At 36.0% G+C, this 111,349-nt stretch carries 92 protein-coding genes; 40 read left to right on the forward strand and 52 right to left on the reverse strand.

Translation table 11 applies throughout. The features are described 5' to 3' along the window. Positions 1–405 precede the first annotated feature (405 nt). From GQ596_RS05835 to murA, 6 genes are all read right to left on the reverse strand, one after another. Complete coding sequence (locus GQ596_RS05835) at positions 406–1,476, reverse strand: acyltransferase (protein WP_160400749.1); 1,071 nt, start codon at positions 1,474–1,476, stop codon at positions 406–408. Between the two features lie 146 nt (positions 1,477–1,622). After that, positions 1,623–1,874 (reverse strand): GNAT family N-acetyltransferase, encoded by a 252-nt coding sequence (locus GQ596_RS05840; RefSeq protein WP_160400750.1) that lies wholly within the window; start codon positions 1,872–1,874, stop codon positions 1,623–1,625. A 218-nt stretch (positions 1,875–2,092) separates the two neighbouring features. Further along, positions 2,093–3,055 (reverse strand): 6-phosphofructokinase, encoded by a 963-nt coding sequence (gene pfkA / locus GQ596_RS05845; RefSeq protein WP_160400751.1) that lies wholly within the window; start codon positions 3,053–3,055, stop codon positions 2,093–2,095. A gap of 96 nt (positions 3,056–3,151) precedes the next feature. After that, positions 3,152–4,045, reverse strand: a complete 894-nt coding sequence (locus tag GQ596_RS05850) for a cation diffusion facilitator family transporter (protein ID WP_160400752.1) — start codon at positions 4,043–4,045, stop codon at positions 3,152–3,154. A gap of 11 nt (positions 4,046–4,056) precedes the next feature. After that, entirely contained in the window at positions 4,057–4,632 is a 576-nt protein-coding gene (gene yajL / locus GQ596_RS05855; protein WP_160400753.1) for a protein deglycase YajL, read from the reverse strand. A gap of 51 nt (positions 4,633–4,683) precedes the next feature. Next, a complete protein-coding gene (murA, locus tag GQ596_RS05860) occupies positions 4,684–5,937 on the reverse strand; it encodes a UDP-N-acetylglucosamine 1-carboxyvinyltransferase (RefSeq protein WP_160400754.1) in 1,254 nt (417 codons plus the stop codon). A gap of 324 nt (positions 5,938–6,261) precedes the next feature. Between murA and GQ596_RS05865 the strand changes: the two genes are divergently transcribed. The 4 genes from GQ596_RS05865 to can all read left to right on the forward strand — a co-directional run bounded on the left by GQ596_RS05865 (position 6,262) and on the right by can (position 9,468). After that, a complete protein-coding gene (locus tag GQ596_RS05865) occupies positions 6,262–6,459 on the forward strand; it encodes a YbdD/YjiX family protein (RefSeq protein WP_160400755.1) in 198 nt (65 codons plus the stop codon). Between the two features lie 17 nt (positions 6,460–6,476). Beyond that, positions 6,477–7,517, forward strand: coding sequence for a GTP-binding protein (locus tag GQ596_RS05870; protein ID WP_160400756.1), 1,041 nt, complete (start codon positions 6,477–6,479; stop codon positions 7,515–7,517). Between the two features lie 158 nt (positions 7,518–7,675). Continuing rightward, positions 7,676–8,737 carry an FAD-binding protein gene (locus tag GQ596_RS05875; RefSeq protein ID WP_160400757.1) on the forward strand — a complete coding sequence of 354 codons (1,062 nt, stop codon included), beginning with the start codon at positions 7,676–7,678 and terminating at the stop codon, positions 8,735–8,737. 71 nt (positions 8,738–8,808) lie between these two features. Beyond that, positions 8,809–9,468 (forward strand): carbonate dehydratase, encoded by a 660-nt coding sequence (can, locus tag GQ596_RS05880; RefSeq protein WP_160400758.1) that lies wholly within the window; start codon positions 8,809–8,811, stop codon positions 9,466–9,468. A 13-nt stretch (positions 9,469–9,481) separates the two neighbouring features. Here the strand turns inward: can and nrdG are convergent, their stop codons facing one another. From nrdG to trxA, 5 genes are all read right to left on the reverse strand, one after another. Continuing rightward, complete coding sequence (gene nrdG, locus GQ596_RS05885; RefSeq protein WP_160400759.1) at positions 9,482–9,946, reverse strand: anaerobic ribonucleoside-triphosphate reductase-activating protein; 465 nt, start codon at positions 9,944–9,946, stop codon at positions 9,482–9,484. Between the two features lie 13 nt (positions 9,947–9,959). After that, positions 9,960–12,095 (reverse strand): anaerobic ribonucleoside-triphosphate reductase, encoded by a 2,136-nt coding sequence (nrdD, locus tag GQ596_RS05890; RefSeq protein ID WP_160400760.1) that lies wholly within the window; start codon positions 12,093–12,095, stop codon positions 9,960–9,962. A gap of 325 nt (positions 12,096–12,420) precedes the next feature. Then, positions 12,421–13,836 (reverse strand): NADP-dependent phosphogluconate dehydrogenase, encoded by a 1,416-nt coding sequence (gndA, locus tag GQ596_RS05895; RefSeq protein WP_160400761.1) that lies wholly within the window; start codon positions 13,834–13,836, stop codon positions 12,421–12,423. Between the two features lie 173 nt (positions 13,837–14,009). Beyond that, the gene (gene rho, locus GQ596_RS05900; RefSeq protein ID WP_160400762.1) at positions 14,010–15,272 is read right to left on the reverse strand and encodes a transcription termination factor Rho; all 1,263 of its coding nucleotides are present in this window, start codon (positions 15,270–15,272) and stop codon (positions 14,010–14,012) included. A 390-nt stretch (positions 15,273–15,662) separates the two neighbouring features. After that, positions 15,663–15,989, reverse strand: coding sequence for a thioredoxin TrxA (gene trxA / locus GQ596_RS05905; protein WP_160400763.1), 327 nt, complete (start codon positions 15,987–15,989; stop codon positions 15,663–15,665). Between the two features lie 153 nt (positions 15,990–16,142). Between trxA and rhlB the strand changes: the two genes are divergently transcribed. Next, positions 16,143–17,372 (forward strand): ATP-dependent RNA helicase RhlB, encoded by a 1,230-nt coding sequence (gene rhlB, locus GQ596_RS05910; RefSeq protein ID WP_160400764.1) that lies wholly within the window; start codon positions 16,143–16,145, stop codon positions 17,370–17,372. A 114-nt stretch (positions 17,373–17,486) separates the two neighbouring features. On the opposite strand, the gene GQ596_RS05915 is transcribed toward rhlB, so the two are convergent. Further along, positions 17,487–18,113 (reverse strand): TfoX/Sxy family DNA transformation protein, encoded by a 627-nt coding sequence (locus GQ596_RS05915; RefSeq protein ID WP_160400765.1) that lies wholly within the window; start codon positions 18,111–18,113, stop codon positions 17,487–17,489. A 321-nt stretch (positions 18,114–18,434) separates the two neighbouring features. Between GQ596_RS05915 and GQ596_RS05920 the strand changes: the two genes are divergently transcribed. Next, positions 18,435–19,076: a hypothetical protein gene (locus tag GQ596_RS05920; protein WP_160400766.1), complete on the forward strand. Its 642-nt coding sequence runs from the start codon at positions 18,435–18,437 to the stop codon at positions 19,074–19,076. 7 nt (positions 19,077–19,083) lie between these two features. Here the strand turns inward: GQ596_RS05920 and glnB are convergent, their stop codons facing one another. Then, positions 19,084–19,422, reverse strand: a complete 339-nt coding sequence (gene glnB, locus GQ596_RS05925) for a nitrogen regulatory protein P-II (RefSeq protein WP_160400767.1) — start codon at positions 19,420–19,422, stop codon at positions 19,084–19,086. Positions 19,423–19,445: 23 nt separating this feature from the next. Then, complete coding sequence (locus GQ596_RS05930; RefSeq protein WP_202113754.1) at positions 19,446–21,050, reverse strand: NAD+ synthase; 1,605 nt, start codon at positions 21,048–21,050, stop codon at positions 19,446–19,448. A gap of 120 nt (positions 21,051–21,170) precedes the next feature. Here GQ596_RS05930 and aroB point away from each other — a divergent pair, with 120 nt between their 5' ends. Together aroB and GQ596_RS05940 are read left to right on the forward strand one after the other, a co-directional pair. Next, positions 21,171–22,250, forward strand: coding sequence for a 3-dehydroquinate synthase (aroB, locus tag GQ596_RS05935; RefSeq protein WP_160400768.1), 1,080 nt, complete (start codon positions 21,171–21,173; stop codon positions 22,248–22,250). Positions 22,251–22,562: 312 nt separating this feature from the next. Further along, positions 22,563–23,648, forward strand: a complete 1,086-nt coding sequence (locus GQ596_RS05940; RefSeq protein ID WP_160400769.1) for a 3-deoxy-7-phosphoheptulonate synthase — start codon at positions 22,563–22,565, stop codon at positions 23,646–23,648. Positions 23,649–23,702: 54 nt separating this feature from the next. Here GQ596_RS05940 and purL read toward each other — a convergent pair whose 3' ends face one another. Further along, a complete protein-coding gene (gene purL, locus GQ596_RS05945; RefSeq protein WP_160400770.1) occupies positions 23,703–27,605 on the reverse strand; it encodes a phosphoribosylformylglycinamidine synthase in 3,903 nt (1,300 codons plus the stop codon). Between the two features lie 1,386 nt (positions 27,606–28,991). Then, positions 28,992–30,698, reverse strand: coding sequence for a hypothetical protein (locus GQ596_RS05950; protein ID WP_160400771.1), 1,707 nt, complete (start codon positions 30,696–30,698; stop codon positions 28,992–28,994). A gap of 534 nt (positions 30,699–31,232) precedes the next feature. Here GQ596_RS05950 and GQ596_RS05955 point away from each other — a divergent pair. From GQ596_RS05955 to GQ596_RS05965, 3 genes are all read left to right on the forward strand, one after another. Continuing rightward, entirely contained in the window at positions 31,233–34,289 is a 3,057-nt protein-coding gene (locus GQ596_RS05955; RefSeq protein ID WP_160400772.1) for a DUF2339 domain-containing protein, read from the forward strand. Positions 34,290–34,379: 90 nt separating this feature from the next. Next, entirely contained in the window at positions 34,380–35,780 is a 1,401-nt protein-coding gene (locus tag GQ596_RS05960) for a DUF3999 family protein (RefSeq protein ID WP_160400773.1), read from the forward strand. Between the two features lie 29 nt (positions 35,781–35,809). Next, on the forward strand, positions 35,810–36,328 hold the full coding sequence (locus GQ596_RS05965; RefSeq protein ID WP_202113755.1) for an endonuclease V: 519 nt from the start codon (positions 35,810–35,812) through the stop codon (positions 36,326–36,328). A gap of 89 nt (positions 36,329–36,417) precedes the next feature. Here GQ596_RS05965 and glnS read toward each other — a convergent pair whose 3' ends face one another. The 3 genes from glnS to GQ596_RS05980 all read right to left on the reverse strand — a co-directional run bounded on the left by glnS (position 36,418) and on the right by GQ596_RS05980 (position 40,435). Further along, positions 36,418–38,094, reverse strand: coding sequence for a glutamine--tRNA ligase (gene glnS / locus GQ596_RS05970; RefSeq protein ID WP_160400775.1), 1,677 nt, complete (start codon positions 38,092–38,094; stop codon positions 36,418–36,420). A 272-nt stretch (positions 38,095–38,366) separates the two neighbouring features. After that, positions 38,367–39,710 (reverse strand): ATP-binding protein, encoded by a 1,344-nt coding sequence (locus tag GQ596_RS05975; RefSeq protein WP_160400776.1) that lies wholly within the window; start codon positions 39,708–39,710, stop codon positions 38,367–38,369. Continuing rightward, a complete protein-coding gene (locus tag GQ596_RS05980; protein WP_160400777.1) occupies positions 39,707–40,435 on the reverse strand; it encodes a winged helix-turn-helix domain-containing protein in 729 nt (242 codons plus the stop codon). Before GQ596_RS05980 ends, GQ596_RS05975 begins: the two co-directional genes overlap by 4 nt. A gap of 159 nt (positions 40,436–40,594) precedes the next feature. Here GQ596_RS05980 and GQ596_RS05985 point away from each other — a divergent pair, with 159 nt between their 5' ends. Genes GQ596_RS05985 through GQ596_RS06000 form a run of 4 tightly spaced genes read left to right on the forward strand, consistent with a single transcriptional unit; the run spans position 40,595 to position 42,928 of the window. Next, a complete protein-coding gene (locus GQ596_RS05985; protein WP_160400778.1) occupies positions 40,595–41,326 on the forward strand; it encodes an MtnX-like HAD-IB family phosphatase in 732 nt (243 codons plus the stop codon). Between the two features lie 9 nt (positions 41,327–41,335). Next, positions 41,336–42,169 carry a carboxylesterase gene (locus tag GQ596_RS05990; protein WP_160400779.1) on the forward strand — a complete coding sequence of 278 codons (834 nt, stop codon included), beginning with the start codon at positions 41,336–41,338 and terminating at the stop codon, positions 42,167–42,169. Next, positions 42,169–42,525, forward strand: coding sequence for an EamA family transporter (locus tag GQ596_RS05995; RefSeq protein ID WP_065635406.1), 357 nt, complete (start codon positions 42,169–42,171; stop codon positions 42,523–42,525). Before GQ596_RS05990 ends, GQ596_RS05995 begins: the two co-directional genes overlap by 1 nt. 1 nt (position 42,526) lies before the next feature. Further along, the gene (locus GQ596_RS06000) at positions 42,527–42,928 is read left to right on the forward strand and encodes a multidrug efflux SMR transporter (RefSeq protein WP_160400780.1); all 402 of its coding nucleotides are present in this window, start codon (positions 42,527–42,529) and stop codon (positions 42,926–42,928) included. Between the two features lie 74 nt (positions 42,929–43,002). Here the strand turns inward: GQ596_RS06000 and GQ596_RS06005 are convergent, their stop codons facing one another. From GQ596_RS06005 to GQ596_RS06015, 3 genes are all read right to left on the reverse strand, one after another. Further along, the gene (locus GQ596_RS06005; RefSeq protein WP_160400781.1) at positions 43,003–43,875 is read right to left on the reverse strand and encodes an arginase family protein; all 873 of its coding nucleotides are present in this window, start codon (positions 43,873–43,875) and stop codon (positions 43,003–43,005) included. After that, positions 43,872–44,921, reverse strand: a complete 1,050-nt coding sequence (locus GQ596_RS06010; RefSeq protein WP_160400782.1) for a GNAT family N-acetyltransferase — start codon at positions 44,919–44,921, stop codon at positions 43,872–43,874. The genes GQ596_RS06005 and GQ596_RS06010 overlap by 4 nt, the downstream gene beginning before the upstream one ends. Before the next feature lie 69 nt (positions 44,922–44,990). Next, on the reverse strand, positions 44,991–46,400 hold the full coding sequence (locus GQ596_RS06015) for an aspartate aminotransferase family protein (protein ID WP_237398371.1): 1,410 nt from the start codon (positions 46,398–46,400) through the stop codon (positions 44,991–44,993). 168 nt (positions 46,401–46,568) lie between these two features. Here GQ596_RS06015 and GQ596_RS06020 point away from each other — a divergent pair, with 168 nt between their 5' ends. The 7 genes from GQ596_RS06020 (at position 46,569) to gyrB (ending at position 55,866) form a co-directional block, all read left to right on the forward strand. Continuing rightward, entirely contained in the window at positions 46,569–47,318 is a 750-nt protein-coding gene (locus GQ596_RS06020) for a MipA/OmpV family protein (RefSeq protein WP_160400783.1), read from the forward strand. A 124-nt stretch (positions 47,319–47,442) separates the two neighbouring features. Next, positions 47,443–48,351 (forward strand): recombination-associated protein RdgC, encoded by a 909-nt coding sequence (locus GQ596_RS06025; RefSeq protein WP_160400784.1) that lies wholly within the window; start codon positions 47,443–47,445, stop codon positions 48,349–48,351. Positions 48,352–48,556: 205 nt separating this feature from the next. Next, entirely contained in the window at positions 48,557–49,648 is a 1,092-nt protein-coding gene (gene ompA / locus GQ596_RS06030; RefSeq protein WP_160400785.1) for a porin OmpA, read from the forward strand. A gap of 165 nt (positions 49,649–49,813) precedes the next feature. Further along, positions 49,814–51,172 carry a chromosomal replication initiator protein DnaA gene (gene dnaA / locus GQ596_RS06035; RefSeq protein ID WP_160400786.1) on the forward strand — a complete coding sequence of 453 codons (1,359 nt, stop codon included), beginning with the start codon at positions 49,814–49,816 and terminating at the stop codon, positions 51,170–51,172. A gap of 14 nt (positions 51,173–51,186) precedes the next feature. After that, positions 51,187–52,290, forward strand: coding sequence for a DNA polymerase III subunit beta (dnaN, locus tag GQ596_RS06040; protein ID WP_160400787.1), 1,104 nt, complete (start codon positions 51,187–51,189; stop codon positions 52,288–52,290). Between the two features lie 48 nt (positions 52,291–52,338). Further along, positions 52,339–53,412, forward strand: a complete 1,074-nt coding sequence (gene recF, locus GQ596_RS06045; RefSeq protein WP_160400788.1) for a DNA replication/repair protein RecF — start codon at positions 52,339–52,341, stop codon at positions 53,410–53,412. Positions 53,413–53,454: 42 nt separating this feature from the next. Beyond that, the gene (gyrB, locus tag GQ596_RS06050) at positions 53,455–55,866 is read left to right on the forward strand and encodes a DNA topoisomerase (ATP-hydrolyzing) subunit B (RefSeq protein ID WP_160400789.1); all 2,412 of its coding nucleotides are present in this window, start codon (positions 53,455–53,457) and stop codon (positions 55,864–55,866) included. 269 nt (positions 55,867–56,135) lie between these two features. Here gyrB and GQ596_RS06055 read toward each other — a convergent pair whose 3' ends face one another. From GQ596_RS06055 to gss, 13 genes are all read right to left on the reverse strand, one after another. Beyond that, complete coding sequence (locus tag GQ596_RS06055) at positions 56,136–57,581, reverse strand: VWA domain-containing protein (RefSeq protein WP_160400790.1); 1,446 nt, start codon at positions 57,579–57,581, stop codon at positions 56,136–56,138. A 117-nt stretch (positions 57,582–57,698) separates the two neighbouring features. Continuing rightward, positions 57,699–59,102, reverse strand: coding sequence for a VWA domain-containing protein (locus GQ596_RS06060; protein ID WP_160400791.1), 1,404 nt, complete (start codon positions 59,100–59,102; stop codon positions 57,699–57,701). A gap of 85 nt (positions 59,103–59,187) precedes the next feature. After that, positions 59,188–59,670: a hypothetical protein gene (locus GQ596_RS06065; protein ID WP_160400792.1), complete on the reverse strand. Its 483-nt coding sequence runs from the start codon at positions 59,668–59,670 to the stop codon at positions 59,188–59,190. 2 nt (positions 59,671–59,672) lie between these two features. After that, positions 59,673–60,362, reverse strand: a complete 690-nt coding sequence (locus tag GQ596_RS06070; protein WP_160400793.1) for a hypothetical protein — start codon at positions 60,360–60,362, stop codon at positions 59,673–59,675. Then, on the reverse strand, positions 60,362–61,978 hold the full coding sequence (locus tag GQ596_RS06075; protein WP_202113757.1) for an SUMF1/EgtB/PvdO family nonheme iron enzyme: 1,617 nt from the start codon (positions 61,976–61,978) through the stop codon (positions 60,362–60,364). Before GQ596_RS06075 ends, GQ596_RS06070 begins: the two co-directional genes overlap by 1 nt. Beyond that, on the reverse strand, positions 61,935–63,155 hold the full coding sequence (locus tag GQ596_RS06080; RefSeq protein ID WP_160400794.1) for an ABC transporter permease: 1,221 nt from the start codon (positions 63,153–63,155) through the stop codon (positions 61,935–61,937). The genes GQ596_RS06075 and GQ596_RS06080 overlap by 44 nt, the downstream gene beginning before the upstream one ends. Positions 63,156–63,158: 3 nt before the next feature. Beyond that, entirely contained in the window at positions 63,159–63,875 is a 717-nt protein-coding gene (locus GQ596_RS06085; RefSeq protein WP_160400832.1) for an ATP-binding cassette domain-containing protein, read from the reverse strand. A gap of 19 nt (positions 63,876–63,894) precedes the next feature. Further along, positions 63,895–65,859, reverse strand: coding sequence for a vWA domain-containing protein (locus GQ596_RS06090; RefSeq protein ID WP_160400795.1), 1,965 nt, complete (start codon positions 65,857–65,859; stop codon positions 63,895–63,897). A 12-nt stretch (positions 65,860–65,871) separates the two neighbouring features. Then, positions 65,872–66,873 carry a hypothetical protein gene (locus GQ596_RS06095; protein WP_160400796.1) on the reverse strand — a complete coding sequence of 334 codons (1,002 nt, stop codon included), beginning with the start codon at positions 66,871–66,873 and terminating at the stop codon, positions 65,872–65,874. Between the two features lie 132 nt (positions 66,874–67,005). Next, positions 67,006–69,678: a putative virulence factor gene (locus tag GQ596_RS06100; protein ID WP_160400797.1), complete on the reverse strand. Its 2,673-nt coding sequence runs from the start codon at positions 69,676–69,678 to the stop codon at positions 67,006–67,008. Next, complete coding sequence (locus tag GQ596_RS06105; RefSeq protein ID WP_160400798.1) at positions 69,675–72,701, reverse strand: virulence factor SrfB; 3,027 nt, start codon at positions 72,699–72,701, stop codon at positions 69,675–69,677. The genes GQ596_RS06100 and GQ596_RS06105 overlap by 4 nt, the downstream gene beginning before the upstream one ends. A 9-nt stretch (positions 72,702–72,710) precedes the next feature. After that, positions 72,711–74,231 carry an SrfA family protein gene (locus tag GQ596_RS06110; RefSeq protein ID WP_160400799.1) on the reverse strand — a complete coding sequence of 507 codons (1,521 nt, stop codon included), beginning with the start codon at positions 74,229–74,231 and terminating at the stop codon, positions 72,711–72,713. Between the two features lie 196 nt (positions 74,232–74,427). Further along, entirely contained in the window at positions 74,428–76,302 is a 1,875-nt protein-coding gene (gene gss / locus GQ596_RS06115) for a bifunctional glutathionylspermidine amidase/synthase (protein WP_160400800.1), read from the reverse strand. 192 nt (positions 76,303–76,494) lie between these two features. On the opposite strand from gss, the gene ybeD reads away from it, so the two are divergent. Then, positions 76,495–76,761, forward strand: a complete 267-nt coding sequence (gene ybeD, locus GQ596_RS06120; RefSeq protein ID WP_085247195.1) for a DUF493 family protein YbeD — start codon at positions 76,495–76,497, stop codon at positions 76,759–76,761. A gap of 310 nt (positions 76,762–77,071) precedes the next feature. Here ybeD and adk read toward each other — a convergent pair whose 3' ends face one another. The 11 genes from adk to putP all read right to left on the reverse strand — a co-directional run bounded on the left by adk (position 77,072) and on the right by putP (position 88,181). After that, the gene (gene adk / locus GQ596_RS06125) at positions 77,072–77,716 is read right to left on the reverse strand and encodes an adenylate kinase (RefSeq protein WP_160400801.1); all 645 of its coding nucleotides are present in this window, start codon (positions 77,714–77,716) and stop codon (positions 77,072–77,074) included. A gap of 39 nt (positions 77,717–77,755) precedes the next feature. Next, the gene (locus GQ596_RS06130; protein WP_160400802.1) at positions 77,756–78,010 is read right to left on the reverse strand and encodes a zinc-ribbon domain-containing protein; all 255 of its coding nucleotides are present in this window, start codon (positions 78,008–78,010) and stop codon (positions 77,756–77,758) included. A gap of 3 nt (positions 78,011–78,013) precedes the next feature. After that, a complete protein-coding gene (der, locus tag GQ596_RS06135) occupies positions 78,014–79,483 on the reverse strand; it encodes a ribosome biogenesis GTPase Der (protein ID WP_160400803.1) in 1,470 nt (489 codons plus the stop codon). A 32-nt stretch (positions 79,484–79,515) separates the two neighbouring features. Beyond that, positions 79,516–80,688, reverse strand: a complete 1,173-nt coding sequence (bamB, locus tag GQ596_RS06140) for an outer membrane protein assembly factor BamB (protein ID WP_160400804.1) — start codon at positions 80,686–80,688, stop codon at positions 79,516–79,518. 26 nt (positions 80,689–80,714) lie between these two features. Beyond that, positions 80,715–81,470, reverse strand: a complete 756-nt coding sequence (locus GQ596_RS06145) for a tetratricopeptide repeat protein (RefSeq protein ID WP_160400805.1) — start codon at positions 81,468–81,470, stop codon at positions 80,715–80,717. 16 nt (positions 81,471–81,486) lie between these two features. Beyond that, positions 81,487–82,764, reverse strand: a complete 1,278-nt coding sequence (gene hisS / locus GQ596_RS06150) for a histidine--tRNA ligase (protein ID WP_160400806.1) — start codon at positions 82,762–82,764, stop codon at positions 81,487–81,489. Between the two features lie 24 nt (positions 82,765–82,788). Next, entirely contained in the window at positions 82,789–83,898 is a 1,110-nt protein-coding gene (gene ispG / locus GQ596_RS06155; RefSeq protein ID WP_160400807.1) for a flavodoxin-dependent (E)-4-hydroxy-3-methylbut-2-enyl-diphosphate synthase, read from the reverse strand. An 86-nt stretch (positions 83,899–83,984) separates the two neighbouring features. Continuing rightward, the gene (locus tag GQ596_RS06160) at positions 83,985–84,425 is read right to left on the reverse strand and encodes a RodZ family helix-turn-helix domain-containing protein (protein WP_160400808.1); all 441 of its coding nucleotides are present in this window, start codon (positions 84,423–84,425) and stop codon (positions 83,985–83,987) included. Positions 84,426–84,494: 69 nt separating this feature from the next. Continuing rightward, on the reverse strand, positions 84,495–85,361 hold the full coding sequence (gene pdxY, locus GQ596_RS06165; RefSeq protein WP_160400809.1) for a pyridoxal kinase PdxY: 867 nt from the start codon (positions 85,359–85,361) through the stop codon (positions 84,495–84,497). A gap of 4 nt (positions 85,362–85,365) precedes the next feature. Further along, complete coding sequence (tyrS, locus tag GQ596_RS06170; RefSeq protein ID WP_202112517.1) at positions 85,366–86,637, reverse strand: tyrosine--tRNA ligase; 1,272 nt, start codon at positions 86,635–86,637, stop codon at positions 85,366–85,368. Between the two features lie 56 nt (positions 86,638–86,693). Then, positions 86,694–88,181 (reverse strand): sodium/proline symporter PutP, encoded by a 1,488-nt coding sequence (putP, locus tag GQ596_RS06175; RefSeq protein ID WP_160400810.1) that lies wholly within the window; start codon positions 88,179–88,181, stop codon positions 86,694–86,696. Positions 88,182–88,446: 265 nt separating this feature from the next. Here putP and nth point away from each other — a divergent pair, with 265 nt between their 5' ends. After that, the gene (gene nth / locus GQ596_RS06180; protein WP_160400811.1) at positions 88,447–89,085 is read left to right on the forward strand and encodes an endonuclease III; all 639 of its coding nucleotides are present in this window, start codon (positions 88,447–88,449) and stop codon (positions 89,083–89,085) included. 6 nt (positions 89,086–89,091) lie between these two features. After that, positions 89,092–89,634: an endonuclease SmrB gene (gene smrB / locus GQ596_RS06185; RefSeq protein WP_160400812.1), complete on the forward strand. Its 543-nt coding sequence runs from the start codon at positions 89,092–89,094 to the stop codon at positions 89,632–89,634. A 355-nt stretch (positions 89,635–89,989) separates the two neighbouring features. On the opposite strand, the gene cgtA is transcribed toward smrB, so the two are convergent. The 4 genes from cgtA to rplU all read right to left on the reverse strand — a co-directional run bounded on the left by cgtA (position 89,990) and on the right by rplU (position 92,790). Further along, entirely contained in the window at positions 89,990–91,156 is a 1,167-nt protein-coding gene (cgtA, locus tag GQ596_RS06195) for an Obg family GTPase CgtA (protein ID WP_160400814.1), read from the reverse strand. Continuing rightward, positions 91,156–92,121, reverse strand: coding sequence for a DMT family transporter (locus GQ596_RS06200; protein ID WP_160400815.1), 966 nt, complete (start codon positions 92,119–92,121; stop codon positions 91,156–91,158). Before GQ596_RS06200 ends, cgtA begins: the two co-directional genes overlap by 1 nt. Before the next feature lie 84 nt (positions 92,122–92,205). Continuing rightward, entirely contained in the window at positions 92,206–92,466 is a 261-nt protein-coding gene (rpmA, locus tag GQ596_RS06205; RefSeq protein ID WP_025314437.1) for a 50S ribosomal protein L27, read from the reverse strand. 15 nt (positions 92,467–92,481) lie between these two features. Beyond that, positions 92,482–92,790: a 50S ribosomal protein L21 gene (gene rplU, locus GQ596_RS06210; protein WP_065636425.1), complete on the reverse strand. Its 309-nt coding sequence runs from the start codon at positions 92,788–92,790 to the stop codon at positions 92,482–92,484. Positions 92,791–93,159: 369 nt separating this feature from the next. Between rplU and GQ596_RS06215 the strand changes: the two genes are divergently transcribed. The 3 genes from GQ596_RS06215 (at position 93,160) to GQ596_RS06225 (ending at position 96,019) form a co-directional block, all read left to right on the forward strand. Beyond that, the gene (locus tag GQ596_RS06215; protein WP_160400816.1) at positions 93,160–93,657 is read left to right on the forward strand and encodes a MarR family winged helix-turn-helix transcriptional regulator; all 498 of its coding nucleotides are present in this window, start codon (positions 93,160–93,162) and stop codon (positions 93,655–93,657) included. A 74-nt stretch (positions 93,658–93,731) separates the two neighbouring features. Further along, positions 93,732–94,865 (forward strand): HlyD family secretion protein, encoded by a 1,134-nt coding sequence (locus GQ596_RS06220; RefSeq protein ID WP_202113758.1) that lies wholly within the window; start codon positions 93,732–93,734, stop codon positions 94,863–94,865. Further along, positions 94,862–96,019 carry an ABC transporter permease gene (locus GQ596_RS06225; RefSeq protein WP_202113759.1) on the forward strand — a complete coding sequence of 386 codons (1,158 nt, stop codon included), beginning with the start codon at positions 94,862–94,864 and terminating at the stop codon, positions 96,017–96,019. The genes GQ596_RS06220 and GQ596_RS06225 overlap by 4 nt, the downstream gene beginning before the upstream one ends. Before the next feature lie 316 nt (positions 96,020–96,335). Here the strand turns inward: GQ596_RS06225 and GQ596_RS06230 are convergent, their stop codons facing one another. Then, complete coding sequence (locus tag GQ596_RS06230) at positions 96,336–96,488, reverse strand: hypothetical protein (RefSeq protein WP_160400817.1); 153 nt, start codon at positions 96,486–96,488, stop codon at positions 96,336–96,338. Positions 96,489–96,759: 271 nt separating this feature from the next. Between GQ596_RS06230 and agaR the strand changes: the two genes are divergently transcribed. The 10 genes from agaR (at position 96,760) to edd (ending at position 106,619) form a co-directional block, all read left to right on the forward strand. After that, positions 96,760–97,542 (forward strand): transcriptional repressor AgaR, encoded by a 783-nt coding sequence (agaR, locus tag GQ596_RS06235; RefSeq protein ID WP_160400818.1) that lies wholly within the window; start codon positions 96,760–96,762, stop codon positions 97,540–97,542. A gap of 49 nt (positions 97,543–97,591) precedes the next feature. Further along, positions 97,592–98,752, forward strand: a complete 1,161-nt coding sequence (locus GQ596_RS06240; RefSeq protein WP_160400819.1) for an SIS domain-containing protein — start codon at positions 97,592–97,594, stop codon at positions 98,750–98,752. 56 nt (positions 98,753–98,808) lie between these two features. After that, positions 98,809–99,297 (forward strand): PTS N-acetylgalactosamine transporter subunit IIB, encoded by a 489-nt coding sequence (gene agaV, locus GQ596_RS06245; protein ID WP_160400820.1) that lies wholly within the window; start codon positions 98,809–98,811, stop codon positions 99,295–99,297. Between the two features lie 15 nt (positions 99,298–99,312). Then, positions 99,313–100,089: a PTS N-acetylgalactosamine transporter subunit IIC gene (gene agaW, locus GQ596_RS06250; protein ID WP_160400821.1), complete on the forward strand. Its 777-nt coding sequence runs from the start codon at positions 99,313–99,315 to the stop codon at positions 100,087–100,089. After that, a complete protein-coding gene (locus tag GQ596_RS06255) occupies positions 100,079–100,975 on the forward strand; it encodes a PTS system mannose/fructose/sorbose family transporter subunit IID (protein WP_160400822.1) in 897 nt (298 codons plus the stop codon). Before agaW ends, GQ596_RS06255 begins: the two co-directional genes overlap by 11 nt. A 9-nt stretch (positions 100,976–100,984) precedes the next feature. Then, on the forward strand, positions 100,985–101,422 hold the full coding sequence (gene agaF / locus GQ596_RS06260; RefSeq protein ID WP_160400823.1) for a PTS galactosamine/N-acetylgalactosamine transporter subunit IIA: 438 nt from the start codon (positions 100,985–100,987) through the stop codon (positions 101,420–101,422). Then, positions 101,412–102,578: an N-acetylglucosamine-6-phosphate deacetylase gene (gene nagA, locus GQ596_RS06265; protein ID WP_160400824.1), complete on the forward strand. Its 1,167-nt coding sequence runs from the start codon at positions 101,412–101,414 to the stop codon at positions 102,576–102,578. Before agaF ends, nagA begins: the two co-directional genes overlap by 11 nt. Before the next feature lie 128 nt (positions 102,579–102,706). Further along, positions 102,707–103,966 (forward strand): bifunctional glucose-1-phosphatase/inositol phosphatase, encoded by a 1,260-nt coding sequence (gene agp / locus GQ596_RS06270; protein ID WP_160400825.1) that lies wholly within the window; start codon positions 102,707–102,709, stop codon positions 103,964–103,966. 273 nt (positions 103,967–104,239) lie between these two features. Beyond that, the gene (locus GQ596_RS06275; protein WP_160400826.1) at positions 104,240–104,770 is read left to right on the forward strand and encodes a gluconokinase, GntK/IdnK-type; all 531 of its coding nucleotides are present in this window, start codon (positions 104,240–104,242) and stop codon (positions 104,768–104,770) included. A 43-nt stretch (positions 104,771–104,813) separates the two neighbouring features. Then, positions 104,814–106,619, forward strand: a complete 1,806-nt coding sequence (edd, locus tag GQ596_RS06280) for a phosphogluconate dehydratase (protein WP_160400836.1) — start codon at positions 104,814–104,816, stop codon at positions 106,617–106,619. 102 nt (positions 106,620–106,721) lie between these two features. On the opposite strand, the gene GQ596_RS06285 is transcribed toward edd, so the two are convergent. Beyond that, positions 106,722–108,443 (reverse strand): thiamine pyrophosphate-dependent enzyme, encoded by a 1,722-nt coding sequence (locus GQ596_RS06285; protein ID WP_160400827.1) that lies wholly within the window; start codon positions 108,441–108,443, stop codon positions 106,722–106,724. A gap of 283 nt (positions 108,444–108,726) precedes the next feature. Here GQ596_RS06285 and GQ596_RS06290 point away from each other — a divergent pair, with 283 nt between their 5' ends. Further along, on the forward strand, positions 108,727–110,568 hold the full coding sequence (locus GQ596_RS06290; RefSeq protein WP_370516488.1) for an SLC13 family permease: 1,842 nt from the start codon (positions 108,727–108,729) through the stop codon (positions 110,566–110,568). Between the two features lie 80 nt (positions 110,569–110,648). Continuing rightward, positions 110,649–110,951 (forward strand): hypothetical protein, encoded by a 303-nt coding sequence (locus GQ596_RS06295; protein ID WP_160400828.1) that lies wholly within the window; start codon positions 110,649–110,651, stop codon positions 110,949–110,951. Positions 110,952–111,349: the final 398 nt, after the last annotated feature.

Raw genomic sequence — 111,349 nt, forward strand, 5'->3', positions numbered from 1 at the left:
ATCTTTTGTCTCGCAAGTGCCCACACAGATTGTCTGTTTCTTCTTTTTAAAGAGCTAACAGCGTTTAATTAACTCAACATTTCGTTGTTTTACTTCGCTGTCTCAAGGGTTGCGTATACTACGCCAACCTTTTTTATTCGTCAAGATCTTTTTTTAAAATTTTTGACCTTGTTCACTAACCTTATTCGCCGCCTGCTTTATGCTGACTGCGTGCCAGTGGGTGCGCATTATAGGGATTTAAAAAAATCATGCAAGTATTAATTTCAATTTTCTTTCTGTTTGTTTCTTATTTATTCAAATGCTTTAATTATGCGGACAAAATAAAGATTATTATCCTTTGCAAAATTATATATTTTTTAAAAAAAGCCCTTAAAAAATACAAATGAAAATATGAATGGAAATAATTTAACGAATACTACCAATAAGATATTGTGATTTATTTTTAAAAATCCATTTTATAATATTAGCAATAATAACACTTAAAACTAAAGTAGATATCAAAAAAACTACTGCGCCTAATGATGCTACCCCTCCATTATCCGTTTTGATTACATTGTTTAGTGGGGACACATATAATAGCCGTTCAAGTTCAAACACAATAATTTCATGAATAAAATAAATAGGAAAACTAATATTTGCCATATAAGACAAAAACTTATAAGCTCGCCCATCATTAATTTTATGATTCAATTTATCTAAAAAGTAAAGAGCTAATATAAATAGAACAATTTTTTGTAATGTATCGTAATAAAGTTTTTCAACAATTAAGTGATCCATATAACGATAAGCAAATGGAATCCAAAAACATAAACAAAAAAGGAACATGACCAAAAATAAATTACTTTTTACGGATTTCATAATAATTTGATAATTTTGTTTTATCATCATACCCGTTAAATAGACAGGACCATAATGCAATAAATTTAAAAGAGGTCGCGTGAAATCAGGTTTAGTAAACATAACTACCCAAAACATAGAAACCAAACCAGTTATAATTAAACTCTTTTTTGATAAAGAATATAATAAGGGAGCCATTAAATAAATAATGATAATCATCGGTATAAACCATAATGGCAATAGCTGTGTCCCTGTCAACATCATTTTAGTTATTACACTAATTATGCTATTTTCATTTGACGAATACCAAGGTAAACTAGATAAATATTGATAATGATAAAATATAAAACAGAAAATTGATATTGAAATATAAGGACATACAACTGTCTTAAATTTTGATAAATAATATGTTTTAGTATCAAATTTATATGTTAGATGTTGAAATAAAAAACCGGCAATTAATACAAAAAACGTCGTGAAATTAAATGCAAATAAATTCAAAAAAGAAAATAGATAACTGTTAGCAATTAAGTTAGTATTTTTAAACACACCTAAGCAGTGGCTGAAAACAATCATAATAATTGCAACACCACGTAAAACATGAATCGAATGAATCTTTTGCTGTTTTTCTGTTACCATTTTGAAGATTGTGAATCAATAAAAACACATTAATGTACATTATCACATATTCGTGTAGTTAGAACTATCATTTATTAAAAATAAAAATCCAAACAAATACTGGTGTCATATATAACGATAAGTCAATAGATAAAAACTCAATTTAGTTATTTTACCAATCTATTAACAGCAAACGAACAAATAGGAATAATATCTCGTTCTTCTTGCTGTAATCGTTTTACTACGATATCTAATAAATTATCAGCAATTCCTTGTCCTCGATAGGCTGGATCAACATAAGTATGATTAATCGTAGCTTTATCTTTTCCTAACCTTGTAAACGTCATTTCAGCTATTTTTTTATGATTTTCATTACAAACATAAAAACGGTCATTAGCCTCTAAAAAATGTAGCGACATAAAACTACCTATATATCATAATAGTTAATTTATTATAGTCATATCATTCTTGATAAATTCCAAAATTGTTTTATTTTGAATCTAATATCGACATCGACTAATTTTAATAATATTAAAAAATAGGCGGCTATTGTTAACATTTCATTACCAACAACTCACCTATAATAAAACAATTAAATCTTTATCAATTCAGATTATGATTTAATCACAATTAATATTTAAAATAATCGTTTAGCAGTATTGTATAGTTCCATATCAAACGAACGCTTCATGTTATTGATAGCTTCGATGATATCGTGGTGCACTAATTTACCATTTTGTACACCAACACTTCTACCAGCATGACCTTCAAGTAATAATTGAACAGCATAAGCCCCCATGCGTGACCCTAAAATGCGATCATAAGGCACTGGTGAACCACCTCGTTGAACATGGCCTAAAATTGTTGCACGTGTTTCGTGATGAACTGCAGCTTCAATGTCAGCGGCTAGTTTATTTACATCACACATATGCTCTGTAACTGCTACAATCGCATGTTTCTTACCTTTTGCAAAGCCAAGTTTAATTTCTTCGATTAAATCTTCTTTAGTATAAGAAACCTCAGGAATAATCATAAACTCACAACCACCAGCAATAGCAGCATTTAAAGTTAAATCACCACAATCTCGCCCCATAATCTCAATAACTGATATACGATTGTGCGAAGAACAAGTATCACGTAATCTATCAATTGCTTCAACAGCCGTACTAAGTGCAGTAAAATAACCAATAGTATAATCGGTACCACGGATATCATTATCAATAGTCCCTGGTAAGCCGATACATGGAAAACCTTCTTCAGTTAACCTCATTGCCCCCATATATGAACCATCACCACCGATAACTACTAAAGCATCAATTTCATGTTTTTTCAAATTATCGATAGCTTTTTGTCTTACAGTTTTATCTTTAAACTCTGGAAATCTAGCTGAGCCAAGAAATGTACCACCACGGGTAATGATATCAGATACACTTGAACGCTCTAGTCTAACGATACGATCTTCACAAAGCCCCATATAGCCATCATAAACACCAAAAACATCCAACCCTTCTGTTAAGGCAGTTCTTACCACCCCCCTAATAGCAGCATTCATTCCTGGAGCATCGCCACCACTTGTTAAAATACCTATTTTTTTTATCATATAAAATAACTCCAAATTATTAACCTTTAGTTATTATAGAACCTTAACAGATATCTAACAATAAAAGATTAGTTGCTATTTTGATGATTTTTTACGCTACATCATTTCGGTTGGAACAACAGAAATTGGATCCTGATGAATAATGACGGTTGCAGGTGAAAACTGTGTTGAAATTCGTTTTTCAATAGAATCAGCAATAGCATGAGCTTTAATTAAAGGCATATTATCATCAAGTTCAATATGCAATTGGATGAATTTAACGGGGCCTGACTGCCTAGTTTTTAAATCATGAAAGCCATAAACCTCTGGATACTGACTAATAATTTCTGCAATCAATATATTATCACTTTCAGGTAATGCTCTATCAAGCAAATCTTGAATAGAATTATAGGCAATACGATAAGCATTATAACAAATATATAAAGCAATAAAGAATGCAAATGTTGCATCAGCATAGGTAATACCATACCAACTAAAACAAAGAGCAACTATAACAGCAATATTTAGTAATAGATCAGAAGAGTAATGTAACATATCAGCTTGAATAGCATTACTTTTAGTGATGTTAATAACACGCCTTTGGTATAAAACAAGGATAAATGTAATTACAGCAGAAATTGTCGAAATAGTTATTCCTAATAAAGGAATCTGTAGTGGACTTGGGTGCATAAAAGATCGAATACTAGAAAATAATAAAATTATCGCAGAACCAATAATAAACGCACTCTGTAATAATGCCGCTAAGGATTCGGCTTTACCATGACCAAAGGTATGATCATCATCCGCGGGTTTTAATGCATAACGGACTAAAAAATAATTAAAACCAGAGGAAATCAAATCGATGCTTGAATCCAACAATGAAGCAAGTAAACTTATAGAACCTGTTAACCAACAAGTAATAAATTTAATTAAAATTAGAAAAATGGAAATTAAAACAGCACTTAACGTTGCTCTTTTAACTAATTTTTCATACAAATGTGAATTTGACATTTAGTACCTATTTATTGATAGGTTTCAATCCCCGATGGAAGAACGAGCTGTGAAGCAACCTCAGCAGCCTTTGCTCGTCCTAGCAGCACTTCAATAATTTTTAAAGCAAAATCAATAGAAGTCGCGGGTCCTTGGCTAGTAAGGACCTTATTCTGTTCATCAAAATAAACTCTATCAGCTTTCCAATTTTTAAATGCCTCTTTAGTAGTTGGATAACCAGTCATATTAGCATTAGGGAATAAATTGTGATGTTGTAGAACAATGGCAGGTGAAGCACAGATTGCTGCAACAATACCACTAGTTTGATGTATTTGTTTTAATTTTTCAATCAACAATGGGCAATCACGAAAATTTTCAGCGCCTTTCAAACCGCCAGGTAAAATAACAACTTTAAAATCAACATGTTGAATATCTGAAAGTGTTTTTTTAGCTAAAATTTTTACTCCCCGAGAACATTCAACTTCACGAGAGCTTGATATACTAGCTGTAGTAACATTAATACCAGCTCGAGTTAATAAATCGATTGTTGTTACCGCCTCTATTTCTTCGCAGCCATCTGATAAAAATACCAATGCTTGCTTTGTCATTACCACGTTCCTTTTAAACAAACAACCCAATCATTTTTAGTTTAATGAAGTCTATTTTATTCTTTCAATATTAGCACCTAAATTCCTTAATTTTGCCTCAATATTGTCATAACCACGATCAATATGATAAATACGATCAACAGTCGTTAAACCTTCAGCAATACAACCAGCTAAAACTAAACTTGCTGATGCACGCAAATCCGTTGCCATGACTTGTGTACCACTTAGCGTTTCAACACCATGCGTAATTAAGGTATTGCCTTCAATTTCTGCCTTAGCACCCATCCGAATTAACTCTGGCACATGCATAAATCGATTTTCAAAAATTGTTTCTTTAATAATTCCTGTACCTTCAGCAACCATATTCAATAATGAAAATTGAGCTTGCATATCAGTAGGGAATCCAGGGTGCGGAGCCGTATGAATATTGACAGCTTTTGCTCTTTTTCCTTGCATATCTAAACAAACCCAATCTTCGCCGACTTCAATTTTAGCTCCTGCTTCCTTTAATTTTGAAAGCACAGCATCGAGCAAAGTTGGATCAGTTTTTCGACAAGTGATTTTACCTTTAGATATAGCCGCAGCAACTAAAAAAGTCCCCGTTTCAATACGATCAGAAACAATCTCATGAATACCACCACCTAAACGCTCAACCCCTTCAATCTCAATACGCATTGTACCTGCACCTGTAATTTTAGCGCCTAGCATATTTAAAAATTTAGCTGTATCAACAATTTCAGGTTCACAAGCTGCGTTTTCGATTACAGTTTTACCCTCAGCTAAAGTTGCAGCAGACATAATGGTAACGGTAGCACCAACACTGACTTTATCCATCACAATATGAGCACCTTTAAGCCGCCCATTTACCGTTGCTTTAACATACCCTTCATTTAGTGTAATTGTCGCACCTAATTGCTCAAGACCAGTAATATGAAGATCAACAGGTCTTGCACCAATAGCACAGCCACCAGGTAATGAAACTTGCCCTTGCCCAAAACGAGCAACAAGTGGACCTAAAGCCCAAATTGAAGCTCGCATGGTTTTAACTAGCTCATAAGGTGCACAATAGTTATTAAGTTGACTTGCATCAAGGTGAATAAAAACATTTTTTTCACATTTTACGCCTAACTGGCTTAGCAATTCTAATGTTGTGTCAATATCTTTCAACTTGGGAACATTTCGAAGCTCTACGGGTTTTTCGGCCAAAATTGCAGCAAATAAAATTGGTAGCGCAGCATTTTTTGCGCCAGAAATAACCACTTCGCCATTTAGTGCAGTTGAACCTGTTACATGAAACTTTTCCATTATTAACTCTTATAAATTATTATGCTTGATAAATTGTCGAATATTATAGAAGTTATTTATCAATAGATAAATGAATTTCATGAAAAAATAGCAATATGGTTTTCCACTAAAACCAAATAAAAACCAACATAATCAGGTACTGTCAGAAATTATTTCTTATTTTCTAATTCTATAATAATTACTCTCAATCAATGATTGACTCAGACAAATTAGCGCCTTATATTTAAATATACTAAATTTTAAATATAATTTACGCTACGTGATTAAACTATAAATTTTTTATATTTCATCACAATGAGATAATTTTCACTCAAGAGAAATAATATGTTTGATTCACTCTCTAAAGCAGGAAAATACCTTGGTCAAGCAGCCAAGCTAATGATTGGTATTCCTGATTATGATAATTATGTTCAACATATGAAGCTTACTCACCCTGAAAAAACACCTATGTCTTATGAAGAATTTTTTAAAGAGCGACAAGAAGCTAAATATAGCGGCAAAGGTGGATTCAAATGTTGCTAATACTTAAGAGATCATAAATGACAGATTCAACACCGATTTCATTATTACCTGTAACCTTATTAACTGGATTTCTTGGTTCTGGAAAAACAACACTCATTAATTATTTACTAAAAAATAACCATAACGAAAAAGTAATTATTATTGAAAATGAATTTGGTCCTGTAAACATTGATAGCAATTTATTAAACATCAGCACTGATACTCAAATCATAGAAATGACTAATGGCTGTATTTGTTGTACAGTACAAGGAGAATTAACAGAATCTCTACATAAATTACTATTAAAACGTTCAACGGGTGAATTACAATTTGATCGGTTGATTATTGAAACAACTGGACTTGCAGATCCTGCACCTATTATTCAAACCTTTTTTGTCGATAATTTACTTCGTGAAAAAATTCAACTTGATGCTGTTATTACGCTTGTTGATGCTCAACATATTTTAAAACACCTTAATGAACACCGCGTAGCTCTTTCACAAATTGGTTTTGCAGACCGTATTATTTTAACTAAAACCGACTGTGTTAATGATGAACAAAAATTTGAAATAATTAACCGAATCCATAAAATCAACCATAAAGCGACTATCTTTGAAACAATAAAAGGACAAATACCTAAATCTAAATGGCTTGATATAAAAGCATTTGAATTAAGTGATGAACTCACAATAAATCAAGGTTTTTTTGTTATAAACCCGACCCAAAAGCTTGAAGTTGGATTTAGATCATTGCCATTACAAAAACAAACGTCATCCTGGAATGATAATATTTGTTCTTATCTTTTTGAAGCAGGTGAACTCGATTTAAAAAAAATAGGTTCCTTTATGGAAAGCTTAGTTGAACGATATGGCAACGACATGTTACGCTACAAAGGAGTTTTAGCTATTAAGGGCAATGACCAACGCTTAATCGTGCAAGGTATACATAAAGTCGTAGGATTTGATTATGGATCCCCTTGGAAAACGCCAGAAGAGAGAATATCTAGATTGGTAATAATTAGCCGATCATTACCATTTAATGAGTTAAATCAAGAATTTTTAAAGACATCATCAAACTAATAATAAAAGTTAACCTCTAGAAAAGTAAATTTGTATTTTTTATAAACCATGGTTACATGGTTGATAGTCATAAATAAACTTCATATCTAATAGCCACATCTAATATAATTTGCTAACATAGAGCACTTTTAAAAGTGATAAACTAATAATACAATAACATGGATTACGATATCGCAATCATAGGTCTTGGACCTGCTGGTAGTACACTAGCTCGTTTACTTAGCCCTTCTTTTAAAGTCATCGCGTTAGATAAAAAACACGAAGTAGGAAATGAAGGTTTTCATAAACCTTGTGGTGGATTATTGGCCAATGATGCACAAAAAGCTTTTATTAGACAAAAATTAAACTTACCAAAAGATATCTTAACTGATCCACAAATTTTTAGTGTCAAAACCATAGATTTACAAACCAAAATTGTTCGTAATTATCAAAGAAGTTACGTTAGTTTCGATCGGCATAAATTTGATCTTTGGTTAAAATCATTGATACCCGCCACGGTTACCGTTCTACATAATACACTTTGCAAAGAAGTTAGACGTATTATTGATGGCTATCAAATCACCTATATCGATAAAAATAAGACCGAACACAATATTACAACCCAATACGTCGTTGGTGCTGATGGCGCCAATTCTCTCGTCAGACGAATGCGATACCCTAACCATACAATAAGGCAATATGTAGCCATACAACAATGGTTTACAGAGCAACACCCAGATCCATTTTATTCATGTATATTCGATAATAAATCCACAAATTGTTATGCTTGGAGTATTTCAAAAGATGGTTATTTCATCTTTGGTGGAGCCTTCCCAAAAAAATTAGCGAATCAAAATTTTGAAAAATTAAAAGAAAAATTATCAACTCAAGGATTTATTTTTGGGGAATCTATCAAAACAGAAAAATGTTTAGCTGTTTATCCAAATCGGTTCCGTGATTTCTATACAGGTAACGAAAATATCTTTCTGATTGGTGAAGCTGCTGGCTTTATTAGCGCAAGTTCTTTAGAAGGGATAAGCTATGCGCTAGATAGCGCTGAAATTTTGAGTAAAATTTTAAATAGTGGCAAACCAAATCCAAATAAACGTTACTATCAAAATACAATCCCACTACGTTTAAAACTTTATAGTAAAATTGTTAAAGCAAAAATATTAACTACACCACTATGGCGCAAGTTAATTATGAAAAGCAAAATCCAACATACTAAACAAATTGAGTAAAATTATAATGGCCATTTTAAACAATAAACTTACTCCAATAATAGCAATGAAATATAAAGGGAATATAAATTATGTTTGATGTAAACGATTTAATTCGTTTTAATCACGAATGGTCAGAAAAAATAGAACAAGAAGATCCAGAATTTTTTAAGCAACTTGCTATTGAACAAAATCCTAAATTTCTATGGATCGGTTGTTCGGATAGTCGTGTTTCAGCAGAAAAACTTATTAAGTTAAAGCCTGGTGAATTATTTGTACATCGTAACGTTGGCAATCTTGTAATTCACACTGACTTAAACTGCTTATCAGTTGTGCAATATGCTGTAGATGTACTTAAAATTGAAGATATTATTGTTTGTGGTCATTTAGGCTGCGGTGGAATTCGGGATGCAGTTGAAAACCCTGATTTAGGGTTAATTAATAACTGGCTACTACATATTCGTGATCTATGGTTTCGAAACAGCTCACTGCTAGGTGAATTCCCGCCAGAGATCCGTTTAGATGTTTTATGTGAGCTTAATGTAATTGAACAAGTTTACAACCTTGGGCACTCAACAATTATTCAATCTGCATGGCAACGAGGTCAAAAAGTTAACCTACATGGTTGGGTATATGGTATTGATAATGGAAAAATTACAGATTTACATATTACTTCATCAAGTAGCGAAAATTTAGAAATTAATTATCGTGAAGCAATTTCCTACCTGCTAAATCTTCATAAATCGCAATAATAACTTTATACTTTTATTTAAAATGGTAAATAACTTGGTTGCTGCTTCCTCTCCATAATAGCTTTGGATCAGCAAGTTCTTCAACAAATTTACCATCAATTAGCACATCAATATAGGAAATAACGGCTTGCTGCTCCTCGGTTAATTCATCTAATTTATACCCAGTCCAAAGCCAGATATCTTTGTTATCACACTCAAACTTAACACGTTGAACCAGCTTTAATATTGCTGGTACATTTTTAGGATGCAACGGATCACCACCAGAAAGCGATAATCCTTGACGCTTTATTTCAGTATCTTGTAAATCTTTAATGATTTGATCTTCAAGTGATTGTGTAAAAGGCAATCCAGAATCGAGGGGCCATGTACTCTTATTATAGCAACCACGGCATTGATGAACACAACCTGCAACAAAAAGAGTACATCGAGTCCCCTCACCATTTACAACATCAACTGAATAATAGCGATGATAATTCATAACCTATTAATTATTATCCAATTTGACCATTATCTAAATGTTTAACTCGGCGTTTAACTTCTTCTTGTTTTCCTGCATTAAATGGACGTGCATCAGGACTACCTAAGTATCCGCAAACACGACGGGTAACAGAGACTTTTGATGAATCATGGTTACCACAACTTGGACAAACAAAGCCTTTGCTGGTACAGGAAAATTCACCGGTATAACCACATTCATAGCATTCATCAATCGGTGTATTAGTGCCATAATAAGGAACACGACTATAACTATAATCCCAAACATCCTCTAATGCTTTAACATTATTGATCATATTTGGATATTCGCCGTAACAAATAAATCCACCATTTGCAACTGGAGGATAAGATTTTTCAAATTCGATTTTTTCGTACGGATTAACCTTTTTCTCAACATCAAGATGAAAACTGTTTGTATAATAACCTTTGTCTGTAACACCTGAAATAACACCAAATTCAGCCGTATCAAGCCGACAAAATCGATCACATAAATTTTCACTTGGTGTACTATATAAACTAAAACCGTAACCAGTTTCTTCCTTCCATTGATCCACCGCTTTACGTAAACGATTAACAATAGTTATCCCTTTTTCACGTAATTCATTACTATCAAATGGATGTATTTGATTCCCGTAAAGTGCATTTAATGTTTCATGAAGACCGATATAACCTAAAGAAATCGACGCGCGCCCATTTTTGAAAATTTCAGAAACACTATCATCTTCATTCAGTCTAACACCACAGGCACCTTCCATATATAAAATAGGTGCAACACGTGCTTTTACATCATCAAGTCGAGCAATACGTGTCATTAATGCTTTTTTACAAAGATCTAAACGCTTATCTAAAATTTCCCAAAAACGCCTTTCATCACCTTTGGCTTCAATAGCTATACGAGGTAAATTTAGACTAATTACGCCTAAATTATTACGTCCATCATGAATTAATTGCCCATCTTCTTCATAAACGCCTAAAAAGCTTCGGCAACCCATTGGGGTTTTAAATGAGCCAGTTACTTCAACAACTTTATCGTAATTCAAAATATCTGGGTACATACGTTTACTTGCACATTCAAGTGCAAGCTGCTTAATATCATAATTTACATCACCTTGTTTATGATTAATACCATCTTTGATGGCAAATACCAGTTTTGGGAAAACCGCTGTTTTATGATTTTTACCTAAACCTTTAATACGAACTTTTAAAATTGACTCTTGAATTAAACGTGATTCCCAACTGGTTCCTAAACCAAAACCAAAAGTAACAAACGGAGTTTGTCCATTAGCAGTGTGTAAGGTATTTACTTCATATTCAAGCGATTGAAATGCATCATAACACTCTTTTTCTGTACGGCTTTGAGCATAAGCATCTGGATTTGGAATACTCCACTCTTCAGCTACTTGCTTATGTTTATTGTAACTGATAGTAACAAATTTAGATAAAATTTCATCAATACGATTAATAGTCGTACCACCATAAATATGGCTTGCTACTTGAGCAATAATTTGCGCGGTAACAGCTGTTGCGGTTGCGATTGACTTCGGTGGCTCAATTTCAGCATTCCCCATTTTAAAACCATTAGTTAGCATGCCATCTAAATCAATTAGCATACAGTTAAACATTGGAAAAAATGGTGCATAATCTAAGTCATGATAATGTATTTCACCACAGTCATGAGCACGAGAAATATCTTTAGGTAATAAATACTGCTTTGCATAATGCCTTGCCACAATGCCGGCTAGTAAATCACGTTGAGTAGGTATCACTTTACTATCTTTATTGGCATTTTCATTCAAAATAGCAACATTACTTTGCTCAATTAGTCCTCGAATATCTTGATTTAACCTACTACCTTGTTCACGAGCACGATCACGATCATGACGATACTCAATATAAGTTCTTGCCAATTTTTTATAAGGGCCTGACATCAACTGATTTTCAACTGCATTCTGAATTTCGTTGATATCAACACTTTCGCGTTCACTCATTTGTTTAGTAACAACACTGGCAACCTTTGCACAATAATCAGGGTCATGAACATTCGCTGCAACAGCTGCTTTGATAATCGCATCTTTGATTCGAGCCTCATTAAATGCAGTTTGACAGCCATCACGTTTAATTACTACAGGCATATATACTCCTCAACATCCATTAATATTTAGCACTTGCCATAGGTTTTATATCAACATTCATATTCGTTGTTTTTATTCATTTCTTATCAGGTCATAAGTTATTATGACAAAAAACCGAGTTTGCACATTGCTTAATTACTACTATATATAGTAAACAGGTGTGAATTATACACCATATATAGTGTTTTTCTAGATTTTTTAATAAATGAAATTACTTGACAAACTTAAAGCCAATAATGACAAGCATTTATGAAATATTGAAAAATAAAAAGTGCAAAATAAATTTGCACTTTTATATACAAAAATGAGATTACAACTCAAAATACTATGATTCAGTATTTAACCAATCAGTATGGAACACACCCTCTTTATCAATACGTTGATAAGTATGTGCGCCAAAATAATCTCGCTGCGCTTGAATTAAATTAGCTGGTAATACTTCTGAACGATAGCTATCATAATAAGCAATTGCCGCTGAAAGTGTCGGAACAGCAATACCTTGTTGCACGGCTAAAGACACGACATCACGTAATGATTGTTGGTACGCTTCGACCGTTTTATTAAAATAAGGAGCTAACAATAAATTATCGATCTCGTTATTTTCGGCATAAGCGTCAGTAATTTTTTGTAAAAATTGCGCCCGAATAATACAACCTGCTCTAAAAATTTTGGCAATTTCGCCATAATTTAAATCCCATTGATACTTATGAGATGCAGCTTTTAACTGTGCAAAACCTTGAGCATACGAAATGATTTTCCCCATATAAAGCGCTTTACGGACTTTTTCTATAAGTTCATTCTTATCGCCACTGTAAGACTCTTTTTTAGGACCTTTCAACACTTTTGATGCAGCAACTCGCTGATCTTTAATTGCGGATAAATAACGAGCAAATACAGACTCAGTGATTAATGACAAAGGTTCACCCAAATCTAAAGCACTTTGGCTAGTCCATTTACCTGTACCTTTATTGCCTGCAGCATCTAAAATAACATCAATTAAATAATTACCATTTTCATCCTTATGCTTAAAGATATCAGCTGTAATTTCAATCAAATAACTATCTAGTTCGCCTTTATTCCAATCAGCAAACACATCAGCAAGTTCATCATTAGTTAAGCCAACCGCATGTTTTAATACCGAATAGCTTTCTGCTATCAGTTGCATATCACCATACTCAATACCGTTATGTGCCATTTTTACATAATGGCCGGCGCCATTAGGACCTATATAAGCAACACAAGGCTCGCCATTAGCTTTAGCGGCTATTTTTTCTAATATAGGAGCAACTAATTCATAAGCCTCTTTTTGCCCACCAGGCATAATTGATGGCCCTTTTAACGCTCCCTCTTCACCACCAGAAACGCCTGTTCCAATAAAATTAAATCCTTCTGCTGATAATGTTTTGTTACGACGAATTGTATCTTCAAAATAAGCATTCCCACCATCGATGATAATATCGCCTTTATCTAAAAGTGGACGCAACTCATCAATTACAGCATCGGTACCTTTACCAGCTTGCACCATAATAAGAATACGGCGAGGCTTCTCTAAAGAATTAACGAAATCTTCGATCGTAAAGTAAGGAACCAATTGCTTATCAGAATGTTCAGCCATAACTTGTTCAGTTTTATCTTTAGAACGATTATAAATAGCAACAGAAAACCCACGACTTTCAATATTGAGCGCAAGATTTCGCCCCATAACTGCCATTCCAATAACACCGATTTGTTGTTTTGACATGATTTGGCTCCTTTATTAAACCTTTATAACCTTAACCATAAGGTTTTTAAAAACATCTAAAACTTAATTAAGTTTTATAAACTACACTATATTTTTACATAAAAAAAACCGTATCAGAATACAATACGGCTCTTTTTCATTACTTTAATGATATTTATTATCAATTGAATAAATCATGACCGTTTCATCATTTCGAAAAACTCATCATTGGTTTTAGTCATGGCAAGTTTGTCGATCAAAAATTCCATTGCATCAGTCTCACCCATTGGGTTAAGAATTTTGCGTAAGATCCACATTTTTTGTAGTTCATCTGGCGAAGTCATTAAATCTTCTTTACGTGTACCTGAACGATTAAAGTCAATTGCAGGAAACACACGGCGTTCAGCAATTTTACGCGATAAATGAACTTCCATATTACCCGTACCTTTAAACTCTTCGTAGATAACTTCATCCATTTTAGAACCAGTATCAATCAATGCGGTTGCAATAATAGTTAAACTACCACCTTCTTCGACATTACGAGCAGCACCAAAAAAACGTTTTGGACGGTGTAACGCATTTGCATCCACACCACCGGTTAATACTTTACCTGATGAAGGAACAACTGTATTGTATGCTCGCGCCAAACGTGTGATCGAGTCTAATAAAATAATCACATCTTTTTTATGTTCAACTAAACGTTTTGCACGTTCAATAACCATTTCAGCGACTTGAACGTGTCTTGCTGCTGGTTCATCAAATGTTGACGCTACCACTTCACCTTTAACTAGACGTTGCATTTCGGTAACTTCTTCTGGACGTTCATCAATCATCAATACGACTAATTCACATTCAGGATGATTAACAGCCAAACTTTGTGCAATATTTTGCAAAAGCATTGTTTTACCTGCTTTAGGCGGAGCAACAATCAAACCACGTTGCCCTTTACCAATTGGGGATGCTAAATCAAGTACTCTTGCAGTGATATCTTCTGTTGAACCGTTACCTCGTTCCATACGTAAACGGGAATTGGGGTGGAGTGGAGTTAAGTTTTCAAAAAGGATCTTATTGCGGGCATTTTCAGGTTTATCGTGATTAACTTCATTGACTTTTAACAAAGCAAAATAACGTTCACCTTCTTTTGGTGGGCGAATCTTACCTGCAATGGTATCACCAGTCCTTAAATTAAACCGTCGAATCTGGCTTGGTGACACATAAATATCATCAGGTCCAGCTAAATAAGAGCTGTCTGCTGAACGTAAAAATCCAAATCCATCTTGCAAAATTTCGAGTACACCATCGCCAAAAATATCTTCACCACTTTTAGCATGTTGTTTTAAGATTGCAAAAATGATGTCTTGTTTTCTAAGACGGGCAAGATTTTCAAGGCCCATTTGTTTTTCACCAAGCGTGACAAGCTCAGAGACAGAAGTGTTTTTTAATTCAGTTAAATTCATAATTTTAAAAATTCTTGAGGATAAAATTGATATGTTTGCAATTAATATTCTTTTTGTCTATTTGTTTCATTTACTTATAAAAATCTCCTTCCCTTACAACGCATAAATTCAATCGATTGCTAAGCTTTTGGTGATAATTGAAGATCTGAATATAGAATTTCATCACTTTACCAATAAAAACAATGAATTTTAGAAAGGAATATTTGTAAGAGGCTAGCAATTTACACTAAAAACATTAGCATGTCTATATTTAATTAAACCAAACACTTTATCCTGATGAATAAAACCCAAAAAATAAAGCAAAGAGCAATGAATAACTCACCACTCTCTTAACTATGTTTATTAAATACCAGTTTATTAAATACCAGCTTATTAAATATAAGATATTTATTATAATTGAGGATCGATAAAGTTTTTAAGTTGAGCCTTAGATAACGCACCCACTTGAGTTGCAACAACTTCCCCATTTTTAAAAATCAATAAAGTAGGAATACCTCGAATACCAAATTTAGGCGCTACATTAGCGTTTTCCTCAACATTTAATTTAGCAACAATAATTTTATCATCATATTCTTGAGCGATTTCTTCCAAAATCGGAGCAACCATTTTACAAGGTCCACACCATGGAGCCCAAAAATCAACAAGCACAGGTTTTGTTGATTCACTAATTGTTTTATCAAATGTAGCTTCTGACAACTGAACGATATTATTACTCATTTTATTCTCCAACATATTTCAAATTTTATTCAATAATAGATTACTTCACTTTCCTCTGCTAGTAATTAGTATAATAGGATATAATTATTAGTGATGTCACTGTGTTTAGTATGTTATAATGCCGTAATTCTGATAATTATATTCGCAACCACAATGATTCAATCATATCTTACCAAAACAACTTTTAGCCAATTTCCTCTTCATCCTTTAGTGTTAAAAGCACTTGAGAAAAATGAATTTGTTTATTGTACTCCTATTCAAGAAAAGACATTACCGCTAACCTCTAAAGGAATAGATATTGCTGGGCAAGGGCAAACAGGAACGGGCAAAACCATGGCGTTTTTGGCATCAACATTTAATTACTTGTTGAATCATGAACCGTTACCTGATCACCAAACTAATCAACCAAGAGCTATCATTATTGCCCCAACACGCGAATTAGTTGTGCAAATATACCATGACGCTGAACGTTTATCAGAAGAAACAGGGCTTAAACTGGGTCTTGCTTTTGGTGGTGATGGCTATGATAAGCAATTAAAAATGCTCTCTACTGGCGTCGATATTTTAATTGCAACAACGGGAAGGTTAATTGATTATGCAAAACAAAATTACATTAATCTAGAAGCAATTCAAGTTGTAGTCTTAGACGAAGCAGATCGTATGTTTGATTTAGGATTTATCCGCGATATCCGTTGGATTTTCAAACATATGACGCCTCCACAAAAAAGACTAACTATGTTGTTTTCTGCAACGTTAACCCATAATGTGCGCGAATTAGCTTTTGAATATATGAACAACCCAGAATATGTAGAAGTTGAGCCAGAACAAAAAATTGGTCACCGCATAAAAGAAGAACTATTTTTCCCATCGAATGAAGATAAATTAGCTCTTTTACAGACCCTTATTGAAGAAGAGTGGCCTGACCGTTGTATTGTATTTGCTAACACCAAAGTCACTTGTGAAAAAATTTGGCGACACCTTATTGCCGATGGACACCGTGTTGGACTACTAACTGGCGACATTGCTCAGAAAAAACGACTTTCTATTTTAGAGCAATTTACACAAGGTAATCTTGACATCTTAGTTGCCACCGACGTCGCGGCACGAGGATTACATATACCTAACGTTACTCACGTCTTCAATTATGATCTGCCGGATGATTGCGATGATTATCGACATCGAATTGGACGAACCGGACGTGCTGGCGCAGATGGTTACTCAATTTCACTAGCTTGCGAACGTTATTCACAAAATTTACCTGCAATTGAAAAAGCAATTGAGCATACTATTCCAGTTAGCCAGTATGATCCTTCTGCGCTATTGGTTGATCTACCAACTCCAAAGCCTTTCAGACGCCCACCGCGAAGAAAACCAACAAACTAGTTAATTAAATAATAATAGCAATTAAAAGCTATCTGAAAATGCAATAAATAATAGTTACTCTTGAGTACCATTATCAGATAGCGAATACACGTTAATCGGTACTACACACAAAAGTTATTTTTTATGCGAATTATTATCAACTTGATTTACAAAACATTGATATTCAAGTTCAATTTCTTTTTTAGTTTCGTTAGATAATGTAGCAACATGAAATTTATGTAACGAACTATATAAAGCAAACAGTATATTAATTGAAATCGTCTCTTTTTTTTGTTTTATTTTATAATATGCATTTAAATAACCTACTTCTTGTAGTGTTTTAACATCCTTGATTCCGACACTGCACAATAATCTTTCCAATGACAAAGTCATATTTGGCAACTCTTTTATTCGTTTTGCTTTAATTTCACTTTTTTCATATTGCTCTTTTTTCGTATACTCAATCACCATTTTTACCATAGCAAGTAACTTTTCATGATCCTTAAAAAGCGCATCACCAACTCTATAGTAATCAAGTAATTTAGTTGACATACCCATTGTTATGCTTAACGGCTGCATACCTAAATCAACAAAAAGTGAACGATAATCGGAATGACCTCTTAAATAAAAGTTTTTTTGGGTAATCCAGCCAAACATGATATCTTCACTATTAACGCTAAATCCACCAAAAAATGTTTTAATTGAAATATCTTTAACATCAGAAAGCTCTGTTAAAATTCGATTTGCAAATGTTGAACACATAATCAATTTCCATTTTTAACTTTATTAAGCAACCAAAATAACTTACTAATTAATCTAAATTATAGTTGTTTTATATTCAAACAATTTCTAAATAAATTCAGAATTATGCGATCTATCTTCCATATATAGAGATTAAATGCATTATTACTTGATAAATTATATTTTTATGAAATTAAATTAACTTTTGTAAAAAACACCCTCAAACTAACAGCAAATCTTAACAATTTTTAACAATACTTAAAAAGAAAAACCGCATTAACATTGTTATTATGTTGTAATAATTATACAATCGGAAGCATTTAACTCAATGGTACTTAATTTTTGTCAAATCCAATCAAAATGATAAAAAAATTTATTGCTCTATTTGTTATATTTTACTCTTTTACTGCATCTGCCGATACATTACCGTTAATTAACTCATTAATACAATGTACCCCTGATTTTTTTAAAGTTGTTTACACCAATAAAGAAGATTTAGAAAAACACACAAGCATTAAAATTTTTGAAAAAAACCAAGCTTATATATCCGTTGAAAATCGCTCCAATGCAGACAAAAACTATGTCTATTTCAAAACGCCAATAACTTACAAAGACCTAACAATCACAGGTTATTATGATAGTGCTATGGATCTTGGCAAAATAGGGAAATATTATTTTTGGGGATTTATCATCGACAATGATATTAATCAAATAAAAGAAACATTAAACGGAGTAGATTGGAAAAATATGGAAGACAACCTTCTTTATATTGGAAATCCAATGATTCGCAGTATTAATGACGACATTCAAGTTTGGCATAAAAATACCGGTACGGTTGTTGGTGTCAAAACCATTCCAGCACCGGATACGACCGAAAAGCTATTATTACTTGAAAAAGGACCAAATATGAACCTTCTTGTTTGTTCTATTCAAGGTATTGTAACACCAGCATTATTAAAACAAGAACGACCAGATATTCAATAATATTAATTTAAATCGCCGATTCATCCATTTCGCCGGTACGAATACGGATCACTTGCTCAACATTATAAACAAAAATCTTACCATCACCGATTTTACCAGTTTGTGCTGTTTTCATAATAGTTTCAATACACATTTCTAAAATATCGTCAGGTACAATAAGTTCAATTTTTACTTTTGGTAAAAAATCAACCATATATTCGGCACCTCGATAAAGCTCAGTATGCCCTTTTTGACGCCCAAAGCCTTTAACTTCGGTAACTGTCATACCGGTAATACCTTGTTCGGCAAGTGCTTCGCGAATATCATCTAATTTGAATGGCTTGATGATTGCTTCAATTTTTTTCATATCTAGTTTCCTTTAATTCAAGATTACCAATTTTTAAATCCAAAAGCTGAAGTAATAGGATATCGTCGACCTTTACCAAAATTACGAGCTGTAATTTTAGGACCAATTGCAGATTGACGACGTTTATACTCATTGATATCAACCAACTTAATAACCCGCCTTATTGTCACTTCATCATAACCTTGTGCAACAAGTTGTTCAATGGAAAGATCAAGTTCAACATACCCTTTCAAAATGCCATCTAAAACATCATATGGCGGTAAACTGTCTTCATCTTTCTGATCGGGTGCTAGCTCTGCTGAAGGTGGCCGAGTGATTACCCGTTCAGGAATCACATAAGAACGCGTATTTCGATATTTTGATAATGCAAATACCATAGTTTTAGGCACATCTTTAAGCACATCAAAACCACCTGCCATATCGCCATAAAGCGTTGCATAACCGACTGACATTTCGCTTTTATTCCCAGTTGTCAGTACCAGTCTTCGACGTTTGTTGGAGAGTGCCATTAAAACCACACCTCGACAGCGTGCTTGCAAGTTTTCCTCTGTGGTATCTTTTGCAGAGCCTAAAAACAGCGGAGTTAACGATGACATAAACGCATCAAACATCGACTCAATAGAAACAATATCAAATTCGACCCCTAATATTTCTGCTTCTTCCTTAGCGTCAGCAATACTTATATCAGCAGTATAACGAAACGGCATCATCACAGCTTGCACTTTATCTTTACCTAAAGCATCGACAGCAATTGCTAGTGTTAGAGCAGAATCAATTCCGCCTGAAAGACCTAAAACAGCACCTTCAAAGCCATTTTTAGTAATATAATCTCGCGTTGCTAGCACTAACGCATCATAGACTGAAGCTAAAATAGCTTCTTCTAATTTTGGTTTTGGGGTTATTACATTATGAGCTTTTGTAAAATCTAAAATAGCTATATCTTCTTGAAATGCTTGAAGTTGACAAATAACCTCACCTTGTTTATTACAAGCAAAAGAACACCCATCAAAAACCAACTCATCTTGCCCCCCAATTTGGTTGACATAAACAATGGGTAAACTTGTGCGTTTGGCATGGTATTTAACCAAATCATATCGTTGTTGCTGTTTTTCATAATCATAAGGCGAAGCATTAATTGCAACTACAAAATCAGCTTGAGCACGTTTAATATCATCAATTGGCTGGTTTTGCCAAAGATCTTCACAAATTAACAAACCAATCTTTTGACCTTTAAAGTTCACAACACACGTTTGGTTACCTGCAGTAAAATAACGCTTCTCATCAAAGACATCATAATTAGGTAGTAACTGTTTATGATAGCAAGCTAACAATTTGCCATCACAAAAAAACGACAGTGCATTATAAAGTTGCTCATCTTGCCAATGTGGATGTCCAACAATAACTGCACAATGCTTACTGGCTTGCTCAATTAAAGCTAAAGCCTTTTGACAACGATCTTTAAAATCAGTGCGATAAACTAAATCTTCAGGGGGATAACCACACAAAGCAAGTTCTGAAAAAATAAGAAGATCATCGGATGAGTGGTGGCGAGTCAGTTCAATTATCTGCTTAGCGTTACCTTCTATATCGCCCAAGCGCCAATTTTTCTGTACTAAAACAATAGACATATAAAATTCAATATCACAAATCAAAATTGTTGATAAGTTTAAATGATTCTAAGTTGCACTGCCACTGTTTTATCGCTAACATGCAACAATAAATCAGCTTAGACTTGTCTGGAAATTAATATGCAAAAAATATTAAATGTGGCGTTAACAAAACGTAGTTATCCGATCGCAATTGGTGAAAATCTCATTACTGAATTCGAACATTTTAAACTTCAAACAGGTCAACGCGTACTCATCGCAACAAATGAAACGATCGCCCCACTTTATTTGCAGACAGTGATTAATATGCTTGAAAAGCAAGGTGTAAAGACGGATTCTGTCGTTGTTCCCGATGGTGAACAGTATAAAACCATGGAAACATGGAACACCATTCTTACGGCTCTACTTACTAATAACCATACTCGTAGCTCAATTCTTATTGCTCTTGGTGGAGGCGTCATCGGGGATGTTGCTGGATTTGCTGCCTCGGCTTACCAACGTGGAATTAAATTTATTCAAGTACCAACCACGCTACTTTCCCAAGTTGACTCATCGGTTGGCGGTAAAACAGCAATTAATCATCCGCTTGGTAAAAATATGATTGGAGCCTTTTACCAACCTCAAGCGGTGGTTATTGACCTCAACTGCTTAAAAACCTTACCACAAAGAGAACTGTCAGCAGGACTTGCCGAAGTCATAAAATATGGCATTATTTTAGATACTGAATTCTTCAATTGGTTAGAACAGCATATTGAAGATTTACTCAACCTAGACAGTAATGCGCTTAGTTACTGTATTTATCGCTGTTGCGAACTAAAAGCAAAAGTGGTTGCTGCCGACGAAACAGAACAAAACATGCGTGCGATTTTAAATCTTGGTCACACTTATGGTCATGCCATAGAAGCAGAGTTAGGCTATGGAAACTGGCTACATGGCGAAGCTGTCAGTGTGGGAATGTTAATGGCTGCTCAAACTGCCAAATTACTCGGTAAACTAACACAAGCAGATCTTGATCGAATCAAAAACTTGCTAATACGTGCTAAACTACCTGTTAACAGACCAGAAAAAATGCCGATTGAATCTTACCTTCCACACATGTTACGAGACAAAAAAGTACTATCTGGACAATTACGACTCGTTGTACCCACTAAAATTGGGCATGTTGAGGTGATGGATGGCATTGATAAAAGTATCGTATTAGCGTCTATTGCTAACGTTTAATATTCACCATAATCCCAAGTATACTAGCCATCAATAAACCACTTTATTATCGTTAAGCTAAGGCAACCTAGCTTAACGATAAGCGCCTCAAAATAAAACACGGATGCAATCAAAACACATAAACTTCCACATCATTAAAATGTAAATTTAAATTTACAACAAACACCTAAATAACAACAAACCTAATGAAAGCTGATTAATAATTGAAAATTTGATTTACTATCATGTAATTTTGTGTTTACATTATACACGTTTATGTAATTAATATTTTACATATAAAATAATAAAATGATTTTAACAAGGAAAGCAAAAATGTTAAAAGATACACTAAATAATATCCGAATTAGAGATGAACACATGCTAGTTACCCCCGAAGAGATAAAAAAACTTTATCCGCTATCTCATGAACTTGAAAACCAAATTGCTTCATCAAGACAAACCATTGTCGATATTTTAGAACGCCGAGATCACCGTTTACTAATTGTTTGTGGTCCTTGCTCTATTCACGATCCTATTGCGGCGATTGAATATGCCCATAAATTAAAAAAACTATCAGACGAAGTCAAAGACCACCTATTTATTGTTATGCGCGTTTACTTCGAAAAACCACGCACAACTGTCGGCTGGAAAGGCATGATTAACGACCCTCACATGGATAGTTCATTTGACATTGAACACGGACTTAAAAAAGCACGTAAATTATTACTCGACATCACCAAAATTGGATTACCAATTGCAACAGAAGCATTAGATCCAAACACGCCACAATATATTGGTGATTTAATCAGTTGGGCAGCCATTGGCGCAAGAACCACTGAATCGCAAACACATAGAGAAATGGCATCAGGCCTATCAATGCCAGTCGGCTTTAAAAATGGCACCGATGGCAGTTTAGATGTTGCTATTAACGCCATGAAATCAGCATCAATGGCGCATCGCTTTGTGGGCATCAACCAACAAGGACAAGTAACTGTTTTACAAACTTTAGGCAACCCACACGGACATGTTATTTTGCGTGGTGGAAAAACACCTAACTACGATGCACAAAGCGTATCATTATGTGAAGAGCAAATGCAAAAAGCAGGATTATTACCTAACTTAATGATTGACTGTAGCCACGCAAACTCCAATAAAGATTACCGTAATCAACCAATTGTTGCCGACTCAATTATTAAGCAAATCGAAAAAGGTAATAATTCGATTATTGGAGTGATGATTGAAAGTAACTTATTTGAAGGCAATCAATCGTCTGAACAACCACAAGAAAACTTCAAATATGGCGTATCAGTAACGGATGCTTGTATCAATTGGGAAACAACCGAACAGCTACTACAAAAAATGAATAGCCAATTAGCAAACCCACTTACTCAAAGAAAACCGCAATCAGCTAAAGCTTAAACAGCCTCAACGCTGATAACAAAATCGCCGACAAAACGTCGGCGATTTTTTTATTTAACCTAACTGCTTACGAGCATTACGGAACATTCTCATCCACGGACTATCTTCGCCCCAATTATCTGGGTGCCATGAATTACTTACCGTTCTAAATACACGCTCAGGGTGAGGCATCATAATAGTTGCTCGCCCATCTTGAGATGTCACTGCTGTAATGCCGTTTGGTGAACCATTTGGATTAGCAGGATATTGTTGAGTTACTTTACCAAAATGGTCAATATAACGAACAGCAACTAATCCCGAGGTTTCTAAATTGCTCAAATGCGCATCATCAGCAACTTCAACACGTCCTTCTCCATGTGAAACCGCAATTGGCATATAAGACCCTACCATATCAGTAAACAGCAAAGATGGACTTGGTTGGATTTGCACTAAACTAAAACGAGCCTCAAAGCGTTCTGACAAATTACGAACAAACCGTGGCCACAAATCGGCCCCCGGAATCAGATCCTTCAAGTTTGACATCATTTGACAACCGTTACAAACGCCTAACGATAAAGTATCTTGACGATGAAAGAATCGTTCAAATTCATCACGAACTTGTTCATTAAATAAAATCGATTTTGCCCAACCTTCTCCCGCACCTAACACATCACCATAAGAAAAACCACCGCAAGCAACAAGCGTACTAAATGGATCAAGTGTAACTCGCCCAGAAAGCAGATCTGTCATATGCACATCAATGGCTTGAAAACCTGCTCTATCAAATGCAGCAGCCATCTCGACATGCGAGTTAACACCTTGCTCACGCAAAATGGCCACTTTAGGTTTTGTACCTTTGGAAATATAAGGGGCGGCAATATCCACCCTAGGATCAAAGGTTAAATGTACATTTAAACCAGGATCATCGTCATTTTGTTTTGCTTGATGTTCTTGATCAGCACATTCTGGATTATCTCGCAAACGCTGCATCTGCCATGTTGTTTGCGCCCACCATGTTCTTAAGGTTAAGCGTGATTCGCTATAAACAATCGCTGATTGGTTACGCACAATAAATTGCTGACCAGTTTTAGCACTACCAAGCACATGAATTGCATGAGATAAACCAAACTGCTTAAAGCATGCCATCACATCATCTAAACGATTATTAGCTACTTGAATAACTGCGCCTAATTCTTCATTAAATAACGAAGCAATCACATCATGGCCTAACGAGGCAATATCTACATCAACACCACAATGCCCAGCAAAAGCCATTTCAGCTAATGTCACAAACAGCCCACCATCAGAACGATCATGATAAGCAAGCAACGCATTTTGGCTTACTAAAGCCTGAATCGCATTATAAAAAGCAGCTAACTCCTTAGGATCATGGACATCTGCGGTTTTTTGCCCTAAATGACGATACACTTGCGCAAGTGCGGTTGCGCCTAACGCTTGGTGACCTTTAGATAAATCAACCAGTAACAACGTATTATCCTGATCAGTACGCAATTGAGGTGTTACGGTTTTACGCACGTCTTCAACACGCGCAAATGCCGAAATCACCAGCGACAATGGCGAAGTCATGGTCTTTTGCTCACCCTCTTGTTGCCAAGTGGTTTTCATCGACATTGAATCTTTACCAACTGGAATGGCTAGCCCTAAAGCTGGGCATAACTCTTCACCAATTGCCTTAACGGCTTGGTAAAGCCCCGCATCCTCACCCGGGTGACCTGCTGCCGCCATCCAGTTAGCCGAAAGCTTAATGCGTTTGATATCACCGATATTGGTTGCGGCAATATTAGTAATGGCTTCACCAACTGCAAGCCTTGCTGATGCGGCAAAGTTAAGTAGTGCAACGGGTGCTCGCTCGCCGATTGACATGGCTTCGCCATAATAGCTATCTAAACTTGCTGTAGTCACCGCACAATCAGCCACTGGCACTTGCCATGGACCAACCATTTGATCGCGCGATACCATCCCCGTTACAGAGCGATCGCCAATGGTAATTAAAAAAGTCTTTTCCGCAACGGTTGGCAAATGTAAAACTCGCTTAACTGCATCATATAAATTAATATCAGAGGTTGAAAAACTATCACCGTGCGCTTGGTGAGTTTTAACATCACGTTGCATTTTAGGCGTTTTACCAAGTAGCACATCTAATGGCAGCTCGATGGGATTATTATTAAAATGCTCATCATGCAAGGTAACCGCTTTATTGGCAATTGCCTCACCAATCACCGCATAAGGTGCACGCTCACGTTGACAAAGCGCATCAAATAGCGCCAATTTATCAGAGTGAATAGCAAGCACATAACGCTCTTGTGATTCGTTACACCAAATTTCTAGTGGTGACATCCCTGGTTCATCGTTGAGTATCTTTCGCAACTCAAATTGCCCACCACAGCCACCATCGCTAACAAGCTCAGGCATCGCATTAGACAAACCACCTGCACCAACATCATGAATAAACAAAATAGGATTATCTTCACCAAGTTGCCAACAACGATCGATAACTTCCTGACAACGGCGCTCCATTTCAGGGTTATCACGCTGAACAGAAGCAAAATCCAAATCGGCATCAGACTGCCCCGATGCCATGGACGAAGCCGCCCCACCACCTAAACCAATATTCATCGCAGGGCCACCTAACACAATCAGCTTAGAGCCAGCAGGGAACTCACCTTTTTGAATATGTTCACGACGAATATTCCCCATACCACCAGCTAGCATAATTGGCTTATGATAACCACGCAGCTCCTCGCCATTATGGCTATTAACCTTTTCTTCATAAGTACGGAAATACCCCAACAAAGCTGGACGACCAAATTCATTATTAAACGCTGCCCCACCTAAAGGACCATCCATCATAATATCAAACGCACTAACAATACGTTCTGGCTTACCAAAATCTTGCTCCCAAGGTTGTTCAAAATGAGGGATCCGCAAATTAGAAACCGAAAACCCAACTAAACCAGCTTTCGGTTTAGCGCCACGCCCTGTTGCGCCCTCGTCACGAATTTCACCACCACTCCCTGTGGCGGCTCCCGGCCAAGGCGATATTGCTGTTGGATGATTATGTGTTTCAACTTTCATTAAAATATCAGCATATTCTTGATGATAGCTGTAGGTTTTATCTTCGCTATCGGCAAAAAAGCGCCCAACGATTGAACCATCCATCACCGCGGCATTATCCTTATAAGCAGACGAAACATAATCAGGCGTATGCTCAAAGGTATTTTTAATCATCTTAAATAACGATTTAGGTTGCTTTTTACCGTCAATAATCCAATCGGCATTAAAAATCTTGTGGCGACAATGCTCAGAGTTTGCTTGTGCAAACATATAAAGCTCAACATCGGTTGGGTTACGTTTTAGCTTTTGAAAATTTTCAACTAAATAATCGATCTCATCAGGCGCCAATGCCAAACCTAATTTTAGGTTAGCGTCTTGTAATGCCTTGCGCCCTTCGTCTAATAAATTAATGGTTGTCACAGGCGCAGGAGAATCAATATGAAACAACAGTTCAGCTTGCTCAAGATTGCTAAAAACCGTTTCCATCATGCGATCATGAATTAAGGATAAAAAATCATTTTTTTGTGAATCGGTTAATGCTGAACTCACTTGCACATAATAAGCAATTCCCCGCTCAATACGGCGGACCTGTGACAAGCCGCAATTGTGTGCAATATCGGTTGCTTTCGACGACCAAGGCGAAATTGTTCCCGCCCTTGGTGTCACTAAAAAGAGTTGCTTGCTAGCTGTTTGATCGACATTGATTTGTGCAGTTTTTGGACCGTATTGTAATAATTTATCTAGCGTTAACGTTTGTTCAGCCGTCAATTCGCCTACCAAATCAACAAAATGCAGGTATTGGGCTTCAATATTGATAACAGGGATGGATTTTTCACAACAAGTAGATAAGATTTTACTAATACGAAATGAAGATAACGCAGAGCAGCCAGCTAAAATTTTCATAAAAATTACTCTTTTTAAGCCAAAAATAGGGAAAAAATAGAACAATATTATAAAAGAAAGCGCGCTGTGTGGCTATATGAAATACAGTTAATCGAGTGATAGAGAGGGGGAGAAGCTTGGTTTTTGTTAAAAACACAAACAAAAACTTCAATAAAATCAATACCTTTCCTGACAGTTTTTTTAGCAGAAAATTAGGCCTTTTTTGTTTTTGTGAATAGAATAAATTGAGTGTGGTGGTTTCGGACGTTTTGACTTTTTGTGAATAAAATAGCCACAGTGACCACGTCCGAGCAAAGGGAATTAAAGCGAATTCCCTGACAACCCTCGCTTTGGCTGCAGAATGTGGCCTTCGGCAATACTCGTATCATCCTGATACTCGCCTATACGAGGCCACCTTCGCTATGCTCAGGTGTTCAAATTTGTTCCAGACAAATTTGTCAAGCACCCACAAACTCGCTCTGTTGTCGGCACATTCTGACGCCGGAATAAGGCAGATAGTATAGCCGATTGTTTTTTAATTATGTGATTAATTTTATTTTTTATTGCCACCTATACGGCGTTAAGGACTCGTTAATTGAAGTATTAGCGTCAATTGCATTTCTAAACCGCCTATACGGCGTTAAGGTAGAACTCAAGATTTGATAAATCTTGTTATATAAAGATAAACAACAATTTTGGCTTTGAAAACCCTTTTTTTAAGCTGCTTTATAACACTTTGATTTTATTGGATTTTAAATTATCATAAAAAAAAGGGTTTGGAGAGGTTTATATTCAAAAAAACGGACAGAAAAAACCTCAATAAAATCAATGCCTTTCCTGACTGATTTTTTGGGGTTTTTGCAGTGTTTTTTAACACAAAAACAACTCAAAAAAAATACCTAAGGTTATGCTGTCTATCTTGTTACGGCGTCGGAATGTGCCGACAACAGAGCGAGGTTAGCACGCCAAACAGGGATGTTTGGCGAGTTTGTGGCGCGCTTGGAGCGCTTCCACAAACGGTGCGTTAAGACCGAGCGATGGCGGAGGGTAGCCGAAGGCCACATTCTGTAGCCAAAGCGTGGGTTTGCAAAGGGAATTCGCTTTAATTCCCTTTGCTCGGACGTTGTCACTGTAGCTATTTTGTTCACCAAAGGTCAAAACGTCCGAAACCTTGCCGTACTAAAAATAGACCACCGCTTTAAAGCGCCACAGCGTAATCCACTAAAACTGCCATCGACGCTTTCAGCGGCGGCGGCGGGGGGCGGCGCTATTGTGGCTTTGCCACAACGGCGCAACCCTAAGGGAAACGCCCCGACTTACGCGGGGGCTTTATTCTTTGTTATATTGTCCCCTCAGGCACCGTAACCCCCTTCCGCGCCCTAAGGATTAAGAACTAAACGCTAAAAGCTAAGGTGTGGTGCAAACAGCGTAAAGGTTGTAGCCGGCAAGGCTGCTGTAGATGAGGCCGTTGCCCGAGGTGACACTGAACTGGTTGCTACCTGAGGCGTCGCTCGTCCAGTAGCCGTTGCCGACGAAGTCCGCATCAGCGTAGTAGGGCATGTAGCCCCACTCCGTGATAAATCCTGCGCCTATGTGACGCTCGTAAACATTATTACTAGACGACGGCGTAGCGCCTACTGCACCAGTACAAGGACGATTATTATCCACTCCATAACCACGACAAACCGCGTTGGTTAAATCACTTACCCTAGGCATCCGATAACCCAAACTATTACACCATGCTGTTTGGTTAGTATAATATTTCCTTTGACTACCCCGATTGACGAACCACTGCTTTAACACAAATCCATACTTCACCTCATTACCATTACTATCCCTACCCACCAACTCAAACGTCTGTGGCAAAGATGGACGTGTTAGTGAACTAGGATTATCTGAGTTTATTTGACTACTACTTGCCCTTGGACCATGCAACGTTACCCGTGTTACATATTTGGATTTATCAGTAATCCAATAATCATATTGCACAGTTCCTCCCCATGAGCCTATAAATGAACCTGTACGCGGCCTTGTCCAACTCACCGTTGCGCTTAGACTACCACTTGTATTAACTGTCCAACTTAACTGACTTCCGTCAATACCACCTATATCCAAATCAAAATACAAGCCATCTGCTCCCGTTGTTGGAAAGTTCCTGTCGTAAGATGATGGACTCGTTGACTGAACTAAAAAGCCCTTACTAGGATTCCATATGTTAGATGGGCCTGCATAGCGGGGGTTGTCGTCAGAATCAATGCCAGTTGTTCCACCATACAACAAATTCGGCCTGACCGAACAAATACGGATATCGTCATTTGGATTAATATAATAATCCACCGCTGCACCACTGAAACTACTACTCCTTGGGACCCCATACTGCGTACTTAATGTGCCACCTGTACTTGTTAAAGTTACCTTATAAGGTGCACTACATATATCCAATGCATCGCTGCGATTAACCGTAGTACCGTTTTTATCGGTAAACGCCACCGATATACTCCCCGATGCCGTTACTCCACCTACTCCCTGTCCGTCTCCATCATCATCACCCCAATAACCCTGACTGACCAAATCATTCATCGTGATTGAACTCCTTGATGGTGGTACTATCGTCTCTATATGACCTAAGTTACTCCCCACATATGGCAACCTGATTGGATTAGTTGGCGTGGATGGGTTGGTTGACCTTGTGTATACCGTTCCATCCTGCAACTTTATTGACAATAAACGGTCTGTATTCGTTAATTTTGTTACCCCACCATCAAACGTTAAATACGGCGCACTCCCCTCGATAGCCCTTGAGGTATAAGCCGTTAACGCCTCTGTATCCTGCGTATATGACAATAACAACAATGGCGCTAAGAATAATGCCGATTTAGATAATAATGGTGATTTAAATAGTAACGGCGGTTTGAATAACAATGGCGGTTTTAATAACCACTTGAATATCGGCGGTAATTTTGCCGAAGATTTTACCGATGACGGCGTCGATTTCGCTACGCGAAATGACTTCGATGATGAAAATAACTGTGGCGCTCTATTTTGACCACTGTGCGAATCAATAAGATTTAGGGCATAGGTTTGGCAGGCCAGATGCCAGATGCCAGATGCCAACCATGGTAATGCATTTTTATTCCCTTGTCAAGTAATTTATTGTTTTTTCTCGATTTTTCTATCAGCCCGCTTATTTAATAAGCGATTCCCTGCTTGAATAAGCCTTAAAATTATAACTTGATGGTGCATAATCTGCCACTTTTTTTGTTAATTTATTGTAAAGAATTGTTATGTTGTGGGATGCGGTATTTGGATTTTTTGGGAAGTGGCGGTTTTTACGGTTTTTTGGACGGTCGTTTTTAGTCGCTGTTTTAGGTAGCGGTTTTTAATCGCTTTTTTAATAAAAACCACCTCAAAAAAAAACTTCAATAAAATCAATACCTTTCCTGACCGATTTTTGGGTGGTTATGAGCTTTTTGTTTTTTTTGGGGGCAGCATAGATTGGGCGTGAGGATAAAAAATATTGATTTATTGAATAATTACTGGTTTACTGCATAGAAAGATAAAAATAATAACTTATTATTTATTGATATTAACCATAAGAATAATAAAAATAATTAACGATTGTTCATGAGAATGTAAGGGTAAATTAGCATGGAGTTTCTTTTTTATTTACTCATTATTGTTATGCTAATAGTAGTGTTTGTTAATTTTTCTAGCTTAGGAAATCAAATTTCTGCTTTGAGGCATCAGTTAACAGAGTTACAAAAAAGTGTTTTATCGCTTTCAGAGCATCTTTATCAGCAAAAAAGTAGTTCGTCAGGTTCTGATACGGTTCAAGAAACTACCGACCAAACTTTGGATGAGTTAACCATACAGAGCAAACAACATGATAGTGATACTGAAAATACCAATCAACAATTTGACTATCAAACCCATGCTGTCACTCAAGAATCCGAAGATGCTGATCTATTAATAACCGAACCTCCACCCCAAATTCCTTGTGCTGCTAATAATTACAATTTAAACGCCGATTGTTTGCAACTCAATGACCAAAGTGAGCCGGTCTTATTCACTCAATCCGACCAATTTGCTCACAATCCACTTGACGATAAAAACGTTGATTTCGATACGTTAACGCAGGCACATACGTCATATGAAGAAGTCGCAACAGAACAAGAAGCACAAACTTGTGCCAGTGAATCGGTATCCGATGAGGGTACCGAGCCTGAAATAACAAGCTCAGCAGAATTAGTATCACCAACATTAGATCCATTTGATTCTGCATATAAAAAAGTGACTACTACAAGCACTGGTCCTAATTTGTGGGCACTTGCGTTTAATTGGTTTGTTAAAGGCAATGTTCTTGCCAAAATTGCCATTGCAATACTATTTTTAGGGTTAACGTATCTGTTTAAATATAGCGTTGAACATGATGTACTTTCACCTGAGTTGAGGGTATTAGGTGCGTTAGTCTTGGGCGTTGCTTTATTGGCAGTGGGTTGGAAATTAAAAGATAAGCGCAAAATTTATGCCTTAATTTTGCAAGGTGGTGGATTTGCAACTTTGTACCTAACCATTTTTGCCGCTTATAGGTTGTATGAGCTAGTACCTATGTTACTGGCTTTTGCTATTTTATTCGTGATTTGCTCAACAAGTGTTGTATTTGCCGTTGCACAAAGGGCAATGAGTTTGGCTATTATTGCTTGTGTTGGTGGCTATTTAACCCCCATTTTATTATCTAATGACTCGGGTAACCATGTTGCGTTATTTAGTTATTATTTAATGGTTTCTAGTGCTATTTTGGTGATCAGTATTTCACAATCTTGGCGAGTTCTGAATCTATTAGGATTTTTATTTACCTTTGTTGTATCGCTATTATGGGGAATGAGTGATTTCCTACCTGAGTTTTATATTGAATGCCAAATATTCATCGTCGCTAATATGCTAATTTATGGGATTTTGGCGGTGTTATTGTCAATTCGCAGTAATAATAAAGAACCTTATCAAAATGTGATTGATCGCATTTTGCTATTTGGAACGCCATTATCAGGATTTGGATTGCAATATGCGATCACTCAGCAATGGGAATTTGGTCCTGCGTTTTCTTCATTAGGTTTTGGTTTATTTTATCTGATTGGTTCTTATATTATTTTACGCTTGTGGACAACAACAGCTAAAAAAATTGCGCTTTTGGGACTGGCTATTGGTATAGCATTTAGTACGTTATCCATTCCGCTTGCCTTTAGTGCTAATTTGACGGCGACACTTTGGTTATTTGAGGGAACAGCATTAAGTTGGATTATGCTTTCTCAAAAATATTATCGCGTAGCATTACTTGGTGTTGCCATTACTGTATTGGGGATGATTTCTACCTGTATATCTTTAGAATATGATCACTTAACCACAGCATCATTTGTATCACTTTTAGGTATCACCAGTATTATTTTATTTATCAATGCATGTTTATGGCACTGTTATGACCGCAATGATGATATTGATAAACTGACTAAAACATTATTTATGGTCATCGCTTCTATTGCTTGGATACTGTGGATTTTAGTATGTATTCCACTCATGCTTGATGAAAATACACCAAATGTAGCTCCAATTTTATTGGGCTTTACGGTATCGACTTGGTTATGGTACGCCGTTGGTCAAAAAATAAAGTGGAATATAATCCGTTATGCAGTGTTAGCACTATGGTTAGTGATACCTTTGTCATTGCTTAGAGCACATACTGGATATTACTATTTATCAAGCTTCGGCGTTTGGAACTTAGTTTGGGTACTTGCGTTTGTTAGTTGCTATTATTATTTGCATGTTGCCTACAACCTTATCAAAAACAATCACATTAAAATAGATGGAAAAACAATCTGTCCGTTATCTATTGTATTGCATATTAGTTTATTCTGGATGATTCTTTGCTGGTTAATTCGTGAAACCGTTCATTGGTTTGATTCATTACCGTGGGGTTACGAAGTCGTAAAATGGAGTATTGCTACAACCATAGCAAGCAGTATTATTTTATTATTCTACTTCTTGATTAAGCGTCAAATAATGACCTCGTTGCCATTAATCAAATCTTATTGGATGACAGGACTAATACCTATTGTGCTTTATATTAGCTATTATTTAATTGTTGGACTTAGTATGAGTGGACAAATTATTTACTGGCAATATATTCCGATTCTCAATCCGTTAGAAGAAAGTGCCATTTTTGGCTTAATTATGTTAACGGTCTGGTTAAAATTTGCCATCAGTTATTCACACATTGGCAACAAAATTATCAATACTTCTTATTTTAATATACCGTTACCAAATATGGTTTTAGTGCTATTAATCACACTAACCTTTTTATGGTCAAATAGCATAGTATTACGCTACTTAAGCCAGACATTTGATATATCTTGGATGGCTTATTCTTTGTGGCACAACAATATTGTTCAAATGACTGCCTCGTTGCTTTGGATGTTAACATCGGTAATATTAATCACTATCGGACATCGTTATTCACTTCGAAAAGTATGGTACAGTGGTGAAATTATTCAAATGATCGTTATTATAAAATTAATCTTTGTCGATATCCGTGAGCTTGATGGATTACTGCGTGCATTTGCCTTTATTGGTGTGGCATTATTAATGTTATTAATCGCCTATTTAGCGCCATTACCTCCAAAACAAGATAATAATAAGCAAATTTTGGCGTAATTAGAGAAGATGATTAATTTCAGTTTTCAGTATAGAAATAGAAATAGAAATAAAGCCTAAGTGCTATTGAATTTTATGGATAAATGAATTATGAAAAAATTGTTATTAAGTGCTTTAATGCTAATCAGTGGGTTTAGTCAAGCAACAGACAAAACCAACCAATATGCCTATGGTGCAATGATTGAAACTAGCAATGATTCAAGTATGTATAGCCGTATAGATCTAACGAGCGATGTGTATACACAAGCGCTTTCAAGTCGTTTAGATGATATTCGTGTATTTAATCATAAAGGACAACCTGTGCCTTATGCATTAGTTAATGTTTACCAACGAGACGACATCAATCAAATGTTTCAGGTCACTATCTATGATTTAAATAAAAACCAAGAACACCGCCAAGAAAATCAAAGTAAGGAAGGCACTGAACAATATAATATTAATATCAATAATAAAGATGTTCAAATTTACCTAGATTATACCAATAGTCAGGAACAATACTATGCAACTTATTTATTACAAGTTCCTAACGAAATCAAACTAGAAAAAGCAATTAGTCGCTTATCAATCGATTTTGATACCGCTGAAAGTGAAAATTGGCAAGCTACTGCTAAACTACTTTATAGCCAAGATTTAAGCAATTGGCAAACCGCACTAAATAACGTGCCAGTGATGTCTTTGGTTGATAACAATAATGAGCAATCGCTTAAAGTCAATGTAATTGATATCCCATCCAATACCAATTACAAAGCTAAATATTGGATTTTACAATTAAAATCAAAACAACAAATGCTCCCAACTATTAAAAAAGTTGAGTTTATTTCTAGAAAGGCGCCCCCAAAAATTGCGCTTTACCCAATTAATTTTGAACTTGCATCTTCTGATCAGCAAGAGGCAATTTATCAGTTACCAACCCCACAGCCAGTTAAAGAATTATCGATATCACTGCAAAACTCACGCACGGTATTGCCAATTAGCCTTTATTATAAAAGCAATGATAAAGATCAAATCTGGCATAAGCTTGACGATTACATTATTCGACGCGTTACAGATATCGATCAAAGCCCAAACATTAAAATAAACGACCCCGATTTACAAATAAAACAGCTTAAAATAAAAGCTAACAACGCTAGCTTTGACCAAGCCCCTCAAGTAGTTGCTTACCGTAATCGTATGAACTTGATTTTTAATAGTGGTAATAATGGACCATTTATTTTGGCTTGGGGTTCGGCTAAAGCAAAATCAGCGGCATTAAATGAAAAAGAACTATTGTCTGATTCGCTGTCGATACAAGATCTTCCTAAAGCTTATATTGGTGAAGATATTAAACTTTCAGGTAAAAAAGCATTAACCCAAAGCGTTAACGATAGCAATACAGCAACGAGTTCATCTTTACCTAAATGGTTAATTTGGATCTGTTTAATTGCTGGTGCGTTATTTTTGACTTTTTTAGGTCTAATGCTCCTGAAAGAAGCCAAAAAGTCAGCATCATAAATCACACTGTAAAAAAGAAATCATTTAATATGATACTGGCAATTGATGTTTATTACATTGATAACCGCGCCAAATCCGTTGGTGTGTTATTTCGTGATTGGACAAGCATAAAATCCGAAATTGATTCGGTTATTACCGATTATCAAGATCATGTTGCGCCCTATCAATCAGGTCAGTTTTATCAACGTGAATTACCTTGCATTATGTCACTGCTTGATAAAATTGATTTAAGTAACATTACCTGCATTGTGATTGATGGTTATGTGCATTTGGATGAAGGTAAGATAGGGCTAGGGGGGCATTTGTATCATGCATTAAATAAAACCATCCCTGTTATTGGTGTTGCTAAAAAGCCGTTTTCAGGTAATAGCGACTATTTGATCGAAGTGCTACGTGGTCAAAGTAAGCACCCGCTATATGTTACCTCGATAGGCATACCGCTAATAAATGCTGCCAATAGTGTGCAATCAATGGCAGGCAAACACCGAATGCCTGATTTGCTGAGCTATTTAGATCAACAAACAAAATTGTTTAAACACGAACAATAACGGATTAGATTGAATTTGGCTAGGATGAATTAAATTACTGTAATGCGGACATTCGCCGACCCAATAAGTCGGCAAATGGTTGAGTTAAATTATGCTTCGTTCCAGCTATCTCTTAAACCAACGGTTCGGTTAAACACTAGCTTATCGTCGGTTGCATATTTGCTATCTAAACAGAAGTAGCCTTCACGTTCAAATTGATAAGCCATTCCAACCTCGGCATTTTGTAAGCTTGCTTCAACAAAGCCTTGTTTAATGATTAAAGATGTTGGATTGATGGTCGCTAAGAAGTCCTCGGCAGCACCTGGATTTGGTGTGTTAAATAGACGATCATATAAGCGAATTTCAGCAGATTTTGCAAACTTAGCCGAAACCCAATGAATTACGCCTTTTACTTTACGTCCATCTTCTGGGTTTTTATTTAATGTAGCCGGATCGTAGCTACAATAGATTGTTTGGATATTGCCTTCGGCGTCTTTTTCAACACGATCAGCACGAATTACATAGGCATTACGCAAACGCACTTCTTTACCAAGTACTAGGCGCTTGTAGTTTTTGTTGGCTTCTTCTCTAAAATCGGCTCGGTCGATATAGATTTCACGGGTGAAGGTCGCTTCACGCGTGCCTAATTCAGGACGATTTGGGTGGTTTGGCATGCTAAGTATTTCATCAATATTATCTGAAAAGTTTTCAATCACGACCTTAACAGGATCGAGCACCGCCATTGCACGTGGTGCATTTTCGTTCAGGTCTTCACGAATGCAAAACTCAAGCGTGCTCATTTCAACGGTGTTTTCTTGCTTGGTAACACCAATTCGGCGACAAAATTCCCGAATCGAAGCTGGTGTGTAGCCACGGCGACGCAGTCCCGATATGGTTGGCATGCGTGGATCGTCCCAACCATCGACAATTTTTTCTGATACTAATAGGTTTAATTTACGTTTAGAGGTAATGGCATACTCTAAATTTAATCTTGAAAATTCATACTGGTGTGGACGTGCTTCGATAGTGATATTATCTAATACCCAATCATATAAACGACGGTTGTCTTGGAATTCAAGCGTACAGAGTGAATGTGTGATGTTTTCGATCGCATCAGAAATGCAATGTGTAAAGTCATACATTGGGTAAATGCACCATTTGTTACCTGTTTGGTGGTGCTCAGCAAACTTAATACGGTATATCACAGGATCACGCATAACGATAAATGGTGAAGCCATGTCAATTTTAGCTCTTAGGCAGGCTTTTCCTTCAGCAAATTTACCTGCTTTCATTTGCTCAAACAGTGCTAAGTTTTCGTCAATAGGACGATCACGATAAGGGCTGTTTTTACCAGGTTGAGTTAATGTGCCCCGATATTCGCGAATTTCATCAGTAGATAACTCGTCAACATAGGCAAGTCCTTTTTTGATAAGCTCAATGGCATATTCATATAATCGGTCAAAATAATCAGACGAATAGCAAATGTCGCCATCCCATTCAAATCCTAACCAACGAACATCTTGTTTGATCGATTCAACATATTCAACATCTTCTTTAGCTGGATTGGTATCATCAAAACGTAAATTACATTTGCCCTGATAGTCTTGTGCAATGCCAAAATTTAAACAGATTGATTTAGCATGGCCAATATGTAAATAACCGTTTGGCTCAGGCGGAAAACGGGTATGCGTTGTTTTATATTTGCCAGCAGCAAGATCCGCATCAATAATTTGACGGATAAAGTTAGTTGGACGAGTTTCAGTCTCTGTCGGTAGTGAACCGCTCATAAAAAAACCTCTGATGATATATTTATTAATAACAAATTAAGAATATTTGCTTGCCATTACTTTTTGTGTTGGTGGATGAATATAACAAATTTTTGTTATTTCTGAAACGGAAAACAGGTTATTTGTATCGACAAAATTGGCTTTTGTTTAAACAATGCCGTTTTTTAATAAAATAACCAATGTGTTAGCTAAAAAAACACAAATAAAAACTTCAATAAAATCAATACCTTTCCTGACAACTTTTTGACCACATTAACCTACCAATCCAGTCGCTATTCATCACCTGATTTTAATGAAACCACAAATCTTGCGCCACCTAATGGACTTGTAACAACAAACGCTTTGCCATCATGAAATTCAGCCATTAATTTTACATAAGCTAAACCTAGTCCGTATCCGCCTGTTGAGCGGGTGCGACTGGTATCGAGTCTAGCAAAAGGCATGAAGATCTTTTCTCGTGCTTCAAAGGGGATGCCCGTACCATCGTCATCAATTTCAATAATGACGCGATTTTCTTGTTTACTAATGTTTAATACGGCTTTATGCGTGGCATATTTAAAGGCATTGAGCAATAGATTTTTGACGATCGTTTCGGCTAAATTGGTGTCAATGTTTGCTTGAATATTTTGGCTATTGCAAGTAAGTTCAAAGTCTTTGGGTTTAAATAATATTAACGATTGACAGATCCTTTCTCCCCACTGTTTTAGCGATACACGCGTTAAGTTGAGTTCAATATTACTTTGTTGCATTTTAAAGTAATTTAGACTGGCATTGATTAATGTTTCAAGTTCGTTAATATCATCACCCATGCCTTTTTGTAGCAATAATCGTTCTTGTTCGTCGTGAGATTCTTCAAGCATGCTTAGTTCAAATCGCATTCGAGCCAGTGGTGTACGCAGTTCATGAGCCATTGCGTGGGATATGGTTTGATTGGTGCTGACTAAGTGTTCAATGTGCATCCCCATGTTGTTGAGTACGTTGGCAAGTGGCTTAAATAACCAGCCTTTTACGTTTACTGTCCGTGCTTTTAAATTACCTTGCCCTAGCTGTTCAGCTGTCTGTCTGATATTGACTAAATCTTTCCAAACAGCACTAAAAGCCATATAAATTAAAATAAAAAAGATAATCGCGCTGAACAAAGCCCAGATAATTAAAAACACAGATAATGACATTGTATTGGATTTTAAAATATCTCGCATCACCATTGGACCTAATTGCAACAAATGACCGTCTTTTAGACCAATATAGATGACCTCTTCATCACTATCATATGAAAATCCTAATTTTTCTAATTCTTTGTTCACCGTGTTGGGTAGTGGCGTGTTAGTCGGTAGAATGGTGATAGGATAGCCAAAATAGGGCTGTAATTCGTCAACAACATCTTGTAGAGGACGATCTTTGTTTTCATCAATGCGCATGCGAATCAAGTTAACCGTGCCCCGTTGCGATTCACGAAAGACAATATGATCATCGGGCATATCAGTTAATGATGAAGGTAGCGAATCAAATACCAGTAATGCACCATAGGCAATAATACATTGCAATGATAGTAAAATAACGAGGTAAAAGACAATTCGGCGATTAAAAAATAGCGGCTTAGCAAGTAATTGTCTCAATGGTTTTCCCCTTCTCGCATAAATAAATAGCCTTTGCCTCGAACGGTTTTGATACGTGATGGATTATCGGGATCATCAAGTAATTTACGTCGAAGTCTTGAAACTCGCGCATCAATTGAACGATCACTACCATCAAAATCAATACCGCGAACTTGTGAAAAAATATCATCTCGAGACAAAATGTTCCCTGCGTTAATGGCTAATAGCCAAAGCAGATCAAATTCAGCGGTGGTTAAATCAATCTCGTGTTCTTGCAATAGGACTTTGCGATTTTCGCCATCGATGGCTAATTGGTCAAAGATTAGTGTTTTATTATTCTGAGGTATGACAAGTTCTTTAGTGTTGTCTTTGTCGGTTTCTATTTGTTTTCGTCGTAATAGTGCTCGAATTCGGGCAAGCAGTAGTCTTGGTTCAACAGGCTTTGCCAAGTAGTCATCTGCCCCTAATTCAAGCCCTACAATTTCATCAATATTATCTTCGCTAGCAGTCATAATTAGGATATAGTTAGTAAACCATGCACGAATATCTCGGCAGATATCAAAACCCGATTTTTCAGGTAGCATGACATCTAATATGACTAAATCAGGATTTAGTTGTTGGATCTTTTCTTCAGCGCCAGCACCACTATTATGCCACTCAACAAGATAGCCTTGTCGAATAAGATAAACTTGAATTAAGTTGGCTAACCGTTGATCATCCTCGATGATTAATATACGTTCACTCATTATCTGTTTTTAGTTACCACCGCTTGTTCTGAAGATACGCCATTATACAGACAATTTATCCCCCGTTACAAAATATATACAAAGAGCCTACAAAGTTTATTGTCACTCTATGAGAGAATTTGCGCCAATATCTATAATTAGACTGTTTTTATATCAAACATGAATACTTTTTCATCTATAACAAACACTATTTTTCATCCCTCTTATACACAACATCAAACACCAATTGTTTTGTGTGATTTCGATGGTACGATTAGTGTAAAAGATGTGACTGACACATTACTTAGCCATTTTGGTCAAGAAGGTTGTGATGAGCTTGAAGAATTATGGGTTAATGGCAAAATTGGCTCTCAAGAGTGTATGAGCAAACAAATTGCTTTAATGGACGCCAGCTTAGAGGAGCTTAATTGCGTTTTATCACAAATTGAAATTGATCCTGATTTTAAAGCGTTTATCAATTACGCCGAAAAAAATAGCATTCCCGTTCACGTAGTGAGTGATGGATTGGATTATGCCATTGATTTTATTTTAAAGCGTCATGGTATTGAGAATTTACCTATTTTTGCCAATAAACTGATGCATAATAATGTTCGTAGTTGGCGCCTAGAGTTCCCTTATGCGAATAAAGGTTGTATCAAGCAAAGTGGTAACTGCAAATGTAACCATGTCAAAAAACAACAGCATTTTACGCAGATTCTTTATGTTGGCGATGGTACGTCAGACTATTGCGTATCACACAATGTTGATTTTGTTTTTGCCAAAGATAAGCTCGTTAATTATTGTGAAAAAAATAAAATAGTACACCGTAAAATCACCAGCTTTGCAGATGTAACCGATGCATTAAAACAAGCCCGACAAACGGTTATTCCTGTCATGATGGTAAAAGAATAAGGGATTTTAATGAGCAAAATTGAAGATTTATCTTACTTTCTACCCGGTAATAAAAACGGTGTGCTATTGATTCATGGCTTAACTGGCACCCCCAATGAAATGCGAATTTTAGCCAATGGTTTAAATAAAGCAGGGTTTACCGTTTATGCCATTCAATTAGCTGGTCATTGTGGCACCGAAGAAGATCTATGTAAAACAACTTGGCAAGATTGGTATAAAAGCGTGCAAGATGGGGCTGATTATTTAGCACAGCATGTAGAGAATATATTTGTAGCAGGTTTATCAATGGGGGCATTACTGGCACTAAAGTTGGCTGCAGACAGACCTGCACAAATTAAAGGTGTTGGCGTATTAGCACCAACATTTTGTTATGATGGTTGGAGCATGCCATTTTGGGCAAAAAAACTGTTTTTCTTACTGGTTTATTTTAAGAAATTGGGGATTTTCCAAAAGAAAGTGTTTATTGAAAAACCACCTTACGGGCTTAAAGACGAGCGTATTCGAGCTGTGGTTTCTGAAAGTATGTTAAGTGGAGATGCGGCATCAGCAGGGCTTGCTGGTAACCCGTTCCCTGCACTTGCCGAAATGCAATTACTGGCAAAAGAGATGCGTAAGCAATTACCTAAGGTGACTTCACCCTGTTTAATTATGCATTCTGGTAACGATGATATCGCTAATATAGAAACCAATGCCAAATTAGTTGAAAAATCGGTATCAGCGCCAACAAAATTAGTGGTATTAAATGATAGTTACCATTTAATTACTATTGATAGCCAACGCCGTGAAGTAATCAAAGAATGTGCATCATTCTTTGATAAGATTGCAGAGGAAATCAAAGCATAATGTCACCATTAGTTATCATTCTTTGGGTTAGTAATATCTGTTTTGATACATTAGGGCAAGTCGCTTTTAAATTTGCTGCCATTGCACCCAATAACCGCGATGGTTGGTACTATTGGTTAGATTTAGCTAAAAATAAGTGGATTTGGGTTGGCATTATCGCTTATGTGGCTGAATTTTTATTATGGTTAGCCTTTTTAACGTTAGTACCGCTTTCGCAGGGCGTATTACTTGCTTCATTTAATATCATTACTATTATGCTAGTAGGTCGAGTGATTTTTAAGGAATTACTGACCATCTATCGCTTAATTGGTATGTTATTAATCACCGCAGGCGTTATTTTTGTAGGGATGTCTTAATATGGCCAGATTTTATATAATTGGATTCACTGTATTGCTGTTTTTTGACACCATTGCGCAATGTAGTTTTAAATTAACTGCAATGCACGCAGAACCATTAGCAATGAGTGTTGATTGGCTAATTCGTGTATTTACTAATCCGTGGATTTATATATCAATAGCTGGGTATATTTTAACTTTTTTTACTTGGATGACACTACTAAAAAAAGCGCCTGTAGGGCCTGCTTTTGCGGCATCTCACTTTGAAGTTGTAACCGTTATGGTGGTTTCAATCTGGTTATTTCATGAACCAATTACATTATTTAAATTAATTGGTACAATTTTAATTGTTTCAGGCATTCTCTTTTTAGCGTTAGCAGAAAGTAAATTATCTAAACAAGAGTCAGACAATATTCAAAGTTAAGTTCCAATCATAGTAAGGAAAGTGGGTGATTTTTATACTTAAACACTTACTTTCCTGAACTTTTTTATAAAAATTTATGCCGCTAATGCCTTTAATAAGGTTAAATTAAGCTGATGCTGTTCTTGCTGCCAATTGATAAGGTTATTTGGTGATATAGTAGGTTGTTTATCAAGCGAACTAAGTAAACGTTTAAACCAATTTGATGGCTGCCATATTGATAGTTCCCCCGTAATATCGCTACCGATAATTCTAGATTTAATTGACGAAATGGTATCAAGTAGGTGATAAGTTTGTAATTTACCTTGATCCCAGTTAGTGTGAATCACCTCTTCACTTAATACATCTTTATCAATCGAAACATAAACAGGCTGTGCGCTGTGATATTGTTCCGATAGGAAGTTAGCAATAAGATCATCTGGTGTAGCAAAATGCCGAAAGCTATGCCCTAAGCCTATTTTTTTAGCCCATGCAACATTGACATCTAAACTCCAATAGGTCAACTTTTTATGAAACAGTGGTGCCCATCGGTTTTCCCAAAAATGAGTAATCCCAATATCATGAGAGGTAATGCCAAGCACATGTACATGGCTAACAAAAGGTAAATTCGCCACATAACTTACCCATGATCCACAATGAATACCAAACAAATAACGCATATTGTCTGGGTGATTATCAAAAATCACCACTTGAATTGGATTATCGGCAGAATATTGCTGTGCTAAACGTTCAATAAGCAATAATGAAATATGATGAAAATCACCGCTACCCATTAGTACTGTACCATGACTTTCAGGTAAAAATTGCTGTAACACATTGTTAAATTGGTTAAACGTCTTTTTAGTACAGCCAAAACGAATTGCGTCTTGCCACTGAATAACATCAATTGTATTAGCATGATCGATTTTACCAACACTTTGATCAAAGTTGAGAATAATAGGACATGTCATGCTACTTTCTCCTTGTCACTTTCAAAATGACCAATCAATCTTCGTAATACAGCTCTTAATAATCGATTGCGGATATAAACTAAATGCTTTGTAAAGGTAAATTTTGCACCTAATGAGGCTTTAACTTCAGGATCTGTCCAACCTGCAATATAGTGACTAAAACCTTGTTGCAAAGCATATTCAAGATTAACAAACCAACTGACAAAATAAAGATTGAGTTCTCTTGCCTGTGGATAAACCATGCCGATATATTTATCAACTAACATATTATTAACCACAAAACAAATATTATACCCAACCAATTTATCATCATGAGAATAAGTCACAATATGTGCATTTTGGGTTTTATTTTGTAATAGCTGAGTAAAAAAAGATTTAGTCAATAAATCAAAATGTATTTCGCTTTGCTCATAAACATTAAGATAAAGTTGGTAATACTCATCTATAACCGTTTGCTGATAAAAACAATCATCACCACTATGCAAAATATGAATAGTTAGTTTGTCACGTGCTTTTAGTTTTCGTCTAAAGTTTTTACGTCGACTATACGAAAAACGGGAAAAGACTTCATTTATATCACTAAAATCAATCGGTACCCAAGCCAATGCTTGCCCTTCAACTTCAATAAAACCTTGCGCTTTTAGTGATGAAATAAAGCGCAATGAATAGTCGTTGTCTTTTTCACTCAATAAAGGCGATGAAACAGGAATATCTTTAACAATCAAGAAAGGATATTGTTTAGCATAAGCCGTTTTTAGGTTTTCAGATAATTGATTCTCATCAACTTTATCATTTAATAACGTATATTCAGAAACAGTTGCTCCAACAAAGCAGGTATTGGGTTTTAAGTAGCGTTGCCATTTATGATAAAAAGGCAGCTTCTGAATTTTATGTCTGAAATCATCATCAGCCGTAGTCAAAAGATCAAACTTTGCTGAAAAAACAGGCACACCATCTTCACTAAGCCATGCAGAAAAGTCTTGCGGGGGATGCTCTAGAAAATTGTCTATTAATTCATTGGGTTCTAACTGATTGATGTATTTCATAACGTTCATATGATTGACTGTAACACGCAAGCCCGCCAATAGATATTGGCGGGGATTTAAAATGAATGATTAAAGTTCTTTTTTAGCTCGTGTAATTAATTGATCAAGAAGTTCAATACCTTGATCAATCTCTTGACGAGAAATATGTAACGATGGAGCAAAAGTAATTACATTTTTATAGTAACCACCAATATCAAGTACTAAGCCCATTTTGTTACCTTTCCAATCAAGATCACCTGACATACCAATATCAACCATTTTGTCAACAAGTGCTTTATTGGCTGTAAAACCATCTTCTGTACAGATTTCTGCACGAAGTGCTAAGCCTAAACCATCAACTTCGCCAATCTCCTTGTGTTTCTTCTCAAGTGTTTTTAAGCCTTCAAGGAAGTAAGCCCCACTATCCATAACCATTTTTTCGTAATCAGTTTCAGAAGTCATTTTTAATACTTCAAGACCAACTGCCGTACCTAATGGATTTGATGCAAATGTTGAATGTGTTGAACCAACTGGAAACACCTCAGGATTAATTAATTCTTCACGCGCCCATAAACCACCAAGCGGGTTAAGACCATTAGTTAATGCTTTAGCAAAAACTACAACATCTGGCTTAACATCAAAGTGTTCAATTGACCAGAGTTTACCTGTGCGATAAAAGCCCATTTGGATTTCATCAACGACCAATAAAATACCATACTGATCTAAAACTTTTTTAAGACCTTTAAAGTAATTACGAGGAGGAACAATATAACCACCCGTTGCTTGTAAAGGTTCAGCATAAAATGCAGCGTATTCTGCTTGTCCAACTTTTGGATCCCAAACACCGTGGTATTCGGTTTCAAATAGGCGTGCAAACTCAGCCACTAAATGTTCACCATATTCTTCTGCTGTCATACCTTTAGGACGACGGAATGGATAAGGGAATGGAACAAACATCGCACGATCACCAAAATGACCATAACGACGACGATAACGATAACTTGATGTAATTGAAGAAGCGCCAAGTGTACGACCATGGTATCCGCCTTGGAAAGCAAACATTAGCGATTTACCGCCCGTTGCATTACGTACTACTTTTAACGAATCTTCAATACATTGAGAACCACCAACATTGAAATGTACTCGTCCTTCATAACCAAATCGTTTTTCCATACCTTGGGCAATGGTTTTGGCTAATTCAATTTTTGTAGGATGTAAATATTGACTAGCACATTGTGGTAACGTGTCGATTTGCTTTTTAAGAACATTGTTTAAACGTTCATTAGCATAACCAAAGTTACATGCAGAATACCACATTTGTAAATCAAGGAAAGCTTTACCTTCTTTGTCATACATGTAGCTACCTTCACAACCATCAAAGATTTTTGGCGGTTCAACATAATGCACGGTATCACCAAAAGAGCAATATTTAGCTTCGTCAGCTAACAATGTAGCATCATCAGGACGACTGTTAGTCATTTCTAAAGTTGGTTTACTCATAATTTATCTCACTAATCCATATTCAAACACGATAAAATGTGGCATTATTATTCAAGAAATTTGTTTGTTACAATGTACAGTTAATGTATAGATTTTGTGACGATTAGCTAACCAATTAAATCTGGGTAATTTACTAATAAACATTCACCTTTTAGATAGGCATAAAAAATGAAAAAAATACTTTGTGGGCTGTCTATTTTATCTGTAATCACTTTAGGAACAGCCCAGTTTGCTTTAGCAGAGCCATCTTCTCTCGGTTTAGGCATTGGTTGGGCAAATTCACCTTATAAAAATTATAGCGATAATTATTATCCTATTCCTCATATCGATTATGATAATGAGCTATTTTTTATCGATGATTTATCGGCTGGAGTTTATGCTTATAATGCTGATAACCAAAGTGTCTCAATTGGTGCTCGCTACTTATCTAACGAATTTAAACCACATAATTCAGATAATCACCAATTAAAGCAACTTAATAGCCGTCACTCAACATTGCTAGCAGAAGTAGAATATTCTATTGTGACCAATTGGGGAGGGTTTTCTAGTAGTATCGGCGCCGATGTATTAAACAAAAGTAATAGTATTTTAGTTAATGCCGATTATACTGTCCCTTATATGCAGGATAATTTGGTTATAGCACCGTCTATTGGTATAAACTGGGCTAATAGTAAACATAATGATTATTATTATGGTGTTTCGCATAAAGAATCATCCCGTTCAAAATTACGATACTTTAATGCAGATAATTCATTAACACCTTACGCCGAAATAGCAGCACAATATTCATTAACCCAAAATATAGCGACTTTTGGCGGTATTCATATCGACAAATTAACTGGCGATGCAGCAGATAGTCCTATGGTTGACAATAGCACTATCACTTCAGTTTATATGGGGTTATCTTATAACTTTTAATTAATGTTGATTTATACCCAATAACAAAATGATAACAATAACCTCTTGCCATAATCAGTGGTTGCTGTTTAATGTTTAGGTAAAATAAATTCCCTATCACAAAAAATTCAGGAAATAGAAAAGTATGCTCTGGTTTAAAAATGCCATCATTTATCAACTCAATAACGATACATTACTTAATAAAGAAGCGATTGAAAACGCACTTAAATCACATCCTTTTATACCATGCGGTAATTTAGATACCACAAAAATGGGGTGGGTTTCGCCTTATCATGATAATAATCAAGATGATTTTATTATTGATATGCAAGGACATTTATTATTACGCATCAAAAAAGAGACAAAAATATTGCCCTCTCCTGTAATCAAACAAGCTTTATTAGAAAAAATTGATAAACAAGAACAAGCGCTAAGTAGAAAGTTGACCAAAAACGAAAAAGCCACCTTAAAAGATGAAGTTATGATTGACCTAATGCCAAGGGCTTTTAGTAAATATAACCACTATTGGTTATGGGTAGACACCAATAATAAACGTATTATTGTTGATTGCAGTAGCTTTAAACAAGCCGAAGATATCTTAGCTATTTTACGCAAAGAGCTTGGTTCGCTTGCATTAACACCTTTATCGATTGACAAACCACTCGAACAAATCATGACCACATGGACGAAGGAAAACCTAAATTTTCCACCGTTTTTATTGGGCGATCAAGCCGAGCTTAAAGATCCACTTGAAGGTAATGGCATTATTAGTTGTAAAAATCAAGAAATCACAAGTGAAGAAATGCGAGTTCATTTCGATTCTGGCAAATGGGTCACTAAAATTAAAATTATTGATGAAAGAGGTGTTAGCTTTATTGTTAATAGCGATTTAACCTTTAAACGAATTAAATTTGATTCGATTATTTTGGATGAAAACGAAGATATAGGATCTGATGAGTTTGATAAAAAACTCGAAGCTGACTTTTTTATTATGGCTAATTCATTAGCCAATACCATTAATGACTTTTATATGACGATTAATAAAATAATTTAACAAAACTATTTAAATATTTTTTCATTGCACTATCATTATCTATAGATTTGCCTATTACATGTGCTATACTAGCAACAGATTATGTGCAACATAATTATATAAAAATAAGTAATTGTTATTTTATTTAGTAATTGAAGTAAATTATTAAGCAATAAACAAACAAACTAAACATCGTCTATAACAACATATAAGTTGAGGCAATAAAATGAAAAAAACTACTCTAGCTCTAGCAATCGCAGTTGCAAGTTTAACAGCTACTGCAGCTAATGCAGCATATGATAACAACTCTATTTATGTAGGTGCTAAATTAGGTTGGTCAGAGCTTTATCGTTTAGATGCAAATAAAGTTCGCGGCTTTGATAAAGATGAAGTTGGAATCAGCACTTCAAATCGTAGCAATGTTGCTGGTGGTGCTTTCCTTGGTTTCCAAGCAAATCCTTATTTAGCATTTGAATTAGGTTATGATTGGTTAGGTTCAGCTAAATATAAAAGAACTTGGAAAGATGATAAAACCAATGCAGGCCATAGCAAAGTATCTGCCCAAGGTGTATCTTTAACAGGTAAATTAAGCTACCCTATCGTTGACGGGTTAGATATCTATGGTCGTGCAGGTGGTATGGTCACTATTGCTAAATGGAAAAATAGTGGTGACACAAGAGCGGAATATGGTCGTGGTGGAACAGAAACCGACTTATCTCCTGTTTATGCATTAGGTGTTGACTATCGTTTAAGTGACGATTTATCAACTCGTTTAGAATATCAATATGTTCAACATATTCACACTAAAACTGATGCATCACCAGATGCAGGTACTGTAAGCTTAGGTATTACTTACCGTTTAGCAACATTAGATACACCAGCTCCAGTTGAATTAAAAACTGAAATAAAACGTTATGTATTAAATGAAGACGTATTATTTGCTTATGCAAAAGCTGACTTAAAAGCTGAAGGTCGTCAAGCATTAGATAACTTATTAACAAGCCTTGTTAAAATCAATCCAACTGAAAGCGCTGTAGTGGTAATTGGTCATACTGACCGTATTGGTTCAGATAGCTATAACCAAAAATTATCAGAACAACGTGCTAACACTGTAATGAAATACTTAGTTGCTAAAGGTGTTCCAGCTAACTTAATCAGTGCTCATGGTGTTGGTAAAACACAACCAGTTACTGGTACTAAATGTAATGCACTTCGTGGTGCTGACTTAAAAGCATGTTTAGCTCCAGATCGTCGTGTTGAAATTGAAGTTAAAGCACGTAACGTTCAAGAAGTTCAAGTAACTAGTTCAACAAAATAATCTTTGTTTTTTAGTTATACATTAAGACCCGGTTAAAAACCGGGTTTTTTTATCTTCTTTTTTGTTAACAACTAAATTATATATTGGCTTAGATCTACAAATTATCCACAAAAGAGATTATAATGCTTCTCGGTATTGTTAGTAAGAAAAGTTGAAGGAGTTGCCGTGCCTACCGCAATTTGGCAAGATTGCCTTTCTCAGTTACAAGAAGAAATCCCTACAACGGAATTCAACTTATGGATTCGCCCGTTGCAAGCGGAGATGGTCGATAATAAACTCTATATTTATGCACCAAATAGATTTGTGTTAGATTGGGTAAAAAATAAGTATTTAGCTACGATATCCCAATTACTAAATAAGCTTTTTAATGATGACTCTTTGAAACTATTTCTTGAAGTTGGTTCAACCGTATCTAAAGATAAAAAAACACAAAATAGCCAACGTAAAGCAGACGTTTTACCTGCTTGGCAAACAACAAAAGAAACAAATCACAATCATATCTATCGCTCGGGTATTAATCATAAACACACTTTTAATAGTTTTGTAGAAGGTAAATCAAATCAACTAGGTGTTGCGGCAGCCAAACAAGTGGCCCAAAACCCAGGCAAAGCTTATAACCCTTTATTTTTATATGGTTCTACAGGTTTAGGTAAAACGCATTTATTACACGCAGTTGGCAATCAAATAATGGAAGAAAAGGCCAACGCAAAAGTTGTCTACATGCATTCAGAACGCTTTGTCCAAGATATGGTCAAAGCACTACAAAATAATGCTATTGAAGAGTTCAAAAATTATTATCGCTCTGTTGATGCCTTGCTTATTGATGATATTCAATTTTTTGCCAATAAAGAGCGCTCCCAAGAAGAGTTTTTTCACACATTTAATTCGTTATTAGAAGGCAATCAACAAATTATTTTAACATCAGATCGTTACCCTAAAGAAATTGATGGCGTTGAAGATCGTCTAAAATCCCGTTTTGGTTGGGGATTAACCATTGCAATCGAACCCCCCGAACTTGAAACACGGGTTGCGATTTTAATGAAAAAAGCCGAAGAAAATCATATTAAATTACCTGAAGAAGTCGCTTTTTTTATCGCTAAACGACTACGTTCGAATGTTCGTGAGTTGGAAGGCGCACTTAATCGAGTTATTGCTAACGCTAATTTTACGGGTAAAGCCATTACCATAGATTTTGTTAAAGACGCTTTAAAAGATTTACTGGCTTTACAAGAAAAACTAGTCACTATTGAAAATATACAAAAAACAGTTGCAGAATATTATAAAATTAAAGTATCAGATTTACTTTCTAAACGCCGTTCTCGTTCAGTTGCAAGACCACGACAAGTCGCAATGGCGCTCGCCAAGGAACTGACGAACAAAAGCCTACCTGAAATTGGCGACGGCTTTGGTGGACGAGACCACACCACCGTATTACATGCGTGCAGAAAGATTGCCGAATTAAAAGAAGAAAGCAATGCAATTAAAGAAGATTACTCCAATTTAATTAGAACATTATCAACTTAAAAAGAATCAATACTATGAAATTTATTATAGATCGTGAAAAACTGATAAAACCATTGCAACTTGTCAGCGCCCCACTGAGTAATCGTCCGACGTTACCCATTTTGGGGAATTTATTATTACAAGTTAATGACAACACACTATCAATGACGGGAACGGATCTTGAAATAGAGATGATCTCTCATTTACCCTTAATCGAACCAAGCGAACCTGGCGCAACTACGGTACCGGCAAGAAAGTTTCTTGATATCTGCCGAAACCTACCTAGTGACGCCAAAATTTCGATAAGCGTTGACGATAATCGATTAATGATTCAATCTGGCCGTAGTAAATTTTCTTTAGCAACACTCCCTGCTAACGATTTTCCTAATTTAGAAAATTGGCAAAGTGATGTTGATCTTTCAGTACCACAAAGAACCATAAAACGACTTATTGATGCGGTACAATTTTCAATGGCAAATCAAGATGTCAGATATTATTTAAATGGCATGTTATTTGAAATTGAAGATGGCCTACTAAAAACTGTAGCAACTGATGGACACCGACTAGCGTTATGTGCTCAACCCATTGAGCAAAATACAAAAGCCACCCATGCGGTCATTTTACCAAGAAAAGGCGTACTTGAACTGGCAAAATTGGTTAACGATAACGATGAACTTATCACAATGCAAATTGGTCATAACAACTTACGCGTTAATCTTGGTGATTTCACTTTTACATCAAAACTTATTGACGGTAGATTTCCTGACTATAAACGGGTATTACCTCGCAATCCAGATAAACCACTTGAAGTCTCCTGCGAAGAGCTAAGAAATGCCCTATCACGAGTTGCTATCTTATCTAATGAAAAATTTCGTGGAATTCGACTTCATGCTCATAACAACCAACTAAAAATTACGGCAAACAACCCTGAACAAGAAGAAGCAGAAGAAGTTGTTGATGTAAAATATGAATCATCAGAGCTTGAAATTGGCTTTAATGTTACTTATTTACTCGACATATTAAATACATTGAAATGTGATAGCGTACAACTATTACTCACTGATTCGGTATCAAGTGTACAAATTGAAGATATCAACAATCAATCTGCCACTTATGTTGTTATGCCGATGCGCTTATAATCAAATCTTATTTAATTTTCCGGCTTCGGCCGGGATAATTGACAGTATATGACGCTATCAACCATCAACGTTCATCGTTTTCGTAATATTGATTACGCAGAACTCACTTTATCACCGCATTTCAACTTCATTGTTGGTGATAATGGCAGTGGCAAAACCAGTCTACTTGAAGCCATCTATATGCTTGGACACGGACGAGCATTTAGACATGCCCAATCAAATCGAATAATTCAACATGAACAACCCGAGCTTATATTATTTAGTGAAATAAAAAGTACCAATCAGCAAGTCCATTCAATTGGTCTTGCAAAATCACGAAATAACGAAAATAAAATAAAAATAGACGGAGATGAAGGCTTTCGATTGGCCGATTTAGCCAAATTATTACCGATACAATTAATAACCCCTGAGGGGTTTGATTTATTAAGTGGTGGTCCCAAATATCGCCGTGCATTTATCGATTGGGGATGTTTTCATCATCACCCTGAATTTGTTCATTTATGGAACAATTTAAAACGTCTATTTAAACAACGTAATGCACTCCTAAAACAAGCTCATAGTTATAATCAATTATTACCTTGGGACAAAGAGATCGCCCCAATTGCCGAAAAAATCAGCCAAATTAGAACCGACTACTTACAACATATTTTTCCTGAAATTATTCAGACTTGCCGTGATTTTTTACCTGAATATCAACTTAATTGCCAATATTATCAAGGTTGGGAGCATGGAATTAATTACTCCGAACAGCTACAAAAACAGTACGATCGCGATAAGCTGCTTAATTACACCACTTTGGGGCCACATAAAGCAGATATAAAATTACGTATCGATAATATCCCTGTTGAAGATCTTTTATCCCGAGGTCAACTAAAACTAATGATGTGTGCTTTACGGTTATCTCAAGGTGAATATTATTCAAAACAACACTCACAATCTTGTATTTACTTGATTGATGATTTTGCTTCAGAACTAGATCACAATAAACGTGATTTGCTAGCAAAACGACTAAAATTAGCAAATTCTCAAGTATTTATTACCGCAGTTAGTCAAGATCAAATTAGCCATATGATCGATGAAAATGATAAGATTTTTCACATAAAATCTGGTATAATTTTGTAAATATACAGAATGATATAAACAATCAATTAAGTCGAGAAATCCATGTCTAATTCTTATGATTCTTCTAGCATTAAAGTACTCAAAGGGCTTGATGCAGTCCGTAAACGTCCAGGTATGTATATTGGAGATACCGATGATGGAACAGGACTTCACCATATGGTTTTCGAAGTGGTCGATAATGCCATTGATGAAGCATTAGCTGGTTATTGCCACCATATTGAAGTAACCATTCACCCTGATAACTCAGTTTCTGTACGTGATGATGGTCGCGGAATTCCAACCGGTATTCACGAAGAAGAAGGTATTTCAGCGGCAGAGGTTATCATGACCGTATTACATGCGGGTGGTAAATTCGATGACAACTCATATAAAGTTTCTGGTGGCTTGCATGGCGTTGGGGTTTCAGTTGTTAATGCCTTATCAGATAAATTAGAACTCATCATTTATCGTGATGGCAAAATTCACCAACAAATTTACAACTTAGGAGTACCACAAGCACCACTTAACATCATTGGTGAAACCACAGAATCAGGCACATACGTTCGCTTTTGGCCAAGTCCTGACACATTTACTAATATTGAATTTGTTTACGAAATACTTGCTAAACGACTTCGTGAACTCTCTTTCCTCAACTCAGGAGTATCAATCAAGTTACTTGATGAACGCACAGGAAAAAGTGAGCATTATCATTATGAAGGTGGAATTCAAGCTTTTGTTGAATATCTTAATAAAAACAAAAATCCAATTCATCCTAAAATTTTTTACTTCAGCACCGAAAAAGACGATATTGGTGTCGAAGTAGCATTACAGTGGAACGATGGTTATCAAGAAAATATCTATTGCTTTACTAACAACATACCTCAGCGCGATGGTGGAACACATTTAGCTGGTTTTCGCGGTGCTATGACTCGCACATTAAACAATTACATGGAAGCTGAAGGATACAGCAAAAAGGCCAAAATTAGTGCTACTGGTGACGATGCCCGTGAAGGTTTAATTGCGGTTGTATCAGTCAAAGTCCCAGATCCTAAATTCTCGTCACAAACCAAAGACAAATTAGTCTCATCAGAAGTCAAATCAGCCGTTGAATCTGTTATGGGCGAAAAATTAACCGAATACCTACTTGAAAATCCATCTGATGCAAAAATTGTAGTCGGCAAAATTATCGACGCAGCCAGAGCACGTGAAGCGGCACGCAAAGCGCGCGAAATGACACGACGCAAAGGTGCATTAGACTTAGGTGGCTTGCCAGGTAAACTCGCTGACTGCCAAGAAAAAGATCCCGCACTATCCGAACTTTACTTAGTGGAAGGGGACTCTGCTGGAGGCTCAGCAAAACAAGGGCGCAACCGCAAAAACCAAGCGATATTGCCACTAAAAGGTAAAATCCTTAATGTTGAAAAAGCCCGCTTTGACAAAATGCTCTCATCACAAGAAGTCGGAACATTAATTACGGCTCTTGGTTGTGGAATTGGTCGTGACGAATATAACCCAGACAAAATGCGCTACCATAGCATCATCATCATGACCGATGCCGATGTCGATGGTTCGCACATTCGTACCTTATTATTAACATTCTTTTATCGCCAAATGCCCGAAATTATCGAACGTGGCTATGTTTATATTGCCCAACCGCCTTTATACAAAGTCAAAAAAGGCAAGCAAGAACAATACATTAAAGATGATGATGCCATGACGCAATTCCAAATCGCCCTAGCGCTTGAAGATGCCTCGTTACACGTTAACGACCATGCTCCTGCACTTGCTGGTGAGGCATTAGAACGACTGATTGCAGAATATCAAAAAGTTGAAAAACTTATCACTAAAATGGAGCGTCGCTACCCGAAAGCATTGCTTTGTGAATTGGTTTATCATGATGTCTTAAACGAAAGTATTTTACAAAATCAACAACAAGCTGAAAGTTGGGCAAAAACACTTGTTGAAAAACTAACAAACAAAGAACAACATGGCAGCAGTTACCACTATGCAACTGACTACAGCGAAAAGACCCAGCTACACCAACCTGTAATAAAAATCAAAACGCATGGCATTGACACTAATTACACGCTGGATCAAGCGTTTATTCACAGCAACGAATACCGCAACATATGCCACCTTGGTGCACAGCTTAAAGACTTACTAGAAGACAGCGCATTTATTCAACGTGGTGAACGCAAACAGCCAGTTAGCTCTTTTGACGAAGCTGTCGATTGGTTAATTAAAGAGTCTCGCCGAGGCTTGACGATCCAACGCTATAAAGGTCTTGGTGAAATGAATCCAGAACAATTATGGGAAACAACAATGGATCCGACTAGCCGTCGTATGTTACAAGTCACTATAAAAGATGCCATTGAAGCGGATCAATTATTTACCACATTAATGGGCGATGAAGTTGAACCACGCCGACTATTTATTGAAGAAAACGCCCTTAAAGCGGCAAATTTAGATTTCTAAATGTTACAGTGATAAAAAAATAAAAAGCCAGACACCATGTCTGGTTTTTTATTGGGAATAAGGATTGTGGCGGAGTTGATTTTCGTAAAAAAACACTTAAAAAACTTAAATAAAATCAATAACTTTCCTGACTGTTTTTTGATAAAAAATAATCCTTTTTTAGGAAGAATGAAATGTTTTTATTGTTTTTAAACATTCCGAATGTTCAAATTTGTAAACCACAAAGCCAATTAATGCACCAAATAAAAGGATTTGGCGCGTTTGCTTTTTTATTGGCATGTTGGTCTGTTGATTTTTAAACTTGATACTGCTTTGTTCATCTGTTTTATCATATCTTTAGGGCTTTGGGCTATGTAAACCTTGCCACCTGTGGCGTTAGCAATGCAATCAATTTTATGTTCACCAGCAATATCAACAATATTAATTTTTAACCGTGGCTTTTGTGACGCTATGTAATTAGCTAGTGTACAGATATTATTTTTTGAACAGTTATCTTCACCATCGCTGATTATGAGAATATAATCATCACGTTTTACACCATCAAGCATTTGACTAGCCTTTTGCAAACCGCTGTATAAAGGCGTTCCACCACCACCTGCCGCTGTTGGTGTTAGTCGTTTTATTTTTCGTTTTAGCGTTCCTCGATTTGTATAATTATAAAATGGCGAAACATCTGCCGCTGGACAACTTGTTAAGGTGACAAGCGAAATATCGATATTTTGTTGTATTTTATCAATACTCGAGGTTGCCACGTTCTTACTACTTGATAAACGAGTTGGTAAACGTGTCATGCGTTTTTCATAAGCAATTCTGTCTTGTTCTGACATATTCCGACCATAACCATAGGACATATATTGGAAGTATTTTTCAACCTCTTGTGGGGATTCATTTAAGGTCACGGTCATCGATAATGAGTTATCAAACACCATAACCATTTTAGAAGGATTAGAATCTTTTTTCATCTCTTCTTTGGTTATGCAGTTAGGCGGATTTTTTACCTTCGGTACAGGTGCTGGCGTTGGTGCTGGTTCAGATTTTGCAATAGGCTCAGGCACCACAGTTGGCTCAGGCTCTTGTGGTTTTGTTGCAGGAACTGGCACAGGTTCAGGCTGTTTTTCTTCAACAGGTGCCGAAATGACAGGCGTCGATACTGGCTCAGCAGGCACAATTTTAGGTTTTGCAAGTGGGCAAAATAAGTACCAGAGTAAGCCAAGCAGTCCAACTAAAAATAAGGCTAAAAGTAAAAAATGCCACCAACGCCAAAATGGTGTTGGCGCAACAATTGGTGCAGGTTCAGGTTGCACATCCTCTTGAAAGATATTAACAATGACAGGTTCATCATTGATGACATAAATTAAGTTGCTTGAGCTTTTAATTTTAGGAAGCCACATTGAAACTAAATTTTGCTCTTCGTTACTTAGTGGCATAAGGTTTATTGCTGTTTCAATGTCATTAAGGCGAGTTTGTAATGTTTGGATAATCTCGCCTTTTTGCGACTGGTTGACAATGTTATCAAGTAAAAGCGGTTGCCCTTCAAGATCAGTATACCAACCTACATATTGCTGATTATCAATTAGCTTTGGTGTGGCTAAAATTGAGAAAGTACGTTCAGTTAAATGTGGTTTTAATAATAAAAGTAAGGAATGATATTGTTCTAACTGAGAAATGATATCTGGATTATTGGAATCGAAGGCTATCCTTGTTATTCGTTGCATGGTCTTTTTATTCCTTATACTGTATTATTTTGACGATTAAAAACATCTCTTATTACCATTTTTTATATAAATGGCGATAAATTAGATATTTGCTTGTGGCAAATTATTTAAAAGCCATTATTCGCATATTGGTTTGCTAATCTTCATCGTTGAAAGGGCATTATTCATTTGTTCAACAATAGCAGTTGGGCTTTGAGCTATATAGACTTTACCGCCTGTTTTTTCAGCAACACAGTCAATTTTGTGTTGCCCTGCAATATCGACAATATTTATTTTGAGGCGTGGCTGTTGGGTGGCAATTTTGTTTGCTAAGGTGCAAATGTTGGCTTTGGTACAGTTATCTTCGCCGTCGCTAATGACTAAAATGTAATCATCACGATTGACGCCGTCAAGCATTTTGCTGGCTTGTTTTATACCATTATATAAAGGCGTTGCACTGTTGTACTCTAATGGTTTTAAACTGTTAATTTTGTTTTTTAATTTATCTCTATTTTCATAACTATAAAACGATGTCTTGTGTGCCGCAGGGCAAGACGTGAGTGTTACTAAGGCGATGTTGACTTCTGGTTGTATTTTATCAATGGCCGATAACGCGACTTTTTTACTGCTTGATAAGCGGTTAGGTAAACGAGTCATGCGCTTTTCATAGGCATCAGCTTGTTTTTGTGTCATTGAATAAAAGTTGGCATTCAAGAATTTTTTTATCGCCGCTTGGGATTCCATTAAAGTGATCGTCATGGATGCAGAGTTGTCAAATACCATAACCATTTTGGAATAATCGGTTATATTGGCGATCTCTTCACGCGTAATACACTGTTTAGTGGTGTTTTCCAGTATTGTTGATTCAGGTTCTAATTTTACCGTAGGATCGTTTTTTGTCGGCGGTACAATAGGTTCTGCAACAGTTGACTCAGGCGTAGTTTGTTCAACAGGCTGAGTGATGACAGGTTTTACATCAGGAACAACCGTTTTTGGTTTTGCAAATGGGCAAAATAGATACCAAAGTAAGCCCAATAGCCCTATTAAGAATAAAGCTAACAATAAAAAGTGCCACCAGCGCCAAAATGATGTTGGTATAATGGCAGGAACTGGCGTGGTAACAGGCAATACAGGATCTTCAAAAGTATTAACAATAACGGGATCATCATTAATGACATAAATAGGGTTACCTAAACTTTTTAGCCTAGATAACCATGATGAAATAAGTGCTTGCTGTTGATCAGTAATAGGAATTAATTTAACCGCTTGTTCAATATCGTTGAGCCGATTTTGTAGTTTTTTTACAACTTTATTTTTATGTGATTCATTATTGATATCACTCAATAAAATAGGTTGCCCTTCTAAATCAGTGTGCCAAGCAATATATTGATTATCATCAATTAATCTTGGTATAGCTAAAATTGAAAACGTACGCTCAGTTAAATGCGGCTTTAGCAATGCTAACAAAGTATGATATTGATCTAATAAAGACTTTTTTTCGGTATTATTATGATCAAATATAATTCTTGTTATTCGTTGCATTGCCAATGCTTTTCCTTTTACTTAGGTGCTTATTTAACTTTTGTTTCTGTTTGTCTTTTAGCTTTTATTAAATAAGCAAATATAGTTATATATTAAGTGCTTTTTGTAATTGTTGAAGCTTCTTATTTAACTTGTCTAACTCAACTTGTTTTTCAAGCTCCGAACGACTTGAACTGTTCACTTTTTTAAGTTGTTGCTCAATATCAGCTACTTGAGCTTGTAGATCATTACGACCTTTAGCTTTTTGTTTAATTTCGTTAGTGAGTTTAGTTAAATCAGTTTTCAGTTTTTGTTGTTGTGCTTGTTTTTGTTTAATACTTAATGCACTATCATTTTTTTGTTTTTCAATAGCGGCATAAATTTCTTTAAACTGCTGATTGGCTCTTTTTTCATTTTCAAGAATTTGTTGTTTATGATCAACACGAGCTTGGTAATTACCTGAATAATTACAACTAATTTTATCCATAATACCAATATCTGTATTTTTTGGATCGCACTGTTCGAGTGTTGTTGAACAACCCGCTAAAAAAACAAGTGGGCTGAGTAATAAAAGATATCTTTTTTTCATAATTAGCTAACCTTAACTGCTGAACGTTGTTTTGTAACAAGAGTAATTTGATTTTCAAGTACTGCAATTTGTTTATGTAATTGATTTATTTGTTGGTCAAGTTTTGATACTCTAACACCTGATTGTTGTTCTTGAGATGATATTGAAATCCAATCATTTTCAACTTTCTTCATGCTTTGTAGCTTATCCGTCAAATAGGCAATATTGGCATCAATTTGTGCCAAATCGGTTTGGGCTTGTTTTTTATTCAATGTGTCTTTTTTGATTTGATTATTTAATACCTTCAGTGTTGCTAGATTCTTATCTAATACAGCTTTAGCTGTTTCGGTCACTGCTTGTACTTCGTAGGTGTTTCTTTGAATATCTTGGATATAAACATCAAGACGTGTTTCGGCATCGGCATACTCGGCACGTTTAGAATCAAGATAATAGTTTGCGCCCATCAACACACCACAACCAACCGCAGCTGACGCAAGACACACCCCAGTTTTTCCACCGGCTAACATACAACCAATACCACCTAAACCAGCACCAATAGCACAAGATTGCCATGCTGACTTGCTGAAAAATTTAGCAGAATTACTTTTAGTTAATGCTGGATCGACGTTTCTAGAGCTTGCGCCCCCAGCACCCTGACAGCCAGTTAAAACCAACGATAAACATAAAGCAAGGGTTACTATAATCTTATTCATCATTTCTTTCCTTTTATTTCATTACATGTTTGTAGCCAAGCTGTTCGTTCGATTTTTCCTGATTCCACATATTGATTAATATGTTTGAAATAAAGTTTTAGGTAATCGCTCATATTAGCTTTGCCACTGTTTTCTAGAATAAATTGTGTTGATTTAGCTTGATCATTAATTGTATTTTTTTCGTAATTTGATGCGGTGTTAACAATGGTATCGGAATAATATTTTAATATAAAATCCCGTGCACTTTTAGACTCATCAACCACGTGTTTCAAATTATCTAGCTTCACTTTTGAACACATGTTATCGTCATCTAGTGTGTCTGTTTCTTCTAGCTCACACACATCATTAACCATTGTTTTATATAAGTTGTCATTATATTCAAACTTGCTATTTAAATCTGAAACATTAGCACACAAAAATGCGCCTAATTGTAATGCTGATTGTATGGAGCGATCGCGTTGTTCGTCACGCGCTTGGTTAGCGCTACGTAAAAGTGTATTGAGTTGATTTAACTCTTTTTTGGTTTTTTCATCTTCAACTTGTTTGGTGATTTTTTCAAGTTCACCAACAACATTGCTACTTTTTGTGCTGTCTGTTTCGTTGCCTAATGCACTCCACTCTTTGTCCAGTTCCTTGATTTTGTCATTAGAATTTATAACTTCTGTGGTGTAAATTAAACGAAATCCAACATCTTTACTTTTATAAGCACCTTTATCATCATAAAAAGGCTTTTCAGTACGAAAGGCACTGCTGGTTGAGGATTCAGGCGTTAAATAACTCCCCCCTCGAACAATCATGCCACCTTGTTGACCATGATAGCGATCAAGTTTATTCATTCTAAATGAGTCAAACATCATTTCACTAGCGTTACCTAAAATATCATAAAGGTCTAGTGGATTTGGTTCTAATCTTCCAATAAGCTGTAATTTACCATTGGCTGACTTAGCGCCAGAAAACCACGCATAGCTTTCAAGATTACCCGTCATAGGGAATCGCAATTCACGGAACTCCGATTCAGTTACTTTTGCCCCACCTCGTGCTGCATATTCCCATTCCGTATTATTAGGTAAACGAATATATCCTTTAGGAATGGAATTTGATTTTATTTTTGCCTTATTTTCAATTAACCAACGGTTATATTTATCAGTAAATGCAATAGCATCAAACCAACTAATATCAGTTACAGGAAAAGAAAGATTTAATTTAGCTGTCGGGCAAGTGTCATTCATGACCGCTTGGTATTGCAGTGCAGTAATTTCATATTTACCTATTAGGTAATACCTTTCATTTCCCGAATCAGAAAAGCTACCAGAAATATAATTTGGCGTTGCATATTCGGCAAAACCAAGCTCTTTTTGGTTACTACCTAAAATAATTTTGACATCATCAAGTGGCTTATTAGTCGGCGTGAAGACCTTTTTCATTACTAAACTGCCATCACACGGCATAGGTAAAATAACGTCATCTTGTGCTGGTTTTGGGTTATAAAATTTACTATCCCATGGTTCTGCAAAACCTAACGATGGATTTAAGCAGATCGCTACCAATCCCAAATATGCTAATTGAATATAATTACGCTTCACGCAAGCTTTCTGCTGGTTGGATCTTAGTAGCACGTCGACCTCCTATGGCTACAACTAGCGCCGAAATAAATAGGGTGAGCATAAATGCAGTAATAAAATGATAAAATTGTAATCGACTTACAATGGGTTGTGAAACTAAATTTTTACCTAAAATTGTATTAAACGCATAATTTCCTAATAAAAATAACGCAAAAGAGACAAAAAATGCCAAGCAACTTAATATAACCGCTTGGTTGACTAGATAAAGCATAATTTCTTTAGATTGAAAACCAATTAGTCGCATAAAAGCAATATCCTTGCGCTTACGTTCAATATTGGATAAAAATGAGCCAGAAAATGATAAAATACAGCCCACCCCTGCGGTAATCGCAATAACGCTAAAAATAAAATTAAGTACACGATCGATTGCTTTTACGTTTTCAATCGCTTTAGACTGCGTTCGGGTTTCGATGTGTTTTTCTCGCAATTTAAAGGCTAATGGCGCAACATTATCCAATTCGTTGGCATAAATACGAGCACGAGCAAATGATGTGTGGTTAGGTGGATTTAGTTGTCCTGTCGAGGTAGGAAAGATGTCACTTTGGTAACCGTCGTAGAAATCCTCCATCGCGATAAGTAAATCTAAAGAAACAAAAGCTGCCACACGGCTATAGCGCGTTTCAGGGATGATACCAACAACATCTAATTCGGTGATACCTTTTTCGAGCTTTCCATCAAGCTGCCTAGTAATTGCCATTTTTATATGGCTGCCAATGGTAGCTTGCATTTTTTCTGCCGATAGTGAACTTAATAAGATCTGCTTTTTAGTCAGTAATGGCAAGGTGTCTGTTATTGGATCCCCTTTCGCCGTGGGGATGATTTCGGCATTATTGACAAAATGGCTAGCGTCTTTAATTAAGTCTGCTTGCGTGTTTAATGAGCGAGTAAGTGGAATCATAAAAGCGGTTTCAGGTTGTTTTTTTATCCAATTAAACATTTCGTCATTAAGTTGTAAATTACCGATAACTTTGACTTCTAAATTTTGTGGATCATTAACTAATTGCTCTCGAAGTTGCGAAACGATGCCATATTTTAAGCTAAATAGTAATAATAATGGTGTAATCACTGAGATCACTGAGGCAATAATACAAAATGAAACTTTTCTGTCATACCATAAGTCAGCTAAAGATAAGCGAGTGATAAGTAACCATTTTGATAGTGCTTTAGTCATCCTTTACACCTTATCTTGTTGTGGTAAAAATTCTGATGATTGTGGTGAAGTTAGCTTAGCAGATAAAGTAAATAAGCCTTTATTAGCTATACGTTGCCAGTCATGGGTGACTATCATCGCTGCAATATTATCTTGCTTGGCTTGTTCAATTATTAAATCAAACAATAAATTCGCATTATAAGGATCCAATGCCGAAGTTGGTTCATCGGCAAGTAATAATGCAGGTTTATGAATAATCGAGCGGATAAAAGAAGCTCGCTGCCTTTCACCAATTGATAGCTGTTTGGGGTATTTATTGATTAAATGCGCTATATTAAGTTTCTGCACTAAATAATCAAACCGATTGTTATCGACTTTTTTTTGTAATAACTTTAATGATAATAAAATGTTGTCACGAACGGTCAAAAATGGCAATAATCCACCTGTTTGTAGCATGAAACCTAAATATTGGGCTCGAATATTAGCCAATTGGTCGATTTTATTTTGTTGAATTAGCATTGCAATATCAATATCACAATGCTCTACCGTAATGTTATAGCTACCAATTTTATCTGGTTTTAAAATCAGCCCTATCATTTCAAGCAAGGTGCTTTTACCTGCACCGCTATCGCCTTGAATAACAACCACTTCACCCGTTTTTACAGTTAACTTTGGCAGGCAAACACTAAAAAAGGATTTGCCTGTTGAGCGCGAAATAGTAAGTTGATTGATAGTTAACATGTTTTCTAACAACATAACTTTATGGCAACATTTCTAATGGGATAGGATACACGTTTTCACGAGGATCACTACCTTCGGCCAACGAAATCCAACGGTCAACATCAGCATTACATTTTTGGTAATAACGAATTTTACTGTTTAAATTACGGATGAACTTTTCTTGCTCAAGCCCACTCATACTTTTCCATGTATCCTGATCAAGTCCCGTTACATCGCTTTTATATGGGATATTATCTAAATATTCACCAAGCAAACCTAAATCAGCAATTTTTGTGACAGAGTCTGATTTTAATTTACTTGGGTCTTGCCCCATCGCAGCGGCAACAGAACGAAGTTGTGAAAACATATCATCGGCAGAAATCAATCCATCATTAGCTGCATTAGCTATCTTACTAACGATATCGCTTAGATCACTTAATTGAGACTTAGTTAATAAAATGCGCGGTTCAGCCGTTGGTATAGTAGGTTTGACAAAATCTTTATCAGCAATCCAAGCTTTAAAAACTGACGGTGCTTTAGTACCGTTAACATCACCCAAATAGGCAAGCTGCATTGCTTTACCTAGTAGTAATGCATCTTTCAACATGTCTGTATCACTATCTTTTGCATTAAGCGCATTACCAACAGACGCTTCGCCTTGATAAGCAAGTTTAACTTGCTCAGATAGTGCTTTTGCCAATGAATCCACTTTTCGACCAAATTCATTCACATCACCTGCGTTAACAGGGTAATAAAGTGATTTGTGAATAAAATCGTTATAAGTGAGATCTGAATATTGTGTTGCTGCAATTTGGTGATCTTTACCACCACTTGGCGTTTTTAGATGTAACGCATAAATGGCGACACCTTTATGCTGAGCTTCAAGTCTCAACTGAGCAGCATCCATACCTGTACTTGATAACTTATCATCTCCTGGAATGGCACTAGCATCAGTAATTAAAATCATATAACGAGCCCCAAAGCTATTCCAATTAATGTCATTTAATGCTTGAGCGACACCCGCATAAGAGTCTTCGGCAAAATACGATGTAGAAACAGAAGCTTGTTTAAGCGAAGCACTTAGTTTTTTGAAATCTTCTTTATCTTTGACTTTGTTGGGATCAGCAAAAACTTTAGTGACAAATTCAAGTTTATCCGATGCTTTTAAGCTAGAACGGAATGAAATCAATCCAAATTTAACTTGCCCTTGTAAGTTTTCTTTTTCTATATGCTGATAAACACGCTCTACCGCCTCTTTAGTTCTTGAAATATAAGGATCCATAGAGATAGTCGAGTCGATAACAAACACAATGGCAGCTTTAAATGGGACAACTTGATTAGTACTGTCATCTGTCGTTTGGTTTGTGGTTGATTTTGTGTTGTTTTTTATTAAAGCATCTTGTTTGCTTACTGAGGCAATTTCTAACACACGTTCATAAAATCCTTGCCCATTCATGACTTCTTCACCTTGCAAAATAGGCAACAAATAGAAGTTACTTTTAAAATCAACAAACTCTTTAGGCTCTTGAGCAACCACCTCTACCACTGGTTTATTAACTTTTAAGGCATCACGAATCGGTTTTAATAAGGCTTCGGGTTTATCTGTATCAACTATCTTGGTTAATGCGGTTTTATCTTTGAAAAATAATAAAGGATCACGATCAACGGGGTTGGTAAACACTAATGTCATTTGCATATTCCAAGCAATTGCACACGAGTTGTTAATCCAACCTATTGTTTTACCATAAGAGTCTGGACCTACTTTAAGCCACTCTTGATTATTATTATTTTTGCGCTCATAAACATAATAACGTGAAAAAGCAGGAACTGATTTACCCTTAGAATCGGTGATATTAGTTTTTAATTCACATGTTGGTGTACTTAATACACGTTGATATAAGGTTGTTTTACCTGCTTGTTTTAGTGGCTCGATAGCAAACCCCATCAAAGGCAAACATGTTAGACTTATCAACGAAATGAGTTTTGAGACAGCTAGTTTATTCATTCTTGCTCCTCACTAATTTTGTAATTGTGTTAAACGATCTTTAACAAAGGCATTATTGGGATCTTTGGTTAACGATGTTTCATACCAATAAATAGCGGTTTCTTTATCTACTTTAAAACAGTTATTGGCTTTATAAAATTTGTCGTCATACTCTTTTGCATAGAGTTCAGCAATTTTAGCATCTGTTTGTGCCTGATTTGCATATAATCGCTGAGCAATGTTGCATTTTTCTGCTTTTTTAGCTTCCATGATAACTTGAATAATTTCGTCTGATTTGGGTTTGGTTTGTAGGCATTGTTGAATAAAAGTTAAGTCATCGGTATTCGCATTAATGACACTACATTGTCCATTAGTTTGTACTAATGGGATTTGCGGTGATTGATTTTTGAAAAATAAAAAATACCACACAGCAATACCCAATCCAATTAACATCATCAACGCAATCACAATCGCCAAAATTAACCCAAGACGGCTTTTGGGTTTAACGACTTCTTCTGTTTCTATAGCTTTAGGTTCAGGGGCTGTGTTGTTTTCGATAGGTTCATCTAATGTCGCGGGTTCAGCATCAAGGTTAGGTTCTTCAATTAATGGTGAGATCTCTTGAACCTCTGGCTCAATTATAGGTTCTGCTTGTTGAACATTTGGTTGGGCTGTTTGTGTACTTAATGCGATGGAAGGAAGCACATCAGCAGCAATACTGACAACACCACCATCAACATAACTTAGATTTTGCTTATCACGAATTTGTATAAGAAATCGGAGCTGACTTTCTTGTGTCACTAAAGAATCAACCAACCATTCACCAACATGCCCCGTTAATTGTTCATTTTCAACTAACATGTTTTCGATGGTGTGCCAACTTTTTTCAGGCCCCCATTGATTAATACCAGATAAATAATAACCATCTTGATTACGTTGTATAAGTATATCAATATCGGAACTACCGCTCCATTTTTGAGCTAAAAACTTCGCAATACCGGGTTTATAACTACTTAATTCAATTCTTAATGCCATGATATCCTCTATTTTTATACTCAAATATGTGAGTATCTTTCATGCAATCTATTACTATTAAGCAGGGGTTTCATTTATACCAATATACCAAACGGCTTTCCTGCTATGTTTTCTTGTTTAGTGACGCTATTTTTAATTAATCCGCGATTGTTTGAAAGAAGCCAGAATCTCGCCTAATCGGCTATTTTGTTCTTGGCTAATTTCTCGCCCTGCATGATGTCCAACATTTTCTTGCGCCAATGTTGCAAACGCAATAAACCAATCAAATATCGCATACTGAGAATAATTTTTAGTGTGATCGTTCAGTTTTGGTAATGAATGCGATGATTGGGCATTAAATTCACTTAATGGTGAAGAAAATATCGGCTTACCTTGATTAACTCGACTCATTGGTATATCACCCGCTTGTCCTTCAATAAAACCAAGCCAAGCAATAAAGTCTGTTAGTAAAGTATGAATGGTACTGAGTTGTCTAGACTCAAGATCATCACGTTTACTCCCTATATTTTCATTATTTAAAATATGCTTAGTTAAATTTTCTTCCAATTTCATTCGATTTGCAGCAGTAATAATCTCTTCTATAATAAAAGAAAGTGACTTTTGATTGATGCCAAAAAATTGCAAAATATGCTTATCTAACACAATATTTCTTAAATGCTCTAGCCATGCCGAAAAGACCGTTGTTGCAAATTTTGATTCTGTCTGTAATACGTCTGTTGATTTAGTCGTTAGCGATGAACTTGAATCAGAAAACAATTCAAAATCAGCATTTAAACCAAAATCATTTGATAAATTATCTAATAAATTATCATTGCCATCTTGAGCTGTTTCATTATCGATAGAGCTAGAATGGTAAAGAGCTCTAATGGTTTGGTCTGGTAATTCAAGAGTTTTGAGTAACTCTCCTAACAATAAGGCTTTACTCTGTAACTCTTTAACAACATCTGCAATGACTTGTTTTTTCTTAGCTAGCGCCTCATCATTATCCGCTTGATACCAAGTATCAAATCGCATATTGATGATATACTCAATTTTTTCGTTAAGTTGTTCAACAATTCGTTGTTGTTTAACTTCTGTGATAGCAACTTGTTCTAGGTATTGGCTAATTCGTCCGATACCTCCATCATTCAGTTTTAACATGGCATTCCATGCATCTTCCGGCTGGGAAACATATTCATTGATATCGCTGTTTTGAACAAATGTATTTCTTAATACATCCATTTTTGCTTGATAATTTTCATTATAAGCCAGTTCTTGACTAGTGCTTGGATCAACATTTAAAAATGGCACATCAAATCCAGGTTTACGGACTAAAAAGACATTATTAAATTTATGATCGTTTGACCAGTTACTTAACCAATCATAACTACCAAATCGTTCTAAAATTGTTTGCTGTAATAACCCACCTTTACCCCAGCTATTTTTAAGATTATCTTCAGATAGCGTTAACGATGTACCAATGCGTTTATCAAACATGGTAATTGCCCACAATAACCCTGCTTTTTTAGTGGCTCTTTTTTCAGCCGTTTCGCCTTGTGTTTTATCGATCCAGCGTTCAAGTACAGGACCTACATCATTAACATCAGATTGTTTATCTGATGGTGTACAGACAACAAGTACGTTCATTTCTTGGCTATCAGTGTATTTTTCAAATAGATAAGCAACTTTACCACGTAATAAAAGTTGAGCAATTGGGTTACCTTCTTTAACATCTGAAATCGATATCAAATTTAAACGCCCTCGATATCCAGGAAAATCAAGTAAATCCACATTTTCAAACGTTGGTACTCTAGTTTTATTGACTAATGGAAAGATTAATTCAGCAGTTAAAAAAGCAAGTTGTGCTAAAGAGATTGCAACGGGTTCGCCATTTAATGGTGTTATGGTGACTGATGAATCTTTGTCGGTATTCAATCGTTCAAGAATATCAACATTCATAATGCTATCGATTTGTGACTTAGTACCATTATTATCTTTGATTAAGACAGAAAGTGGTGCGTATACTGTTTCAGCATAACCTAAATTTGATAAAGTTGACGCTAATTGAGTATAAATATTGGTGAGTTCAGCAATTCCACCCCATAAAACCGAAAACAGCTCACCTCTATCAGCTGTTGTTAGATAAGGCAGAAGGTGAATGGTTTTATCCCAATAACCGCCTTTTAATTCTTCAAGCGAATTGCCAAAGTTTTCAGATAAATAATCGTACAGGTCAACAATGTCATCTTTACTAACACCACCAACATAGTGAGCTTGTTTTTTATTTTCTAAACGTTGGATCAACTGGTTTAACTGTGAAAAGTCGACTTTATTGGAGACTTTCTGCTGATCGAAATCTTTAAAATAAGCATTAATTAAGATTTTAACGATTTCAATCTCGTTAAACAATTTTAACTCTAACGGATAATTTGGAATACCACCTTTAGCAATGCGACTAAAACGTGTCACCAGTCCTGTCGCTTCTTTACCACTGCCGACTGGATTAACATGGTCAATAAAATCTAATACTTCGTTATCGACAACTGTTTCTAGTTTACCGTTTTCGCCTGCAGCAAGTGCTGAAATAAGGTAAGATTTACCCGCTTGTGATAAACCAAAAAAACCAACCGCAACAGATTTAGTTGATACATCGCCCAATCGTTTTGCACTGTTTCGTAAACGGCGTAAATCTAAAATTAAATTATCCGCTTCACTATCTAAACGTTTAGATGAATGGCGTGTTTGATTCACCCAATCAATGGCCTCTGCGGATGCTTGATAGACCTGATCCCAAGATTTAGGTAGTTGTTCGTTTAAGTTTTTCATCGTTTTATCATTCCACTATCAAGCCAATATTGCGTGCTAATTAAACCAGAGTTAACCATGGTATTTAAGCTTAGTTTAATATCCTGATTCTTATTACAAGCTCGCCCATCCGAGGCTTTTACATCTTTAATATAAAAATTTTCAACCGTTTTTTGTTTATTTTTAATACCTAATGTGACCTCTAAAATCACACCGTCAGCACTTAATCGCTTAGCTACTTCACTGCTTTCAATAGTTAAAATATAGATAGGTGATGCAGGCCAACGCTCGACCTCTAGCTGTCTAAATCCTAGCCTTGTCGTCCCCCTAATTTCGAACGAATGCTCAGGAAAGTCATAATCAGGATTATCCAGATCAATATCTTGATAATAGACATTTTCTTTTTTAATCATATTAAGATTATCTAAAAGTCCAATGTACTTAACGGTTGAATATAAATCTATATTTGAGGATCTAAAATAGAAATTATGTAACCGTAAATTTTTGCTTAAAAAGCACAACATTGCCCCTACTGCTGCGGTTGTTTTAGGATCATCAATGCGTTCTTGCTTATGGAAAGGATACCAGCCACCAGTATAATAACCATGCAATGGCAAAATTCGCCCCGCAGGCATTGATAAGCGTGATCGGAAATAACTTTGAATACCCGGTAAACGAGAAGGACGACCGGTTAACAACAGCACATCACACTGATAGCAGCTAATAATTTCAGATAGTGCATCAAATGTTTTACAAATATTATAATAATCGCCACGAATAAACAGATAATGAATGCGCTTTAAATTAATTTCGATATCTAAATCAAGTACCGAAAAATCAGAATTATTCAATGCTCGTCTAATAGGGTCATTAATAAAGTTAAGGACATGCTCTGTCATGACATTATGTTGTAACAATGCTTTAAACGTCGAACGATAAACATGTTGATCTGCATGTAACGGATCATAAACTTCATAGGACTTTAATATTTGTAAGCCCACTGGCATAAATAACTGTAAGGTAAGTTGCTGGCGCAATACCGCATCTTGAATGGACAATTGCTGAGAGCCAATAATGGTCGACAAAATTGGGTTAGGATCAGCAATGCCAGCTTGTTTTAAACCGTTTGTTAAAGCGGTTAACACAGTATCTTGGATGATATCAAGTAAAATATCGTCCCCTGCGACTTTAAATCCATCACGAAAACGCTGCGTTGGTACAATATAGGCATTACTACTATTGGCTTGTCCATTTGCGCTGTACTCTAATTGATAATCGTTAATCACTAAATCCGTCGTGCCACCACCAATATCAACAGTGGCAATAGTTAGCTTCTGTTTATCTGCTTTGCTAGGACGCACCATTGAAGCAATAAACTCCTCACAACGACCATTATAATTGTTTTGTGTTTCATTAAATAAGTAAACTACTTGACCACAAGTTGCTTCATCCCATTGAATGTGCACTTCTGGAATATTTGGCCACACACTTTTAAGCTGTTCTGGGTTATTAAAATCAATATTATCATCTAAACCATCCCAACCAAGGCTTTTCCAAACTAAGCCAATAGCTTGATATACACAACTTTTAAATATAGCCTGCTCTGGCTTTGGCATGGCTGGCGGAATAGTTAAAATAATTGAGCGTAAATTACGTGGCGTTTTAGCGTGTTCCAGTTTATTACGCTGAGCAACACTGTTTATTTGCATTAATGCATGCATTAACACTTCGCATAGCATAAATGTCATCAATGAGCTTCGTGAGTATTTAGGGTGAAAAACCGGCATCTTGCGGTCATACTCTTCTTGAATATCATTACTAAGAATGTGTAATGCTTCACCATATTCATTAATTAAACTTGAAAACGGTTCAGCCGTTGCAAAAGGTTCATGGTCGCTTTTTACGTAATGAGAATTAAAACGCCAACCTTGTTCGTATTTATCTTGGTCCCACAGATAACGTTTTGGGCTTGAAAGCCCTGTTGCTCCTTCATTACCTTCACGCCGACTGGCCAGCCTGCTAGCTTCTTGTCCTACTCGAACAATACTTGGCCAACGAAACGTGTCACGGCGTCCGCTTTGTAGCGAAAAGTGTTCCTTACCAAAAAAGGTTTGAGCAAATTCGACACGGCTTTCAAATGGTTCATTATAGATATGCTCTGGCTGAGTTAAATCACGAATTTCAAGTTCATAACGATGATTTAAACTATCTTTATCTTGGGCATGATCTTCAATTAAAATGCCACAAGTTCGAGAATTTCCCACATCTAAAATCATATCAACAGGAATTGATTTAACAATATCATCTTTATTATTTGACACAATCTTAATTGTTGGCAATTGCAACGAATCAGCAAGTAAATGGATAATGTTTAGGTAATGTCCATAGTAAGTTTTATTTTTTATTTCTTGATTAATATCATCTTTATGAATCTTTAAGCGCTCAGGTTGTGGCGCCAACTCTTGAAAGAGATCAATTAACCAACTGGTTATCCATTTAAGTTCTAAAAACCATGACACGTGATCGGAACGATGTGCTAAACTAAACACAGCACCAGTCATTACATCGTTTTCGGTTGGGGCAAGGTAGGCAACATCTTGTAAATTCGCAAATACTTTTGTATCAAATGCAAACGTGATTCGGTGTGTATTGCCGTTAGGATCTTCCCCTTCGGGAATATTAACAATTCGAACTCGGCTCCAGTTATGTGGACCTTTATCAAAACGTTCAGGAGGAATTGAGCGTAAAACAGGAACCGGTAACCAAATACCATCAAATAATTTTAATGATTGATCAACGCTAATTTCTTGTGTTGGATTAACCGCAAATGTGCGGTTATCAGGTGTAAAAAATTGACCACTGTCAACATCTTCAATCAATCTAATTAGTGCACCACTTTCTGATGGATCAATAAAACACCCATTAACTTTACTGCGCCATTGATTATCTTTCCAATCGATTTTAAGTGCAAAATCAAGAAACTGAATACCACTGTTCATAATAAGTGTGACTTCTTGACCATAATTGCGTAATTCTGGAAGCATATATAACCTTTATTGTTTTTTCATCGTTATTGGGAATGAAGTCCCATTATTATAAATTCCTTGGCAATTAGCTTTATTATTGTTGCCCGGTGTACATTGAATGCTTGGTAGTTGATATTTGCTATTATCACTACAAATAGCTTCATTGTTACCCGCAATAGCTAAATTAGCATCTTTAATATTTGTACCAACCTTACCGACACATTTCACACCGTCACTACGTGTTACTGTAACCTCGCCATTTCCATCATTAAAATTATAACTTAACTGTAATGGTTTACCTGTGGTTTTGTCTTGAATACCGCCGTTGACAGACCATTGACCATTTAAGAATTTTGTTGACCCCTGCGTTATTGCATCAGCAGGTAGCGCTAAATTATTTGTTTGATCAACAGCCGGAGTGGTAGTATCTTTATCTGATGGTATAGATGTTGGATTCGTGCTGTTTTGCTCATTTTTTCCATCTACATTATCTTTTGTATTATCAGAATTACCGACATCAGGAGATGCCATTTGCTCGTTTTTATTATCTTGAGCATCAGGAGTTGGCGTATCATTACCTTTATCGCTATTATGTCCATTGTCAGAAGTTGCTGAATGATCAACTGCGTCACCTGCGGTATTAGTACTATTAGCAATCGCATTAGCATCAACTGGAATTGTACCATTTACTATGCCATTACCTGCAACACCCAAATGATTATCTACCTCAGCCTTTAACTCTCTTTCTGGTTCTTTTTCATCGTGTTTTTCGCCATTAACAACAGGCACACTAACATCACCATTACCTGATAACGATAATGAAGGATTAACCGTTATTTTTGGAGTTAACCAACAGCCTCGTAGTAAAAAAAGAGCTAAAAGAAGCAATAACAAAGGTAACAAGCCTAATAACCATACCCACCAACATTTCCACCATGGTCTGGTTTTGAGCGGTTCAGGTATCGGTGGTGGGGTAACAACGGTTGCTGGAGTGACTTTTTTTACTGGTTCTAAACAATAGAATGGAGAATTGGCTTGAGGTGTTTGTGGATGCAAGAATCCCCAAAAAGTAATGACAGGTTGACCATTAACAATGTAAACAAACTGATTGCTTGGAAAACGGATTGCCATCAAATTAGACTCAGCATTATCAACGTTATTTTTGGGATCATAAATAAGTCGACTAAAAAGCAGTTGATCACCATCTAAATTTGGGTTACTAGCTAATTGCTTACCTAAATTTATGACTTTATGTTCAAATTCTTTAAGTAAAATCAGTGCTGATTCCTGCTCTGATTCGCTGGCAGATGTCCAAGGAATAATATCATATTGACCATCGGGGAGATTTGAATCAAAAGGAATATACCAATCAATAATATTACCTTGATCATTCCGTTGAGGAATAGCTAAATAATCAGCATACTGCTTACCCAGTTTAACTCTAAACATTTCACGAATCTGAGTCGCTACTAAATAAGCTGCTTTACCATCATATCCCAACATTTTGAAATCTTTGATATCGCCACTTCTAAGTAATGTATTTGCCATATATTCCTTTCTATTTTCTTATATTATTTTTATTTCTTATCATTTTTTTACAGTAAAAACAAGTTTAACAGAAAACGCCATTATTGTAATTGATGTCAATATGCGTATTATAAATTTTTAATCATATTTCTTGCTAATTTTTAACAAACATATCGACAATGATAAAAAGCGGTTTTCCTATATATTTTTGACAATTTTATTTTAAAAACTCATCATCTGTTAATACACGCAACGGTTGCATATCACTTTCACCTTTTATTACTAAAGAAGGATCAGAGCGTAAACATGTACCTCCATAGTGCCCACCCACCGTAAAGGTACATAGCTGTAGATAACGATCTTCGACTTTTGGTAAGCACCATAGTTCTTGATAAATATTTTCTTGTTTAGCAAAACGTCCAACTGTTTTATCAAGGATCTGCTCTTGATGACTTACTAATTGGATATCACTTCCACGACGTCCTGCTATTGGTTTAGCCGCATACCCCTTTTTAATTAAGCTTTCATTGAGTTCAAATGTGGATTCTAATAAATAACGGTGATTTGGAAACAATGACCATAATACAGGTAAGATAGCTTTATTACTTGGAATTACCGTCCATAGTGGCTCGAAAACCGAGATTTCTGGTCGCAATAAGACATCAATTAACCTAACTGTATTGTCAGGATGCCAAGTGCGAATTGGTAAACCTGCAATTTGTGCTTCACTTTCCTCACGAAGCTGTTCTAATACCGTTTCCCAAGCCCACGTTTTCCAAACACAGGTAACTTGGCGATCGTCATCATCCACAAGTTGACCACGTTTATCCCATCTTAATCCATTGAGTCCCCGCAAGATTTTGCTATCAAATCCGGCCTGAGTAAGCGCCGTTTGCATAAATAACGCATGGTAATTTTCTTCACTATCATTATCTTGCATGATATGGACAAAAGGTTGAGCATCACTATGTCGCCAACAGTCAGCCAAAGAATTGAGTAAACCACTACTCGGGTTAGTTCCTCGATTTAATCCAGCTTGAATAGCCCATTTTTGTAAAATATCGCCCGCTTCAGTATGGCATGAGGCGGAATCGGCGTTATATTCATACACTTTTAAGCCTCTTTCATCCATACAGAAATCTAATCGACCCGTTATCATTTGGTAACGGCGTTGCTGCCATGAAAGCCTCAATCTTGGCCAAAGTATTTCGGGAATATTAAAATTCTTTAATAAATCATTATTTTTTAAAACTTTGTCGGTCGCATGTAAATACATTAAATGCAATTCATTGGTGGCTCGAATTAATTCTTGTTCAGCACTTTCGGAAATCATGAAATAACGATAATGATCATCATGGCTAATCGCATGACCTGCTGCTAATACATAGGCGTTGTCTAAGGGATCTGATTCATTCAACCACTTTTTATCAAATTGCCCTTCATTTTTAAGGTGAGCACTATGAATAGTCAGTAATGGATTTGCGACGGTTGGTTGTGGCAAGCTATATGCAGTGTCATCTGTTTGGATCATCCATCCTAAAATTTTAGTATCATCAAACGTATCATGTAATTGATAACCTTCGTTTGTCACGCTCATCTTAAGTTCGCGTGTCCATTGTTGCCCAATAGGTAGTCGCACATGGATGACATTTTGCTCTGCCACTCGGACTTTGTCTTCAAATACTTCGGTTATAACCGCAACATGACCTGTACGATCAAACACGCCACCATCATCCCATATCAATAACGAGCCCGCCTCGGGCATTTTTTTGCTGCCATTAGCATATGCTTGCAAAGGTAAAATCGCCTCATTAACAACTTGCCTTAAAAAACGAAGTGAAAAAATTTCATGCGCCATTCCCACATCAGTAAAGACAATGCCATAATTTAAAAATAAAAATCGTCTTGCAAATTCAACGCATTGCCATTTGTACCCCATATATTCATATCCACAATAACTACGAAATGAGGCATCATTTGGGTATTGATTTTTATCTAATGTTTCATAATCAGATGAATAAATAGCAACACCACCCGGTGCATAACCTAATAATGTACCGAAAGGTTCTTTATGATTGGAATTAGATGACATGATGTTTTAGCCTTATAGATAAATAGCAAGATACGTTTATTTCACTATGTTAGAATTTTCTTATCATAGCTCAAAATATATACTTTAAAAAGCGATGTTTATTGTTCGTTACTTGAAGAACGCTAAACCGCCTATATATACTAATGATTCTTGATATGGATACATCGAACCAGTAACTGAGAAAATAAGATTATGCAACCAACAAAATTAAATGAATTATTAGAGTTTCCATGTTCTTTTACCTATAAAGTCATGGGAGAAGCCAAACCAGAGCTTGTCGACAAAGTGGTATCTGTCATTCAGCGTCATGCTCCAGGTGATTATACGCCATCAATTAAACCGAGTAGTAAAGGTAATTATCATTCAGTTTCAATTACCATCAATGCAACACATATTGATCAGATCGAGAATCTTTATAAAGAATTGGGCGAAATCGATATTGTAAGAATGGTTTTATAGCGTTTTGCTTTTCTATTCAAAATGGCGTTTTATTGTTATTGATAAGGCGCTATTTTGAGTAATATCACCAAACTAAAAACTCCAATAAAATCAATACTTTTTCTGACTGATTTTTGAATAAATTTTTCACTTCTATAAAGAAAAACACGTCAAAAAAAATCGAATAAAATCAATAACTTTCCTGAACGTTTTTTGGCAGTATTGGTTATGACTTCGCTTTTGTTTTTGCTATATAAGCAACAATATTAACCAACTTGAAAGAGAAAGAGCAAGATAGTTCACAGCCTTGCTCTTTTAATTGATAAACAAATTATCCTAAAATATTAGCTAACTCTTTGGTTACATCAGCAACAGCTTGCGTGCCATCAATTCGGAAATATTGTGTTCGCCCTTCTTTGGCTTCATGCTGATAATAACTAATAAGTGGTTTAGTTAGATCGTGATATTCAACAAGGCGTTTACGAACAATTTCTTCGTTATCATCTTTACGAATTGTCAGCGGTTCGCCTGTAACATCATCAATATTTTCAACTTTAGGTGGATTATGACGAACATGATAAACCCGACCAGAAGGTGCATGAATTCGACGTCCACTCATGCGATCAATAATCACAGCATCGGGTACGTCAAACTCAAGTACATAGTCAACATTAATACCCGCAGCTTTCATGGCATCAGCCTGTGGCACGGTGCGAGGAAATCCATCTAACAAAAAGCCATTGACGCAATCACTCTGTGCAATACGCTCTTTGACTAACGCAATCACTAATTCGTCGGTAACAAGTTTACCTGCATCCATGAGTTCTTTAGCTTGTAAACCTAGCGGCGTACCGGCTTTTACTGCTGCGCGTAACATATCACCGGTTGAAATTTGGGGGACCCCATATTTTTGCATAATAAATTGTGCTTGCGTTCCCTTGCCTGCTCCTGGTGCTCCTAATAAAATAATTCGCATAAAATAACCTCTTATGGCCTTTAATATAAATAAAGTCTTCTATTCTGGTAAATAATGAAATATCACTTTACTGCTGGAAATCAAACCATCAGTATGACAAATATAGTTAACTGCCCCACAGCCTTTAATTATTTGAGCCTGTTGTTGACAAATAGGGCAAATGTATTGTTCAAGATAATGCTGCTGACATTGAGAGCATTGATAATGTTGCGGTGAGGTAATTGTCATTTTATGATGACATTTTGGACAAATGCCTTCTTGTCCGCTTTCGACCGCTATTTGTTGTTTTGACATAAATTATTTTCGCCCTCTTACATGTTTCATCAATCGGCGTCGTTTGCGCTGTTGTGATGCAGTTAAGCTGTTTTTTCTACCCTCAAATGGATTGTTGCCTTCTTTAAACTGAATTCGAATAGGTGAACCCATAATTTTTAACGAACGTCTAAAATAGTTCATCAAATAACGCTTATAAGAATCTGGTAGATCTTCAACTTGGTTACCATGAATTACAACAATGGGTGGGTTATAACCACCTGCATGAGCATATTTTAATTTAACTCGACGTCCTTTTACCAATGGTGGTTGGTGATCATCTTGTGCCATTTGCATAATTTTGGTTAATAATGCCGTATTGATTCGTCGAGTTGCACAATCATAGGCTTCTTGAATTGAGTCAAATAAGTTACCTACACCACTACCATGAAGAGCAGAGATAAAGTGCACACGCGCAAAATCAATAAAATCAAGTCGATCATCAAGTGTTGCTTTAACTTGTTCTTTGATATCTTGAGACAAACCATCCCATTTATTAACCGCAATAACCAGTGAGCGCCCACTATTGATAATAAAACCCAGTAACGATAAGTCTTGATCCGAAACGCCTTCTCTGGCATCAATCACTAAAATTACCACATTAGCATCTTCAATTGCTTGTAACGTTTTAATGACGGAAAATTTTTCAACCGTTTCGGTGACTTTTCCACGTTTACGCACGCCAGCCGTGTCAATCAAGATATATTCACGCTCATCCCGCGTCATTGGTATGTAAATACTGTCGCGCGTTGTGCCGGGCATGTCATAAACAACGACTCGCTCTTCTCCTAAAATACGGTTAGTTAGTGTAGACTTACCAACATTTGGTCGTCCAACTATCGCTACTTTGATTGGTTGGTTGATTAATGATTCTGTATTATCAAACTCGGAATCATCATAAGACAGCGCTAAGTCGTTAGATTGTCCGTCGTCATCAAAATCACTATTTTGTTCATCATCAAACTGAAAAATAGGATCTAATACAGTTTCAATCAATACGCTGACCCCACGACCGTGACTGGCCGCTATTGGGTAAATTTCGCCTAATCCTAAACCATAAAAATCAGAAATTGCGCTATCAGCGTCGATTCCGTCAATTTTATTGGCAACTAAAAAAGTAGCTTTTTGGCGAGAACGCAAGTGCTTAGCAATAGCATGATCCGCAGGCATTGCTCCCGCTCTAGCATCAACTAAAAAAAGAACGATATCAGCTTCTTCTATGGCTTGTAGGGATTGTTCAGCCATAAAGCTTTCAACCCCATCTTCAGTGCCATCAATACCACCCGTATCAATCAAGATATACTCATGGCCCTTAATTTCTGCTCGCCCATACTTACGATCACGTGTTAATCCAGGAAAGTCCGCTACTAATGCATCTCGGGTTCTCGTTAACCGATTAAATAAAGTCGACTTTCCAACATTTGGACGACCAACAAGTGCTACAACAGGTACCATGTTTCTTCTCTAAATTGCTTTAATCTTGTATATTAATTTTTTGTAAAAGCGTAAATATCACCATTTTTAGCTTGAACAATGACTTTATTGTCTACCACTAATGGTTTAGATATTAATCCACTACTACTCACTTGTGTTTTTGCGACAAGTTCACCATTTTCTGTATTTAGCCAGTATAGGTAACCTTCAAAATCACCAAACACAATATAATTTTGGTAAAGAGCAGGATCAGTTAACTGACGATGACTAAGATCTGATTGAGTCCAAAGCACTGCACCACCATTTTTAGTAATAGCTTGAACGTTGTCGTTTTGATCAATAACAAATAATCGATTAGTATCAACAGCAAAGCTGTGAATAGAACCAAGCTCTTTACGCCAAACTGGTTGTCCATCACTTAAATCAAGTGCAACAATACTACCATTATAACCAACTGAATAAACTAAATTACCTTCAACAACGGGGGTTGAATCAACATCATTTAATTTTGCAATTTCAGTAGAGCCTGATGGTTGCGAAATACGTTGCTGCCAAATTAATTGACCATCATTAATATAGTAAGCATTTACTCGCCCATTATCATCGCCAAAAATAGCTGCACCATGAGCAATTGTTGGCGTCGAGTTACCTCTTAGCGACAATGCCGGAACTTCTAAGGATACATCCCACAGATTATCACCCGTATCACGATTTAGGCCTTGAAGAATGCCACTTGCGGTATGAATGATTAATTTGTCTTCAGAAGATACAGGACGAGCAAGAACTTCGCCCTTTACTGGTTTTTCCCATACTACTTTTCCGTCTTGACGATCTAATGCATACACAATAGCTCGCTCACTGCCCACATAGACATATTTATCATCAGCACTTACGCCTCCTGAAAATAATGCAGTTTTGCTACTAAAAAGTGTACTTTTTGATAGATTTACATCCCACAATGTTTTACCGTTTGATAATTCAATAGCTTTAACTTGCCCACTACGACTAGCTACATAAATAACATTATCATAATTAATCGGACCTAATAATGAATAAATATGAGTATTGCCTGCAGTGCTATTTTTCCATACTTGCTGAATAGGAAATTGATTGTTTATCGTTGGTGACGGTGAAACTTGAACAATATCTTCTTCTTTACCGAATAAAGAGCATCCAGCGAGTGAAAACATAAAAACACCAGTAAAAAAATATTTAGATAACTTCATTGTATAGACCCTTATAGCAGGATAAATTAATTTTTACTTTCTTCTGTTGCTTGCTTTTCTTTAGCCTCTTGTTCGGCTTTTTCTTTAGCCGCCTGAGCTTCTTGTTCCGCCTTTTCTTTGGCTGCTTGGGCTTCTTGTTCAACTTGTTGCTTTGCTTTTAAATATTCGGCTTGATTCAGCTTCATTTTAATGGTTTCTTCTAAATCTGGGGTTGGTGAAGAGGTTAGCGCAACGTTGTAAGCATCGACAGCATCAGCATAATGTGTCATTTTAACAAAGACATCGCCACGAAGATCGTTAATTACTGCTCCCCAGCTTTCATTATTAATATGGCTTAACGAAGTTAAACTTTCTTGATATTGACCTTGTTGATATTGTAATCGCGCAATACGAATGTTAATAATCGTTTTAATCGGTTCTGAGTCAGTTTTCTTTAATGCATCAACTAATAATTCTTGCGCGCCGTGGTAGTCTTTTAAAACTTCAACATAAAATTTAGCCGCACGCAAACTAGCAAATACACCGTAAATAGTATCGTTGTCTTTAGCAAAAGAGACCAATCCATTAACAGAATCTGTCTTAGCATCATCTAACTCAGCAATTAGCTGCTCGTACTTATCTGAATATTCAATTGCCTTTTCAGTTTTATATGATTGCCAATAGCGCCAACCATAAAAAGCCAATAATCCGATCACCACAATGGCAACCATACTTTTCCATCTTTTAGCAAAAAAGCTTTTTATTTTTTCAAGTTGTTCTTCACTCGATAATTGATGACTCACGTTTTTCTCCTATTCTTTACTTAATCGCTAAACAAGTTTGGACAACTTCTTTTTGTGCTACTTCAACTTGTTCGCCTGTTTGTAAATTTTTAATCATTACAGACTGATTAGTTAGTTCATTTTCACCAATAATAATCGCTATTTTAGCACCTAATTTATCAGCCTTGGCAAATTGTTTTTTAAAATTACTACTACCATAATTTGTCATAATTCGCCAATTAGGTAGGCTATCGCGTAATAACTCAGCAATATTTTGTGCAACTGAAATTGTCTTTTCATCGCCCGATGAGATCATGTACACGTCAATTGAATTATCACAATTGAATGATGGATTAACAGCTTGAACTAATAATACTAAACGCTCAACCCCCATTGCAAATCCAACTGCTGGTGTCGGTTGCCCACCAAGTTGGCTAACTAACCCATCATAACGACCACCACCACAAACAGTACCTTGGGCACCTAAACTAGTGGTTACCCATTCAAATACAGTACGGTTATAGTAATCTAAACCACGAACTAATCGCTGATTAATATTATATTTTATCCCTGCATTATCCAGTAGACGACATAACCCTTCAAAATGTTGTTTCGATTCTTCGTCTAAATAATCAAACAATTTTGGCGCCTGATTAAGTAGCTCCTGCACAACTGGATTTTTTGAGTCAAGGACTCGTAATGGATTAGTATACATTCTACGTAAACAGTCTTCATCCAATTTGTCTTTATATTGCTCAAGAAAAGCAACAAGTGCATTTCGATAATTGGCTCTTGCTTCAAGTGATCCAATTGAATTGAGTTCTAAGGACGTATGATTTTCCAGACCTAACGCTTTCCAAAAGCGTGCAGTTAAAAGAATAAGCTCTGCATCAATGTTTGGTCCTTCAAGCCCAAAGACTTCAACACCAAACTGATGAAATTGACGATAACGTCCTTTTTGTGGTTTTTCGTAACGAAAAGCGGGTCCTAAATACCAAAGGCGTTGTTCTTGATTATAAAAAAGTCCGTGTTCAATACCTGCACGAACACAACCCGCAGTAATTTCAGGGCGTAGAGTGATGCTTTCATCATTACGATCATTGAAAGTATACATCTCTTTCTCAACAATATCGGTGACCTCGCCCACAGCTCGCTTAAATAGTGCGGTATCTTCAACTATTGGTGTTCTTATTTCATTATAGCCATAGCTATTTAATACACCTTTAACAATTTTTTCAATCTGTTGCCAACTTGCGCTATCTGTAGGAAGTAAATCATTCATCCCACGTATAGATTGGATTTTTTTTTCTGTCATTCGTTCATTCGCTATTAAATAAAATTATAATTCCGTTGCTACAATTCGATTTTTCAAAATTAATGCTTTAGCTCGAATTTTAGCTTCTAATTCATCAATCATTCTTTCGTTATCAATACGACCGATACGCACACCATCTTCATAAAAGCCACTTTTATTATGACCACCAGCAACGCCCATCGTTGAAGCTAAAGCCTCACCAGGACCGTTAACCACACAACCAATAATAGATACATCCATCGGTATAATGATGTCTTCTAACCGTTGTTCTAATGCGTTGACTGTACTAATGACATCAAACTCTTGGCGAGAACAGGTTGGACACGCAATAAAGTTAATGCCACGAGATCGTATACGTAGTGATTTTAAAATATCAAATCCTACTTTCACTTCTTCAGTTGGATCGGCTGCTAAAGATACGCGAAGTGTATCACCAATCCCTTCTGATAATAATAATCCTAATCCTATTGCTGATTTAACTGCACCACTACGAACACCACCAGCTTCGGTAATACCTAAATGCAATGGTTGCTTAATTTGCTTAGCCAATAAGCGATAAGCATCAACAGCAGTAAACACATCTGATGCTTTTACACTCACTTTAAATTGTTCGAAATTAAATCGATCAAGTATATCCACGTGGCGCATTGCTGATTCAACAATCGCTTGTGGTGTTGGTTCACCATATTTTTCTTGAATATCTTTTTCAAGTGATCCCGAATTAACACCAATGCGTATGGGAATATTTTTCTCTCTGGCACAATCAACAACAGCACGGATCCTTGATTCATTCCCTATATTTCCGGGATTAATTCTTAAACAATCAACACCATATTCCGCTACTTTCAAAGCGATACGATAATCAAAATGAATATCAGCAATAAGTGGAACGTTAGTTTGCTGTTTAATTAATTTAAATGCCTCAGCTGCATCCATCGTTGGAACGGATACTCGCACAATATCAACACCTACACGTTCAAGTGCTCGAATTTGAGCAACAGTCTTTTCAACATCCGTTGTACGAGTATTTGTCATCGATTGAACAGCGATAGGAGCACCACCACCTATCGGCACACTACCGACATAAATTCGGGTAGATTCTCGTCTAATAATAGGTGAATCAGGATGACTCATAACATGCCTAATGATATTACAAAATAACCAGCTAACAATCTTAACAAGATTTAAAGCAAATGTCTGTATGAGAATAACAAAATTTGCTAACTATTAACATGGTTAAAAGAAGATGGGGAAACATAATGACTGACTTCAACAAAATGACTTTTATCATCTTTATTAATAAAATATAAAGCCACACCAAGAACACAAAGAAGAATAAATATACCCATAAAAATAAAAGGTGCTTTACTTCTTTTTTTAACTATAAGCGTTTTGATTTGAATTTTCTTTTGTTGAGATTTAGACTGCTTGGTTAATTCATCGATGTAAGGCTGATACTGCTCAGCTGATAAGCCAACGATTTCGGCATAAGAACGAATATAGCCTTTTACAAAAACGAAAGGGGCATGGGGTAATTGGTCTTTTTCTATATCGTCAATTACAGTTTTTCTCACATGAATTTTATTGGCAATATCATCTTGAGTTAACCCCATTTGTTCTCGTAAATCTGCGAGCATGACTCCTAATGAAATATTGTCCATTATCCCCTCATAAATTTCATACTAACCATTAGTTAACATAATTTTACATACTTTTACGTATTTTTACAATTAAGCAATTTTTTTCGCACTAAACCACTGTGTCGGCTTTTCTATTTCATTTTGGGCTGCAACTAATTGTAGTTCATATTCATCTTGTTTTAAGGTTTCAAGCATAACAGCATACACGGCAGAAGTCGTGTGTTCAAAAGCCTCAACCAACGATTTACCAAGCAAAATATTTGCTAAAAACAGTCCACTAGTCATATCACCAACACCAACTGGCTGCCTTACACCAAAATCAACAAGTGGGCGATCTATATGCCACGCTTCGTTTTGAGTCACAAGCAACATTTCAAAACGATCATTTTTATATCCTGCACGGCTTAAATGTTTGACTAAGATTGCTTTAGGACCTTTTTTACATAATTGCCTACAAGCTAATATTGCTTCGTCAACATTATTGATACGTTGTTTACCATTTAGTTCTTCAAGTTCTAAAATATTCGGTGCCATCATATCAGCCACAGGCAAAGCGGTATTACATAAAAACTCTGATACACCAGGTGCAACAAAACAACCTTTTTCAGGATGCCCCATTACAGGATCACAAAGATAAATCGCATTTGGATTAACAGCTTTTACCTTTTTAACAATCTCGATAATAGCATTGCCTTGCTCTGGTGATCCCATATAGCCACTTAATACCGCATCACAACGTTTCAATTCATCAATTTCATGAATTCCATCGGCAATCTCTGTTAAATGAGATGCTGACATTACCGTTCCAGTCCATTGGCGATATTGAGTATGGTTAGAAAATTGTACGGTGTTTAACGGCCAAACATTAACACCTAATCGACGAATAGGAAATTCAGCTGCGCTATTTCCTGCATGACCAAAAACAACATGTGACTGAATCGATAAAATATTTTTCATGAGATTAACTCCAAATTAACAAGCAATAATATTTTTTGCCACGACGAAGTAAAGTATAACGATTAAAAAGCTTATCGCTATCAGTAAAACGATAATCTGTTGTAGTATTACGTTCACCATTAATTGAAATAGCATTGGATTCGATCATCGTTCTAGCCTGACCTCTTGACGGAGCAAACTGTGCATTAACGATAGCTTGTTGTAAATCAACATCACTTTCAACAGCTAATGTTGGCATACCATCTTGAGCTAATTGCTCAAAATCAGCTTCAGATAGATCAGTTAATTTACCTGAAAACAGGCTTTCTGTAATGCGTTTTGCTGCAACAAGCCCATCTTCACCATGGACTAAGCGAGTAACTTGTTCAGCAAGTACGTATTGCGCGCGAGGTGCAACACCACTATTTTTATCCTCTTCCTCTAATGCGTCAATTTCACTTAACGGCATAAAGGTAAAGAATTTTAAGAAGCGATAAACATCTGCATCAGCAGTATTGATCCAAAACTGATAGAATTTATATGGGCTAGTCTTTTTAGGATCAAGCCATACTGCACCACTTTCAGTTTTACCAAATTTAGTACCATCTGATTTAGTGATTAACGGCACTGTCAAACCATAAACTTGTTTTTGATGTAAGCGACGAGTTAAATCAATACCAGCAGTAATGTTACCCCACTGATCCGAACCACCAATTTGTAAAACAACATCATGCGATTTGTTCAAACAAGCAAAATCATACGACTGTAACAAACTATAAGAAAATTCGGTAAATGAAATTCCTACTTCATCACGATCAATACGCTGTTTCACTGACTCTTTATTAATCATTGAATTAACTGAAAAATACTTACCAACATCACGCAAAAAAGTTAGCACATTCATACCGCTAAACCAATCGTAGTTATTAGCAACAATCGCTGCATTTTCACCGCAATTAAAATCCAAAAACGGAGAAACTTGTTGCTTAATTTTTTCGCTCCACTCAACTACGGTCTCTTCAGTATTGAGTTTGCGTTCAACTGCTTTAAAACTCGGATCACCAATTAGACCAGTTGCACCACCAACCAAAGCAATCGGTTTATGCCCAGCTAATTGAAAACGCTTCAAACAAAGTAATGGTACTAAATGACCAAGATGCAAACTATCGGCAGTAGGATCAAAACCACAATAAAGCGCAATAGGATTTTGTTCTATTAGTTCTATTAGAGCTTTTTCATCAGTAAGCTGAGCAATCAGCCCACGCTCTTGCAGTTGTTTGATCACATTTTTTGTCATGATATTTACCTATTAAATTTTTTACGTTTATATTCTACTTTACTTTAAAATAAGATTTATTCTGTTTTGTTATGATAACGTTTATACGCTTGTTTAAAATGATCTTCCACTATTTCATTAGGCTTTTTGTCAAAAAGGCTAAAAACCACAATCGCAATAGAGGCAAATAAAAAGCCAGGAATAAGGGAATAAAGATTAAACCAATTAAAATTAATCCAAAGCAATACAGTTGCAGCTCCAACAATCATACCAGCTAATGCACCGTTACGTGTCATTCGAGACCAAAATACTGAAAAAACAATAATTGGACCAAACGCGGCACCAAAACCAGCCCATGCATGACTCACCAAATCAAGTACACTATTATTGGGATTTATCGCCAATAAAATAGCAATAACTGAAACCAATAACACCATAATACGCCCAACCCAAACCAGTTCTTTTTGTTGTGCTTTTGGTCTAAAAAATGCGCGATAAAAATCTTCGGTTAGCGCACTTGAACAAACAAGTAATTGACAGCTTAATGTACTCATTACTGCCGCTAAAATGGCGGCCAACAAAACACCTGCAATCCAAGGATTAAAGAGTAATTTTGATAATTCAATAAAAATACGTTCATGTTTACCATCATTAATCAAGTAAGCCAAATCGGGATGATGAGCAAAAAAAGCAATACCAAAAAAACCAACCGTGATTGCACCAACTAAACATAGAATCATCCAAGTCATACTAATTCTACGGGCATTTTTCATTACATCATGTGAATCAGCGGCCATAAACCGAGCTAAAATATGTGGTTGACCAAAATAGCCAAGTCCCCAACCTAATAGTGAAATAATTGCAATAAAATCCATATGGGAAAATAAATTGGTGTAATCAGAATTAAGTGATTCAATATAAATCATTGCATCAGAAAATCCTCCAGCATTCACCATAACCATAATTGGCGTTAAAATAAGGGCAAACATCATCAAACTAGCTTGAATGGTATCAGTCCAACTTACAGCCAAAAATCCACCAATAAAGGTATAAATAATTGTTGCTCCAGCTCCGGCTAACATTGCCCAGCCATAACTCATACCAAATGTGCTTTCAAATAATTTAGCGCCAGCAACAACCCCAGATGCACAATAAATAGTAAAAAAGATAAGAATAATTACCGCTGAAATAATACGCAATAAAGAGCTCTTATCGTCAAATCGGCGAGCAAAATAGTCTGGCAATGTTAAAGAGTTATGATTAATTTCAGTAAAAACACGTAATCGTCCTGCAATAAGTAACCAATTAAGATAAGCACCGATTATCAAACCAATAGCAATCCAACTTTGTGAAACACCAAATAAAAAAACAGCACCAGGTAGCCCCATTAATAACCAACCACTCATATCTGAAGCACCAGCTGAAAGCGCAGTCACGACACTACCGATACGGCGCCCACCTAAAATATAGTCACCAAAATTCTGCGTTGATCGAAACGCAAAATAGCCAATAGCAATCATGCCTAAAATGTACACAGCAAAGGTGACAATCATTGGTAAGGACATATCTAAAAAAACCTTGTTTGATGAAATTAAAAAATAGTTGGCTAGCTTATCATAAAATCACCATGCTAAAAAGTCGATGATTAGGAATGTAAATACACAAATATCTAAAATTTGTACAACGTTTAAAATAAATGTCATTGACAATTTATAATGGTTGCTGATGTATTTTGTTGCCAAGCGTATATAAAAACTAAATATGAGCTACAGATAAATAGTAAATAAAAGTATATAATATGTAGCATGCTATTTTTAATATAATAACTTTGTGAAACAATCGACCAGAATACAAATTCTACAAAAATTAAAGGATCATATTAAAGATCCTACAACAGAACTAGTTTATCAAACACCTTTTGAACTACTAATCGCGGTAGTTCTTTCGGCACAAGCAACAGATGTTAGCGTAAATAAAGCTACAAAACCATTATTTGCTATTGCAAATACTGCTGAACAAATTCTAGCTCTTGGTGTTGATAATTTAAAAAACTATATTCGTACAATTGGGCTTTACAATAGTAAAGCTGAAAACATAATAAAAACGTGCCAAATTTTAGTTGATAAGTATCAAGGCGAAGTACCCGAAGATTTTAACGCACTGATTGAGTTACCTGGCGTTGGACGTAAAACAGCAAATGTCGTATTAAATACGGCTTTTGGTTGGCCGACTATCGCCGTTGATACTCACATATTTAGAGTAAGTAACCGTACAGGCTTTGCACCAGGAAAAACTGTTGAAGCCGTTGAACAAAAATTGCTTAAAGTAGTGCCGGAAGAATACAAAATAAATTGCCACCATTGGTTCATTTTACATGGTCGTTATACCTGTATTGCCAGAAAACCCCGATGTGGTGCTTGTGTTATTGAAGACTTATGCGAATTTAAACAAAAAGTTTACCCAGAGTGAAAATCAATGCAAAACAAATTTAATTTAGACCAAGATGATATAAACTTATTTAAAAGTAGCATTGGTAATACAAAAAAGCTTAAGCAAGATACCGTTATTCACAAACCATTAAAACGGTCTCAAAAAATAATTGCTACAGAAAAACTACAACATGAAAAAACTCATGCTGAGTTTTATTTTTCCGATGATTATCAGCCACTATTGCAAGAAGATCCTATTCGCTATAGTCGAGAAAACGCCGATCCATACGAAGTAAAAAAACTAGGTCGTGGATTTTATGAACCTGAGTTTTTTTTAGATCTACATGGATTAACCCAAAAAGAAGCCAAAAAAGAGATCGCTGCACTTATTGCTGCTTGTTTACGAGAAAACGCACATTGTGCGTGCATCATGTATGGACATGGAAAAAACATTTTAAAAAAACAGACACCTATGTGGTTAGCTCAACATCCGAATATTGTCTGTTTTCATCAAGCACCTAAAGAATATGGTGGTAGCGCAGCATTACTTGTTTTATTTGATATCAATAATGAATTAGCAAATAGCTAGTATTTGAAAGTTAGAATAATGATGAATCGCACAAAAATAAAAAAGCCAGCTTAACAAATGCTAGGCTGGCAAACATTGGAAGCAATGTGAGCAATGTCATACTTTTTCAGAAGTCTTTCGAGCTCCAATAAAGTACATTTAAATGATAATGATTACTATTACCAAAATCAAGCATTATTTTCCTTTTCTTGAAATAAAAAAATAATCTTAAAATCAATAAAATTTTAATTTAACTATAAAAAATAAGAAATGACAAAAAAGCAGGGAAGGCTCCCTGCTTTTTTAATAAATTCAATCAATTATTTGAGATAACATGAATTAGGAAAAGATGCCACAATAGCATTACCGCTACTGATTATTTTTGATAAATAAACTCAACACCCTCTTCATCGCTTTCGTCCCAATCATCAAAATCATCGTCATCATCAAAAGCGTCATCCATGGCTTGTTGATGATAATCATCCCACATAAATTCAACTTTTTCAGGTGATGATTCTTCTTGTTCCTCTTCCCGAGGGTGTGCGTTAATATATTCCATTAAGTCCCAACATAACGGTTTTACCCCCTCATGATTAAACGCTGAAATGACATAATATTTGTCATCCCAATCAAGTGCTTTAGCAATTTCTACAGCGCGTTTAGCACTTTCTTCTTCACCTAAAACATCCATTTTATTAAATACTAACCAGCGTGGTTTATTTGCTAGTTTTTCACTATATTGATGAAGTTCTTGAATAATCACTTTAGCATTTTCAATTGGGTCTGATCCATCAATTGGAGCAATATCAATCAAATGAACTAAAACACGACAACGTTCCAGATGTTTCAGAAAACGAATACCAAGCCCTGCACCATCTGATGCTCCTTCGATTAATCCTGGAATATCAGCAACCACAAAACTTTGTTCATTATCCATTCTAACAACGCCTAAACTCGGTACTAACGTCGTAAAAGGGTAGTCTGCTACTTTAGGTTTTGCAGCTGATACAGAACGAATAAAAGTTGATTTACCAGCATTTGGTAATCCTAACATACCAACATCGGCAAGCAATAATAATTCTAACAAAACATCACGTTTTTCACCCGGTGTACCATCTGTTTTTTGTCTTGGTGCTCGATTAACCGATGACTTAAATCGTGCATTTCCAAGTCCATGAAATCCACCTTTCGCAACTAACACTTTTTGCTGATGATGGGTTAAATCGCCAATAATTTCACCTGTATATTTGTCAGTAATTCTTGTTCCAACAGGAACCTTAACGGTAATATCTTTCCCTCTTTTACCAGTACAATCTGAACCTTGCCCATTTTGACCACGTTCGGCTCGATAATTCTTTTCAAACTGGAAATCAACCAATGTATTGAGATTTTCATCAGCGATAAAAAATACATCACCACCATCACCACCATCACCACCGTCAGGACCACCTTTTGGAATGTACTTTTCTCGACGAAAACCGACACAACCATTACCACCATCACCAGCTTCGACCCGGATTGAAGCTTCATCTACAAATTTCATTATTCTTCCTCTTTCTTCTGGTTAATCAGCCAGCCTTTTCTTGGATGCCATAAATAATGCCCAATTGTTGCAAACATTGCACCAGCAACTACAGAAACTGCACCAATATAACCTAAAATATTTAAATACTGCATGGCAAACTTTTCTGGCCAAATCACAGCAAACAGATCTGAAAAAATTAAAGCAAACAACGGTGTTAGTGTTGTAATAGCACTAACCTGTGCAGCTTGCCAACGTTCCATTGCCATAACTAACGCACCATAAGCAATAATGGTATTTAAACCACAAAAAATAATGGCGAACAATTGAGTTGGATCGGCATTGGCTATTTTCGTTGGCGATGCAAATGGCCATAAAAATACAGTACAAATAAGATAAATTAACCAAAGTAGCTGTTCTGCAGCTAATTTACGTAATAACACTTTTTGAGCCAATGCATAAGCAGCCCATGAAATTGAGGCAAGTAACGCAAGCCAAACACCAATGCCATAAGTAGACATATTAGCAAAAAGAACAGTAATATTTTTATTAAAAAATAGTCCTAGACCCATTAACAATACAGAAATACCAATTATCTGTGTCGGTCTCAACCGCTCTTTAAAAACAAAAGCGCTTGAAATCATAAATATAACAATCCCCATTTGACCAACAACTTGAGAAGTTGTTGCAGAAAGGTACTGGACAGCATTTGCAAATAACGCAAAATTGCCGAGTAAACCAAATCCGGCAATCATCAGTAAGATAAAACGTCGACGTTTTTTAAACATCAATAAATTAGGAAACTGCTTTTTATAGGCTAGCCATATCGTGATACCAACTGCGGAAATTGCCAAACGTGACCAAGCCAAAGTTAATGGATCAATAACCACTAATGCATATTTCATTGCAATCGGTACTAATCCCCACAAAATTGCGGTTAACATGGCTAACGCAAAACCTAATTTAACATTTTGCTGTTTTATCATAATAAATAATATTATATAAATTTAAGAAATGAAAAAAGCCCCACAATGACTGTGAGGCTTCCATAACTTTTAAACCGTTTTTAATTAACTATTAGCAATAACGCTAACATAACGACGGTTTTTAGGTCCTTTAACTTCGAATTTTACTTGTCCATCAATTAAAGCAAATAAGGTATGGTCACGACCACAACCTACATTAGTACCTGGGTGAAATTGAGTTCCACGTTGACGAACTAAAATATTACCAGCAAGAACTTCTTGAGAACCATAACGTTTAACACCTAAACGTTTACTCTGGGAATCACGACCATTACGTGATGAACCACCAGCCTTCTTATGTGCCATTGTTCGATACTCCTATTAAGCGATTGCAGTGATCTTCACATCAGTAAACCACTGACGGTGACCTTGTTGTTTACGATAGTGTTTACGACGACGGAATTTAACAATTTTCACTTTATCGCCACGACCATGCTCAACAATTTCTGCTTTAACTGTTGCACCTTCAACAAACGGAGCACCAACCTTGATGTCTTCACCATTTGCTACCATTAAAACTTTATCGAAAACGATTTCTGAACCAGTTTCGACTTCAATTTTTTCCAAGCGAACGACTTGACCTTCGCTAACTCGGTGTTGTTTACCACCACTTTGGAAAACTGCGTACATACTTAACTCCGCAATAAAAAGCAGACGATTACTTGATTAAACATATATGTCTGCGAGATTAATCTTATAGGGCGTGAATTTTACGCAAAATTTATCCTTGTTGCAAGTGCTGTTTACTAAAAGATCGCAAAAAGTGACAAAAAAGATCATATACATACTGTTTTCACGTTACAATAAAACATAAATTATTATTTGTTCCACAAGCATTCATTATAGAAATCTGAACATCAATATGCCAAAAAGAAAAACTCACTACACCATGTCAATTATTAATCGCCTACTAAATTACATCCATAAAAAACTAAAAAAAGTTGCCAAGTATTATTAAATTTATATAATTAGCCGACTAACTAAATTGAGTAATGACAATTGAATTATAATTCAAGAATACTGCCTTCTCGTGAAACCTTAGCACGAGCACAAAGATTTAACGATGATATTGTTGAGGTATCGGGTGTTGATCTGGTATTAAGTTTAATCACAACAGCTGATGTAATTCGCGCTAATATCTACGCACAATTAGATAAAGATTATGGTGTGTCTGAAGGTAAGTTTGCCTTACTGATGTCATTGTTTTCAGAGGGTGAAACTTGCGCTAGCGATTTAGCACTGCGTATAGGTGTTACACCCGCTACGGTATCTGTTATGGTTAAACGAATGTTATCGGCATCTGAACCATTAATTTCAATGTCAAAAAATGATGATGACGGTCGTTCACGCCTAATCGCATTAACAAATGCGGGTGAAAGACTAATTCAAGATGCATTACCCAATCACCTAAAAGCAATCCGCGCTTTTGCGCAGGTACTAGATTCGCAAGAACAAGAATCCTTAATATTAATGTTACGAAAATTATTACGAAAATAGCCATCTTAAAAGACTTAACGGTTATTTTTTATTTAAATAATTAGCTGACTAAATAAATGGAAAATAAGCTATCTATGAATATGAAAAATGTAGAGATGAAAAAAAACATCAAAATCCCACTTATCTTTTTGCTCCTTTTAGTTTTTGGATCATTCTTAATTTTCCTTGGTTCAAGAAATGATGCCGTAACAGTTGCTAAAAGCATCAAATCTGGAGTATTAACCGCTGATGAAATTAATATTGCCTTTCAAAATGTCGGCGGAAAAGTCACCAAACGATTTGTGCAAGAATCACAAATGGTAAAAAAAGGTGATCCACTTATGCAGTTAGAAGATACTGATACTAAGCTAGCTATCGATCGCATGCAAGCACTTGTTGATAGTCAAAAAGCAGCCGTTAATCAAGAACAAACTGCTATCAAAATTACAGAGAATGAAACTAACCTTTCAGAATTATCAACTTGGCGCAAGATTGAAGAAATGCAAGCCAATTTAGAGGCTGCAAAATCTGCTCAATATTTAGCTAACATTGAATTTGACCGCCAAACACAATTACGCAAAGCAGGTGGCAATTCTCAATCGCAACTAGATAACGCCCGTCACACCTTTACTGTTGCAAAAATGCAAGTTGTACAAATTGAAAGTCAACTATCGACTTTAATGATTGGCGCAACACCTGAGCAAATTAGCCAATTTAGGCAAACAAAAAATGCAACAGGCATGACAATACAATCTATCACTATTGCACGGCAAAAACTCGAAAACCGCAAAAATCAACTTGCTCAAATACAAGCACAACTTGCACAAGGCGAAGCCGAATTAAAACAATTACAACTCAATAACGAACGGTTAACATTAAAAGCGCCTGAAGATGGCAAAGTATTAAAACTCCTGTTTGAAGATGGTGAAATGGTACCCAATGGTGCACCAGCCGTATTATTAGAAACCGAACGCAAATATATTGACATTTATGTAAATGAAAAAATGGTTAATGATTACCAACCAGACACAACTATTACAGCGAATGTGATTGCGCTTAATAAAGAAGTAAAAGGAAAAGTTCGCTTTGCCACAGCAGCACCATCTTTTGCTGATTTACGAATGACACGAGAACGAGGACAAGCTGATTTAACCTCTTATCAAGTCAGAATTTATATCGAACCAATCCCAAAACTATTAACTGGCATGACACTTGAGGTTGAAAAATGATGCAAAACATCATTAAATCCATTCTTGAAGAACTCGACGCCATGCTGTCAGGTCACTTTATTCCTTATTATAAAGTCTCGATTGGCTTAGCGGCTATTGTCTCGCTCATATTTTCAATTGTATTAAGCCACGGTGCTGTTTTTGAAGGAAAAATTGCAGTTATTGATCTTGACGGTTCACATTATTCGACTGAACTAATTAGCAAAGTTAATACATCGCCTTATATCGAAGTAACAGAAGTGATCCGAGCACCCGTAAACCCAATCACTTTAGTGTCCCACGACCGTAATTTAGGTGTTTTATATATTCCTAAAGGTTTAGAAAAAAGCTTAAAAAAAGGCGACAAAACCGTTCGCTTAGGTTATTTTGCTGATGATACTAATGACGCACAAAATGCCAAAGTATTACAAAGCTTAAATGAATACATCCCTGAATTAGGCGCCGAGCTCAGTGTTGGTAAAGTCGCCGCATTAGGGCTTGGTCATGATGGTATCGAAGCAACTTTATCACCAATGCAGCTTAAAACACGCTACATGTTTAACCCTGCAAGCTCCTCAACCATATCGACAATTATCTATTTCGTTTACTTTTTCTCATCACTGACTTATGGGCTAACCTCATTAATGATAGTTGGGCGCTTAAAAGTCACTGGCATGTGGCAAACCGCCATAGAAAGAGGATTTGTTTCTTTATTAGCAAGAACGGTTCCTTATGCACTATTTTACACAACAGCATTAACTCTAATTACAGCCGTACTAGTCATATTTGGACAATTACGCTTTGATGGTAATTATTTTGCATTTTTGCCAAGTGTATTTATGACAGGGCTAGCATTTGGTTGGTTAGGTTTTTTACTGTCTTGGAAAACCAACAACCCAGGCGAAGGAGCAAGCAAAATGATCTTTCTAGTACCGCCAGGATTTATTATGGGGGGATCAACAATGGCTGTAGGAATAATGCCAATTTGGACTTACTATGTTAGCCATGCTTTCCCATTAGTTTGGTTATTTCGCTTCTTCCGAGACTTTGCTATGCGAGGACGATCACTAATTGATATGTTTGCGACTTATGGCGCTTTCATTATCTACTTAACGGTCATTGCTTTTGTTGTAATGATATTTGTTGAACGAACAAAAAAGACAGCAAAAAACTAATTTTGTCAAAAAATTTCAAGTAATACCTATATTTAAGTAGAAACTTGATACAACATCACATCTTTTTACACCCTTTGGTGAATTTTCACCTAGGGTGAAATTTATTAGTGGTACTTGTTTTTATTTTGGAGTATCACAACAATGATTTATAGGAAAACGCCGAGTTGTTTACACCTCACGGTCAAAATAATCCTTTAAAAACCCATAAGGCGTTGTCCAGAAAATCGCTTAACCTTTTACTTTACTTTGTTAACAACTTTAATATGTTATATTCATGGTTGTCATGTTATTTAATACCTCATGAGGTTTTGGAGTATTATAAATGAAATGACCCAGATGGATGTTTGGTGTCAATATATAGTATTTTGCTAGGATAGGTTTTGTTATAACGTTTAGCTTGTTTCCATAATTTATCTTCAATTAATTTTTTGGCTTTAACTAAACTCAATAGTTTCAAATTTGTGATCATAATCACACAACTAAATGAAACCATACTGTTTCTTAACTTGATTAATATTTTTCTTTTATCAATTTTGGTGATTTCAATAATTGTATGATTAACATCAATATTACCTTTTAAAGACGTTGGTCCCTACTTCTATATTCTTTCGTTTTATTTCAAAAATAAAGGATTTTTTGTTTTCTTTTTATTAAATTAGTTTTGTGACTTACCTATCATTTTTCATTCTCTTTCATATGATTAAATCTAATAACAAACGAAAGAAAACAAATGGTATGTTATGAATGAAGAAATAATCAATACGCTACAACGTAGAGAAAAGATCATTGATTTACTTGAGAATGAAAATACAGTATCAGTAAACAAATTGAGTAAGCTATTTAACGTCTCAACCGTAACTATTCGCAATGATCTACGATATTTAGAAAAAAAAGGATGTGCATTGCGTTCATATGGCGGCGCTATGATAAATAAAGCTTTTGCGCTTGATAAACCTTTACTTGATAAAAGTCGCATCAATTCTGATATAAAACACAAAATTGCACAAAAAGCCGCTGATATGGTTAATGATGGTGATCGCATTATTCTCGATTCAGGTTCAACAACGGCAGCAATGGTGCCTTATCTAATTAACAAACAAAATCTTATCGTGCTTACTAATGCCTTAAATATTGCTTATGACTTGTCAACCAATACTGATATCCAAGTGATTATTGCTGGAGGCAATGTTAGAAAAAACTCTTATTCAATTTCAGGGGAAAATGTTGAACAACAATTAAAGATGTACCATTTTAATAAACTTTTTCTAGGTGTAGATGGTTTTGATCTAAATGTTGGTATTACTACACCTAACTTTGCTGAAGCGGCAATTAACAAGGTAATGTGTCAAGTTTCAGATCACATTATTGCCATTACTGATTCATCCAAATTTGGCCGTAAAAGTTTTTGTACCATAGAAAAAATCAATCACATTAAAACAATCATTACAGATTCAAATATTCCTAAGGATTACTTAACACAACTACAGACATTGGGTATCGATGTCGTGATCTCTGACATATAGATACATTTATTTTTAACAATATGATTATTTAGTAAACAGGATAAAAAACATGCAAAAATATTTAGATTATTCCGTTGATTTTTTGGAAAAACGTTCTGCGTTACATACCGCTAAAGAAATCTGTCAACAGCCACAAATTTGGCAAGATTTATTTAAAATAATCTTGCAAAAACAGCCAGAATTGCAACATTTTTTAAATCCTTTACTTGCAGATCCTGATTTAGAAATTATTTTAACTGGAGCAGGATCATCTGCTTTTGGCGGTGTAGCTCTTGCTCCTTGGCTAAGAGAGAAAACTCATCGCAATGTTTACGCTTACGGCACAACTGAAATTGTTACAAATCCTTTGCAATATTTATCACCCCAGAAAAAAACATTAGTGGTGTCATTTGCTCGTTCAGGTAATAGTCCTGAAAGTATTGCAGCAGTTAAACTTGCCGATCAGTTAGTGAGTAACTGCTATCATCTATTTTTAACTTGTAACCCTACATGCGCATTAACCGATTATGCCAATAAAAAGAATAATTCAAAACGTATTTTTCAATTAGTTATGCCTAAAGGATCACATGATTTAGGCTTTGCTATGACATCGAGTATTAGTAGCATGATGCTTGCAACATTATTACTTTTAGGAAATATTGAACCTAATGAAGCACAAAATGCCATTACAAAAATTACTAATATCTGCAAGCAAAAATTGTCAAGTTGGCAGATACTAACTAAACAATTGGCGAGTAAATCATATGAACGAGTCATTTATGTTGGCAGTGGCTGTTTTATGGGATTAGCACAAGAATCAGCATTAAAAATTTTAGAATTAACTGCAGGAAAAATAGCTAGTCGATTTGATTCAATATTAGGTCTTCGCCATGGCCCCAAATTTATGATTAATTCTAAAAGCCTAGTTGTCTGTTTTTTTTCTAATGATCTTTATGTACATAAATATGATAATGATTTATTTAATGAATTAAACAATGATCATATTGCCACTGACGTGCTGGCATTAAGTGGCCAAAACACAAAAAATGAACATGTTTTATCTATTGATTGTCACCTTCCTGATTGTTGGCTTATCTTCCCATATCTTGTTTTTGCTCAAATGCTTGCTTTTGAAAAATCACTAAGTTGCGAATTAACTCCTGACAATCCTTGTCCGACAGGTGAAGTTAATAGAGTAGTAAAAGGTGTCACTATTTACCCGTTGACATAAAGCTTAAACTTATAGCTATTTAAATTTGATAAAACAAACAAAAGGAGCAAATAAATATGGGCACTCCAAATATTCTTATGACTCGTATTGACAACCGTTTAGTCCATGGACAAGTTGGTGTAACTTGGGTTAATGCACTTGGGGCTAATTTACTACTAGTAGCCAATAATAGTGCAGCACAAGATCCTGTACAACAAAACTTAATGGATATGGTTATCTCTGAAGGTATTCAAACTCGTTACTTTACCTTACAAAAAACCATCGACATTATTGATAAGGCTGCTGAACGTCAAAAAATATTTATCGTATGTAAAACACCACAGGATGTATTGACCTTAGTAAAAGGTGGTGTACCAATTAAATTTGTTAATATAGGCAATATGCACTTTTCAGAAGGCAAAAAACAAATACACAAAACCGTATCAGTTGATGATGATGACATTATAGCATTTAAAGAACTTAATCAGTTAGGTGTAACCTGCGAAATTCGCCGGGTACCTGACGAAGCAGGTGAAAATATAGAAAATTTACTTAATTTATCTTAACAAGGAGAAACTATAATGTTAATGGATGCATTATTAATTGGGTTACTAGCAGGTATTGCTGGTGTAGACCTCTTTGATGGGCTGACTCACTTACACAGACCCGTTGTCATTGGACCTTTAGTTGGTTTAATTTTAGGTGATGTCACCACAGGTTTATATGTTGGCGGTTCGTTAGAATTGGTATGGATGGGAATGGTGCCATTAGCGGGAGCTCAACCTCCAAATGTTGTTATTGGTGGAGTAATTGGTACAACTTTTGCAATTTTAACTCATGCAGATCCTAAAGTTGCAATCGGTATTGCAGTACCATTTGCTATTGCTGTACAAGGCTGTATTACTATTTTGTTTACTATCTATTCTCCAATGATGCACAAGTGTGATTGCTATATTGATCAACTTAATTTTAAAGGCATTGAATGGGTTAACTATATCGGGATGATTGTTTTATTTTTCTTCTACTTTGTTGTTGCATTTTTACCTATCTATTTTGGTGCAGATGCAGCAACAACACTTGTTAAAAAATCACCGCAGTGGTTACTTGATGGTCTTAGCGTTGCAGGAGGCATGATGCCAGCTATTGGTTTTGCTATGCTAATGAAAATTATGATTAAAAAAAATTATATTGCTTATTTTATTTTAGGTTTTGTTGGCGCAACATTCCTTAAATTACCAATTTTAGCCATTGCATTAGGTGCATTAGCCATTGCGATGATTGATTTTTTTAATTATAGCCGTGATAACAGTAATAATGAACAACCTATAAAAGTAGCAGAGGTGGAAGATGGAATTTAACAATGATAATGAAAACAAAATGACAAAAAAAGCTGAAAAACGCATGGAACAAGCTCTAGCCACAAGTAAAGTATTAACTGATACTTATTGTGACCAAAGTCAGGATGTCACTTTGACCGTAGGTGATATTAACCGAATGGCATTTCGCTCTCTTGCACTGCAAGCTTCATTTAACTATGAACGTATGCAAGCTGGTGGTTGGCTATTCACGATTTTGCCAGCATTACGCAAAATTCATAAAAATAAAGAGGATTTAAAAAACTCAATGCATATGCATATGGAATTTATTAACGTCCATCCCTTTGATGCTACCTTTTTATCTGGTTTATCGCTTGCAATGGAAAAAGGAAAAGAGAATATTTCAACAATTCGAGCTGTTAAAGTTGCTTTAATGGGACCTTTAGGAGGTATTGGCGATGCACTATTTTGGTTAACGCTACTTCCCATTTGTGCAGGAATTGGCGCTTCATTAGCGCTAGAAGGTAGTTTTTTTGGTCCCATTATTTTTTTGTTAATGTTTAATTTAGTGCACTTTGGATTGCGTTTTGGGCTTGCCCATTACGGTTATCGAGCAGGAACAAGTGCTTTACCTTTGTTAAAAACACATACTAAGCGTATTTCACACGCTGCATCAATTGTCGGTATGACGGTAATTGGCGCTTTAGTTGCTTCATATGTACGCCTGTCAACACCATTAGAAATAAATGCTGGTCAGACACACATTGCACTTCAAACTGATGTACTTGATAAACTGATGCCTAATTTATTACCGTTAGGATTTACATTAATTATTTATGCCTTAATGAAGCGCAATTTTTCACCAGTTAAATTAATTGGTTTAACTGTTGTAATAGGCATTGTAGGTAAATTAGTTGGATTTTTATAAAGGTTAATTATGATAGGTATAATATTAACAGGTCATGGTAGTTTTGCTACTGGACTTTATCAAGCAGCAACACAAATCATCGGCGAACAAACCCAATTTTGTGCAGTTGATTTTCCTGATGGAATGAGTAGTGAGCGACTAGAACAACAATTAAGTTCATCATTAAAGCAGTGTGATAAAGGTGATGGGGTGATTTTTTTGACAGACATTATTGGTGGTTCACCATTTCGATTAGCTGCAACATTAAGTCTTCAACTTAATCGCATTGAAGTAATTAGTGGCATTAATATGCCACTTTTACTTGAAGTCCTACTGCAGCGTAATGAATCAGATATAGAAAACATTCGCTTAAAAATAATTGAAAATGCCAAACATAGTGTCAATAGTTTATGGCATGAACAACAAAAAAAATCAACAACTAATCAGGAGTGTTTAAATGGAATTTAAAAAAATCCACGCTAAACGGGTGTTAACACCTGTTGGCTGGTTAGATAATGCCATTATTAGTATTAATGGTGATCGAATTATCGATATTAATACAAGTGATAAACCATGTTCAAATGATATCAATGTATTACCTGCACTTATAGATACTCATATTCATGGTGCTATGGGTGCTGATACTATGGATGCTACTCATAAATCTTTAAACACAATCAGTTGTTTTTTAGCGCAGCATGGTGTAGGAGCTTTTCTAGCGACCACTGTCACAGAAAGTCATGAAAAAATTGAATCTGCATTACAACAAGTAAAAAACAGTATGAAACAAGGTTTAGCTGGTGCTACTCTATTAGGTTCATACTTAGAAGGACCTTTTTTTAATGCCATTCATAAAGGTGCTCACTCAAAAGAACTATTACATGCACCTGACTACCAACTAATAAAAAAATGGTTAACGTTGGCCGAAGGTACATTAAAATGTATCGCTTTAGCACCAGAATACCCTGAATCACTAACTATAATCAAATGGTTACGCACTAAAAACATCCGAGTTATGCTTGGGCATTCCAATGCTGATTACCAAACAACCAAAGACGCACTTTTAGCCGGAGCTAGTGGTATCGTGCATTGTTATAATGGTATGTCGGGATTACATCATCGTAATCCTGGCATAGTTGGTGCTGCACTAACTATAGATAATTGTCAAACAGAAATCATAGTGGATGGCCATCATGTACATCCAGCAGCAATTAAAATTGCTCATCAATGCTGTGGTAAAAATTTATTGTTAATCACAGACGCCATGCGAGCGACAGGAATGCAAAATGGCGATTACCAGTTAGGAAAGTTATTAGTGCATATGCAAGATAACATTGTTCGTACAGATGATGGAGGACTAGCAGGAAGCACTTTAACACTTGATCGTGCAGTCAATAATTTTGCTAAATTTGCTCATATTGATTTTGAACAAGCATGGTTACATGGTAGCTACTATCCTGCTAAAGCATTAGGTATCGATAACGAATTAGGTAGTATCGCACCAAATAAGCGCGCTAATTTAGTACTATTAAATAAACAAAATCATATTATTGCCACTATAGTTAATGGAAATGTGGTTTATCAATCAATGGAATTCAAAAAACAGTATCTGTCTAATGAATAATAACTTTATCAAACAGAATCAGATGATAATAATAAATTACCCTCAATAGACAGTCACTATACAAAAATGAAAATAAACATATTACAGAGAAATAAATTTATTTTTTAAGAAATATAAAGGAGAAATATATGAAAAAAACAGTACTAAAAGGGATGTTAGGCTTAGCGTGTATTCTATCATTTTCAACATATGCAGTCGATAATCACGATGATTACACGTTAGAACAAGTTGTTGTTTTTAGTCGTCACGGTTTAAGAGCCCCACTAGCTAGCCCAACAAGTACGCTTGGTAAAGTCACACCGAATCAATGGCCACAGTGGGATACGCCAGCTAGTTATTTAACAACACGAGGCGGCACACTAGAAAGCTATTTTGGTCACTATTTCAGTGAATGGCTAGCTGACAATAAATTATTAACTACCGATAACTGTCCAAGCGAAAAAGATGTCTACATTTATACCAATAGCCTACAAAGAACAATTGCAACAGGACAATATTTTACGGTTGGTGCATTTCCTGGTTGTTTAGTTCCTATAACTCATAAAGAAAAATTAGGCACCATGGACCCCATATTTTTCCCTGTTATTCGCAATGATAGTCCCGATTTTAAACAAGCAGCAATTACTTCAATCAACAAAACCGCAGACAAAGATGGCGTTATTGGATTAAATAAAAAGCTTAACCAGACATATAAAGATATGTCAAACGTAATAAATTATCCAAAATCAGTAAACTGTTTAACTGACAAAAAATGTGATTTTAGCGCTTCAGATACACAGGTAATTATTGAAAAAGGCAAAGAGCCCGGCATAACTGGACCATTACGTATAGGAACCTCAATTGCCGATGCATTTATTCTACAATATTATGAAGGTTCACCATTAAAAGATATTGCATGGGGTAACATAAAAGACGAACAACAATTTAAACAATTGGTTGAAATTAAGGAACGTTATAATACGGTATTATTTGGTTCACCAGTTGTTGCAAAACATGTTGCCGCAAATTTAGTTAACTATATTAATCAGACCTTTAATGATAAAGAAGAAACAACTAAATTTACTTTTTTAGTGGGTCACGACTCTAATGTAGCTTCATTATTTTCAGCGATGCAAATTCAATCTTATAACTTACCTAACCAATTTGAAACAACGCCGATCGGAGGTAAAGTTGTATTCCAAAAATGGCGTGATAACCGTAGTGGCGAGCATTTAATGAAAATTGAATATTTTTATCAATCAACTGAACAAATTCGCAATTTATCTCCATTAAATCGTCATAACCCACCGCAAAAAGTTACATTAACAATGACTAAATGCCCAACTAATGCGATGGGATTTTGTTCTTTTTCAACGTTTAAACAGGTAATGGGAGAAATCACTAAATAAAAAATAATTCTATTCATAGTAAGCCGTACTTAATCGTAATTTCAGTGCTTACTATGAATATTCCCCACATAAATAGTTTTTTATTAATTAAATCAAACTCAAAAAAATAATATTTATCGAAGCACTAAAATCACAATCGTTAACTTCTTATCTAATTACAAAATAAAAGTAAAACCAGATCCAGATCACAAAAAGAACTTTTTTAAATTGCAAAAAGAAATTAACATGGCAAAATGTTACCCGTAACAAGCAAGATAGACTTAAGGAACAACAATGACTAAAAAAAGTAAACAAGTTTTTGTATTAATGGGTGTGTCTGGTTGTGGTAAATCAGCAGTAGCCAAACAAGTCGCTTATAATTTAGATGCCGCTTTTTTAGATGGCGATTTTTTACATCCTAAGTCTAATATTCTAAAAATGCGCAGTGGCACGCCATTAAATGATGAAGATCGTATGCCTTGGCTCCATTTAATCAGTAATGCCGCTTTTGCCATGAGTAATGTCAATGACGTATCAATTATTATCTGCTCAGCATTAAAAAAATGCTATCGAGATATTATCCGTGGTGAAAATGAAAACGTTCATTTTATCTATCTAAAAGGCGATTACGATGTCATTGCTGAACGTTTAGCTAAGCGTCAAGGCCATTACCAAAAAACCGGCATGCTTCAATCGCAATTTGATACTCTTGAAGAACCAACTAGTGATGAAAAGGATGTCTACAAAATAAATATTGCACAGCCATTAATCAACGTTGTCAATGACACAGAACAAGTCATCCGTTCCATATGTCTCTGTAAATAATATCAATAGAACAAAGAATAACAAAATAAATGTCGAGGTTAATGTGAATCCTACTATTCAAGCTGTAACGAAACGTATTATCGAGCGTTCAAAAGCAACGCGTGAAGCTTATTTACAAAAAATAGAACGCGCAATGCTCAATAAAGTAACCCGAGCAAGCTTACCTTGCAGTAATTTAGCCCATGGTTTTGCGGCCTGTTGTATTGATGATAAAAATGACCTAAAAAATATTTTAAAAAGCAATATTGGTATCATCAATTCTTACAACGACATGCTTTCAGCTCACAAACCTTACGAATTTTACCCCGAACAAATCCGCAAAGTCCTGCACGAAGTCGGGGCTGTTGGGCAAATGGCGGGTGGAGTACCTGCAATGTGTGATGGCGTTACCCAAGGTGAGCCGGGAATGGAGCTATCATTAATGAGCCGAGACATCATTGCCATGTCTGTGGCTGTTGGTCTTTCGCATAACATGTTTGACGGCGCACTATACCTTGGCATTTGTGACAAAATCGTACCGGGTTTATTTGTAGGTGCATTAACATTTGGACACTTACCGGCTATTTTTATACCAGCAGGACCAATGCCATCAGGCTTATCAAATAAAGAAAAAGTACGTATTCGCCAACTTTATTCTGAAGGCAAGGCGTCTCGTGAAGATCTGCTAGAATCAGAATCTGCGTCATATCACACTAGCGGAACTTGTACTTTTTATGGCACCGCCAATAGTAATCAAATGGTCATTGAATTAATGGGATTACATTTACCTGGTGCAGCCTTTGTTCACCCAGAAACCGCATTGCGTTTTGAATTAACTAATGCGGCGGCCAAACAAATTACACGCCTAACAAAACAATCCGGTAATTACATGCCTGTGGGTAAAATGGTAGACGAAAAGGTCATCGTCAATGGCTTAGTTGCACTACTGGCAACAGGTGGATCAACCAATTTAACCATGCATATTGTAGCAATGGCAAAAGCCGCTGGAATTATTATTAATTGGGATGATATTTCAGATCTTTCAACCGTTGTACCACTACTTTGCCGAATCTATCCAAATGGTCCTGCTGATATAAACTATTTTCAAGCAGCAGGGGGAACATCTCTACTGGTTCGAGAATTACTTGCTGGTGGCTTATTACATGAAGATGTTGAAACCGTTGCAGGCCATGGTCTTAGCCGTTACACCAAAGAACCAATTTTAGAAAATGGCAAATTAGTTTACCGTGAAGGTCCAACCAAATCATTAGACGAAAACGTCATCGCCTCGATTAAAAAACCATTTAACTCACATGGTGGATTAAAAGTTATGTCAGGCAACCTAGGACGAGCAGTAATGAAAACATCGGCTATCGAACCTGAACATCAAATTATCGAAGCCCCTGCCGTTGTTTTTAATAGCCAATATGATTTAGATGCTGACTATAAAGCAGGAAAATTAGATAAAGATTGTGTTGTCGTTGTACGCTATCAAGGACCGAAAGCAATTGGCATGCCTGAATTGCACAAACTAATAACCCCACTAGGCGTACTACAAGATAAAGGCTATAAAGTCGCATTATTAACTGATGGTCGATTATCAGGCGCTTCAGGCAAAGTTCCTGCTGCTATTCATGTCACACCAGAAGCTTATGACGGAGGCTTATTAAGCAAAGTCCAAGAAGGCGACATGATTCGTGTTAACGGTCAAACTGGCGAAATAACATTACTTGTTGATGAAGCTGAACTAGCTAAACGTGAACCTGAAAAATTTAACTTAGCTGACTCACATCATGGCTATGGCCGTGAACTTTTCACGGTTATTCGTGAAAATTTAACCTCAGCCGAAGAAGGCGCAGTAAGCTTTTAAGACAAAAAATCTGCCGCACATTGCGGCAGAACCTTAAAAATAGACTCAGGCGCATATACTACAAACTACCTTCGACAATACAAGCGCCCCAAAATCAGTAACTTATTTTTTAATAAAATTATCCACCAACAAATTCACTACATCCCCCATTTTTCCATGCAATGATGCTTTTACACTGTAAAGTGCCATTCCCATAACTTGTGATGCCTGAATTGCTGGCGGCATAACAAGCTCATTAGAACTGGTTTTCACATCTAACAATGCAGGCCCAGGGTGTGATAAAAATGATTGCATAGCCGATTCAAGTAAATCAGAGCTATCAACCCTTATCGCAAATAACCCCATGGATTCGGCGACTTTTGCAAAATTAGGGTTTTGCAAATCGGTATAGTGATCAACCAAACCTTCCGACTTTTGCTCCAACTCAACAAAATTGAGAGAACTATTATTAAGTACGATAACTTTAATTGGCAAATTCTCTTGAATAGTGGTTAATAAATCACCCAACAACATACTAATACCACCATCACCCGATAACGTAATAACTTGCCGATTAGGAAATGCCTTTTGCACACCCAACGCTTGTGGCATTGCATTTGCCATTGTGCCATGTTTTAGACTAATAACTGTACGTCTTTTACCATTAGTATTAAAATGCCTACAAGCCCAAACCATCGCAGAACCAACATCGGCACAAAGCACAGCATCTTCTGTTGCATATTTATCAACAAGTTCAGTTAAATATTGCGGGTGAATCATTGATTGAGAAGGAATTGCTTTCTTATTCAACTTATTCATTGCTTTAGCATACAACTCACGACATTGATCTAAAAATGCAGTATCTTGCTTTTCATCAATTAAAGGAATTAAAGCCGCCAACGTTGGCTTACTGCTACCAACAACACCGACACCAACAGGATGGCGACGTCCAAGATGCGTAGCATCAATATCAACTTGAATAATAGTTGCTTTATCAGGATAAAACTGTGACCATGCAAAATCAGCACCTAACATAAACAACACATCGCACTCTTTAATGGCTGTTGTTCCTGACTCAACGCCAAACATACCTGTCATACCCACGTTATAAGGATTATTATATTCAATAAAATCTTTACCTCTTGAGGTATGCACAATAGGGGCTTTTAATTTTTTTGCAAAACTAACCAACTCATCATGAGCCTCACAAGCACCTTGTCCTGCAAAAATAGCAACTTTTTGGTTTTTGTTTAAAATTTCCGCGATTTGATTAAGTTCATCATTTGAAGGAAGAATGACTGGTTTAGGATGATAAATCTTATGTCCACTGTTATCTTCAACCTTAACTAAACTAACATTATAAGGAATCACTAAAACCGCTACACCTCGTTGATTAATTGCTGCCTGAATAGCTGCTGTCGTTATTTGTCTAGCTTGAGTAGGATCGTTAATCTCCTGACAAAACACAGAACAGTTTTTATAAATAGATTGAAAATCCACTTCTTGCGGAAAATCGGTACCTTGTTGTGAAGTGACTAATTGGCTAGCCAATAAAATAACCGGCACTTTATTACGGTGGGCTTCATAAATACCATTAATAAAATGCAAACTTCCTGGTCCACACGAACCAGCACAAGCCGTAATTTGATCAGTTAAATAAGCTTCCGCACCTGCAGCAAAAGCACCGACCTCTTCATGACGAACATGCACCCATTCGATATTACTTTTCTTAATGGAGGATGTAATATAGTTCAACGTATCACCGACAATGCCATAACAATGTTTAACACCTGCTTCAGACAAAACATCAACGATAATTTGTGCAACAGTTTTTTTTGATGACATACTTTCTCCTAAAAAATTACCAGTTAAATAATTTAGTCTGCTTAAATTACACCTACTTGTTTATAATTAAAATAGATTATAAAAAAAACAGCAAAAATATTAAAAAATGTAATAACAGAGCAAATTTTGTCACATAAACTTTTTTGAAAATATTCCCTACTGTAACAAATCAAGGTATTATGTTAAAAATCTAATCGGCATCATAGAGCTACTTTCTGTGGAACATTTGTCATCTGAACATGATTTAATATCATCAATTACTCAATTTTTACCAAATTACTTTATTGAATACTATCCACTTATTACCGTTTGCTTATTGTTATTAATCGCAATTTTACTGTTTTCGTTCAGTAAATTAAGAATGGATATTATCGCCTTACTCACAATCACAGCAATCACCATCACAGGCGTACTAACCCCCACCGAAGCATTATCCGGATTTAGTGACCCCAACATCATATTAATTGCCTTGCTATTTGTTATTGGTGAAAGTCTAGTTAGAACAGGCATATCATACAAAATGAGCGAATACATATTAAAAATAGCTGGCAAAAACGACATACGCATCATCACCTGCATCATGCTCGGAGCTGCTTTACTGGGCTCAATAATGAGCTCAACTGGTGTCGTAGCTATCTTTATTCCAGTTGCCATTAGCATCGCAAATCACACGGGTATTCATGTCAAAAAACTCATGATGCCACTTTGTATTGCAGCCCTAATTAGCGGCATGATGACATTAGTCGCCACAGCCCCTAATCTTGTGGTTAATAGCGAATTAAATCGCTCATCATTAACTGAATTTAGCTTCTTTTCGATCACACCAATTGGCATTGGGGTCTTAGTTGTCGGCGTTATTTATTGCTTATTAACACGCAATTGGCTACTTACTGCGGAACAAATCACGCCAAACAACACACAACCACAAAGACGCAAAATTACCGATCTTATCCGCGATTACAAACTAATTGGTCGTGCCCACCGTGCTCAAATATTAACTGGCTCACCGTTTATTGGACGCACTATCGATGCTTTGCACTTACGTAGTGAACACGGTGTCAATGTTATTGGTATTGAACGCTGGCGTAAATTCCACAAAGTATTAATTCCCGTTAATGGATCAACCGAATTTCGTGAAAATGACATATTACTATTGGACATGTCGCATTCTGAAGCCGATTACCGCACTTTCTTAACCACCAACAACCTAGAACCCAAAATATTGCGTGGTGAATATTTTTCAGAACAAGTAAAACAAGTCGGCATGGCCGAAGTAGCCCTACTTCCTGAATCAACACTCTGTGGCAAAACCCTCAACGAAATTGATTTTAGAGGCAAATACTTTCTAACCGTTATCGGAATTTGGCGTAACCACGCACCTGTTGAAACCAACAACTTATTCCAAGAACGCTTAGAAATGAGCGACACATTATTAGTCTGCGGTGACTGGGGATCGATTCAAAAATTACAAACACGCACCAACGATTTTGTCGTATTAGACTACCCAGCAGATATCGACGACATAGCCCCCGCAAGCACCCAAGCACCAGCGGCATTAATCAACTTAGCAATCATGATAACTTTAATGGTAACAGGCATTGTGCCAAACGTTGTTGCGGCCTTAATTGCTTGTTTACTGATGGGAGCAACACGTTGCATTGATATGACCAATGCCTATAAATCAATACACTGGCCAACCTTAATATTAATTATTGGCATGATGCCATTTGCATTAGCGCTCAACAAAACGGGGGGGATTTCGCTCATATCAGCTTGGCTTGAAGTCCATTTACGCGCTTTTGGTCCATACATGGTGCTAACATTTATTTTCTTGCTCTGCTCAACTATCGGATTATTTATATCCAACACCGCAACCGCAATATTAATTGCGCCTATCGCCATTGATTTAGCATTAAAATTTGGTTATTCACCCCATCCTTTTGCCATGACAGTAGCGATTGCCACATCGGCATCATTTATCACGCCTGTATCATCGCCAATTAAAACTATGGTTGTAGCACCAGGTGGATATAGCTTTGGGGATTTTGTCAAAGTTGGCGTACCGTTAACGTTTTTAGTAATGGCGGTGGATATTGCTTTAGTGCCGGTGTTTTTCCCGTTTTAAAGCCTAACGATGGTAATGATTAAAAATAATACTAATAGACAAACATATTTTATTAAATTGAGAAATAGGAAGATTAAAGAATGATGAATTTTCTACAAAATATTATGGGACTTGCAGTTTTTGCTGCATTCATTATCGGATTGATGACTTTCGTAGGCTTATTTCTTCAAATTCAATGTATCGTAATTATAAAGCAAGTAAAATTAGATAAAATAAGTGATGAAATATTAATACAACGCTACAATATGTCAAAAAGATACAAAGACAATGTTTTTTTGACATTTTTGTGCTACGGTATTCTTTATATGTATGGTATGAAATTGAAACAAAAAGTTTTTGAAGCTTATAAAGAATGTATGATTAGGCGTAATCTACCTTTATAAGGTTCACGTACCAATTTAAGCTATAATGATGGCAATATCGCTATTGTGATTGATTTATAAACTATAGTTTGTTTCAGAAAACAAAACATCCCGACGCCAAACGTCCTGTTTGGCGTGCTAACCTCGCTCTGTTGTCGGCACATTCTGACACCGTAACAAGACAGACAGCATAACCTTGAGTGTTTTTTAGAGGTTGTTTTTGTTTGATAAAAACGCCTTATAAAAACTTTAATAAAATCAGTACCTTTCCTGACTGATTTTTTGCCGTTAAATGCTGTTATCCTGAGTGTACTTTTATTGGTTTTGTGGTTTATTAGTTGTTGGTATTTAACGCTAGTTATGCAAGTGGTTGATTTTGTTTGAAAAGAGTTAAATAAAAACTTCAATAAAATCAATAC

It is taken from the genome of Gilliamella sp. Pra-s60 (assembly GCF_009795755.1).
Classification (GTDB): domain Bacteria; phylum Pseudomonadota; class Gammaproteobacteria; order Enterobacterales; family Orbaceae; genus Gilliamella.

Excerpts from the sequence above, each read along its gene's own strand:
- GQ596_RS05835 (WP_160400749.1), bottom strand. The coding sequence starts at position 1,476 with ATGGTAACAGAAAAACAGCAAAAGATTCATTCGATTCATGTTTTACGT.
- GQ596_RS05840 (WP_160400750.1), bottom strand. The coding sequence starts at position 1,874 with ATGTCGCTACATTTTTTAGAGGCTAATGACCGTTTTTATGTTTGTAAT.
- pfkA (WP_160400751.1), bottom strand. The coding sequence starts at position 3,055 with ATGATAAAAAAAATAGGTATTTTAACAAGTGGTGGCGATGCTCCAGGA.
- GQ596_RS05850 (WP_160400752.1), bottom strand. The coding sequence starts at position 4,045 with ATGTCAAATTCACATTTGTATGAAAAATTAGTTAAAAGAGCAACGTTA.
- yajL (WP_160400753.1), bottom strand. The coding sequence starts at position 4,632 with ATGACAAAGCAAGCATTGGTATTTTTATCAGATGGCTGCGAAGAAATA.
- murA (WP_160400754.1), bottom strand. The coding sequence starts at position 5,937 with ATGGAAAAGTTTCATGTAACAGGTTCAACTGCACTAAATGGCGAAGTG.
- GQ596_RS05865 (WP_160400755.1), top strand. The coding sequence starts at position 6,262 with ATGTTTGATTCACTCTCTAAAGCAGGAAAATACCTTGGTCAAGCAGCC.
- GQ596_RS05870 (WP_160400756.1), top strand. The coding sequence starts at position 6,477 with ATGACAGATTCAACACCGATTTCATTATTACCTGTAACCTTATTAACT.
- GQ596_RS05875 (WP_160400757.1), top strand. The coding sequence starts at position 7,676 with ATGGATTACGATATCGCAATCATAGGTCTTGGACCTGCTGGTAGTACA.
- can (WP_160400758.1), top strand. The coding sequence starts at position 8,809 with ATGTTTGATGTAAACGATTTAATTCGTTTTAATCACGAATGGTCAGAA.
- nrdG (WP_160400759.1), bottom strand. The coding sequence starts at position 9,946 with ATGAATTATCATCGCTATTATTCAGTTGATGTTGTAAATGGTGAGGGG.
- nrdD (WP_160400760.1), bottom strand. The coding sequence starts at position 12,095 with ATGCCTGTAGTAATTAAACGTGATGGCTGTCAAACTGCATTTAATGAG.
- gndA (WP_160400761.1), bottom strand. The coding sequence starts at position 13,836 with ATGTCAAAACAACAAATCGGTGTTATTGGAATGGCAGTTATGGGGCGA.
- rho (WP_160400762.1), bottom strand. The coding sequence starts at position 15,272 with ATGAATTTAACTGAATTAAAAAACACTTCTGTCTCTGAGCTTGTCACG.
- trxA (WP_160400763.1), bottom strand. The coding sequence starts at position 15,989 with ATGAGTAATAATATCGTTCAGTTGTCAGAAGCTACATTTGATAAAACA.
- rhlB (WP_160400764.1), top strand. The coding sequence starts at position 16,143 with ATGATTCAATCATATCTTACCAAAACAACTTTTAGCCAATTTCCTCTT.
- GQ596_RS05915 (WP_160400765.1), bottom strand. The coding sequence starts at position 18,113 with ATGTGTTCAACATTTGCAAATCGAATTTTAACAGAGCTTTCTGATGTT.
- glnB (WP_160400767.1), bottom strand. The coding sequence starts at position 19,422 with ATGAAAAAAATTGAAGCAATCATCAAGCCATTCAAATTAGATGATATT.
- GQ596_RS05930 (WP_202113754.1), bottom strand. The coding sequence starts at position 21,050 with ATGTCTATTGTTTTAGTACAGAAAAATTGGCGCTTGGGCGATATAGAA.
- aroB (WP_160400768.1), top strand. The coding sequence starts at position 21,171 with ATGCAAAAAATATTAAATGTGGCGTTAACAAAACGTAGTTATCCGATC.
- GQ596_RS05940 (WP_160400769.1), top strand. The coding sequence starts at position 22,563 with ATGTTAAAAGATACACTAAATAATATCCGAATTAGAGATGAACACATG.
- purL (WP_160400770.1), bottom strand. The coding sequence starts at position 27,605 with ATGAAAATTTTAGCTGGCTGCTCTGCGTTATCTTCATTTCGTATTAGT.
- GQ596_RS05955 (WP_160400772.1), top strand. The coding sequence starts at position 31,233 with ATGGAGTTTCTTTTTTATTTACTCATTATTGTTATGCTAATAGTAGTG.
- GQ596_RS05960 (WP_160400773.1), top strand. The coding sequence starts at position 34,380 with ATGAAAAAATTGTTATTAAGTGCTTTAATGCTAATCAGTGGGTTTAGT.
- GQ596_RS05965 (WP_202113755.1), top strand. The coding sequence starts at position 35,810 with ATGATACTGGCAATTGATGTTTATTACATTGATAACCGCGCCAAATCC.
- glnS (WP_160400775.1), bottom strand. The coding sequence starts at position 38,094 with ATGAGCGGTTCACTACCGACAGAGACTGAAACTCGTCCAACTAACTTT.
- GQ596_RS05980 (WP_160400777.1), bottom strand. The coding sequence starts at position 40,435 with ATGAGTGAACGTATATTAATCATCGAGGATGATCAACGGTTAGCCAAC.
- GQ596_RS05985 (WP_160400778.1), top strand. The coding sequence starts at position 40,595 with ATGAATACTTTTTCATCTATAACAAACACTATTTTTCATCCCTCTTAT.
- GQ596_RS05990 (WP_160400779.1), top strand. The coding sequence starts at position 41,336 with ATGAGCAAAATTGAAGATTTATCTTACTTTCTACCCGGTAATAAAAAC.
- GQ596_RS05995 (WP_065635406.1), top strand. The coding sequence starts at position 42,169 with ATGTCACCATTAGTTATCATTCTTTGGGTTAGTAATATCTGTTTTGAT.
- GQ596_RS06000 (WP_160400780.1), top strand. The coding sequence starts at position 42,527 with ATGGCCAGATTTTATATAATTGGATTCACTGTATTGCTGTTTTTTGAC.
- GQ596_RS06005 (WP_160400781.1), bottom strand. The coding sequence starts at position 43,875 with ATGACATGTCCTATTATTCTCAACTTTGATCAAAGTGTTGGTAAAATC.
- GQ596_RS06010 (WP_160400782.1), bottom strand. The coding sequence starts at position 44,921 with ATGAAATACATCAATCAGTTAGAACCCAATGAATTAATAGACAATTTT.
- GQ596_RS06015 (WP_237398371.1), bottom strand. The coding sequence starts at position 46,400 with ATGAGTAAACCAACTTTAGAAATGACTAACAGTCGTCCTGATGATGCT.
- GQ596_RS06020 (WP_160400783.1), top strand. The coding sequence starts at position 46,569 with ATGAAAAAAATACTTTGTGGGCTGTCTATTTTATCTGTAATCACTTTA.
- GQ596_RS06025 (WP_160400784.1), top strand. The coding sequence starts at position 47,443 with ATGCTCTGGTTTAAAAATGCCATCATTTATCAACTCAATAACGATACA.
- ompA (WP_160400785.1), top strand. The coding sequence starts at position 48,557 with ATGAAAAAAACTACTCTAGCTCTAGCAATCGCAGTTGCAAGTTTAACA.
- dnaN (WP_160400787.1), top strand. The coding sequence starts at position 51,187 with ATGAAATTTATTATAGATCGTGAAAAACTGATAAAACCATTGCAACTT.
- recF (WP_160400788.1), top strand. The coding sequence starts at position 52,339 with ATGACGCTATCAACCATCAACGTTCATCGTTTTCGTAATATTGATTAC.
- gyrB (WP_160400789.1), top strand. The coding sequence starts at position 53,455 with ATGTCTAATTCTTATGATTCTTCTAGCATTAAAGTACTCAAAGGGCTT.
- GQ596_RS06055 (WP_160400790.1), bottom strand. The coding sequence starts at position 57,581 with ATGCAACGAATAACAAGGATAGCCTTCGATTCCAATAATCCAGATATC.
- GQ596_RS06060 (WP_160400791.1), bottom strand. The coding sequence starts at position 59,102 with ATGCAACGAATAACAAGAATTATATTTGATCATAATAATACCGAAAAA.
- GQ596_RS06065 (WP_160400792.1), bottom strand. The coding sequence starts at position 59,670 with ATGAAAAAAAGATATCTTTTATTACTCAGCCCACTTGTTTTTTTAGCG.
- GQ596_RS06070 (WP_160400793.1), bottom strand. The coding sequence starts at position 60,362 with ATGAATAAGATTATAGTAACCCTTGCTTTATGTTTATCGTTGGTTTTA.
- GQ596_RS06080 (WP_160400794.1), bottom strand. The coding sequence starts at position 63,155 with ATGACTAAAGCACTATCAAAATGGTTACTTATCACTCGCTTATCTTTA.
- GQ596_RS06085 (WP_160400832.1), bottom strand. The coding sequence starts at position 63,875 with ATGTTAACTATCAATCAACTTACTATTTCGCGCTCAACAGGCAAATCC.
- GQ596_RS06090 (WP_160400795.1), bottom strand. The coding sequence starts at position 65,859 with ATGAATAAACTAGCTGTCTCAAAACTCATTTCGTTGATAAGTCTAACA.
- GQ596_RS06095 (WP_160400796.1), bottom strand. The coding sequence starts at position 66,873 with ATGGCATTAAGAATTGAATTAAGTAGTTATAAACCCGGTATTGCGAAG.
- GQ596_RS06100 (WP_160400797.1), bottom strand. The coding sequence starts at position 69,678 with ATGAAAAACTTAAACGAACAACTACCTAAATCTTGGGATCAGGTCTAT.
- GQ596_RS06105 (WP_160400798.1), bottom strand. The coding sequence starts at position 72,701 with ATGCTTCCAGAATTACGCAATTATGGTCAAGAAGTCACACTTATTATG.
- GQ596_RS06110 (WP_160400799.1), bottom strand. The coding sequence starts at position 74,231 with ATGGCAAATACATTACTTAGAAGTGGCGATATCAAAGATTTCAAAATG.
- gss (WP_160400800.1), bottom strand. The coding sequence starts at position 76,302 with ATGTCATCTAATTCCAATCATAAAGAACCTTTCGGTACATTATTAGGT.
- ybeD (WP_085247195.1), top strand. The coding sequence starts at position 76,495 with ATGCAACCAACAAAATTAAATGAATTATTAGAGTTTCCATGTTCTTTT.
- adk (WP_160400801.1), bottom strand. The coding sequence starts at position 77,716 with ATGCGAATTATTTTATTAGGAGCACCAGGAGCAGGCAAGGGAACGCAA.
- GQ596_RS06130 (WP_160400802.1), bottom strand. The coding sequence starts at position 78,010 with ATGTCAAAACAACAAATAGCGGTCGAAAGCGGACAAGAAGGCATTTGT.
- der (WP_160400803.1), bottom strand. The coding sequence starts at position 79,483 with ATGGTACCTGTTGTAGCACTTGTTGGTCGTCCAAATGTTGGAAAGTCG.
- bamB (WP_160400804.1), bottom strand. The coding sequence starts at position 80,688 with ATGAAGTTATCTAAATATTTTTTTACTGGTGTTTTTATGTTTTCACTC.
- hisS (WP_160400806.1), bottom strand. The coding sequence starts at position 82,764 with ATGACAGAAAAAAAAATCCAATCTATACGTGGGATGAATGATTTACTT.
- ispG (WP_160400807.1), bottom strand. The coding sequence starts at position 83,898 with ATGAGTCATCCTGATTCACCTATTATTAGACGAGAATCTACCCGAATT.
- GQ596_RS06160 (WP_160400808.1), bottom strand. The coding sequence starts at position 84,425 with ATGGACAATATTTCATTAGGAGTCATGCTCGCAGATTTACGAGAACAA.
- pdxY (WP_160400809.1), bottom strand. The coding sequence starts at position 85,361 with ATGAAAAATATTTTATCGATTCAGTCACATGTTGTTTTTGGTCATGCA.
- tyrS (WP_202112517.1), bottom strand. The coding sequence starts at position 86,637 with ATGACAAAAAATGTGATCAAACAACTGCAAGAGCGTGGGCTGATTGCT.
- putP (WP_160400810.1), bottom strand. The coding sequence starts at position 88,181 with ATGTCCTTACCAATGATTGTCACCTTTGCTGTGTACATTTTAGGCATG.
- smrB (WP_160400812.1), top strand. The coding sequence starts at position 89,092 with ATGCAAAACAAATTTAATTTAGACCAAGATGATATAAACTTATTTAAA.
- cgtA (WP_160400814.1), bottom strand. The coding sequence starts at position 91,156 with ATGAAATTTGTAGATGAAGCTTCAATCCGGGTCGAAGCTGGTGATGGT.
- GQ596_RS06200 (WP_160400815.1), bottom strand. The coding sequence starts at position 92,121 with ATGATAAAACAGCAAAATGTTAAATTAGGTTTTGCGTTAGCCATGTTA.
- rpmA (WP_025314437.1), bottom strand. The coding sequence starts at position 92,466 with ATGGCACATAAGAAGGCTGGTGGTTCATCACGTAATGGTCGTGATTCC.
- rplU (WP_065636425.1), bottom strand. The coding sequence starts at position 92,790 with ATGTACGCAGTTTTCCAAAGTGGTGGTAAACAACACCGAGTTAGCGAA.
- GQ596_RS06220 (WP_202113758.1), top strand. The coding sequence starts at position 93,732 with ATGAATATGAAAAATGTAGAGATGAAAAAAAACATCAAAATCCCACTT.
- GQ596_RS06225 (WP_202113759.1), top strand. The coding sequence starts at position 94,862 with ATGATGCAAAACATCATTAAATCCATTCTTGAAGAACTCGACGCCATG.
- GQ596_RS06230 (WP_160400817.1), bottom strand. The coding sequence starts at position 96,488 with ATGATCACAAATTTGAAACTATTGAGTTTAGTTAAAGCCAAAAAATTA.
- agaR (WP_160400818.1), top strand. The coding sequence starts at position 96,760 with ATGAATGAAGAAATAATCAATACGCTACAACGTAGAGAAAAGATCATT.
- GQ596_RS06240 (WP_160400819.1), top strand. The coding sequence starts at position 97,592 with ATGCAAAAATATTTAGATTATTCCGTTGATTTTTTGGAAAAACGTTCT.
- agaV (WP_160400820.1), top strand. The coding sequence starts at position 98,809 with ATGGGCACTCCAAATATTCTTATGACTCGTATTGACAACCGTTTAGTC.
- agaW (WP_160400821.1), top strand. The coding sequence starts at position 99,313 with ATGTTAATGGATGCATTATTAATTGGGTTACTAGCAGGTATTGCTGGT.
- GQ596_RS06255 (WP_160400822.1), top strand. The coding sequence starts at position 100,079 with ATGGAATTTAACAATGATAATGAAAACAAAATGACAAAAAAAGCTGAA.
- agaF (WP_160400823.1), top strand. The coding sequence starts at position 100,985 with ATGATAGGTATAATATTAACAGGTCATGGTAGTTTTGCTACTGGACTT.
- nagA (WP_160400824.1), top strand. The coding sequence starts at position 101,412 with ATGGAATTTAAAAAAATCCACGCTAAACGGGTGTTAACACCTGTTGGC.
- agp (WP_160400825.1), top strand. The coding sequence starts at position 102,707 with ATGAAAAAAACAGTACTAAAAGGGATGTTAGGCTTAGCGTGTATTCTA.
- GQ596_RS06275 (WP_160400826.1), top strand. The coding sequence starts at position 104,240 with ATGACTAAAAAAAGTAAACAAGTTTTTGTATTAATGGGTGTGTCTGGT.
- GQ596_RS06285 (WP_160400827.1), bottom strand. The coding sequence starts at position 108,443 with ATGTCATCAAAAAAAACTGTTGCACAAATTATCGTTGATGTTTTGTCT.
- GQ596_RS06295 (WP_160400828.1), top strand. The coding sequence starts at position 110,649 with ATGATGAATTTTCTACAAAATATTATGGGACTTGCAGTTTTTGCTGCA.